Below are 115,343 nucleotides of genomic sequence, written 5' to 3' on the forward strand. Positions count from 1 at the left end.
CCCTTCCTTCTCCTGTTCTATTTTACGTTATCTTGCTGGCAGTGTCACGAAAAAAAGAAAAGAATCTGGAATAATTGCCGTTTGACCGTTTATTCAGAAATATTCTTGCCTTTTTTTAGAAAGAGCTGGTAATAGCCTAAACCGAAATCAATCATTCCAATCAATGTGATACTGTCTAAAAATTTAGAACCATAGATAAAGTAGAAATACAGTTGTAAGCCAACAATCAAGAAGCCCATGACCAACAGAGCGATTGAAAATATGGTGATAAGATTAAATTTTTTATTAACTATTTTAAGCATTGATAACCCCTTCTCTCTTGAATTATTATTGTCGTCTTTTTAACCATTCGCTGTTAATTATAAAAGAAAAGAATCTGGAATAATTGCCGTTTGACAGTTTATCCAGATTCTTCTTACACCATTTCTAACGATACGTAATCCCTAATGTAACATCCTTACGAATTAAAACTGGCGTTTTTTCCAGTGTTAAATCGGCGCCATCGACTTGAATGGCGACGTTATTTGAGGCGCCTAGAATCAGTGTTGCATTGGCGGCATTCGCAGGTAAAGCTGTTGTTTCTGTTTCTCCTGCTTGCAGGGTGTGTTGGTACGTATAGTTGCCATCGACCATCACGCCAATCCAGCAAGAGCCTTCAGTCCCTTTAAAGGTAATGTTGATTGGACTATTCGCATCTTTAACCGTTGCAGTCACTTGATTGTTAGCATCGCTCACCACAGCCACAGCTGTTTTCTTCTCTGGTTCGCTTGAAGAAGACGGCGGTGTACTACTTTGTGTGCTACTTTCTGGGGCTTGACTTGATTCTTTGGGTTTTTCCACACTGGCACTAGTTGCCGGTGTTTGAATAATCGGTTCGGCTTTTTGATCTTGCCACATAATATACAGCACTACGACCGCAATGGCTAAACCAATTAACGAAAAGGCAATGGCTGGTAAGTTCCGCAGTAACCAACTGGATTGCTTTTCTTCGTCATGCAATTGCTTACGTGATCCTTCAAGCTCTTCATACACTGGCTTGGGTTCTTCGACAATTGCTGGTTCTTTGCCATCATAGATATCTACCAATTGATTGCCATCTAAGCCGACCGCACTTGCATATTGGCGGATAAACGCCCGCACATAAAAGGTGCCTGGTAAGGACTCAAAATCGTTTTGTTCAATAATTTCTAAATATCTTTTTTGAATTTTTGTCATTTGTTGCAGTTCATCAATTGAGATGTTCTTCTGCAATCTTGCTTCTTTTAGTGTTTCTCCAATATTTACGCTGGCCACTCGTCCATCTTCTCCAGTCTATTTTGTTAATTTATCGATTGTCTCATCAGTCTTTTTCAATTGCCAAGGAAAACATTCCCGTCCTTTAAGAATACCACAAAAGAAGCCAACTGAGGATAACAAAATTGAAAGATTTCAAAGATTTTTCTTTTTCTTAAACAGTTGGTTTATTGCTCGGTTTCTCCTTTAGGATACATGTAGAAACGGCTCAATCCTTCTTCACGAATAAAGGTCTCTGCTACTTGGCGGACGTCGGCTAATTGAATGCTTTCAATGACTTCAATCTTATCAAACAGCGTGGTTTCCCCAAACAATGATTGTGAAAATTGGTTGGCGATATACTCTAAAGAGTTTAAGGATTGGAAATATTTACCAATCATTTTTTTCTTCAATAAGGACAAATTTTCTTCCGTTAATTCTGGACTTGTTGTGGCAGATAATAAAATAGCTTCAATTCGTTCTGCTAAGACTTCTGGTTGCTCACTATCACCGCCAATATCCGCAAAATGGAAACTGCGATCTAAATTAAAGTCATAACTAAAACTATCATCTAACAAGCCTTCATCATAAAGAGCCAAATAGTTTTGAGAGGTATTACCAAACAATAATTGTAACAACAAGTTCACGGTGACTTGATATTTCATTAAGTCACGACCCGTTGTTGGCACTTCATCTAAGCCTTTCAAGCCAACAAGCACTTTTGCCCGTGTGACTGCCATTTCAATGGCGCTCTCTTTGACAATGTCAGCAGCTGTTTCTTCAGGGAAATGCCGACGAATAGGTTGGGCGGCAGGAAACTCTTTCGCCGCTTGATTTTCACGAATGAAGGCCATTAACGCTTCAGGGTCCATTTTCCCTACCACGAATAAGGTCATATTACTTGGATGATAAAACGTATTGTAGCATGTATACAAATCCTCTGCGGTAATCTCCGCAATACTTGCCACTGTGCCGGCAATATCAATATGCAATGGATGCTTCGGATAAAGGTTGCCTAAAATCCCAAAGAACAAGCGCCAGTTAGGATCATCTAAATACATTTGAATTTCTTGTCCAATGATGCCTTTTTCTTTTTCGACCGTTTCCTTCGTGAAATACGGCGATTGCACAAAATCAAGCAACGTTTCTAGATTTTGTGTCACTTGATCCGTCGTTGAAAACAAATAACTCGTCTTCGTAAAACTGGTAAAGGCATTCGCTGAAGCCCCTTGTTGCCCAAATTTTTGGAAGACATCGCCATCTTCTTTTTCAAACATTTTATGTTCTAAAAAGTGGGCGATTCCGTCAGGCACTTCAATCATTTCCTCTTGACCAATTGGCACGAACGTATTGTCGATGGAACCATAATCGGTCGTAAACAAGCCATACGTTTTTTGGAAATCATTTTTCGGCAATAGGTAAACTTTTAACCCATTCGCCAGTGTTTCTGTATACAATGTTTCTTTAATTTGTGCATAGTCTTTTTTAATCATTTTCCGTTTCTCCTTCCAAAAAGAAGATCGCTTGAAGTTCCAAGCGTTTGGCCACTTCTTGGATTTCTGAAATGGTTACGGCATTAATCCGCGCAATCCATTCCTCCGCCGTCAGCATCGTCTGCGGCATTAATTCGTTCAAGTATTCTTTTTCCAGCCACGCGCCTGCATTATCTAACGCTAAGATATACTGATTTTTTAGCATTGCTTTCGTTTGTTCAATTTCTAATTCGCTAATCTTACCTAAGCGAATATTTTCCAATTCTGTCGAAATCAAACGCAAGACCTGATTCCGATTTTTGCCATCGATCCCTGTTTGAACCGTCATGAAGCCACGGAAAGTGTCGATACTACTAGAAGCATAATACGCTAAATGTTCTTTTTCACGGACATTCATAAATAATTTAGAATGCGGGAAACCGCCAAAAATCCCATTAAACACTTGCAACGCAAAATAATAGCTATCGCCATAATAAATATCCGTGTTGTAAGCCAAGTTTAATTTCGATTGGGCTAACACCTCACGCTCGGTCCGCTCTTCAATCACGTTGCGAATTGGTTGATTGTAGAAAATCGCGGCTTTGCCTTCTTCACGAGGCGTAAACGGTAATTGCTTGAATAACGGCACTAGCTCCGCCTCATTGACATCACCTAAAACAAAAATATCCACTTGATCTTCCGCCAACATTTTTTGATAATATGCCGCTAATGACGCCGCTGTTTCCTCAGCTAACGCCGCAGCGGTCCCGAAACTAGGAATTTTTTGATCCTCCGATTGATTAAAATAGACACTTTGAAGCGCCAAAGAGGCATAGGTTTGCTTATCCTCCACAATACTTTCCAAGTACGCTTTCAAGTTCTCTTTCTCCCGTTGGAAGGTTTCCGCCTCGAATTGGCCCGCTTGAATATTGGGGGCAAAAATAATTTCCTTCAAAAAGTCCACCGCTTCGGCGAGAACCTGACTATCCTGTAAATAATGATCATTGACAATGTTCATAGAAATATTAAACCAATGTTGATTGCCTTTTTTGGAAACACCAATCCCAAAGCTGGCACCGTAAAGTTCCGCCAAACGCTCACTTAACTTGACTTGATTCGGGTAATTCAAGCTGTTGGTTTCCATCAAACTGGACAACAGCGTTCTTTTTGTAATGGTTTCATGATTTAATCGTGTATTAAAGCGGACTAAAAGACGCACCGTTTTATATTTTTCTGTAGGAATGACGTGTAAATTCACGCCTTTAACTAATTGAACAGACATTGCCGCATCGCTCCTTCATTTGCTTCATCTTACCTAAAGAATGCTGTGAAATATATGTATCGCGTAAATTCTAAAGCATTTTTTAATGTTTTTTCCAATAGCTCCATTATAACACAGCTTCAGGTGCTTTCTGAATGATAAGAGTTTTTCAGTTCAAATTTTCAAGAAGATTCGGTATACTGTTTTTAAAGTGAGGAGGGAAAAAAGAATGATTAAAGAATTTAAAGAGTTTATCATGCGCGGGAGTGTCTTAGACCTAGCCGTTGGTGTTGTCATTGGTAGTGCGTTTACAGCGATTGTGACACAAGTGGTGGAAGGCTTGATTACCCCGTTAATTAGTCTGATTTTTGTCTTGACGACTGGGAAAAAGAGCGCCGACGATGCATTGGGTGCCCTTGTTTATAAAGTCGAAGGCGTTGAATTCAATATTGGTAGCGTGATTAGTGCACTTATTACATTTTTAATTACGGCCTTCGTCCTCTTCTTGATTGTCAAAGCGGCCAACAAAATGAAAAACCGCGGCAAAAAAGAAGAAGCGGCAGAAGAAGAAGTGGTACCAACGAGCGAAGATTACTTAAAAGAAATTCGCGACTTGCTAGCGGCGCAAACACCGCCTGCTGAAACTGTCAAAACAGACAGCACCTTCACAGAGAAATAAGCAAAAAGTCATCCTGAGGGGATGACTTTTTTGTTTTGCCTTAGATTGATGGTCCTGCGACGAGGTTCCAGGTAACAGTCCCTGTATAGGCACCCTTTTTAAGTTGTTGCATTGGTGTGGTAACGTTTAAAGTAGTTTTATTAAATCGTACACCCCATAATCCTTGACCTTTTCCAACTCCTGCTGAGGTAATAGTAGAAGCGCCACCACCAATTTTTATATTTGTTCCCACTGCTGTCGGTGCTGTAGCATCATTAGCAATATTCTTCCCATTTAAAGTTGAAGTCAATGAATACCAACCAGTTTCAATACCTTCAGTATTAACTGCTGTTCTAAACTCAGCATAATAATTAATTAATTCAAAGTTGATATCTCCTGATAAAGTATCTGTCCCATTCACCATTTGCTGAATTTCTGCCGTTAAATGCCAGCCTTCTTTTGTACCACGCAAATCACCCACATATACATCTGGATAAGTCCCTACGGAGTATTTCAAGGCAGACAAATCCGAACCAATTTTACCTGTTTCAAACGCCGTTCTTTTGGGAATAGCTAATATATCAAAATTAGTATTAGAAGATTCTAAATCAGGATCTGTTGTCGAACCATTATTACTATCTTGATCTGGCAACGTCCCTCCACCAAACTCCACCTGGACTGGCGTATTCCCTGTCGTCACCGCCTGCGCTGAAAGGGGAGCCAAATTAGCGCCAACTACGGCACTACCAATCAATAAACTTGCCATGATTTTCTTTTTCATCTATGTACGCTCCTTTGCTTTCAATTCGTCTATAAAGTACAGAACAGCAAAGTGACGATTGCTGTTCTGTACTTGATTCTTTTATTTCTTGTATTTAGATAGATGGTCCTGCGACGAGGTTCCAGGTAATGTAGCCTATATAGGCACCTTTTTTAAGTTCTTGAGTCGGTGTTGTGACGTTCAAATCAACATCCATTAAATTTGCTGCCCATGTTCCTTGACCTTTACCAATAGATGCTGACATTAACGTGGAAGCCCCGCCACCAAGCTTCAAGTTCGCTTCATTAGAGACAGGTGCTACTGGATTATTAGCAATATCTATTCCATTTTGAGAAGTTTCGGTTATATAAAGTCCTGTTCCAGATGAAATAATATATCGTGCATATACAGTACGAGGAACTAGTCTGATAGATCCCTCTAATTGCTCGGTGCTATTAGGATTAGTCATTCCCGATATTTCCCCTGTTACATGCCAACCTTCTTTGGTTCCACGTAAGTCTCCGACCATAACACTTCTACCCCTTTCGCCAGGGAGTAACTTAATCGCAGATAAATCGTCGCCAATCTTCACAGGAGAAAAGTTTAAACTTTTCGGAATTGCTAGTAAATCAAAATCCGTATTAGGCGCATTTGGATCTGGGTCTACCTCAATAACATCACTACCATGATCTGGCAACGCACCTCCACCAATCCCCACAGATACCGGCGTATTCCCTGTCGTCACCGCCTGTGCTGAAAGTGGTGCCAAACTTGCACCAACTACGGCACTACCAACCAATAAACTTGCCATTATTTTCTTTTTCATATGTACATCTCCTTTAACATCCTGAATTCCCAGTGCGCCCTAGTTGTTTCTTCGGCGCTGCTGAAGCTATGGCTTTATTATACAAGATTCCCCCTTGTCTGTGATTTTAAATATTGAACAGTTCTTGCAAAAAAACAACATTTCCTTTAAAAGCAACGTTTCCCCTTAGTTTAAAGGCTTTTTTTCAACACTTATTGATATTTTTGGCTGTTATTTAATGGTTTTTCCGAAAAAATACTTTAATAAACAACGAGAAAACGTCACAAAGTAGAGGTCAAACTCTAACTTTGTGACGTTTTCTCCTAAAATCTTATACATTTATTTGCAGTTGCAGCGAAAAAACCGTAATTTTTTATTTAATGACAGCCGTTTTTATATTTGTTCGTCACTAAGACTTACAATTTACGGCGACGAGCGAATTCCACAAACTTAAATTTGTTTAAGCGGTGACGAGATTCCGTATAGCCAAAACAGCGGGTATCTTCCAAGTTCATAATACTGCGGACCACGACGACATGATTGCCTTCCACTTCACCAATCAGCTGCTTGTCCATCTCTGTGAGCGGTTCCACGGTAATTTCTTTCTGGGCATAACTAATCGCCAAGCCAAGGTCGTTTTCCAGATAATCGAAAATCGAATCTTCGGCACGGTGCTTCGGCAGTTCTGGGACAATCTCTTTAATCAAGTAATCAATATCTAAAATATCGACTTCCCCTTCAATCTCCCGTTGCCGAACTAAGCGCCACACAGGGGCCCCTTCCGTCCAACCAGTCAACTGAGCCAAGTTGCGCTCCACAGGAATTTCTTCTAAGGAAACCACATGCGTATGACTTTCAATATGTTGCGTTTGTTGTAACTCCTTGTAACTGGTCACCCCTGAAATAGGAAAATTAAACTTTTTAAAGTTGAGCACAATCGAGCCTTTGCCTTGTTTTTTCTGAATGTAGCCAGCGTTAATTAGTAAATTCAAGGCTTTCCGAATTGTTTCACGGGAAACATTGTAGGTTTCCACTAATTGATTTTCACTAGGTAATAAATCGCCTGGCTGATAGTCGCCTTGGACAATTTGTTGTTCTAATTCTAAAAATATGTCATGAAACTTGTTCATGCCGATCCTCCTCTACCAACAATTTCTTTTCTAAAAGCATAGCATATTCCCTCCGAAAAACCTAGAGCTGGTCAGAAAAATCCCCCGCACTTTCTGCCTTGCTTACGCCACAAACTCCCCCAGCCAAACCACTGCTTGACCGCCTTTTTTTCGGACCCAGCGCAGTCGATTGCTGCCCCCTTCTGGAAAAGTTTTCCCAAGAATCTAGGGAAAATCCTTGTAATTCTGATTCGTTCATACTATACTGTAGTCAAACGAAACATGTCTATACAAGTTCACAAGGAGGCGCCAAACATGACTATTTTAGAATTAACATTCGCAACGAACCAACTAACGACGACTTTTTTTAACCATAAATTGGAACCGCTTCACCAAAAAACGTTCCCTTTTGAAGCCTTGACTATCGAAGAAACGGTTCCTGAACTGTGCCAATTGATTGTGGCAGAGGCTGCGCCGATTCTGGGGGGGATTGTGGCTGAGTTCCCAGCGGACTTCTTTTCGCCAGAGGAAACGTTGGCGCTGGTTCCGCAAGCGGTGATTCAAGCATTCGCGGAACAGTTGAACACGCCACTTTTAACGGCAGCCGAACAAGCGGCGGCACCGAATCTGCTGGAAGCATTTGAAGAAAAACGGCAGTATCTGGCTTGGCATTTAGACTATTATGGCTACGTGCCTGGGAAAAATGAATATGCGGTGGAGTCCCTGTTAACTGTCGGCAATGGTTTTTTAGGTTTGCGCGGCACGACACCTGAGATGACGATTTCTGATGATCATTATCCAGCGACCTACATTGCGGGGCTTTATAATACAGCGGCTTCGGAAGTTGCGGGTCAAGTAGTGGAAAATGAAGATTTCGTCAATGCTCCTGACAACCAACACATCGCTTTAAAAATTGGCGATGCCACTGACTGGTTAACGATTTCCCCAGACACGCTACAACAATTACACCGTCAATTGAACTTGAAAACGGGATTGTTTGTCGCAGAAATGATTTTGAAAGATGCGGACAATCAGCAAATTAAATTAACGACGAAAAAAATCGCCAATATGGCACAGCCGAATGACTATCATCTGCAATATACGTTTGAGCCGTTAAACTTTTCGGCCCCGATTACTTTGAAAACCGTCACGGATGGCAGTGTCTACAACTATAACGTGGCGCGGTATCGCAACTTAACAGCCAAACATTTTCAGGTGACAGCATTAAGCGCGCAGGAAAACAAAACCGTGATTGAGGTTTGTACCAATCAATCCAACTTGAGCGTCCGAGAAACGGCCTTGATAACCGGTGATTTTTTTGAAAAAGAAGCGATTACGATTCAAGAAGAAGCGGAAAAAATCGCCCAAGTGGTGACCGTGATGGCGCACCAAGGAACGCGCTATACGCTAGAAAAACAAGTCTTTGTGCAAGCCAGCCACGCCGAACAAAGTTGGCAGGTACCGTTTACGCCGAAGGACTCTTTTGCGGCCGCCGCTCAGGAAAGCGCCCGCGCTTGGCAAACCCTTTGGCAACAAGCCAACATTACCGTGACAGGCGATTTGATGTCTCAAAAACTTTTACGGATTCACAGTTATCACTTGCTGGCTTCGGCTTCGCCTTTTAGTAACCAAGCGCAAGCATTGGACGTCTCGATTACCGCCCGAGGCTTGCACGGTGAAGCGTATCGTGGACATATTTTTTGGGATGAAATTTTTATTTTACCTTTTTATATTCAACATTATCCTGACACAGCGAAACAATTGTTGCTGTACCGCTACCACCGATTAGAGAAGGCGAAGGAAAATGCGGCGGCCAGCCAGTATCGTGGCGCAATGTATCCGTGGCAATCAGGGCGTGATGGGCGTGAAACCACGCAAAAACTTCACTTAAATCCGTTGAATGGACATTGGGGCGAAGATCATAGCATTCTGCAACGGCATGTGTCCCTAGCGATTGCTTACAATGCTTGGTTGTATTGGCATAGTACACAGGATCATGAATTTATGAAACAATATGGCGGCGAAATGTTGTTAGAAATCGCTCAATTTTGGAACAGCGCTGCGACGTTAGATGACGCAACAGGACGGTTCTTTATTGATAAAGTGATGGGACCTGATGAGTTTCACGAGGGCTATCCAGACCAAACGGAAAGCGGCTTGAAAAACAACGCCTATACGAATTTGATGGTGGTTTGGCTATTCGAAGAATTAACCAACATTTTGGCACTTTTCTCTGAGGAAGAACAGGCACAACTTTTTGCCAAAACTCAGACCACTTCTGCTGATCTAGCCCGCATGCAGCAAATTCAAAATTCACTGGAAATTGAAGTTAATTCTGACGGCATTATTGCGCAATATGAAGGGTATTTCGGCTTAAAAGAAATTGACTGGGCGGCGATGAAAGAGAAATACGGCAATATTTACCGCATGGATCGAATTTTAAAAGCCGAAGGAGAATCTCCCGATGATTACAAAGTGGCGAAACAAGCCGACACGTTAATGTTGTTCTACAACTTAGACAAAACTCGGGTGGATCAAATTTTAGAAGATTTAGGGTATCAATTGCCTGCGGATTATTTGGAAAAAAATCTTTTGTATTATCTAAAACGGACGTCTCATGGTTCGACTTTGTCACGAATTGTTCATGCCCAATTGGCAGAAATGGCGCAATTCCATGAGCTATCTTGGCAACTTTATCAAGAAGCGTTGTATTCCGATTATCGTGACATTCAAGGTGGCACGACCGCTGAAGGGATTCATACAGGGGTCATGGCTGCGACGATCCACGTTACTTTAGCGACGTATGCAGGCGTTGACACGCGCCAGAACGAGTTATCAATTTGTCCAAACTTACCTGAACATTGGCAATCGCTGGCCTTCCAGTTTATTCATCAAGGCGTGACGTATCAATTTTCATTAACACAAACCAGTGTCACGATTACAGCAGATAAAGACACACAATTATTGGTTCAGGGCGCGTTGATTCCGTTAACCGCCGAACGACCAAAAGAAGTACATTATCAATAAAGGAGCGAACCACAATGACGATTGGATTTATTTTTGATTTGGATGGTGTCATTACTGACACCGCCAAATTTCATTATCAAGCTTGGAAAGCGTTGGCCGATTCGCTAGGCATTTCCATTGACGAAACCTTCAACGAAACATTAAAAGGCATTAGTCGGATGGATTCCTTGGACCGCATTTTAGCCCATGGCCACCGTGAAAATGCGTTTACTCCAGCAGAAAAAGAAGCCTTAGCTCAGCAAAAAAATGACCACTACGTTCAATTATTAGAACATTTAACAACAGAAGATGTTTTACCTGGTGTCGTGCCATTGCTACAGCAAGCCCAAGCACGTCACATTCCCTGTGCCGTGGCTTCGGCTTCAAAAAACGCGCCCCTGATTTTGGAAAAATTAGGCGTGCGCGCGTACTTCGCCACAATTGTCGATCCCGACTCGTTAAGCAAAGGCAAACCTGATCCTGAAATCTTTTTAGCCGCCGCTGACAGTATTGGCGTGCTACCGCAAAACGCCATTGGCTTTGAGGATGCACAATCAGGCATTGACGGCTTGAAAGCCGCGGGCATCTATGCCGTCGGCTTGTCGGCCAGCCAACCCTTAATCGGAGCCGACATGCAAGTCTCTGAAATGACTGAACTAAGCGTTGATGCACTGCTCAATCGCTAAAGAAGGACAAGAACCTTTAGCAGCAGGCACCTCTTTTCATCTACATTGTATCTATGCTAGAATGTAGATGAAAAGAGAGAGATGCGTCAACATACCTCTCTAGTGTAGAGCCGTTTAAGACGGTGACCTTTTTATTGTCATTACACTCCATTATTAGATTAAAAAGGATTGAGTTGAACGTGGTTCTGTGGTAGACTTTTATTAGAAACAAGTAGATGTTTCTTGATGATCAGGCATCATAATAACTCAATACTGAAATCGGAAGTAATAGCCGATAGTTGGCGAGCAACAGAAAAACTCGATATAGAATTGGACGTAGAGCCAATAGTTGGTGAGCAACAGAAAAACCTGAATTATATTTGAAGTTTAAAGAAGGCAAGCTAAGCTTGGCTTCTTTATTTATAGGAGAAACTAATGATTGAGAAAAAAGATTTTGACACAATTAGAAAGGCGTTCTTAATTTATGACACCAACTTCAATAATCATATGTTCACTTATACATATCAACATCGGAAAACAAAGAAATTGTTAGAAATGAACGTTCAATTTGAAGCTGGGAATTTTATGCATTTATGCGGAGTTGACTATTATCAAATAGATAAACAAGGGAGCTGTAAATTTCGTTTTAAGGCTACTCAATTTTACAGAGCTTTAAAAAATAATAAAGTTTCACTGCGCGGGATTAAACCTAAAGATGATGGAACCACAGGCCAAAAATTACAAGTAATTCCTCTATTAGAAATGCTTATTTCTCCAGGTGTACGAATATGCGATGGAGGAAAATTTTATAATTTACAGTATGAAAAAGCAATTCGCTCAGGCAAAATGATTGTGGCGTTAACATGTAAAGAGAATAACAAAAAGTACGTTCCACAATCTTTATTATCGTTAATAAATCAGCCACGAAAGAGCCAATCGAAATCTTTAACTGAATCCCATGAAGTAATTAAAATAAGTAAGTCTGAGCTGAATAGCACCTCAGTAATTGAAGTTTACGATAAATTTTAACAAAAAAGCGGGCTAAACAGACTATAGGCAAAGAGAAAAAGCCCAGAGGTTTTTCTCCTCTTTAACAGCTTTTAGGATTGCACGGATTAACGCTAAATTTATTCGTACTTTTCGGGAAAATGTGCTATAATGAAAATGAAAAGAGAGATATGCTTCAACATACCTCTCTGATGTAGAGCCGTTTAAGACGGTGACTTTTTGAATTATTTAAAAATAACCGTACTCGGTCAAAGTTGACGGTTATTTTTTATTGTCATTTTTAAGCAATTTCACAATCAGTGCAATCAAAGCAATGGTAAACATACCAAACCCTAGGATCGTCTGAATTGTTTCATATGCTGACAAAAGGCCTCTCCTTTCCGTAAATTTTGGAAGTACGCTCATACGCACCACCTCACCGAAAGAGGAAAGTCTCTGCTCCTACGCTTCTCACTTTGTTGCGATGCTCGTCGCAAAGCGCATGTTCCTTTGCGCTTGCCTCCGCCTTAACTACTCTACACTTGGATTATACCATGTGAAACTAAAAAATAATTAGTTTTAAATATATTTTTTTAGGGAAATGTGCTATAATGAAAATGAAAAGAGAGATATGCTTCAACATACCTCTCTGATGCAGAGCCGTTTAAGACGGTGACCATGTTAATTATTTAAAAATAACCGTGCTTGGTCAAAGTAAACGGTTATTTTTTATTGTCATTTTTAATAGCTTTTAGGATTTCACGGATTAACGCTAAATTTATTCGTACTTTTCGGGAAAATGTGCTATAATGAAAACGAAAAGAGAGATATGCTTCAACATACCTCTCTGATGCAGAGCCGTTTAAGACGGTGACTTTTTGAATTATTTAAAAATAACCGTACTCGGTCAAAGTTGACGGTTATTTTTTATTGTCATTTTTAAGCAATTTCACAATCAGTGCAATCAAAGCAATGGTAAACATACCAAACCCTAGGATCGTCTGAATTGTTTCATATGCTGACAAAAGGCCTCTCCTTTCCGTAAATTTTGGAAGTACGCTCATACGCACCACCTTACCGAAAGAGGAAAGTCTCTGCTCCTACGCTTCTCACTTTGTTGCGATGCTCGTCGCAAAGCGCATGTTCCTTTGCGCTTGCCTCCGCCTTAACTACTCTACACTTAGATTATACCATGTGAAACTAAAAAATAATTAGTTTCAAATATATTTTTTTAGGAAAATGTGCTATAATGAAAACGAAAAGAGAGATATGCTTCAACATACCTCTCTGATGCAGAGCCGTTTAAGACGGTGACCGATTTAGTTACAAAAAATAACCGTACTCGATCAAAGTTGACGGTTATTTTTTATTGTCATTTTTAACAGCTTTTTAGTTTCCAAGGACCAATACTTTACTATTAGCAACGAAGTTCACGGTCCTTTGTGCTTGTCTCCACGTTCATTTCTTTTGCTTATTGTTTAAATCCTACTAACGGAAAAATGAAATCAACGAATTTTATCCCCGCATAAAACATAGGGCAAACATCAAAATCTTAATTAAGATTTTGACAATTGGTCGTTCAGTTATCTTTTTCATTTGTATACTCCTTTCCAATATTTTTAAAGCTCCAACCTTTTTAATCTTTTTGACATCTATATTTTATCTAATTATAATAAAACTCACAATAGAGGAAGCATCATTTTTTCATTTCCTTTTTATTCCTTGATTAGTAGTTCAATTTGTAAACATATCATTCTGATAAAATAGGAAAGGTGGTTGTTATAGTATCGAGACAAAATTATCTACAAAGAAAAAAACACTTCTTTATCTCCTGTTCACTTTTTTGACAGCCCTACCCAGCATAGAAGCATTAACTGGAATGAGCTTAATAGCTATAAAAAATAACGAAAAAGCCTTGATTATCTTTGATAGTGTACTATCTTTAATTATTATTATCGTGCTGTCAGTTTTCTATAAAAAAATAGTAAAGAAAAAAAAGCAAGCTATCTTTAAAAGTCTATTACTAGCTATTGGCATGTTCTTATTTTCTATTATTCTAAATTTACTTTTCTCACGCATTCCTACTCCAGAAAATCAACATTATATTAATGAAGTCCGAAATGTAGCACCTGTTTTAATGGCCCTTCATACTAGACTCTTTTCACCTATAATAGAAGAACTCCTGACTCGTGGCATTTTTATGAACTTATTTTTTATAAAAAACACCTCTCGAAGTGTCTTATGTAAAATATTTTTTTCTGGTCTTTTTTTTGGTCTTAGCCATGGACTATTACCATCAATTTCCATGCTTTTTTATTGTGGAATGGGCTGGGTTTTAGCCTCTACCTATTATTTCTGTAATAACAATCTCACGTATCCTCTTGCTATTCATTTGCTATTAAATAATTTATAATACACAAAAAAACCCGCCCACATCAGAAAAATGATGTGGGCGGGTTTTTGTAATTATTTATTTTTTGTTTCAAATAACGGACTAACTGGTTTGTTTTCGTGGATACGTTTAATCGCATCTCCGATTAATTCACCAACGCTGACTTCGTCAATTTTAGCAATTTTACGATCATCAGATAGGTAAATAGAGTCTGTTACAACTAAGCGTTCAATTGCTGAATCTTCAATACGTTGTAAGGCTGGTCCTGATAAAACGGGATGTGTACAAGAAGCGTAAACGTCTTTTGCTCCGGCTTCTTTCAATGCGTTTGCAGCAAGAGAAATTGTCCCCGCTGTGTCAATCATGTCATCAATTAAGACACATGTTTTGCCTTCCACATGACCAATGATATTCATTACTTCTGCTACGTTCGCTTTTGGACGACGTTTGTCAATGATCGCAATTGGTGCTTTTAAGAATTCTGCCAATTTACGCGCACGCGTTACACCACCATGGTCAGGGGAAACAACAACGACGTCATCGCCTTGAATGCCGTGTTCGATGAAGTAATCGGCAATTAATGGTGCACCCATCAAATGATCCACTGGAATATCAAAGAATCCTTGAATTTGGACCGCATGTAAGTCCAATGTCAACATTCTTGTTGCACCAGCTTTTTCAATCATGTTTGCAACAAGTTTAGCAGTGATTGGTTCCCGGGCACGTGCTTTACGGTCTTGACGTGCATACCCATAATAAGGCATAACCACGTTAATTGTTTTAGCACTCGCACGTTTTAACGCATCAATCATGATTAATAGTTCCATTAAGTTATCGTTAACAGGGCTACTTGTTGATTGAATGACGTAAACATGTGCACCACGAATACTTTCTTCAATATTCACTTGAATTTCGCCATCACTAAATTGTGTTACAGAGCACTTTCCTAGCTCCACACCCACAGCATCCGCAATTTTTTCTGCTAAGGGACGATTAGAGTTCAAAGAAAAGATTTTCAATCTTGGATCAAAATAATGTTTCGACATTAGAACCTCCACTTTCTATTTCAGCCAATTCGTTAAAACTGAACAATACTTTCCTTCTAAAATAATAGTAGTCCTAGCCAAATAAATCAAGAGATTTTCTGTATTTCATACAAGATATTCATCAAAAGTCGCTTTCTTCTAACTATTTTATCGTATTTGTCTAAAAAATGAGGATTATTTGAATAAAGAAAGGTACTCGCCATAGCCTTCTTTTTCTAAATCTGCCACTGGCACAAATCTCAAAGCTGCCGCATTAATGCAATAACGTAAGCCGCCTTCTTGGAGTGGGCCATCAGTGAAAACATGCCCTAAATGTGAATCCGCTTCTTGACTGCGAACTTCTACTCGGTGCATGCCGTGACTAAAATCAGCTTTTTCTTTGACGCCACGTTTTTCAATTGGTTTGGTAAAGGATGGCCAGCCGCAACCAGCATCGTATTTGTCCAGGGAGCTAAACAACGGTTCGCCACTAACAATGTCTACATAGATTCCGTCTTGGTAAAAGTCATCATATTCTCCTGAAAAAGGGCGTTCTGTTGCGTTTTCTTGTGTGACGGCATATTGAAGATCCGTCAAGGTTTGTTTTAATTCTTCTTCTGTTGGTTTTGTCATTCTGTCCACTCCTTTTCTTCTGTTCAATTTATTGGGTTCAATGATACCACGTTTGCCAAACAGGCACCTAATAGTTTGCATAGTAAAAGACAGTCCTTTTTCTTTTTGACGAATGAAAAGGACTGTCTTTTATTAGTTGAATTCTTTTAGCAGTCGGGCTACTTTGGCAATTGGTAAACCCATAATGGCGTAATAATCGCCAGCGATTGCTTCAATTAGTAATGCTCCTTGTCCTTGGATACCATAAGCACCTGCTTTGTCGGCATATTCTGCGGTATCTAAGTAAGCATGGATTTCCGTGTCTGTCAGTGGATAAAACGTCACGGTTGAATGAACTGTCGCGGAGCGCTCTTTTTCCCCTTGTTTCAACGTCACACTTGTATACACGTCATGTGTTTTGCCACTTAGAAGGCGCAACATGCGATAACCGTCTTCCCGAGAAGTGGGTTTGCCGAGGATCTCTCCCGCCAATGCCACAATTGTATCGCAGCCAATGACTAGTGCTTCGGGGGATTGTTCTGCTATAGCCGCTGCTTTTTGGGCAGCCATTTGCGCCACATATTCTGCTGGTAAGCCGTCTTTGCCAACAGTTTCATCGATATCGGCTGGTGCAATCGTAAAAGTTGGAACCACACGCTTTAATAACTCCTGACGGCGAGGAGATTGGGATGCTAAAATAATTTGCATAAAATGATGACGCCTCGTTTCTTTTTAATGGGGGTCTTGAATGCGTTTAAACATTCGTTCCATATCTGAATTCGTAAAATGAATCAGCACCGGACGTCCATGCGGACAATTAAACGGATTTTCGCACAAGGCTAAATCTTTTAATAGCACGCGTGCTTGTTGCTCATTGAGGTAATGATTGGCTTTGATGGATCGCTTACAGCTCATCATAATGGCAGTTGCTTCACGGAATTTTTTCACGCTGACCGAGCCAGTTGTTAGCAACATGTCAATCATCTCGCGAACAATGCTTTCCTCTTCGCCTGCAGGATACCAAGTTGGGTGCGCCCGCACAATGAAACTATTTTGTCCAAAGTCTTCCAAATGGATGCCGACTTCCGCAAGGGTTTCTTTCTGCTCTTTAATTTTCAAGGCATCGCTATTTGGATAATCAATAACGATTGGTACCAATAGTTCTTGTAAATCATCACTGACTTCGCCAATTTTTTCACGGAAGTACTCGTATTTAATTCGTTCTTGGGCAGCGTGTTGGTCGATAATAAACAGGCCATCTTTGCTTTGTGCGAATAAATAAGTTCCGTGCATTTGACCGAAGTATTCTAGCTCAGGAAAACGTTCTGTCGGTCGTTCTTCTTCCAACTTGTTCAGGGCTTGTTTCAGTTCTCTTTGACTCGCAGCGCTATTGGCATCGAATTCCGGATGAAGTTTCATTTCTTCTTGGAAAACCTCGTCAGCAGCCTCTGATGAACGCAGAGAAGGTTCTGAATCAGATACTTCAGTTATTTTCGTTTCTTCGGCTATTATCTGTTGCTCATTACTAGCTGTTTCCCAATGATTTGCGGAATCAGCAGCTGCCGAAGAGGTTTCGTAAGCTGACGTTTCTTCCGCTACACTCGTTGATTCTGGCACTGGCGGCGCAAATGGGTCGTCCATTGGGTCCACTGCTCTTTCTGTCTGGTTGACAGCTTCAGGGGCGCTTGAGACTGGTGTTTCGTCTGTCGCATGTTCCGCATAGAAGCGACCCGTTGCGGGATTATAGCTTAAGCTGCCCGGTCGTTGTTTTACCGCAGGTTGTTCAGTCGATAAAGGAATTTCCATTTGTTCGGCTTTAGGTTCTGGCGGTAGTTTCTTTTTAAAACGCAAATTGTCTGCCGCATTGGGAATCAACTGTTCTTGGCTCAACACTTCTTGAATCGCCTGTTCAATTAATGCCATTAAATCTTTTTCTTTACTTAAACGAACTTCTTGCTTAGTAGGATGGACATTGACATCAACTAACAGCGGATCCATTTCAATTTCTAACACAGCAATTGGAAAACGCCCCACCATTAGTTTCGAACCATAGCCGGCTACAATTGCTTTATTTAACGCGAAATTTTTAATATAACGACCATTGATAATCGTTGATAAATAGTTGCGGCTGGCCCGTGTGACTTCTGGCAATGAGACATACCCTGTCAAAGTAAAATCAAGGTCTTTTCCTTCAATTTTCAACATTTTCTTTGCGGTGCTAATGCCATAAATCCCGGCAATCGTTTGTTTTAAATCACCATTGCCTGTTGTACTCATCATTTTGTGGCCGTCATGAACTAAGCGAAAAGCGACTTTAGGGTGGCTTAACGCCAGACGATTGACAATGTCACCAATATTGGCCAATTCCGTTTGGATCGTTTTGACGTATTTCAAACGAGCGGGCGTATTATAAAATAAATTAGAAACGGTCATTTTTGTGCCTTTACGGAGGGCTGCTGGTCGGTTTTCTTCGACCTTGCCCCCTTTTAGAATCACATAGCTGCCTTCTTCTTCCTCAGCTGTGGCAGTTTCGACAATCATTTCAGAAACTGAGGCAATACTTGGTAAGGCTTCGCCTCGGAACCCCAAGCTGCGAATTCGGAACAAATCATCTCTTGTATGAATTTTGCTTGTGGCATGGCGTTTGAAGGCATTCAGTACATCTTCTTTGGCAATTCCTTCACCATTATCAATAATTTGAATGGTTTTCAAGCCAGCTTCTTCAATAAAAATATCAATTTGAGTGCTTCCTGCATCCAGTGCATTTTCCACCAATTCTTTGACGACAGAAGCGGGACGTTCAACAACTTCACCAGCAGCAATCTGGTTGGCTAGTTGTTCGGATAGTTCTTGAATTTTCCCCATTTCACGACCTCCTAACCGGTTCGGTTCCTAATTAGATACGTTTTTGCAATTGATGAAGCATGTTTAACGCATCTAGTGGTGTCATTTCTAATAGATTCATTTTCTTCAATGTGTCAATGACACTTAATTCTTCTGTTGAAACTTCTTTAAATAATGAAAGTTGCTCGGTTTCTTCATGGACTTCTGAAACTTCTTCATGATGAACTGAACTTGGAATCGTTGTTTCTTCCGCTTCTAAAGCGGATAAAATGGTGGCTGCTCGTTCTAAAAGCGGGCTTGGTAAACCAGCGATTTTAGCAACATGTATCCCATAGCTCTTATCAGCAGGTCCTTCCATCATTTTATGAAGAAAGACCACTTCGCCATCTTTTTCGACAGCGCCCACGTGAATATTCTTCAAGCCTTTTAAGGTTTCATCTAGAACAGTTAGTTCATGATAATGTGTAGAAAATAGCGTTTTGGCTTGTACTTCACGATGGATATATTCAATGATGGCTTGCGCTAGCGCCATTCCATCATAGGTTGCTGTGCCGCGTCCTAATTCATCAAATAAAATTAGGCTGTTAGGCGTGGCGTGCCGCAGTGCTTGGTTGGCTTCCATCATTTCCACCATAAAGGTACTTTGCCCTGCAATTAGATCATCAGAGGCCCCAATCCGTGTAAAAATTTGATCGAAAATTGGCATTTCAGCACTTTCCGCTGGTACAAAACAGCCAATTTGCGCCATGACCACCGTCAAAGCCAATTGACGCATGTAGGTACTTTTCCCTGACATGTTTGGTCCAGTAATCAAGAGAATATCTGTTTCTGGGTTCATGCGGATACTGTTTGGAATGTATTCTTGATGCCCTAAAACTTTTTCCACGACTGGGTGTCGTCCTTCGACAATCGCCAAATTTTTCGTGTTACTTCTTAACGTTGGTCGAACGTATTGATACCGTTCACTAATTGTTGCAAAAGATTGTAAAACATCAACCGCACTAATGGTTTTAGCCAGTGTTTGCAACCGATCAATGTTCGTTTTCACTTGTTCTCTCACGGCCAAGAACAATTGATATTCTAGTTCAACTGATTTTTCTTCGGCTTCTAAGATTAAACGTTCTAATTCTTTTAGCTCTGGCGTAATAAAGCGCTCCGCATTGGCTAATGTTTGCTTACGCTCGTATTTTCCTTCTTCTAAATTCGCTAAATTTGACTTAGTGATTTCAATGAAATAACCAAAGACCCGATTGTAACCAATCTTCAAGTTTTTAATCCCTGTTTCTTGGCGTTCTTTCGCTTCTAACTCCGCTAACCATTGCTTACCATTGCGCATGGCATCACGGTATTCATCTAATTGGTCGTTATAGCCGTCCTTAATAACGTTTCCTTCAGTAATTTGTAAAGGGGCTTCTTCATTAATCGCCGTCGCAATCAATGCCACTAAATCTTCAACAGGGTTTAAGTCGACTAACAAATCATCCCATTCCCCTTGATTGATCCCGACAATTAACTGTCGAATCGTTGGTACTTGTTCTAAAGAGGTCCGTAATTGAATTAAATCACGCCCATTCACACTGCCGAATGCCACGCGTCCTGCTAACCGCTCTAAATCATAAACGTTCGTCAATGCTGCTTGCAAATCTAAGCGTTCAAAATAGGCACTTAATAAGGATTGCACCATTTCTTGACGCGCCTTAATTTGACGTTCCTGAATCAGCGGACGATCCAACCATTGTTTTAATAAACGGCCGCCCATAGCTGTTTTCGTTTCATCTAATAGCCACAAAAGAGTCCCTTTTTTCTGTCCTGTTCGAATCGACTGACTCAATTCTAAATTGAATTTAGAATAATGATCCATTTTCAAGAAATGATCTGGCTGATATTCCACAGCTTTCTGAATATGGGACAAGCTCCGCTTTTGGGTAACGGATAAATAAGATAATAATTTGCCTGTAATTTCAATTTCTAATGGATTAATCAGTTCATTGGTTAAAAAACTAAACTCGGCATTTTCTTCCACCGTTTCTTGTGTCGAAAAGATAATATTTAAACGTAAACTTAAGTTCTCTTTTAACGATTCAGGAATCCCTGAACCTAGGACCATTTCTTTTGTTTGCAACGCAGAAGCTTCGTTTAAAACGCCCTCTTCATCAGCCAAGACTGCTGTTTTTAATTCGCCTGTACTCAAATCTACATAGGCAAAACCGAACTGATTACCATCTGTTAGCACAGCGGTTAAGTAATTATTGTCTTTGGCTTCCAAGCCTTTACTATTCATCACCGTTCCTGGCGTTACCAACTGGACCACTTCTCGTTTGACCATGCCCTTGGTAGTCTTTGGATCTTCCACTTGCTCACAAATCGCTACTTTATAGCCTTGCTCAATCAACGTATCAATATAGCCTTGCGCGGCATGATAAGGAACGCCACACATAGGAATCGGATCATCCGCATTGCGGTTACGACTGGTTAACGTCAATTCTAAGATTTGCGCTGCATTGATAGCATCTTCATAAAATAATTCATAAAAATCACCTAAGCGATAAAATAAAAACGCATCCTTGTATTGGGCCTTAATGGATAAATATTGTTCCATCATGGGTGTATTTTTTGTCTTTTGTGGCATTTAATTCCCTTCCTTCTCTAGCTCTTCGTTCACGCGGTATTGAATGAGCGCCGTGACATGTTGGACTAAGTCATTGGCTTCGATCAGTTGTTCGCGGTAGGCTACAACGAGTGGGTGCTCATCAAACTCTTTTGTTTTCGCATCAGCTCGTTGAATGGCTTCTTTTTCAGCAGTTGGTTTGCCATAGTGAGCAAATTGAACCGCATCTTTTTGCGCAGCTTTAATTTCTTCCACTAATTCTGTCAGCTTTTTGTTTTTCTTTACCTTTTCTTCAATCGCTTGGTAGCGCTGAATGACTTCATCTTGTCCAATTAAATGTAACAATTTTTCTAATTCTTTATTACTTTGTGCATCTAAATTCAACGGCTCCATTTTTTTCACCTTCATCTTTCACCGGCACTTTTTCTATAAGAGCAGAAAAAGTTAACCTCTTAATGATCCGAGATTAACTTTTCTTCTATTATTCTTGAAACGGGCGATCTTCGCTAATCTGAATCGGCTCAATCATCTTCGCTTGGCCCGTTTGGTCATCAATCTCTAAAATACAGGCAGATAAAATTGTCCGCCCTGTTTCGACTACCTCAAAGCGCTTCGGCAATGCTGTCATAAACTTCTCAATAATCGGTTCACGCTTCATTCCTAGAATCCCATCATAAGGTCCGGTCATACCGACATCACTTAAGAAGGCTGTCCCTTTCGGTAAAATCCGAGCGTCATTTGTTTGAACATGCGTATGTGTTCCAACAACGGCTGAAACTTGGCCATCTAAAAACCAGCTCATGGCTTGTTTTTCGCTTGTCGTTTCGCCATGAAAATCCACAAAAATGAGCGGTGTCCGTTTGCGAGCGATAGCCACTAGCTCGGCGGCTTTCTTGAAAGGATCTTCCAATGGCACCATAAATGTGCGGGCCTGTAAATTAATCACCGCTAGTTCCAATTGATTGACTTTCACAAAAACCATTCCTTGACCAGGCACATCTTCTGGAAAGTTCGCTGGACGAACCATTTTCTTCGCATCATCAATGAATTCAAAGATATCCTTGTTGTCCCACGTATGGTTACCCATCGTAACAACATCGACACCATCTTGCAAAAATTTCTTATAAATCTTGCCAGTAATTCCCCGACCAGATGCCGCATTTTCACCATTGGCAATGGTCACTTGTGGACGATATTTCTTCTTTAATTTAGGGACATACGTTGCTAGGGCTTCTCTTCCTAAAGAACCGACAACATCTCCTATAAATAATATACGCAAAAAGGTTCCTCTTCTCTTTTTAACATCTCTTGTTTATTATAGTTGTTTTCGCTTTGAAAAGAAAGTTTTGGTTTTAAAAGATTAAAAAAAGTGTCTCAACGAACAATCCTTGCAATTGTTCATTGAGACACTACACGCGATACTTATTCGCTTTTTATTTTATTTCGCATAGTCAACGGCACGTGTTTCACGGATAACCGTTACTTTGATATGTCCTGGATAATCCAAGTCATCTTCAATTTTCTTCCGAATGTCTCGAACTAAACGAACAGATTCTAAATCAGAAATTTCTTCTGGTTTCACCATGACACGAACTTCACGTCCTGCTTGAACAGCAAAACTTGAATCAACGCCTTCAAAACTATTAGAAATATTTTCTAAGTTTTCTAAGCGGCGAATGTAGTTTTCTAACGATTCACTACGTGCACCTGGACGGGCTGCAGATAACGCATCTGCGGCTGCCACTAAAACAGAAATAACTGAGGTTGCTTCCACATCACCATGATGCGAGGCAATGGCATTAATAACTACTGAATTTTCTTTATATTTCGCAGCTAATTCTGCGCCAATCTCAACGTGAGAACCTTCAATTTCATGATCCAATGCTTTCCCAATATCATGTAGTAAACCTGCACGTTTGGCTAATTGAACATCTTCGCCTAATTCGGCGGCTAAAACGCCAGCCAGTTTTGCTACTTCGATTGAGTGGTTCAAGACATTTTGACCATAACTTGTTCTGAAACGTAAACGGCCTAAAATTTTAATTAAATCAGGATGTAACGTATGAGCACCTACTTCAAAGGCTGCTTGTTCTCCGTATTCACGAATCCGTTCATCCATTTCTTTACGTGATTTTTCTACCATTTCTTCGATGCGAGCGGGATGAATCCGACCATCTTGGATTAATTTTTCCAAGGTCATTCGAGCGATTTCTCGTCTGATTGGATCAAATCCGGATAACACAACCGCTTCTGGCGTATCATCAATGATTAAGTCAATCCCTGTTAATGTTTCCAATGTACGAATATTACGTCCTTCACGACCAATAATGCGACCTTTCATCTCATCATTTGGTAAAGTGACCACGGAAACAGTTGTTTCAGAAACAGAATCGGCGGCGCAACGTTGAATTGCTAGGGAAAGCAAGTTCTTCGCTTTGCGATCAGATTCTTCTTTGGCACGTTGTTCTGACTCCTTGACCATCAAGGTTAGTTCATGATTCAACTCTTCTTCTGTTGACTTCATAATAATCGATTTTGCTTCTTCTTTTGAAAGGGAAGCAATTCGTTCTAATTCTTGATGTTGCTGATTAATTAAGTTTTCTACTTCTTTTTCTCGCTCATCAATTAATTGCTGTCTAGCACCAAGTTTCTCTTCTTTTTCTTCCAGTGAGCCTTCACGTTTTTCAAGAGAGTCATCTTTACGATCCAACGTTTGTTCCCGTTGAATTAAACGATTTTCTTGAGATTTAAGTTCTAATCTGCTTTCTTTCAACTCACTTTCAATTTCTGAACGATACTTCTGGTTCTCTTCCTTAGCTTCTAGCAATGCTTCTTTTTTCAGTGTTTCTGATTCTTTCCGAGCGTTCTCGAGAATACTCGACGCTGAAATTTTTGCACCATTTATTGCTTTATCATGACGTGACTTTGCAATAACAAATCCTAAACCAAGACCGACAATCAAACCGACGATAGCGAGGAGAATATTTAAAACCATATTTCCACCTCCATACTATCTTTTTGTTAATTCATATCTTGTAGTTTTTTGATAAACTAAAATCAATTATCAATATGCCTACTTGCATATTTGTGCATACACACAATTTTATTCTAATGTTTGTCGCGAAAGGTGTCAACTTAAAAAAGCCCTTTCTTTTGGAAAGGGCAGCAAATATTAGACAACGTCACATTTTTAGGTTTCCGCCGTCACGAATTGTTTAAATTTTAGAACAAACGCCGCATAGTCTGCTGTTTGACTAAGCTGCTTGATGTGGATGGGTTCGGACATGGACAACAGTCTATTTAACAATTTAGTTCTAAACAAAGAAAGACAACACCTGTCCTGTTCAGTAAGTGTTGTCTTTCTTCTTAACGAGTCGTATTCACTCGTTATTTATTCATCTAAGGGTAATTCTTCTTGACCTTCTGCTTCTTCTGTAATGGTTGAACCGTCACCGATGCCGTATGCATCACGGACCAATTTAGACACTTCTGCCATCATTTCAGGATGATCCGCCATGTATTGTTTGGCATTTTCACGGCCTTGGCCAATTCGTTCTTCTTTGTAGCCATACCAAGCACCACTTTTGCTGATAAGGTCTTTTTCCACAGCCATATCTAGTAATTCGCCTTCTTGGGAAATCCCTTGGCCATACATGATATCAACTTCTGCCACTTTAAATGGTGGCGCCACTTTGTTTTTAACGACTTTAATTTTTGTGCGGTTACCGACGATGTCTGTTCCTTGTTTTAACTGTTCTGCACGACGGACTTCTAGACGAACCGTTGCGTAGAATTTCAATGCACGTCCACCAGGAGTTGTTTCAGGATTTCCGAACATCACGCCAACTTTTTCACGAATTTGGTTAATGAAAATAGCAATTGTTTTTGTCTTATTAATTGAGCCTGATAATTTACGTAGTGCTTGAGACATTAGTCGAGCTTGTAAGCCGACATGGCTCGCTCCCATCTCACCATCAATCTCTGCACGAGGAACTAACGCAGCAACCGAGTCGATAACAACGATGTCAATCGCACCACTTGAAACTAAGGCATCGGCAATCTCTAAGCCTTGCTCGCCCGTATCTGGTTGAGATAAAAGTAATTCATCGATGTTAACGCCTAGTTTCTCCGCATATTGAGGATCCAATGCATGCTCAGCATCGATAAAAGCGGCTGTTCCACCATTTCGTTGCACTTCTGCAATTGCGTGTAAAGAAACAGTTGTTTTACCTGAACTCTCAGGACCATATACTTCAATAATTCGGCCACGTGGATACCCACCTACGCCCAATGCAACATCTAACGCTAAAGAACCACTAGGGATAGTTGAAATTTTTTGATCAGCTTTTTCGCCTAATTTCATAATAGAGCCTTTCCCAAAGTTCTTTTCAATTTTTTTCAGTGCGGCATCTAAAGCCACTTTACGATCATCTGCCAATGGATAATCCTCCTTTAATTTATATAAACTTATTTTTCATTTCCTGTTAGTAGGTCTATCATATCTCTTTTGTACCAAAAAAGCAAGAAAAAACCGAACAAACATTCGCATATTTATTTTTTATTAATGATTCGGCGCCGCAAAAGATCTAACCCTCGCATAACCGCACTCTGTCTAATATAATTTCGGTCACGGTTAAAATGGAAACATTCTGCAACGGTTGGTTGGCCTTCTTCCGCCAGCCCAATCCAAACAGTGCCTGTCGGTTGACCTTCGATTGGGTCACCAGCGACCCCAGTAAATGATAAACCATAGTTAGATTTAGCTAACTGACGCGCTTTCTCTGCCATTTCTTTGGCACACGCTTCACTTACCGTGCCATGTTCTTCTAAAAGTTCATGAGAAATTCCTAAAAAGTTCTCTTTTGTTTCTTGCGAATACGTCACGAAGCCTCCCTTAAAAATCTTCGAAGCGCCCGCAATTTCCCCCAGTGTACTTTGGAATAGGCCAGCGGTGAGGCTCTCAGCAGCCGTGACGGTTTGTCCGTTTTGTAATAACAAATCCACTGTTACCTTGGCTAAACTATTGTCATCCCCATACCCATAAAAATAGTCTCCCACTTTAGCTAAAACCTTTTCTTCCGTCGCTGTTAATAATTCTTCGCCAGCTACTAAGTCTTTTGTTTTAACTGTTAAACGAAGTGTCACTTCATTAGGCTTAGCATAAGGCGCAATGGTTGGATTCGTTTGGTGCGCAATCAACGATTGAATCTCGGTCACCAGCTGTGATTCACCAATGCCATAAAAACGCAAGACTCTTGAAATCAATTGTTCTTCTTGTGGAAACGCATTAATCAATAAAGGTCGTGCCGCTTGTTGAAACATCGGAATTAATTCATTGGGCGGCCCTGGTAAGAGCAAATAGCTTGTTGTGCCTTCTGTTACGAAAGAACCAACCGCTAATCCTGTCGGGTTTTGAAGAACTTGTCCACCTTCAATGGCTAACACTTGTCGTAGATTATTTTCCGTCATTGGCCGCTTAGACTGTTGGAAAAACTGGTGTAAGCGGTTCAATCCTTCTTGATCTTCTACTAATGATTTATGGAGATGTTGTGCGACAACTTGCTTGGTTAAATCGTCTTCTGTAGGTCCTAGCCCTCCACAAAGGACAATTAAATCACTTCTTTGTTCTGCTTCTGTTAGTAGCGTTTCTAAGCGGCCGCCGTTATCGCCAACAACGGTCTGATAGTAAACATCGATGCCTAGCGCAGCTAACTCTTCTGATAAAAAGGTGGCGTTGGTATTCACTACTTGTCCCAGTAATAACTCTGTTCCGACTGCAATGATTTCTGCTTTCATTGATTTCCCCTTCTCTAATAACATACGTAGTTAAACTCACTTTCCATTTTAGCACAACAAAATTTTTACAAAAGAATTTGAGCTTCAGGAAATAATTTTTTTATCAGGAAATTTATTAATTATTACGAAAAAAATGTTCATTTTCTCACAATACATTGTATAATAACGTTATATCGAAAGGAGAGAAATGAATGAGTGTAGTATTAGTACTTTTGGGTCTATTAGGGTTACTTGTCAGCGGGGGACTGACTATCAAAGCATTAATCAAGAAACAACCGAAAAAACAATATGGCTATGCCGCATTAGCAAGTGCCGCTCTATTTATTGGTGGGGTTGCCACGACAGATTCTTCCCCAACGCTTTCACTTGATGCAGAGAGTGTTGAAACCGATGCCAATGGCTCAGCCACCATCAAAGGCGAATACGACGGCAACAGCAAACTAACGGCCAATGGCAAGGAAGTAAAAACGAAAGACAAAACGTTTGCTTACAAAGTAAAACTGTCCGATGAAAAAACGCAAAAAATCACTTTTGTTGCTGAGAAGAAAGATACCAAAGTTGAAAAATCAGTCGAAGTCACACCGTCAAAAGAATTTATTGCGAGCATCACAGATTCTGAGCAAGAATTGGCCAAAACAGAAAAAGCCTTAGCTTACGCTGAAAAACAACCTTCTCAGAAAAACTATGATGAAGCCGCAACCTTAGTATCTTCATTAAGTCAAGAATACGAGGAATACAATGATCGCCTTGAAAAAATCAAAGAAGCAGTACCTGTTGATGAAGCAGTTACAACTGCTGAAAAATCTAAAAGTAAAAGCGATTATCAAGCAGCTGAAAAATTAGTAGCTGCTGCCCCAGTTGGCAAAGAAGGATTTCAACAACGATTAACGACTGTTCAAACCGCTATCGCTGAAAAAGAAAAAAATGAACAATTAGTCGCCAGTGCAACTGCCGCTGTTGAAAAAGCTGAACAAGAACCAACCAATGAAGCTTACTATAATGAAGCGATCAAACAAATTGACGCTTTAAACTCCCCAAATCAAGCTTTAACAAAACGGGTAGCCGTTGTTAAAACTCAATTAGATGCCCACAAAGAAAAACAACGAAAAGAAGCAGAAGCTCAGAAACTAGCCGCTGAAAAAGCGCAAAAAGAACAAGCCGAAGCGGCAGCAAAAGCGCAAGCTGAAGCAGAGGCGCAACAAGCCGCACAGGCGCCGGCGGAAGTCGAGACGGCTGCTGCAAATGCTGGTCCAGAAACAAGCGCAACTGTTCTTGTGACACCAACTGGCAGTAAATACCATGCACGCAAATGTGGAAATGGAACCTATACGGCAACTACGTTGGCAGATGCCCAAGCAAGAGGCTTAACACCTTGTTCTAAATGTTATTAATTTTTGTGTAAATAAAGAAAGAAGCGAGAGATAAAACATTTTATCTCTCACTTCTTTCTTTATTTATGATTTTTTTCTTTTATTGATACACACTGATTCGTTGATTTGGGTGTGCATTACTTTCCACTTCATCTAACATGGCAACGGCGTAGTCTGCGTAACTAATGTAGCTGTCACCTTGACTATTGGTTGTTAATTCTTCGCCAGCGACTTCATAATGGCCTGTCGCAGGACCATCAGCATCAAACATGGCTGCAGGACTAATATAGGTCCAGTGGATGTTTTGAGCTTCTTTCAATAAGTTTAAAGCTTCGCCCATCGCCGAAGCTAATGGCTGAATTTCTGCTGGGAATGATGGTGTATCTTTTAATTGAGTTGTGTGTTCTGGGTCCACATACAAGGTTCCAGCGCCCCCAACGACAAACAAGCGCGTTTTTTGATTGGTTAAAATCTCAATCAAATGCTGGGTAGATTTGGGGAAATCTTGCACATCAGGGAATCCTAAGGCACTAATTAATACATCAAACGCTTGAATATCTTCTGTTGTTAATTGATAAACATCTTTTTCAATGGTCGGTGTGCCATCTGTTATTTTTGAGGCATTACGAACGATGGCTGTCACGTCCATCCCGCGACGTTTAGCTTCTGCTAAAAGTAATTGTCCTTCTTTTCCTGTTGCTCCTAATACTGCTACTTTCATGTAAATCATCCTTTCATTTTTAAATAGAACTAAAATAGTTACATTTAATACTTTAAAAGTAGAGAGATTACTTATCTCTCTTAACTTCTATTTCATGAATCACATCTGCTAAGGTGATGCTTTTCAATTCTTCTTCCATTTTTTGTTGCACTTTAGTAAATTCAGTTTCTAGTACCGATTGGATATTTGCCCCAACGGAACAGTTTGGATTAGGATTTTGATGGATATTGAAAATCTCTCGTTCCAATTCAACCGCTGTATAAATTTCATACAGTGAGATCTCTTCTGGTTTCTTTAATAAGGTATTTTTATTGGCTCCACGCATGGAATGAATCAAGCCGGCTTTTTTTAACTGGCTCATTAGTCGTCGAACAACGACTGGATTTGTATTCACGCTCGAAGCAATGTATTCAGAAGTCACTTGTTCTTGAGGACCTGTTTCAATCAAACTTAAAATATGAATCGCAACACTTAATTTCGTTGACATGGCCATGTCTAATCACTCCAAACTAAATGTAACATTATTTGTTACATTTACAGAATACGCTGTTTCGTTTTATTTGTCAATGAGAAACCTCTGACTATTCAAAATAAAAATCATTTGTTGAAACAACACGGGCCCCAAACGGCATTAACGCTAATTTCGCCAATTTAAAGGACTGTTGCCCAAACGGAATACCGATGATTGTCAGACAAAGAAACAAGCCACTAATACAATGCCCAATTGCTAATGGTAGTCCACTGATAATCAGCCAAATAATGTTTACCACCAAAGATACGCCGCTATCACTATACACGACTCGCTTTTTAAACGGCCAAAAGCTCAACCCCGCTAATTTAAAACATTGTAAACCAATCGGAATACCGATAATTGTAATACACCAAATCACGCCTGCGAATAGCCAAGATAAGCCACCAAAAAAGCCGCCAAAGATGAACCATAAAATATTGCCAAGTGTTTTCATTCTTGTTCCTCTACTTTCCTCATTAAAAATTATGTATGTGAGTAAGTATACCACGAAAGCTTCTTTTTGTTTCAAACAATATTGTAAGGTCGCTGACTCGTTAAAAGACGAAGACGCTGTTTCATGATACAATGAAGAAACTAACGATAAAGGAGTAGACTTCATGGACTTACATTTAACCGTTGATCTAAAAAAAACAAAGACACTCATTGACTTAGCCGATCAGGCCCACTTAATCATTGAACAAACAACTAAATTACCGAAAAAAGAGGCAGCGATTCTTTTCTTGCTAAGAGATAACCAACTAGTTGCTTTAGGACTTGCTGAAGAAAAAGCTACATATAAAGAAGTTTCTTTTGATCACTCAATTTTATTGAAACCGACTTGGGACACAGAACTTGCCTATTTAGCGCAAGCTTTCCTAGATGATGCGAAAGAAAGTGGTTTAACATTGGAAGCGACCCCAACGACAGTCAAAATTCCGAAAAGTGCGGTAGCGACAGTGACTAACTATAAAGAAACAGTCACCTTTATCTTGGAACGTTTTGGCTACTCTCTGTTTAAAAAACCGGCGCCGAAGAAAGCCAGACCAGCCAAAGCACGCCACAAATGGACAAAAGAAGTCAGCCAAATTCCTTTTTATATTGATACTCGACAAAGCAAAGCAACTGTTTTTTGGCAAAAGCGCAATGAAATGCTTATTAAAGCTGGCGCGACAATGATGCCCGAAGCCCCTTTAAATAAAGACGGGTCTGTCGGTTTCTCCGCTAGATTTGGTGAAAAACTTCGTGATGAACGCAAGGGCCAATTTAAAGACTTTGTCACAACGGAAGATATCGTCTTAAAAAGCGTTAATGAAGTCGGCTTGTTTCTCTATTTTGCTGGAACAAACAGCTGGTTAGAGCTAGTTGATGAGAACGGCAAAACCTTAAATGAATGGACTGTGGTGGAATAAACCTTATAAAAAATGTCACGCCTGAACTTTACGATTCAGGCGCGACATTTTTTTAATTTAAATAACTTTTTGCTATCGCTTGATACTTATCAATCATATCTAAATAATTATCAATTTCGACATATTCGTCGACTTGGTGTGCAGTAGTGGTCACACCTGGTCCAAAGACAACGCAATCAAATGTATTGTCTGATTTAGTAAATTCAGCTAAGTCTGTGGTCCCAGCGCTTGTCACTAATGGTAATGGTTGATCAAATTGGGCTTGAATGGCTTGAATTAACGCAGAATCTTTCTCAGCTTTTACAGGAATTTTATTGTAATCAATCGTTAATTCTAACTGATGTTTTTCTTTTTTGTTCAATTCATCGACAATTTTTTGTAATAATGCAATGACTTGATCGTTGCTGAATTCTGGAATTGAACGGATATTCCCTTGCAAGGCTGCTTGACCTGGAATACTGTTCACTTGTGTGCCACCTTTAATGACGGTTACATTGTGAATCGTTCGACCTAATTCAGGATTTTCATAGTTTGCTGTGACTTCCGCCATTTGTTGGTTTGCTTCTGTAATAAATTCGTTCAAATTATTAATCGCGTTAATGCCTTCTTCTGGCATCGAACTGTGGGCTTCTTTTCCGTGTGACACAACAGAATAGTTAATTGAACCCATGTGCGCATACATCAAGTTATAATTGGTTGGTTCTCCAATGACTAAGGCACTTAAATCATCCGCATAGCCTTTTTCAGTTAATTGGCCAGCACCTAGCTCACCGACTTCTTCACCAACTGTACCTAAAAATTTAACCGCTCCATTTAATGGAACTTCCTTTTCTTTTAATTCAATCATTGCTAAAACCATTGCGACTAAGCCGCTTTTCATGTCCGTTGCGCCACGGCCATACAATTTATTTCCTTCAATATGGGCCGCAAATGGTGGGAAAGTCCATTGACTTTCATCCCCTTCAGAAACCACGTCCATGTGGCCACTAAACCCTAAGACTTTTTCTCGGTTTTCACCTAAATAAGCAACCAAACTACTACGATTTGGTGCATAAGAAACAAGTTCAGAAGGGATCTCATATTTTTTCAAAAGATTTTGTAAATAGATTGCCACTTCTTCTTCGTTTCCATTTACAGATTTAATTTTAACCACATCTTGTAAAATACTAATTTTTTCTGATTTTTCCATTGCCATTCGCCCTTTCTTGTTATGCTTAATTCTAGTGTACGCTTCTCTCAGTAAAACCGCAACTGACTTGGTTAGGTCAGCAAAAAACACGCGACAGTTTTAAGAAATGTCGCGTGTTTTTTACTGAGTTTATTTTAAATAATTAGGCGCTGCCAATTCATTCTCAATGACTTGATTAGGGATCACAAATTCAGGGGTGCCCATATAGTAAGGCGCAATTTCTCCTTGAGGAAACACAATCACTAATTGGTGTTTTTCATTGATATAGAAAGGTTGGTCCTTTTTAATTTTTTTGAAGGGTTGAACATCACTGGGGGCATCCTCTTTTTCGGACCAGTATATTTTATTGCTATCGTTCTTCATTTGGTCTGCTATTTGTTGTTTAATTTCACTACTAATGACATCAATGTAAAAATCATTTTTAAAAATTAAGGGGAGTGAAACGACAACATTGGCTCGTTTGTCGATGGTGTCATATTTCGTTGTCGTCGCAGAGCTGCCTTTAATTTCTGTGAAGGTTCGTTTGACCACTAGGAAGCGACGGTCGTCCACGACTTTTTCATAATCTCCAGTGACTGAAACACGAGAACCATCAAACAATTGCCCTTTGACTTGTTGAAATTCTGTTTGGGCTTCTTTCAAGTATTTTTTGTTGAGCGTGTCGGCTACTGAAGATTCTTGGGATGTTTGGATTTTAGGGACATCGATGTTTACTTCACTTTCCTGTTTTTTCGCTGTCAACGTTTTGATGGTGACTAATTGAACAATTTTATCTAACACAGGAATGTTGCGGGCTGCTTCACTAAAACCTGGAAACAAATTGACTGATAAGACAAAGCCACAAGCCACCACTAAACTACTTTGCAGTGAGCGGTTTCTAAAACGAAGCCAGGTGTACCGCTTTTTCTCTTTATGAAAACGCGCTTTGACTTCCGCTTGTAGATCCGTTGGCAACGGTTGTTGGCGGTATTCTTTTGAAAAGTTTTTAACAACACTTTTTACAAAATCTTCCATTATTTTTTCGCTTCCTTTCTTTTACTAATTCAATAGACTTCGGAGTTCATTCAAACTGCGGTACATCTTCGTTTTAATCGTGTTTTCGTTAATATCCAGGATCAAGGCGATTTCTTTTAGCGTAAATCCTTCAAAAAATTTTAATAGAATAATTTCACGATTGGGACTATCTAATTGATTAATAATTTCTTCAATTTCTAAAAAACTGCGTTGGGGATTATTTAAAAGGGCTAACACATGTTCATCTTTTTCAATATGAACAGCTTCTCGTTTCTTTTTACGCCAATAATCTGTCGCTACAGAAAGCAGAATTCGAAAGAACCACGCTTCAAAATCCTTAATATCGGGTCCTTTTTGGATGGCCTTCAGTGCCTTTTCAAAGCTTTCTTGAATCACATCCAAGGCATCTTCTTTCGAATGTGTATAGTTAAAGGCAATGCGATACATTTTTTCATATTTGGTATCCACAAGCGTTTCTAACGCGCGAATTTGTTTTTTTCTTTTCCAACCATCGAAAACCATCGATTTCTGGAACCTCCTTTCCTGTACACTTATATAGACGAATCACAAGCATAAAAAGTTTCAACTTTTTTATTATTTTTAATTTTTATATTCTAAAAGAAAAAGCGTGGTACAAAAATCACTTTGGATTTTTGCTTCACGCTCAAAATCTGATAAACGGCGGGAACAGAACCAGCTCCTTCGGAAATAAGCCGAAATTATCCAAAAATTAAAGAACAATTTCCGGAAATTTCTTCTTATTTCTCGGAGCTAAGCGGTGCTGTCCCGACCTTGTTTTCTTCTCCCGAGTGCGGTCTTAGTGCACTCAGCGTTTTAATAAAATGCGACCAATCAACAGGACGTGGTGGCGCTAGCCAAATAATTTGAGTAATCTCAGGCCAATCGACAAAATGAATATCCGATAAAATTAATTGTACACTTTCATCTACATGTGCTTTGAAAATGATATTCCATTCCGTAATTTTTTCAATATTTTTTTGTATCATACGATTATAGGCTTCACCAAAGGAAAAGTCGACACACAATGTAATCGGAGCCAAAACTTTTTTCAATGGTAACGCATCCACCATTAACAACAGATACCGATAAAATAAAAACTGTCTGGCATCCCAAACAGCGGGATTCGTTTTTTGTTCTTGAATAAATTGTCGACTAGCAGAAAAATACTCTGTATACGTTTCTGCAAAGTAGGTTATATCCATTTTGCGATAACTATAGTTTGCTTCTATTGGAAAATGGAACAATTTAAAATGAACGATTGTTACTTTTTGTTCAAAACCTCGCAGGACTTCCTCGGAAAGCTGAAATTGTATTTTTAAATAGCTTAACAAGTCACGATTCAATTGTTGAATTTCTGCAAATTTTTGGCAAAGTGCTGCTGAAGCTACTTGAAGCCACTCTTCAGCAATTAAAAATAAGAGTAAATAATTGCCTTCGTTTATTCGTTGTGGTTCTGGGACTTGAAGACTCTCTAACCAATTGAAAACATTCTGCTGATTGTCACCGGCTAATTGTTTTAACACTTGCGAATCTACTTTTTTCTCTACATAAAACTGTTGCTGCGTTCGTACTAAAGAAACCGCCAAAAAATGAAAACATTTAGCTTGTGCATAGCCCGCACGTTGATTAAGATGTACCTTCTCAGAAAAAAATAGCTCAAAGTTCCGAATCTGCTCTAAAACTTTTTTACCGTACAATGAAAAATCACGTTGGTATAATTGTAAAAAAACCAGTGTTGTTACTTCGCGTAAATTGGTTTCATTTCCCACCAAGTGAAATTCTTTATTAATTGTAATTTGATAATTTTCCAGCATTTTCTTTAATTCCTTGAACTCCTTATAAGCCAATGTGTGACTAACAAAGTGTTCTAAAGCAAACTCATTCACAGAATCAAAACGCTGAAAAAAGAAATCTTGAAACATAGCAAAACGTAACGACTCTTTAATATAGCAATCAATCAAAGTATCGGAAGTTTCCGTTCCTGATTCATTAAGAGTTAAGAAAATACCATCGCTCACAATTTGAAAATCCTCTGATAAACCAAATTCAATAAAATCGGCATTTAATTCAGCGACCGTTTTGTTCACGATAAATTCAGATAATTCTAACTCCTGCATTACAGTTTCTTTTGACTCTGTTAACATCGGTGCATTTTCCAGTAACTGAAATAAGGCGATTTTTCTTTTATCAACTTTATTTAAAAACATCATCAATATCATAGACTTCTCTCACATCCATTTTTTTCCCATACAATCCATTTCCTGAAAGAAAGTACCCAACCGCTGCTAAATAGCTTTCAGATTCTTCATCGCCGCCTGCACCAAGTCCGTTAGGAAAGACAAAATCTTTATTCACTTGTAAGGGATAAGCCGTTGTTTCTTTTGTTTGTTTCTTTTTTTCTTTTGACATTGCCGGTTTCTCCACAGGTTTGTCTTTTTTCTTGGGTGAAGGCTTTTTTTCTTCAGAAGGAACCGTAGTTTTTTGATCTTCCGGAGGGGTCGGCGCAGGTTGTTCCGGTTCTGACTTTTCCTGAGGGGTGATTGATTCTGGTTTTGGTTGAATTTCTTCCGTTGGTTCTAAGGGATTATAAATAGGTGTCGCCAATGTTTGAATTGGTTCTATTTCGACAGCCGTAAAAATTAGCAAAGAACTAAATAAAAAAAGATACTTTTTTCTCATGGCTTCTCACTCTCTCTACCTCTACTTTATGGGAAGCAATTCCTTGTAAAAGTACCTTTACTTTTACAAGGAAAACCCTTTTTGTCAATAGATAGCCCTTTTTATTACTCAGATTGTTGTTCTTCCTCTTTTTTCTTTTTACGATACAAGAAGAAAATCAATAAGAGCAGCGCTAGAATGATTAATGCAATCAGTAGATACAACCACCAATTAGTTCCTTTAATGGTTACGTCTTTTTCATTTAATTCTTTAGCGACGTCCCCAGAAATAGTAAATTCTTTTGTAAATTCCCATTTGTACAGGTACCGTTCTTCACCATTGGCGCCTTTGACTTGATAGGTGCCCTTTTCATCTTTTACACCATAGGCCGTTGATTTCAAGACATATTTCCCTGGCGTTAATCGTTCCCCTTTTAAAGAAATTGGGTAACTAAAGTTAGAGTTTGGCGCCACTTGCATATCCTCAGTATCGGATTGGTAAAGCGTTTCGCCTCCTTTTGAAACAGTGTTGATTAAATGTAATTGGTTTAAGTAGGCCGCTTGTGGGTTTTGTAAAGAAACATTGATGACGTTTCGCGCGTTGACTTGGCCTGGTTTAACCCCTAGTAATTTTAAATCTGGTTGAACCTTTGTCTCATTTTGCTGAAGAATAATAGCCACAACATAGGAGTATTCATTATTAATAGCTAACCCTTTTGATTGATCCGCAGAAGTCGTGGTTTCTTTCTTTTTCTCTTTGAGTGTTATGCCGCCAGCCATCACGCCATCAAAAGAATCTTTAGGCATCGTGATGGTTAAAGGTAAGGTCTTTTGGGAATGCTTCGGCAAGATGATTTCTTTCGGTGTTTCCACATAATCTTTTAAGTTAAAGCGTAAAGTTTTGTCAGGTTTGATCCCGTTTTGGCCATATTCTACTACGCCATTTAAATTTGTTGTCGCTGAGTTCACCGTATTTTCAATGGTAATGTCTTCATCTGTATCATTGCGTAACTGAATTTCTACGGTTTGTTTGGCACCAGGCGCCATTTTTAAGTCAAAGTAGGTTTTTGATTTGTCCACTTGATTTTCGGGAATTGTTGGTGTGACCGCAAAATTAAATTCAGAAGCGTGCGCCTCCACGCCAATCCAGCCAAATAACATACAAGCGATTACCGTTGCATATACTTTCCATCTGTTCATATTCATTCTCCTATGTCTGTCATTCTTTGTTGTATTATAAGCACCAAAAGACCGAAAGATAAGCCAAAAATTTTTGACTTATATCCCGATCTTGCGTGTATGCTGTCGTTCTTAGTTTCCTGTGTTAGCAGGTGTATCTGTCAAAGTCCAAGTAAAAGTTGTCGTGTATTTTTTCGCATATTTTGTGGTTGAACCAGGTACTTCTAAGGAAATACTTGTTTTAGCGGTATCTACACTATCGCCCCAGCTCATTAAGTACGTACCCGCACCTTCTTTATCGCCAGCAGCCATGACCACTGATTCAGCCCCAGTTGGGTTTAATTCAATCGTAGCTGGCGCTGTCGTTGGTTTTGCAGATTGTGAAGCTGAAACCACGCGTCCGTTGCTTAAAGTTACTTTGGTCGCTGTTAGTTCTTGGTTGGATTCAGTTTTGAATTGACCATTTTGTTTTACTTTTAGCGTCCAACCTGTCTCAGTCCCACGATTATCTGAGACTTGAACAAAGTTTGGGCCTTCTTGGTCGGCACCAGCGTTATCTTTGTATTTTTGTGTTTCTGCATAGTAGGTCATATTTTTTGAGGTAATCGTTTGTTCCCCAAAAGATAAGCTAGATGCATAGTCAATGGATAACGGACCTGCTGTCCCTGGCTTAGGCCCTGTCGGATCAGTTGGATCAACTGGCGTAATTGGTTTATCCGGATCTGGATTCGTCGGATCAACTGGATTCGTTGGGTTCGTATTTGGTGCAAATTGAATCGCTCCGTTTGTTTGGTATTCACCACCGTCGACTGCTAATGCACTCATTGGTACAAGTGCCAATGCGCCTAAAGTTGTGGTTGCCATCAATGTCATTACTTTTGTCTTTTTCATTTATTTCCCTCCATTATTTACTGGTACATCTGAAAGTAGCCAAGTCAATGTTGTTTTATATTGTACTGCATCCTTAGGGGTTTTCCCGGGAACAGTTAGTGAGATTGCCCGTGTGATCGTGGCATTTACTTGCTGTCCTTGTTGATTTTTTTCGGTCACTTTTTCTGCTTGCCCCCACAGCGTGATCCACGTTCCGGCGCCGGTCTTTTCTGGGGCTTGCATGACAACAGTTTCTGCGCCCGCAGCATCTAATTGAATGTTTGCGGTAGCAGTTGGCGGCAATACGTCCGTCGCATTTGAGCGCACACTGGGCTCAGTAAAGGCGACGGTGGCGCCTGTTAATTCTTTGTGTAATGTTTCTGCATTACGAAATTGACCATTTTGTTTCACTTTTAAAACCCAGCCAGCATTGGTTCCCCGTAAATCACTTACTTGTACATAATTAGCAGTTGCCAATTCACTTGCTGAACCATCTGGATTTTTATAGGTTTGCGCTCTGGCAAAATACGTTTGATCCTTATTCGATATCTCATTACTCCCAAAATCCAAACTTGAGGCATAATCGATGGAAAGTGGCCCAGGTGTGCCTGGATTAGGTCCATCAGGATTCGTTGGATCGACTGGTCGAACTGGTTTTTCTGGATCGGGATTTTCTGGATTTACTGGATCCGTCCCATCTGTGCTTGGGGTAAAAACAATCGACTGTTCGCTATCAAAAACGACTGTCGCCGCTTCAGCAGGAACAGTGGCGCCAAGCAACATTGTTCCGAATAACAAGGAGTAGACGACTGTTTTTTTCATTTACTTAGCCTCCAACATTCGTTGGTACAGATTTCAATGTCCATGTTAAGGTCGTACGATATTCTTTTGCTAATTTAATCGCTTTACCTGGGACATTTAATTTCACGGCAGTAGCACCTTCTGTCGCATCTTTCCCAAAACGATAGACCCAAGTCCCCATTCCTTTGCCATCTTCTGCTTTGACTAATTCTACTTCTGTTCCAGGAACAAAGGTATGTGCTGCTGTTGGTGTTGGCGCGTATGCGGCATCAACAATCGATGTCACACCTGCATTGGCAATCGATAAAGCGGCCCCCACTAATTCTTCATTTTGGGCTGTTTTGAATTGCGCATTTTGTACAGCGCTTAACGTCCAGCCTTCTTGTGTCCCGCGTTTATCCGTTACCTGAACATAGTTGGGACCTGTTGTCCCATCTTTAAATGTTTGAATTTGTGCGTAATAATCTTTCGTATCGGAAGTGATTTTTTGGGCGCCAAATTGAAAGCTTGAAGCATAGTCAATTGATAAGGGGCCTGCAGTCCCTGGTTTTGGTCCAGTTGGGTCAGTTGGATCTTCTGGTTCAACTTTTTCATCTGGATTGGTTGGGTTAACTGGCTTCGTTGGATCTGTATCTGGTTCAAATGTAATGGCGCCATTACTTGTATAGTTCACGTTAATGTCTTCCGCAAATGCTTGTTGTGTCGCTAGGACACCGCTAAATCCTACAATCCCTACTACTGCTAATACTGTTTTTTTCATCTTCTCTTCTCCTTTTAATAAATAATATGCCTATAGTGATAAGGCTGATTCCCAAATAAATAAATGGTGCTTGATTGGTGGTACCTGTCGCTGGTAATCTTCCTTGTCGCGATCCATATACGCCAGAAGAAAGGACGGATGAAGCGCCTCCGTCAGCTGGCTTGGTGGGTTCGGTCGTTGTGGAAGAATTACTAGTCGCTGTTGTCGACTCTTCTGTGGGATATTCATACGTTCCATAAAAGGAGACAACACCACTATTTTCATAAGCTGCTTCCCCAAACGCAGTGTCTGAATGACAGAAGCTGAAAAGACCTAAAAAACAACTAAGCAAAAGGTATTTTTTCATCTCACTTCTCTCCTCCTTGTTATGGTGCCATGACTAATGACCATGACAATGTCCCTTTGAATTCGCCAACTTTTTGTTTCTCGACTGGCACAGATAGTTTAAGTCCCCGTTGGTTTGCCGCACCCCAACCTTGGTTAATTGTATAACTACCTGAACCGGAGCCTTCATTTTCTGTAACAACCGTATCTCCTTTATTGAGTAAAAATTCTCCTTTGTCTGTAACCAATGACAAATCTTCCAATTGATTTGTGCCGTTCGTTAAGGGATTCGTTACCTGAACATTCAGTTTCCAAGGCGTACTTTCTGTCCCGCGTGTGTCTTGAACGACTAAATCATCTGAAAGAGTTGGCCAGTAAACTTCTGGCTTGGCAGAAATTTTTTGTTTGCCAAAATCAATTGTTTTAGGTACTTTTTCTAACGTTAATTCACCTGAAATAGACACATTGACTTTTTTATTTAACGTTTCACCAGCTTCTGTAAATTGATAATTGGCTGGCACCGTTTTGGCTAATTCTTCTGGTTTCGCTTGCTGAATGGCTTGGAAGGTTGCGGCATCAAGACTTGGTGTTTGATTGGCCCGACCATCTGCGAAAATCACCGTTGCTTGTGTCCATTGTGCCAACTCGTCTGAATTCGTTAAGCCATTTGCTTCTTTTAATTTCAAATGCGCACTTGTCGCATACAAAGCAAACGAACGATCTTTGGCAAGGACACTTTCATTTTTCACAACAACTAAATGAACCGTTTTGTTTTGCAAATTATCTCCTGACGTCCCTGCTTCTAATTGAATATCATGTGTCCGCGATACAGTTTTTTCTGCTAACGGCGCTTGAATTTGTGGTAAATCCGTCTCTTTTAATGAGGTCTTGAAAAACGGCCGACCTTTTGCACCGAGCATTTCTATTACTTTATCGACAGTCGTTAGTTGCGCTGCCTCATCTTCTGTGACAATCACCGATTGCCCCGAAAGTTCCACTTTATTTGAAAATTGAACTTTCACCTGATAACTGTAGTTCATATTCGTCGCTTTCCATGAAAGCGGGGTGGTATCTTTCTGCTCTGGAATTTGCTCTATCGCGCTCCCAACTTCACTAGATTTAACCGTTCCTTGGTGCAACCAAGAACCTGTTACTTCGTCAGGAAGGAAGCTTAGGGTTGGTGTTAAAGCACTTGAGGTCGGAATCATCAAACGTCCTTTTTGAACTTTTTGTCCAGCTACTTCGGTGCCCCACGCTTGTAAGGTTAATGGCGCATTGCCGGCTTTGACCTCTTTTACATCATGAGAAATAGTACCTGCACCTGCCACAATTCCAGGCGTTTCCACTTCATAATCGATGATAGAGCCAGGAATTGCTATTCCATAGCCATTGGCGCCCTTGGTCACATCGTTATCGCCAATAAATGTTTTTCCAGTCGCTTTTTCAATCCCATGAAACGTTGTTGGCGTAAGTTTTGTAGCATTATTGACCGTTGGATTAATCGTCAAGACCTGATAGGCTTTGACATTTCCAAACCAAGTCCCTGTGCTATCCACCAAAGCAGTTGTATCTGTCGTTGGTTTAATCCATAAAAGTTCATCTTTTGTTGGATCGACAGCTTCAAAATCCGCAATGTTTACCTTACCTGTACCAGGAATTGTTTCTAATGTTGCATGATCCTGAACCGTTAGTTTGCTAGCTGAGATTAAATTGGCCGTGTTGGTGATCCCAATTCCAGCGTTTTTAGATAGATGAATTGATCCGAATTCATTGTAAGTCGTACTGTGGTTCGCGGCAGTAGCAGAAACGCCATTTTTGATGTTCCCACCATTAGCCATTAATTTAATGCCATTGGTGACATTTAATTCCGTAAAGTTGACAACGCCTAAGCCTGTCGCATTTAGTGGTTCTGTTTGATAGTTATCGGTGCCGTCAACGTTAGTCCCAAAGTTAAAGGCCACTTTATTTGAACTAGCATTCACAATTGCATTAGTGAAATTATCTGTTGATGAACCACCGGATAAACCGTTAATACTAACTGCACCTTGAACATTTGCGGTAACATCACGTAAGATTTTTCCGCCACTGATATTGGAATACTGTGTCGCATATAAATTTCCAATACTAGAACCCGCTGCTTGAATATTCATTGTAATCTTGCCGTTCTTGGTATACGCAGCATTGGTTCCACCATCACCGTAAATGCTGGCCCCATTTAGAGATTCCACACCTGTTTTAGTGAAAATATTTAAAGTAATTGTGTTTGATTCATCCGTTCCTAGTGTCGTATTTTGACCATAGGGCCGACCACCAGTAATGTAGGTATTACCAGGCAACTTAAACTCTCCGTTGTAATTTCTTAAATCAATTAAGAGTTTGGCATTTCCAAGAAGTGAGCCCGCATTGGTAATCCCACCTGAAAAACCGTTCGCGCCTGTCCGAGGAGTTCCTGAGAAATTTCCTCCGTAGATGCGATTGTCTGAATTACCAGTAATTGTATGGCCACCGCTTGCTCCATAAGAAGCGCCCATCGAAGCATTAATTACTCCTTCATAAACCGTTACACCGACATTCCCAACATTTTTGGCATCATTCCAGCCACCGCCTGAAAGAAACCAATCGACTTGACCATTATTAACGATTGTTTGACCGTTTCCATAAACTCGAGCTGCTTGATAGCCTGTTCCTTCTAATGTGTCAGCAATCCCGCCATTCAATGTGTTAGAAGTATTGCCTTCAACGACACCTGAAAAAGAGCCACCATATGTCCAGCGAGCAATGGTATTATTTAAAACAGTCTTAGTATCTCCTTTTATATAGATATCCCAAGTATCATTACTAGCAGGATAGCCGCCGCCACCAACAATATCCCAACCTGAACTATACCCACGACTTTTATCGGTCGTTGAATAATCTAAACTCGTCGGTTTTGCGCCTGAATAAGCCATACCATCGCCACCTAAAGACCCATCACCATTCGCTGTTCCCACTTCAATTGTTGTATTTCCTTCAATATAGCCGCCGCGGCCAGCTGCAGTTGAGTAAATTGCACCATTATTAAACGAACCGCTGACTAATTTAGAAGAAATATTTCCAAAAACTTTAAAAGCTGCTGCTGATTTGGCTAATTCTGCTCTTTGTTGTGGTGTATAAGCATCATACGTTGCTTCATTTGAGGCCCCAATTTGACTCTTGTTAAATTTCGAAACATTGTTACCAGCACCGCCGTTAAAATCATTAATACCACCAGCGGAATTCGTTCCTGCTGTAACCACATTCGTAATATCTCCGATGATCGTTCCAGAATATTGGTTGCCTCCTTCAAAATCTGCACGACCCGCACTATACAACTGTGTATTTAAATTTGTAGTAATTCCATCAGTCGTACGATTCGTTCCTATATCGCCACGGGAAGAGCCACCAATAAAACGTTGACCCGCTGTATACCAACGGCCATATCCAGAAATATCGTTTGTTACTTTTCCACCAATATTTCCGTATTGAACACCGCCATAATACGTACTTAATTGGAAACCTGTAGCAGCATTCGTAATCGCAACCTTTGTTGAGACGTTACCAGTAACATTCGCTGTGTTGGTTGCGTTGGTCCCATAACCGCCCCCATAAATTGAAGCAATTCTGCCACCAGAATCATTGACAACCAATGAAGTATTCCCAGTCACTGTCCCAATATTGGCGCCCCCACTTAATGTATTTAGTCCGCTCCGTGTATTGTTAATAACAATCGTAGGATTTCCAGCTAAATTACCACCATTTTGGTTTCCGCCATAGAAATTCCATGTCCCTGTACCTGTACTATTTACTGTTAAAGTTGGGTTTCCTGAAACATCTCCTGTATCCGTTCCACCGTATACGGTCAGACCGTTTCCACTAGAACCGCCATTCAAGTTCAAACTGTAACCATTTAAATACATATTCGTACCTGTATAGTTTAGATTTCTCAAAGTGATGTTTGAGCCAAAATAGATATTTTGATTAAATCCTAACGTCTTAGAACCCGTTGGCGCCGTTTGATCCATACTAATCGGATCCGCGCTGTTTCCAGTAATCACTAAATGATTGACCTTGCCTTGCAAGGCGTAAAAGGTCATATTACTTGCCGTAACGGTGTCAGGAATCACTTTAGCGGTGGTCGCCGCACTCGTCGTAATATTGTTTCCTATATAAAGAGTGAAATCGCCATTGTTCCCCTGTTGATACAAATCAAACAAGGCTTCTTTCAAGCCAGCCTCTGTCGATGCATATTCTTTGTACGCTGCTCCATCTCCTGCAGGACTTGGCACAACAATCACTTTTGTTTTATCCGCAGGAGCAATTGTGTCCGCAATGGACTGATCAACTGAAACAGCTCTGGCCATGCGTGTCAGTTTCTGTTTAAAGACAGCCGTAAGTTGTGTATCTTCTGAAAACTCTAATTGAAGAAGTTCTTCATTTGTATATGTTTTTCCTTGGTAAGACCAGCCAACGAAAGTCGCATTTTCCTCACTATTCGCCCATTTTGGTAATTCTTCTGTCCGAAGTGGCTGATTTTTTTCTTTTACCACTTGATAACTTTTGGCATCATTTTGAAACAAAGCTTGATCCGTTGTTTCAAAGGTCAACGTGATTTGCTTCTGCTCTTCGCTTGGTTTTATTTCTGTGGAAGAGGTGGTTACTTTTTCTGTGATAGCACTAGATTCCGTCATTGATGACTGTTCTATAGAATGTGCGCTGCTTTCTTTTGTTGCTTCACTTGTACTGGTTTTTGCTGTTTTTGGCTGTGTCTGCGTACGTTCTGTTTGTTGCTCCCCTTCAATCGCCCACGCTGAAACAGATAAAAATGGTTGTACAAGTAAACAAGTTGCCAATAAAACAGCGATTTTCTTTTTCATTAACTTCATCACTCCTCCCTCGAAGTAAACTTTCCACAACCAACCTATGGCTCAAGTATACGAAGTTTTCTTCTGATTTTTTTAAAGATATTTTCTTAATTTCAAAAAAAAAATTTATTTTTTAATTTTCTTTTTGTTAACTAAACGAATTTTTTGCTGTTTTTGTAAGATAAAAATGTTAATTTGTTCACAAAAATAACAAAAACGTTGTTTTTAACATTAAAATTAACAAACGAGTTCGTAGTATAGCACGGATTTTTTCTCATGTAAACATCATTAAATAAACATTTTTGTTTAATTTATACATATTTCTCAGCTGAAAAAATGACAAAAATAAATAAACAGAGGCCTTAGAAATATTTCTAAGGCCTCTGTTTATTTATACGTATTCACAAACTGGACTGTTTCTTGGTAACATTGTTTAGCTTCTTTTGTTTGATAGTCGAATTGATATTCGTGGGTGATCGTTGCTTTCTTATCTTTGAAAAAGAGAGCTGAAACTGGAACATTTAAAGTTTTTAACCGCTGAACCAAGGCTAGTCCTTGCTCTTGGAATGAAAAGCTATTGCCATCTGTTAGATACGTCGGGGGAAATTCTTTGGTGACTTTATCCACTAAACTCACTTCTTGCAGTTCTGCACTCGTCTGCCAGTCTTTAGTGCCGAGCAAGGACCAAGCCACTGTTTTAACGAAAAATTTCATAAAACGATTATCACTTTGTTGGTTGGCCATTTGTTTCAAATCCACCGGACCACAATACGAGAGCGTGCCTTTTAAATGGCTAGCCGGCAATGCTGCAGTCATCCCTAGTTCTTTGGCATAGTTGGCATTGGTTTGAACTGTTGCATATTGTAGAGCAATCTGTGCACCCGCACTGTCCCCGCCAATAAAAAGCTTAGATAAATCTAACATGGGATACGCTTGTTTCTTTTCTAATAAAAATTGAACAAGTTCATTGACCTGCTGGAGCTGGCTTGGATAAGGTGCGTCTGGTGCTAATTCATAATTCATTGAAATAAAGGCAACTGAGGAATCAGCCACTAAACGTGTCGCAAACTCTTTCATCCCAGACTTATCTCCTCCCACATAGCCACCACCATGGACCCATAAAACGACTGGTACCGCTTGTTTTGACGTTTGGGGATAATACAAATCAAAGGTATTCTTTTTTCTTGAAGAAGGGTATGTTTGATTTTCTTGAAATTGGACATTGGGTAATGCTTTATCATAGGAAGCTGAATCTTTTATTTCAACTTCGCCTGCGAATAACTGGTTGATGACCCAAGCGCCTGGCTTAGGGGATAATTGAAAGGCGAGAAACACACCTAAGCAAATAACCACAATGATTCCTAACAACCAAAGGATAAAACGTACGATTTTTCTTTTCACTCTATTCACCTGCTTTAATTTGTAGCAAAATTATAGCATGTTTTTTAGCCAAAGCGTTTATTTTGAAACAGCTTTTTTAGAATTTGATGTACTTTTATCATTTGAAATGCTTTCTTAAAAGCTGTAAAATGAACAAAATGACTTTAACCTTTAGGAGGTTGCCAAATGAAAGCTCTGATTTCCATTGATTATACGAATGATTTTGTCGCCACAGACGGAAAACTAACCACTGGTGCCGCTGGACAAGCCATTGAAACGGCCCTTGTTCAACAAACAAAGCACTATTTTGACAATGGCGATTTTGTGGTTTTTGCCATTGATGGGCATGACCCCCTAGATCGCTATCATCCTGAAAATAAACTTTTCCCGCCCCACAATGTCTTAGGAACTGACGGGCGTAATCTGTTTGGCTCGCTAGCTGATTTTTATCAAGCTCACAAAAATGAGGCAACCATTTATTGGATGGACAAACGGTACTATTCTGCTTTTAGTGGTACAGATTTGGACATTCGATTACGAGAACGAGGAATTACAGAGCTTTGTTTAACTGGTGTTTGTACAGATATTTGCGTGTTGCATACGGCTGTCGATGCCTATAATTTAGGCTATCAATTAATGATTCCTGAACGCGCCGTTGCTAGTTTTGATGAACAAGGACACGAATGGGCGTTACGCCACTTTAAACAAACTTTAGGAGCAACCATTCTATAAAAAGACTGGTCAATCCTTCCACGCGCCCTATCTATACTCAAAAAATCGTGTAAACAACACAAAAGAGCCTGGGACAAAAATCACTTTGGATTTTTGTCCCAGGCTTAAAAATTGATAAACGGCGGGAACAGAATAAGCAGAGACTGCTAGCTGATAGAAATTAGCTACTCATAAAAGAGTGGGGAAGCCCACTTTTTTATAGACCAATGACCGTTGCAAAGAAAGGAACTACTAAAACAGTAACTACACCAACCACTACGACAGAAATACTAGCCATAGCAGCCTCTGTTTCGCCCATTTCTATGCCAACTGCCACACCTAGGGCATGTCCGGCCGCACCTAAAGCTAAACCTTTGGCGATTGGATTGTTAATTTTAAACCATTTCAATGCAATTCGGCCCAAGGCATAGGTTAGTACACCATTGAAGATTACAGTAAACGCCGTAATGGAAGCAATGCCGCCAACAGTTTGAGAAATAGGTACGGCAATCGCTGTTGTAGCTGCTTGTGGTAAGATTGAGGCCACTAAATGATTATCCATGCCAATCACTTTTCCTGCAAAATAAACAGCCACTAGCGAACCAAAAGAACCAATTGTTAACGCCGTTAAAATTTCTAACCAATATTTTTTCAACACGTCTCTCTTTTTATATAAAGGAATCGCAAACGCTACTGTCGCAGGCTCTAGAAAGAAGCTGATATATTTGCCACCTTCATTGTATTGCTCGTAACTAATTCCTGTTACTTTTAAAACGACAACGCCTAAAATCATCGCAACGAATAATGGCGTAAATAAGAAGAAACCTTTACTTTTTTTAAACAACCAAGTACCTATGCCAAATACAGCTAATGAAATAATAATGCCAACATACGGATTCATGCGCGAACCTCTCCTTTCGCTTTCTTCGTTGCTGCGGGTTCTTTTTCTTTTCGAGCATCTTTCATATGCAATAAAAAGGCGCCCGTCCAACCAGTTGTTGCTAGTAACGCTAATGTTGCTACTAAAATAACAAAAACAATTTGAACGCCAAATTGTTGCATAATCCCTAAAGAATTAACTAAGGAAATCCCTGAAGGAACAAATAAAAATGTAATAACCGTTGATAAGCTATTACCTAGCCCTTCCACTTGCTCCAATTTAACAACTTTTGTACATAAACCAATGAACAATAACACCATGCCAATTACTGAAGCAGGCATTGGTATTGGGGAAATGAACGCCAAGCCGTTGGCGATTAACATAATAATGGCAAAAACTGCTGCTTGTTGTAAAAATGAATATACTTTCTTTTCCATTCTTCTTCGCTCCCTTTTGTCTGTTTTCTATGGGTTAAGTATATAAAGAAAACGTTTTTTTAAGGGCTTTTTTTCATGAAATGCCAGAATTTCTTCACCAAATGCAAAAATCACCACTTGAAATGCATTCGACATTTCAAGTGGTGATTTTTTAACTTAAGCCAAGTTTTTCTTTAAATTCTTTGACATATGAACGGCTAACAGGTACTTTTGAGCCGTTGGTTAAAATTACTTGCAACGTGTTATTAAACCACGGCTGAATTTCTTGAATTTTTGTTCGATTCAAGATGAAACTTCGATGCGTTTTAATAAAGAGCGTGGCAGGTAATTTCTGTTCGATACTGTTGAGGGTCCCTGTCATCTTGTAGACCTGTTGATCTACAAAAATGCTCAGTTGCCGTTCTTCGACAGAAACGAGGTAAATATCTTCTGGCGCCACAAGATAAATGCGGTCTTCCCCTTGAATAGGTATTGCTTCAGATTTTGGTCCTTTTTCGGCAGTGTTTTCTGGGACAGCTTGACCCATTTCTTTCGATGCTTTTTCAATGACTTGTGTTATTTTTTCTTCTTCAAAAGGTTTCAAAATATAATCTTTTGCATTCACTTGAAAGGCCTTTAACGCATATTGATCATAGGCGGTTGCAAAGACCAAGTAGGGCGCTTTTTTAAGATGGGTTAATTTTTCCGCTAAATCAAACCCGCTTTCATCAGTCAAATGAATATCTAAAAATAACAGATCTGGCTTTTGATCCATCATCTCTTCCATTGCCTCCGCCACAGAATCCGCTTCTGCAACGCTCGTCACTTGCGGATGTTGGGAAACAAGATAGCTCAATTCTTCTCGTGCTAAGGGCTCATCATCAACGATTAATACGTGCATCTAATTCCTCCTGTTCCATCGGGATTTCTAAATGAACATGGCTCCCGCCTGTCTCTAAATTTTCAATTAAAAAACAACCTTCTGATCCATAAAGGTTCGCCATTCTGCGGGACAAGTTTTCCAGTGCCGTGCCGGTGCCTTTTTCCGAAGTCACTGTCGTCTTTCCTAATAGCAAGCGGCGTTCTTCAGGAATCCCTTGCCCATTGTCATACACATCCACATGTAATTTGTGTTGTTTTGCTTTGACCACTACCCGGACTTGATTGTTCTCCTTCCGGCTGCCAAATGCATGCTTGATGGTATTTTCCACTAACACCTGAATCGCATACGGCGGTACTTTTTCTGAAGCAACCGCTTCTTCCACGTCAAATGTTACTTGATAACGATTCGGAAACCGTGCTTGTTCTAATGACAAATAGGCTTTTACTTGTTCTAGTTCTTGTGAAACTGGGATTGTAGTTTGCACGGCTCCCTGCAAGTTGCCTCGAAAGTATTTACTTAATTGGAGCAATAGTTTCCGCGCTTTTTCACTGTCTTTCCGCATTAATGCGGAAATAGTATTGATGGCATTAAAGAAGAAATGCGGGTTCACTTGCGCTTGCAAGGATTTAATTTCAGCTTCTTTAAGTAATTTTGATTGTACTTCCGCTTCACCTAATTCAATTTGTGAAGAAAAAATTGTCCCAAGACCTTCTGCTAACTGTTCCTCGACATGCGTTAACTGCGCTGGATCCGTAAAGTACATTTTTAAGGTGCCAACAATTTGCTGATGGGAAAATAATGGAATCACAATCGCCGCTTGCAACGGACAATTAGGGTCCGAACAACCGACTTCTTCTTTGGCATGTGCGATGGTCATTCGGCCCGTCCGTAACACTTCCCGAGAAAGCTCTGTAATGACTTCTAGCTCTGGAATATGATGATCGCTTCCTGCGCCAACATGAGCTAAAATTTGATGACTGTTTGTCATGCTAATCGCACTGACTTTTGTATAATGCTTAATAATCTCCGCAACTTTTTTGCTGGAATTTTTATTGAGGCCTTCTCGAAAATATGGCAGTGTTTCCGCTGCTAATTCCAAAACATCGTGCGTCTGAACCGCTTTGGCCTGCTCTTCTTGTTTCAATGTCGTTGTTAGAATCGACATAAAAATGAACGTTCCTACGCTATTTAACAAAATCATCGGCAGCGCAATAAAACGAACCAACGTGGCCCCATCCGATAGATCACCGCTGAAAAAGAAAATAAAAATCATCTGAATCATTTCCATGCACGCTCCGACAATGGCAGAAAAGCCGGCAGACGGAAAAACGGTTTGCTTTGCCATGCGGCTCCCTAAAAAACCGGCAATTAAGCCAACAATTAAAGAAGCAGGCACATAAAAGAAACTATGCCCCCCGCCTTGAATAACCCGATGAAAGCCAGCAATTAAACCAACCGTACTGCCGACAATCGGACCACCCACTAATCCAGAAACGCCAATTACTAACGTACGCGTATTCGCAATGGAAGCATTGCTGCTTAAATAGGTTAGTAAATTATTGGGAACAATCTGATTCTTAGCGATTTCGATACCTGTAAAATTAGAAATAATAGCAAATAAACCAAAAATCAAAATCAATTGAACTTTTGAAGACATTTTTTCACGACTTAATAAAACACGCTTAAAATAAGGCACATTCACTAAAAGAAAGGCCAGTAAAATAATTAAGCCTACCCGTTCCATCATTAAAATAAATAATTCGACCACACCGGCACCTCCTTCCTATTAACTATACTATAAATCAAAGAAAAGAAAAAAATGAAGCTTCTCAAAAAAGAGGCTTCATTTTTTCTATTCATTAAAACGCAGGAATATTGGCACCTTTAGAATTTTTCTTGATGTATTCAGCAACTTCTTTTGTTGTCATCGCTTCTTTTAAAACCTTGATTTTTTCGCTATCTTTTTCGCCTTTGCGTGTCACAACTTGCAATGCGTAATGTTTACTTGCTTCTTCATCTTCTAACAAAATCGCATCTTTCGTTGTTAAACCAGCAGGTTCTAAGTAGGCTGGGTAGCAGAACACCATAGCGATGTCTTTTTCATCATAGGCTTTAGCTAAATTCAGTAAATCAATGCTTTCAAAAGTGATGTTTTTAGGATTTTCCACGACATCTGCCACCGTGCCATTAAAGCCGACACCTTCTTTTAATTTAATCACGCCGTTTGCATTTAAAATTGCTAAAGCACGACCTTCATTGGTTGGATCGCTAGGAATCCCCACTTTGGCATTTTCAGGTAAATCTTTCGCATCTTGGTATTCTTTTGAATAGAAACCACCAGCAAAATAATAAATCGGTTGCACAGCCACTAAATCAGCTTTTTTCTCTTTGTTAAACATTTCCATGAAAGGTTGATGTTGCGCAAAATTAGCATCCGCTTCGTCATGTTGCACGGCATCGTTGTAGGCAACATTGTCGCTCACTTCCATAATGTTAATTTTGTACCCTTTTTTCTCAGCTTCTTTCTTGGCAATCTCCAAGATATCTTTTGAAGATTCCAATTGCACGGCCACGGTAATCTCCTTGTCTTCTTTCTGGTCTGCTTGTTTATTTCCCCCACAGGCAGCTAAAATAACTGTTGCAATAACAGCGAATGTTGCTAAATAAAACTTCTTCATTCTTTTGTCCTCCTACTTTCTTTTGTCTAGTTTTTGGGCAATGAAGTTCCCAAGCATTTGTAAAATGAAGACCAGTGCAATCATAATCACAATGGCAACATACATAATACCGTATTCATACCGTTGATACCCGACACGAACTGCAAAATCGCCAATCCCGCCGCCACCAACAACACCCATCACCGTGGAATATGAAACCATACTCACTGTCGTGGTTGTGTAAGCAAGGACCAATCCGCTACGTGCTTCCACCAATAAAAAGTGCCAAATGTATTGGACTTTCGAGGTACCTAACGAATTAGCTAAAAAATAAATTTCTTCTGGAACATCCAACAGCACTTGTTCGACCAAGCGAGCAAAAATCGCGATCGCAACAATACTCAATGGCACAGATGAAGGAATTGGGCCAAACGCCTTTCCTAAAACAGAACGAGTAACTGGAATCAACGCAATCACAAATAATAAATAAGGAAACGAGCGAATAACAGTTACAATGAAATTTAAAACCCAGTACAGCCAAGGTTGATGCCCTTTGACTTTCGGATTAGCCAAAAATAGTCCTAAGCCTAAAGGCAAGCCAACAAGCAAACAGATAGCCATCGAAATCGACATCATAATCCCTGTTTCTTTTAAACCAATCAGCATAGATGGCCAATATTCGGCAAAGGTTTCTGAAAAAGTCATGGACGCAAACTCCTTTCCACTTTTTCTAAATAGGAAAGCGGTTCTTCCTCATATTGCTGAGGATTATTCAGAAATTCGCCAATTAACTGACCTTTTTCCATCACTAAGATACGATTACATAAGCGCTTCACGGTTTCTAATTCGTGACTGACAAAGAAAATAGTCGGCCGGAATTCCTGATGCGTCTTATGTAATAGTCGAACGACACTTTCTGTATTTTCTTCATCTAATGAACTCGTTGCCTCGTCACATAATAACCATTTTGGATTACGGCTCAACGCTCGAGCAATAGAGACACGCTGTTTTTCCCCACCAGAAAGCTGAGCAGGATACGCTTCTGCCTTATGGGCCATATCAACAAACGTTAATAAACGCTCAATTTTTTCAGGCTGTTTCTCTTTTAAAAGTTTCAAAGGCAACGCAACATTATCATAAATTTTCAAATTTTCTAACAAATTGTAATGCTGAAACACCATCCCCATTTGTTGTTGCTGCTGGCGAACTTCTTTTTTAGAGAAGGTTTGAACATTTCTGCCATCAATACGAATCTCCCCTTCACTCGGTTGTTCCATTAAATTCAACAAACGTAACAACGTGGACTTGCCAGAGCCACTTTTCCCAACAATCCCAACGATTTCTCCTGGTTGGACAGAAAAGTGAATATTTTTTAACGCGTGTGTCTCTTGATAGACTTTCGACACATTCACTAACTCAATCATGATTACCTCCTAAAGGCCGACAAACAAACTATAACAACTAAAAAAACTGTATAACAATTAAAGTAATTCTGTGAAACGATTTAAAAAAACTATTACGAATTAAAAAATAACACACGTTTCGAAAAACAGCGTTATATCAGAGATGTAACTACTTACATCATCTACTAAAACAGAAAAAAAAGCAACCTTTTTATTTGTGAAAAAAACACTATCTGTTTTTTGTCTGTATTATTTTGTACAAATGAATTAAAAATTTCCTGTTTCTACAGCTATTTCCCCACGCTCCTCTAAAAAAAGACATTCTCAGAAACGAGGCATCCAAAAAGGGAAAAACGCTCGTAACGATAATGTCTCTAATGGTTTACTTTTTAAATACAACTGTTTCTTCGACAGTAATTCTTTCAGCCAATGATTGAATCACTGGACAGTTTGGGGAGACAAGCTTCAAACACCGTGTCGCCCGTGCTTGAAAGGCTTCTGGAACAGACACATAAAAGAGAATCGTCACCTGTTTTAATGGTTGTGCGCGTCTCTCTACTTCTCTTGAATACGTGACTTCTATTTTTTCAAACTCAAAGGGAATGTGCGAATTTTCCAAAACGGATTGATACACGTATCCCCCACAAGCGCCAATTGCCGAAACGAGCATTTGAACTGGCGAATATCCCTCTTCTTTTGCTAACACCCAGCGCGCTGTTTTCGTTTGTAATTCAAATTTTTCCACACCACGAATAATCGTCAAACGTTCTACCATTGCCATCTTCACTCCTTTTTACTCTTTCTTAAAAGATACTACAAAACAGCGCTAAAACAAACATTTCTAACTTCTCAACTTAGCAAGTCCTAAAAAAAAACAAAATTCTCACTTGACAAACAACGCAACACCTGATAATATACTTCCGTTCAAATCGTAACCATTACGATTTAGATTTTATAAATCCAAAAAGAAAGGAAGTGCCTTATGGCTAAAAAATCAAAAATTGCTAAAGCAAAAAAACAACAAGCAATGATTGCAAAATATGCGCCTATTCGCCAAGCCTTAAAAGAAGCTGGCGATTATGAAGGTCTTAGCAAATTGCCAAAAGATGCTCATCCAAGTCGCTTAAAACTCCGCGATCAAACAGATGGGCGCCCACGTGGCTACATGCGTAAATTTGGCATGTCTCGGATTCGTTTCCGTGAATTGGCTCACCAAGGCTTGATTCCTGGCGTCAAAAAAGCAAGCTGGTAACTCATTATTTCGATAAAGACAACTAGCGAGGACAGTCGCATTTGGGCTGACCTCGCAGCCCCCTTTATCTTTTATACGCAATTAAAAAAATCAAATTGGAGGACGGTACTATGCGCCAAACCATTACGTTAGCTTGCGCTGAAACTGGCGAGCGCCTTTACTTAACAAGTAAAAACAAACGAAATACACCAGAAAAATTACAGCTGAAAAAATATTCACCAAAATTACGGCGCCGCGCACTTTTCACTGAAGTCAAATAACAGGAGGAAAACTTGATGGGCATTCCAATCACCATTGTTTCTGGCTTTTTAGGCGCAGGAAAAACAACCTTAATTAACCATGCGCTTGCGCAGTCACCGTTTCCTAAAGAAGAAATTATTATTATTGAAAATGAATTTGGTCAAACAGGCGTTGACCACGCATTACTTTTACAAACCACGGAACGAATTATTCAATTAAATAACGGTTGCATGTGCTGCAGCTTACGAGGAGATCTTCTTGCCTCTTTATCAGCAATCTTAGAAGTGTATCAAGAAGAACAACAACCCATTGCCCAAGTCATTTTAGAAACAACGGGCATTGCTGATCCGCAACCAATCATTCAAACAATTTTAACGACCCCGCACATCAAAAATCATTTCTATATAGACAGTCTCTTAACGGTCGTTGATGGGCATCATTGGCAACAACAGCTTCAAGAAGCCGAAGCCATCAAACAACTGGCCTTAGCAGATCGCCTCTTTTTTTCTGTCAAGGAACCAGCAGACAGCACTCAGCTACCAACGTTCCAAGAAACCCTTCGTACCATTAATCCTTTTGCTGATATTTTATCCTTTCAAGCCAACGAGCCTCTTTTGGCTAGTGACTTTTTTCAATTAAATAAGTTTACGGCAACACTTACAGAACACGAAATGACTCATTCCCCGCATGAGCACGCCCACGAGCATCATCACCATACCTTTCACTCCCTCACGTTAACGGCGTCCTCAGCCCTCAACGAACCTCTTTTCACTCGTTGGCTTGATTGGTTAATGTATACACATCAGGAAAAGTTATACCGTTTCAAAGGGATTCTCGCCTTACAGGAGCATGACTTGGCCATTGCCATGCAAGGCGTCAACCAGCAAGTGGCCTTTCAAATGACGAATCAACCCCCTCAAGAAACGACAATTGTTCTAATTGGCAAAGAATTAGAGACAAAAAAAATTCAAGAAACCTTTCAAACCCTCAACAAAATAGCTACTCCGTAAATTATTTTTTTACGAAATGGAGGTCCTATATATAATGGAAAAAACTGACTTATCTAGCGCTTATCGTCGACTGAAAAGTCCCAACATCAAAACACGAAAACGCGCACTTAAAATCATTAAAGAACATAAGCGCAATAAACAAAAGAAAATTGCGTAATTCACTAAAGGAGCACACCTATGAAAAAATTTACTCTTCCCCTGTTAGCCGCCTTATCGCTAATCCTTTTCGGCGCTTGCGGCAAAACAAACACCTCTGATAAAACCGCTGACGGCAAAGAAAAACTATCCATTGTCACGACTTTTTATCCTATGTACGATTTCACTAAAAATATTGTAGGCGATGAAGGAGACGTCAAATTGTTAATCCCTGCTGGTTCTGAACCACACGATTATGAACCATCCGCCAAAGATATGGCTACCATCCATGATGCGGATGTTTTCGTTTACCACAATGAAAATATGGAATCTTGGGTACCAAAAGCTGCTAAAGGCTGGAAAAAAGGAGCCCCAAACGTCATTAAAGGTACCGAAAACATGGTCTTACTTCCTGGCAGTGACGAAGACGGACACGACCATGACCACGAACATGGCGAAGAAGGCCACCACCATGAATTAGATCCGCATACTTGGGTTTCACCCCATCGTGCCATCCAAGAAGTCACAAACATCAAAGAACAGTTAGTCAAACTTTACCCTAAAAAAGCCAAAACATTTGAAACAAACGCAGAAAAATACTTAACAAAATTAACAGCCTTAGACAAAGAGTTCCAAACAGCTTTGAAAGACGCTAAGCAAAAAAGTTTTGTTACCCAACATGCTGCATTTGGTTATCTTGCCTTAGATTACGGCTTAAAACAAGTGCCAATAGCTGGTTTAACACCTGAACAAGAGCCAACCGCAGGGCGCTTGGCAGAGTTGAAAAAATATGTCACAGACAACCAAATTCGCTATATTTATTTTGAAAAAAATGCCAACGATAAAATTGCTAAAACGTTAGCTGACGAAGCAAATGTTCAATTGGAAGTCCTAAACCCGCTAGAAAGTTTGACACAAAAACAAATGGACAATGGCGAAGATTATCTTTCTGTAATGAAAGAAAACTTAACTGCTTTGAAAAAAACAACAGATACAGCTGGGAAAGAGGTTCAGCCAGAAACCTCTGAAAAAACAGAAAAAACCGTGGCTAACGGCTATTTCAAAGACAGTGAGGTGGCTGAGAGAACACTGACAGATTACGCTGGAAATTGGCAATCCGTCTATCCTTTATTAAAAGATGGCACATTAGACCAAGTCTTCGATTACAAAGCGAAACTGAAAAAAGATAAAACACCAGCCGAATACAAAACCTACTATGATGCCGGCTATCAAACCGATGTCGACCACATCAACATCACTGATTCCACCATCGAGTTTCTGGTCGATGGCAAACCACAAAAATTCACCTATAAAGCAGCCGGTTATAAAATTTTAAACTATGCAAAAGGTAACCGGGGCGTCCGTTTCCTTTTTGAAACAGACGATGCCAATGCTGGGCGGTTTAAATACGTCCAATTTAGCGACCACAACATCGCACCAACGAAAGCCGCTCATTTCCACATCTTCTTCGGCGGCGATAGCCAAGAAAGTCTGTTCAATGAAATGGACAATTGGCCAACGTATTATCCAAACGACTTAAGCAAACAAGAAATTGCCCAAGAAATGATTGCGCATTAAGCATTCAAAAGAGAGGAGGTAGCATTAGCTAAAATGCTACCTCCTCTCTTTTTTTATTTAGTCAAGCACACCATGTTCTGCTTCAAACGTCGCTAACAACTGGCGCACTTCATCCGTTGATTTTGTATTCATTAATTGTGCTCTTAAATCACTGGCACCTGGAAAGCCTTTGACATAAATTTTGAAGAAGCGATGCAGCCCAACGATGGAGCGAGGCACCAATTCTGCATACTTGTCTTGCAAATCCAATTGTAAACGTAGCAAGCCCAGCAATTCTTGTGGCGTATGCGTTTTGGGTTCTTTTTCAAAGGCATAAGGATTTTTAAAAATCCCCCGGCCAATCATGATGCCATCTACACCATATTGTTCTGCTAATTCTAGGCCCTTTTGACGATCGGGAATATCCCCATTAATCGTAATTGTCGTTTGCGGTGCGACACGGTCCCGAATAGCCATAATTTGCGGAATGACTTCCCAATGAGCATCCACTTTGCTCATCTCTTTTCGTGTTCGCAAATGAATGGATAGATTCGCAATGTCTTGCTCTAATAAATGCGTGATCCATGCCTCCATTTCCGCCATTTCAGTAAACCCAATGCGTGTTTTGACACTAACAGGTAAGCCGCCTGCTTTGGCGGCGTCAATCAATTCAGCCGCGACTTCTGGGCGCAAAATTAATCCGCTGCCTTTTCCGCGCTCAGCCACGTTGGGCACAGGACAGCCCATATTTATATCTAATCCTTGAAAGCCCATCTCCGCTACGCCGATACTCATTTCACGGAAAAATTCCGGTTTATCTCCCCAAATATGTGCCACCATCGGCTGTTCATCTTCTGTAAAAACGAGGCGCCCGCGCACACTGTCTTTCCCTTCAGGATGACAATAACTATCTGAATTAGTAAACTCTGTAAAAAACACATCTGGTGCCCCAGCTTCTTTCACGACATGACGAAAGACCACATCAGTGACATCTTCCATTGGTGCTAAAACAAAAAAGGGCTTTGGCAATGTTGCCCAAAAATTCTTGCTCATCTTCATATACTCCGTTTCTGATTTTTTCTTTATTTTCAACGACAATTGTCGACATATTCTGGTGCGAAACATTGCTATTATACAGGGAAATGCACGAAGAATCAAAAAAGCATACTTAGAAACAAGAAAACTGTCTGAATCTGCTCGCTAGAATGAGTGATTCAGACAGTTTAATCTTTTTACGGCTTAACTACGTAAGCCACGCCCTGTTTCTACAAGGTACCAACAAATGCCATATAAAACGACAATAAATAAGATTAAAATGGTCATAGAAATACCAATTGGCACATCTTGAACCCCTAGGAAACCGTAGCGGAACCCAGAAATCATGTAAACAATCGGATTAACTTTTGAGACAGCTTGCCAAAATGGCGGCAACATGGAAATGGCATAGAAAACCCCACCCAAATAGGTTAAAGGCTGTAACACAAAGGTCGGCACAATCGATACATCATCATAGGATTGCGCAAAAATACCATTTAACAAACCAGCTAAAGAAAAGAGAATCGCTGTCATCAATAAAGTCATGATGACCATCAGCCAAGAAACAACGTGCAATGGCACAAAAAATAGAGAAATGATGGTGACTAACGCACCGACCAAAATACTACGACCAACGCCACCAATCACAAATCCCCAAATAATCACATGAGTTGGAACTGGCGCCACGAGAATTTCTTCGATATTTTTCTGGAATTTTTGTGAGAAAAAGGAAGATGAAACATTGGCGTACGAGCTTGTAATGGCTGACATCATAATTAAACCTGGCACGATAAATTCCATATAAGAAAAACCGCCCATGTCGCCAATTCGCCCGCCAATCATTTTCCCAAAAATCACAAAATATAAGGACGTCGTAATCACTGGCGGTACCAGTGTTTGGACCCAAATTCGTAAATAACGGTTGGTTTCCTTCACAGCTAAACTTTTTAAAGCAGTAAAATACAGACTAAACATGTTGATCCTCCCTTTGGTACGTATCCTCGGTAATCTTCAAGAAGAGCTCTTCCAAACGGTTGGACTTATTCCGCATTGACAATACTTTGATTCCTTGTTGACTTAGCTGTTCAAACAAGTGATTGACTCCTTGGTTTCGTTCTACTTCCACCGCTAACGTTAACTCGTCCTCAAATACGCTTTGATAGCCTTCAATAACTGGCGCCTGCGTATAAGGTGCTAAATCAAAAATAAACGTTTCAAATTGTAATTTTGCTAACAAGTGCTTCATGCTGGTGTTTTCAATCAATTCACCAGACTGAATAATCCCAATGTTGCGACACAACATCTCAGCTTCTTCTAAGTAATGGGTCGTCAAAATGATCGTGGTTCCCTGCGCATTTAACTCTTGTAAAAAGGCCCACATTTCACGGCGCAATTCAATATCGACACCTGCAGTTGGTTCATCTAAAATCAATAACTTCGGCTCATGCATCAGCGCGCGAGCAATCATCAAGCGACGTTTCATTCCGCCAGAAAGCATCCGAGCCCGCTCGTTCCGTTTTTCCCATAAGTTGGATTGTTTTAAATACTTTTCACTCCGTTTCATGGCTTCTTTACGAGACACCCCATAATAGCCCGCTTGATTGACCACAATCTGTTGGACCGTTTCAAACGGATTGAAGTTAAATTCCTGCGGCACTAACCCAATCTGTTGCTTCGCCCGCACCATCTCCGTATCTAAATCATACCCAAAAATTTTGACTTTCCCCGAAGTCTTATTAACTAACGAGGTCACAATCCCAATCGTCGTTGATTTTCCTGCGCCATTCGGTCCCAAAAGAGCATAAAAATCGCCTTCTTCGACTGTTAAATCAATCCCCCGCAACGCTTCAACACCTGAAGCGTACACTTTGCGTAAATCTTGTATCACAAGAGCATCAGTCATTCGTAACTCTCCTTAATGTATAAATATTCATGAGTATTATTGTAACACTTCTCGATAAAAACGGGGGTTATTTTGATTAAATTTCACAGTTTTGCTTAGCTATTTTTCAACAACAAACTAACAACGAATAACGTGTTTATTTTGACTTGAAACTGTTTAAACAGTTCCAAGAGCGTTAAAACCCTTTCAAATCAAGGATTTAGAGTTCTCTTTTTTTGGCACAGAACTTGCTTTATATAAAAGTGAGGTGAAAAGAATGAAAAGAAAATTTTTAATTGCTAGTCACGGAAACTTAGCGAAAGGCTTCCAAAGTTCCTTGGATATTCTCGCAGACAAAGGAAAAGAGCTGGCGGTCATCAATGCCTATGTGACTCCTGAAGACTACACGCCAATTATTCAAACGTTTCTTCAGTCCCTTGGCGCAGAAGAACAAGCTATTATTTTAACAGATTTATATGGTGGTAGTGTCAATCAAAAAATTGTTCAAGAAGTCATGACGACAAAACCAGACAATGTTTTTATCATTTCCAATGCCAACTTAGCCATTGCCTTGTCGCTGATTTTCTTAAAAGAAGGCGAAAAGCTAACCAAAGAAGATATTCAAGCAGCAATTGCTGAAGCACAAATTCAATTCGTTGAATTAAACCCATCAAATGAAGAAGAAAACTTTTTTTAGGAGGAAATTAAAATGATTACACAAGTACGAGTAGACGACAGATTAATTCACGGCCAAGTAGCCGTAGTTTGGACCAAAGAATTGAATGCCCCCTTATTAGTTGTAGCGAATGATGAAGCAGCCAAAAACGAAGTAATGCAAATGACGTTAAAAATGGCTGTCCCTAATGGCATGAAACTATTAATTCGCTCAGTCGATGATGCGATTGATGTCTTTAATGATCCTCGTGGCAAAGACAAACGAATTTTTGTAATTGTGAACAGTGTAGCGGATGCTACTAAAATTGCGAAAAACGTGACAGATATTGAAAGTGTGAATGTTGCCAACGCTGGCCGCTTTGATAAATCAGATCCAGCCACCAAAACAATGGTTTTCCCGAGTGTCCAATTAAACCCTGAAGAGTTAGAAGCTGCCAAAGAATTAGCCAGTTTGACTCACGTGGAAAGCTATAACCAAGTCCTGCCAACCAACTCAAAATTAAGTCTAAAACAAGCCGTCAATTAAAAGGAGGAAATGAACAATGCTTATGCATGCAACAATGGCAGCCTTAGCTGTATTTATCTGTTTTGCTGGGAATTATTTAACTGGTCAAAGTATGATGGAACGTCCCTTAGTCGTTGGATTAGTCACAGGAATTTTAATGGGCGACATGAAAACAGGGGTTCTAATGGGGGCCTCTCTGGAAGCAATTTTCTTAGGAAATGTTAATATCGGTGGTGTTATCGCAGCGGAACCTGTAACTGCGACTACTTTAGCCACAACGTTTGCAATTATTTCAAATGTCGAACAAAAAGCCGCCATGACGTTAGCCGTACCAATTGGGATGTTAGCCGCTTTCGTGGTGATGTTTTTAAAAAATGTCTTTATGAATATCTTTGCTCCTTCTCTTGACAAAGCAGCACGTGAAGGCAACCAAAAAATGGTTGTGACACTGCATTACGGAACGTGGATCATTTATTATTTAATCATCGCTTCGATTTCATTTATCGGAATTTTAGCAGGAAGCGGGCCAGTAAATCTGTTTGTTGAAAGCATTCCACAAAATTTGATGAACGGCTTAAGCGCAGCTGGCGGACTTTTACCTGCCGTTGGGTTTGCTATGTTAATGAAACTGTTATGGGATAATAAATTAGCCGTCTTTTACATTTTAGGCTTTGTTTTAACCGCATACCTACAATTACCAGCCGTTGCGGTAGCGGTCATCGGGACAGTAATTTGTGTCGTGAGTGCCCAACGGGATGTAGAATTTCGCGACATTCTAAAAAGAAAACCTGCGGCGTCTTCTGCGGTTGAAGGCAGCGCGAAAGAAATCGAAGAGGAGGACTTTTTCGCATGAAGTTAAAAGAGAATTTATCTAAAGAAGAGAAAAAAATGATGCGCTCTGTTTTCTGGCGTTCTTGGACGATGAACGCTAGCCGGACAGGAGCTACACAATACCACGCAGTGGGTGTCATGTACACTTTACTCCCAGTTATCAATCGTTTTTATAAAACCAAGGAAGAACGGGCCGAGGCATTGGTGCGTCACACCACTTGGTTCAACGCAACCATGCATATCAATAACTTCATTATGGGGCTCGTTGCTTCGATGGAAAAACAAAACAGTGAAGACGAAAACTTTGATGCTAGCTCTATTACAGCAGTTAAAGCCTCACTAATGGGGCCACTTTCAGGCATCGGTGATTCCTTCTTCTGGGGCATCTTACGTGTTATTGCTGCTGGGATTGGGATTTCATTAGCCAGCACTAGTTCGCCATTAGGGGCGATTGTCTTCTTACTTTTATACAACGTCCCTGCGTTCTTAATTCACTATTATGCGTTGTATAGCGGCTATTCAATCGGTGAAAGTTTTATCCAAAAAATGTACGAATCAGGCGGAATGAAGATACTCACAAAAGTATCAAGTATGCTAGGCTTAATGATGATGGGCAGTATGACTGCTTCGAATGTAAAATTCAAAACGATTCTTGAAGTTTCCGTTAAAGGAAGCGAAGACGTAGTTAAAATCCAAGACTATTTGGATCAACTATTCGTCGGTATCGTACCATTAGCCGTGACGTTACTTGCTTTCTGGCTATTACGCAAAAAAGTCAATGTTAACGTGGTGATGTTTGGTATCATGTTCTTAGGCATCTTGCTAGGATTACTAGGCATCTGTTAAAATTGAAACAATAAACATTTAATTATTAAACACTTAGAGCCTGAGACAAAAATCCAAAGTGATTTTTATCTCAGGCTTAAAAGCTGATAAACGGCGGGAACAGAAGCAACCCCTTTCCCGACCTCTCTTTTGGAAGGACGATGAATCATGCGCTTGGAGACCTACCAACACTTAGTTGATATTTTAGAAACCAGCAACACCCCGATGAGCACACAAGAAATTGCCACAAAAATTCAATTAAGCCGCTCGGTAACCAGCTTATACTTAAATAAATTATTGGAAAAAGGTGAAGTCCAACAAACGGGAAAAAAACCCGTTTATTGGCAATTAACCCGTGCAACAACCCCCACGACCGATGTGTTTCGACAATACATCGGTAGCCAAGGCAGCGCCAAAAAAGCCATCGAACAATGCAAAGCCGCTATGTTGTATCCCCCATTGGGTATGCCTTTATTAATCCATGGAGCCAGTGGCGTCGGCAAAAGCTTTTTGGCAAAGCTGATTTATGAGTATCTGAAAAATGAACAAATCATTGGCCTGGAAAAATTCTACACCTTTAACTGTGCCGATTATGCCAATAATCCCGAATTGCTATCATCCATTCTCTTCGGCCATACCAAAGGCGCATTCACTGGGGCTGAATCAGAAAAACAAGGACTCTTGGCCCAAGCTAATAATTCCGTACTCTTTTTAGATGAAGTACATCGATTATCCAACGAAAACCAAGAAAAACTCTTTCAGTTTATGGATACAGGGACCTTCCGCCCTATTGGTGAAGAAGGAAAAATGGTGCATTCCAAGGTCCGGCTACTATTTGCGACCACCGAAAACCCGAAAAAAGTCTTATTACCAACCTTTTATCGCCGAATTTCCGTAATCGTCTCACTTCCGAACTTCAAAGAGCGCCCCATTCGAGAACGGATTGCGATTTTAAAAAACTTATTCCACCGAGAAGCGAAACGAATGACCAAAGACATCAACGTGGACGAAGAAATCTTTACGGCATTATTAGAAAATGACGAACCTGGCAACGTGGGAAGTTTATCCAACAAAGTGCAGCTCCTTTGCGCGTCGCAATTACGAAAAACTTTGCCCAATCAACCCGTCGTCATTGGCGATGCGACTCAACCAATGATTGCGATTCCTTTAGACAAAGAAGTGTTAGAAGAAGACACACTTTCTTCCGATATTTTCGCAACATTTGAAGCCTTATTTACAAAAGAAAAAACACTGGCCCACTTAAAAACTGAACTGACACAATTCATTAAATATTGTTTAGACGATGAAATAACCTTAGAAAATGATTATTTTTTACAAAACCTAGTCACGGAAGTCCAAACCAAAAACAAACTAATTATTAACCAACCTGAACAAACTGAAAAACCGATGAAAGATGTTGCCAAATTGCTGAAAATTTTACCGCCAACATTTAACGAAACAATGCTCCTTCCAGTCCAAGCACAGTTAAAAGAACACTATCCGCGAACGGTTTCCCTCGTGAAAAACTTAGTCAGTCCGCTGCCAGAAGAATACCGTTTCTTGACAGAGGTACTCTTATCTGTATTACTTAGCGGAGAAATTTCTGAAACGATTCCTTACCAAGCGCTCCTCGTGGCGCATGGTGAATCGACTGCCACAAGTATTCAAGCCGTTGCCAACAAATTATGTGGTACCTATATTTTTGATGCGATTAACATGCCCTTAACCTCTTCGGTCAGAGATATCGTCGCCGAAGTTAAAGAGTGGCTTTCTCAGCGGGACACATCACAAGGCGTCATTATGCTCGTCGATATGGGTTCCCTGACACAACTTTATAAAAGTTTGAAACCGCAAATTCTTGGAGAACTTTTGGTGATCAACAACCTGACCACTGCCTATGCGTTGGAAATTGGTCATCAATTAATGAACGAACAACTTTTCTATGGTATTGCTAAAACCGCTGAAAAAAAATTTAAAACCGATGTACAGTACTTTGAAGGCTTTTCAGTGGAAAAAAATATCATTGTCTCTAGTATTTCAGGTCTGGATATTGCCAAGCAAATCAAACAAATCTGTCAAAAATACTTGTATACTGATATTAAAGTCATTACCCTAAAATACAAAGATTTGGTGAACACGTTAGACATTGCCAACGCCGAAGAAAATTATTTAAAAGAAACCTCGCTCATTTTGACGACGTCCTACTTAGACAATCATACGAATGTTGCTAGCGTGAATCTCTTAGACATGTTAGACGAAGATGCAGGAACCCAGTTGATGGAACCTTTCCAAAACTTGATGCATCCCAATAACATTGATAGCATGATTAACGAATTTGTTCACTTCTTCTCGAAAGAAGGCTTGTCAGAAAAACTAGAATTTCTAAATCCTGACGTCATTATTAAACAAGTCGAAAACGTTACAAAAAACATTGAAAAACGCTTCGACCTCACACTCAGCGGCAAAATGAAATTTAACTTAATGATGCACAACGCGCTCATGGTAGAGCGGACAATGCTCGGCGTTGAAGACTATGAAATCCCTGCTAACCTAGAGGAACTAACCATTAACCAAAAACCATTTTTCCAAAATGCTAAAAACATTTTCTATACTCTAGAACAGTTTTATCGAATAGAGATTTCCAACTGGGAACTCTATGTTATTTATGAAATTTTGTCTTCTCGGTGAGAGGGGATGGGAAAAGCCACTTTCCAGAGGAAAGTGGCTTTTTTTAGTTTGTGTTCTGCGTTAAAAATTCATACATATTAGGTTCTACAGGTGTTTCTAAGGTAAAGTCTAATTTAACGACGCTTTTTTTCTTACCCTCTTTGTCTTGTTTTTCAACTTGTTGGATAGTTTCTTGAAGAGGGACTACTTCGCCTAGATAATAGAAATCTGTTTCATTCTCTTTTTGATTATATTTCCGTTTCACAAATAAATGAAATTTATATTCCCCAGGATTTCGCAAAAGTTGAACTTCTGGTGAGCGTAGATTTCTAGGCGCTTTTGTATACCAATGGAATGTTCGTTCATCAATAAATTCATCCTCATAAGCAATACGTGCAGCTTTAAAATCTTTGCCTTTATCCAAAGTTACAAAAATAGCAAAATGATTGTTACTGTTTGTATATCCACCAATACTTTGTTCATTTTGATTAAAGTTCATATTTAATAATCGTAAAACATCTTTACGACGATATTTTTTGTATAAATTTAACGGTTGGGATAAATCATACTCCATAGATTTGTTAATCCCTGTATGGATTACATCTAACATCAAATTGATAAAATAAGAATTCTTTTTAAACTCTCTGAATTTTTCTGTTATTTGTAAACAATTCTCTTTCATCTTAAACATTTGTGATAACAAATAACGTTTTCTAATTGTTGACTCGTAAAAAGATAAATCTAAGACTTTAACAACAGATGCTAGAGTATCTGTCGTATACGTCAGGTTAAACGTATCAAACAGCGCTGTGATTTCCTCTAAAGATAACTGTTCTTTATCTGTCATTAAAAATTCTTCAATAACATAAAGTTCATGCGGGCGAATTCCTGATAGCAATTCTACAGAAACAAATTTTAGTGCACCGTTTTCTTCTTCACTTAATTTAGCTTCTGTTTCCCCAATTCTCTCCAAGAAATTATAGTATGTTTTTTCTTTACCTATAATCAACAATGGATCCACGCCATCTAACACTTGAAAATCATTCAGGTAAGGAACCCTATTCAACCGATTTTTCAACTTAAAATAACTAGCTTTTAGTTCCGACATCGCATCTAATTTAGCTTGATCAATTGATTTAAAGATACGTTCACGAGCAACTTTTTCAAAATTAATTGAAGATAAACCACTGATATACGTCACATCAATTGTATCGCGACGTAAACTATTCTTAGTTTGAGAACTATCTCCAGATAAAGCCATAGGAATCATATAGTTATTTTTATAATTACCAATAAAATCAATTACCGTAACAAATTCTTTTGATGGGTCTTTTCTTAGCCCCCGACCTAATTGCTGAATAAAAATAATACTAGATTGCGTATTTCGCAGCATAATTACTTGATTTACTTTAGGGATATCAATACCTTCATTAAAAATATCAACCGTGAAGATATAATGAATCTCTCCAGTATCTAAACGCTTAATTTCCTTTTCTCTTTTACCAAAATTATGGTCACCTGATAAATAAGCACTCGGAATTCCACGATCGTTAAACATCTCTGCTAACTGCCTTGCTTCGTCTTTACGACTACAAAACACCAAGCCTCGAGGACTATCTCCCGAATAACCATAATAGTTAATTTTTTTTATTAAAAAATCAACTCGTTCTTCCTGTAGCAAACGTTTTAAATCGGTTGTTTCATCAATGATTTCATCATCTTTTTCATAATCAGTTACGCCAAAATAATAAAATGGACAAAGTAGTTCTGCTTCTAAAGCGGCTTGCAAACGTATTTCATACGCTACATTATAATCAAATAGCTCAAAGATATTAAAATTATCTGTTCTTTCAGGTGTAGCCGTCATTCCCAATAAAAACGTGGGATTGAAAAATTCAATGGCTTTAATATAAGATTTCGCTCCAGCTTTATGGACTTCATCAATCAAAATATAGTCAAACGCTTCTTTTCCTAAACGCTCTTGATATTCACTTTTAGATACTGTTTGAATTGTTCCAAATAGATATTTTGCATCAAAATTCTTAGAATTCCCTGATAAAACACCATAATCATCATCTTTTCCACCTAAAATCAATTTGAATGATTCTAATGCTTTCATTAAAATTAGCTCACTATGAACAATAAATAATACACGTTTAGGATGGAATTGCTGCACATCAAATGCTGCTAGATACGTTTTCCCTGTACCAGTCGCCGAAACAATCATTCCCTTAGTTGCGCCCGTTTCTCTAAGCGCTTTTAAACTTCTAAGCGCTTCTTTCTGCATAGAGTTCGGCAAAATATATTGCGTATCTAAACACTCGTTTTCAGAAACATCTTGCACTAACATCTTTCTATTAACAATAGGATGATAATTTTTTTCAAATGCATCGACCCATTCTAGGGTTAGCGACTGTGCCTCATGCCATTCTTGAATGAGATGCTTTTGAATAGAAGAAACCATCTCGCCATTCTCTCTTGAAGTTAATCTAACATTCCACTCATAGTTAAGTTTCAAAGCAGACATTGTTAGGTTCGAACTACCAATAACAAAGCTTTGATAATCCTCCATCTCAAACAAATATCCTTTTGAATGAAAACCTTCTTTTTTAGAAACTCGTACTTCTACATTTGGAATATTCAACAATGCTCGAAATACGTGTGGATCATTAAAATTTAAGTATGTTGATGTTAAGATTTTTCCAGAGATTCCACGCAAAGCCAGATCAGCCAGTTGTGTTTTTATTGCATTTAAGCCACTAGGTGTTATAAATGCAACGGCTATAAAAAAAGTCTTACAGCTTTTCAAATCTTTACTCAATGTATTCAATAAATAATCATGTTTTTTGGGATTGTTAACAATAAATTTAGGTGTAAGTTCGTCACCTAGAGTTTCCTTATTAATAAATGCCTTTTGTAACGCCAATTCTAAATTATCCATTTTGTTCAGTTCCCACACCTTTTTCTACTAATTTTTCCACAGTAGGAATATCAGCAGGCGCCCACTCAAGTTGGTTTAATTCATTTGGCGTTAGCCATTTAATTTGTAGATGTTCTGTCAACTGAGGTTCACCTGATTCTAAATAACAGATAAATGTAGTTAAATTAACGAAACCAAAATCATACTCATATCGACAAAAAGCATACTCTTCCTTGACGATCGTTACTTCTATTTTTAATTCTTCTTGCAATTCACGTTCAAGCGCTTGAACTTCCGTCTCACCATTCTCGATTTTTCCACCAGGAAATTCCCAAAGATTTGCTAATGCACGTTCAGGTCCTCTTTGACAACACAAAACTTTCCCGTTCTCCACTATGATTGCTCCTACTACGCGAATTTCTTTTTTCATATATTTTAACCCTCTAATCTAATTGATTTTGTTAGTTTTATTATATTTAGGATCGCATAAATAAGCTAGGGTTGCAATATTAGTGGCGTAAATTTCATTTATTATATTTGTTTTTTTGATTTACTATACTTTAATTACTTAATAACTCTTCAGTTTAAACATACTAATCTCTCCAAAAACCGCAACTTACTCTCTCCAAAACGCAAGAGAGAAAAAGTTAATAAAGAAATATCTCCCAAAAACGTATGATGAATTCAAAGAAAAAAGAAATAGCGGCGATCAAAATGAGGAAATCAACTAAAAAGAAATGTATCATCTGCGTAAGTGCGTTATTCGTAATGAGTATACTTGCTGAAATCGGAATCAATTATTCTCTTGGTAAGAAAGATAAACATATTGTCAGTATGTGAATTTTTATATACTGGTTTATGACAGAACACACACTGTCGCTACCATAAAAAAAGACACCTTCCAAAAAATGGAAAGTGTCTTGAAACATTGTAATTGATTGATAAGCGAACAAGATCGTAACGACTCCAAATAATTAACGTTTTGAGAATTGTGAAGCTTTACGGGCTTTCTTAAGACCTGGTTGGCTACTCTATAATTTTATAAAGTTGTAAAACCTTATAACAGCAGTCTTTTAAGTCAACTTTTTCAGGAGAGAGCTTCACAATATTTTACTGAATTTTAGATACTCGTTACCAATATTCGTAACCAAAATAAATATCTTGCACATCAGAACGATAAACATTTATGTGGTATACAAAAGCTTCTGCCAACAATATTGAGACTAATATTTATCAATAAACAATGTCTAAGTCAATGGCACTTCCTCAATACTTTATTTTAGTACTATATTCCTTAACTATTTGATTTCTAAAGTCTCTATCATATATTTTTTAAAATCTTCATTCTTCCAAAATCCTAACCGAATGCCATCAATTCCTCTAGTCATCAAAATATAATAAATATTTAGAACAAATAAAGTAAATTCCTTTTTGTTGTTAGGATTTATATCCTTCTTTGAAAACTTACCATTTACATTAAAAAAATTGTCAGGATTAGCAAATAGGTGTCCATTCTCATCAATTTGAATATCATTTCCAATTAATACACCACATCTATTTAAATCAACTCCTTGAACTGCAAAAACCGAACCAATTTGGTCTTCTGCATCTTCATCATCTGAATATAACCAATCTACTTGAGTTGAATTCCATCTACGCTTAATATTCCCTTCATGCCAATGAGTAATAGATGTTTCTTTCCCATCTGATTGTTTCCATGGTTCAACTAAACCTGCAAGAACTCGATTTATATGTTCAGGATTAAAATTTCTATCTTCTTCTATCCAATTAATCAAATTTTTTAAAGGTTCCTCTTCAAAGTATCCAAAATAAGCATCTACATTCTTATCACAAAATACATCTCTATTAAAATTAGAGTTAAAATTGGTTTGATCCAATAATCCTGTATCTTTATAAAGTAAAAATTTGATTCCATTGATAAAATCATCTGAAGTATAACTTTTCCCTTCTGGAGCCTGAATTCTAAATTGAGTTGATAAATATTTTTTTTCGAAATTTTTAGTTGCTTCTTCAAATTCTTTTCTAGTTATATTTGCGGGACGAATTGCCTGTAAAATATCATACATTAATATAACTTGACTTCCGATTTTTTTTAAACATTCCAAATGATTGTTTTCTTGACTAAACCTTCCTTTATAAACACTATTAAAAGATGCCATTTGTTTAGAAAATTTCCTAGATAGCTTATGAGATTCATCAACAATTACAATATCATAATTTTTATCAGAATTAATCAATTGCGTTGAAGTAAGTAACGCTAGATTAGAACTTTTAAAACCATATACACTAAAAATTTCTTTTGCTGTTTTAATCCAATTAGGCTGCAAAACAACTGCAATTTTTTTCTTTTTCTTATTTGTTAATAACTTAGCTACTAAATGTGTTAATAAAACTGTTTTCCCAGTCCCAGCATCCCCATTTATTACATAACTCTTATTTTGATTCAACTCAATTTCATTAATTAATTCTATTTGCTGAGCAGTTAATTCTTTTATTGGGCTGTATTTAACTAAAACCTGATTTCTTAACTTTTCAATAGTTGGTGTTTTTACCCACCCTTTCATATATAGTTCTTCCCAAAAAGGTAATATTACTTCCGAAGCAACTTTTTCTCTCTCCTTATAATCACATACACTATTACCTTTAGTTTTATTAATAACTTGATTGCTATCATAATAAATCATCTGTTTTCTAGTATTCGGATTATCTGCCAAAAAGTAAGTAATCAACTGACTTTCAACATCGTCTAATGCTGAACCATTGAAATAATAGGAAAACAAAATAATTACTTTATCAAAACTTGACTGTTGAAACTCTACTTTCGAGTTAAAATGCTGATTATTCCTTATTCTAAATTGTTTCGTTTGTCCAATATATATATGTTGAGATGTGGTTTCTTTATAAATATAAACAACATTTCTATTCATGAGAATGTTTTGTTCAGATTTTCTTAAATTCTGAACATTTTCTAACTCACCATTATTTATACCCAATTCTATATAATTATATTTGACCATGTCTAATTTACCTCATTATCTAACTTATCGTATTTATCTTTCTTACCAAAACTTTTAGAAATCGGATATTTTTTTTCATTTTTAGACAATTTTTCAGTAATTATTTCATCAATATCAAACCCTAAATTATCAGCCATCATATAAGAATAAATTAGTACATCTGCTAACTCTTCTTTGAGACTTTCTTTTTGTCTCTTCGCTTCATCTGATGTTTTCCATTGAAATAATTCTAACAATTCATTAGCTTCTAAAGAAATAGAGATGGCTAAGTCCTTTTCATCATGAAATTTTCTCCAATCTCGATCGTCTCTAAATTGATTAATTTTTTTCATAGATTTATTCATTTTAAAATCTCCTTAAACGTACAAGTAAATAATATGCTTGTACTTTCCAAATTTATTTCAATTTTTCTATAGTAATGGCTATCTCTTTTATTTTCTTTCTAATTTTATAATCTTAGAGATATCCTCTATCTCCAAAGCGTCCGCTATCCGTTCAATATGCTCCAAATAGATTTTCTTTCTCTTACCGTTCGCAAGATTACTTAAATTAGAAGGCTCTATTCCTGATATACGAGCAAGTTCCCTCAGAGACATATTTCTTTCTGCCAACAAATCATTAATCAATATTTCTACTTTCAATTCATAGCTATCTTCACTCATGTTTTTCTCCTCTAAATTGTTGTCTGTATAAACATGATATGGTGGTTTCCACATGAAACGTTGTTCGTATAGACATGAAGAATAAAAAAATTAATAAATTACTTTTTAGTTAACTTCATAATCTTAGAGATATCCGTAATTTCTAAAGCATCCGCTATTCGCTCAATATGCTCTAAATAAATTCTCTTTCTTTTACCATTCGCAAGATTGCTTAAGTTGGATGGCTCTATTCCTGATAAGCGAGCAAGTTCTCTTAAAGACATATTTCTTTCTGCTAATAAGTCATTGATTAATAGTTCAACCTTAAGCTCCTGATTTTCCTTAGCCATAATTTTCTCTCCATTAAAAATAAGTTTTTGTTGTCTATATGAACATGGTATAGTAAAATATTTTTATACTGTTGTTTATATAGACATGGATTTTAATTAAAAGGAGAGAAGAACATGGAAGTGTCAAATGAAAAAATAACCAAAAATAATTTACCGATTAAAAATGTCAATCATCACGACATCTACTCGTTGTATGATATGATTGAACAATTAAATTCTTGGAACGAACCTTTAAAGTTGATAGAGAGATTTTTTAGTGACCAAAAGCGACCGGTCAACAAACAACAAATCGCTAAACAATATTATGCACAATCAAAAATTTTTAACGCTTTTATTTCCGATTATCAGTCATTAATCGAAAAATTGGAAAAACAAGTAACTATTCTAAGAAACAGTGAGAAGTTATGAAAAAAGGAACTGCATCAACAATTGATGCAGTGCCTTAATTTTTCTAATCTAACTATCTTTTTTTAATTGAGAAATCTCTTTCTGAACTTCTTCCTTAAATGCTTCAAAATAGTCAGATTTAACTATTTTATTTGGCACATAACGATCCTCTTGAACATTAAAATTATACATTCTTATATCTTCTTTATTTGTTTCTCTATCAATGCCATAGTAAACAATGGAGGAATTTTCGATAGATAATCCTATCTCTTCAAAATTATTTGTAAAAAGATAATAGCCAGCTTTTTCTTCAATAAATGTAGGAAATTCAAAAAATAATTTCTTGTTCTTCTCATTAGGTGAAAAAGGAATCACATGAAGCCTATTATTTTCAACTTCTGCGTAAATATAATACATAATTTCTAATTGATTGAAATTTTCACTTTGTTCAATAAATTCATTTTTATATCTTCCAGCGTATAAATTCGACATTCCAATCATTGAAGTATAAACCAATTCACCAACTACTTTTCCCATTCTACCGTTATCTATGAAATATTTAGCTACTGTTAGCCACATCATATCATCATAAGAACGCTTCTCTTCAGGGATGCTTTCAAAAATTTCTAAAAGTATACCATCATTAAACTTAACTCCTAAGTTTTGGTCAATTAAATTATACAAGTATTCATCTGCTCTACCATACAAAACCTGATCTGGCATCATTTTACCTAAGAGAGCTATTTTTTCTAGTTTATCTCGCTTAGGAAGACTAACACCTTTTTCCCAATTATTAACTGAGCTTCTGGGAGAATTGCCAATTAATTGCCCGAACTCATCCATGCTATATCCTAAATTTGTCCTAATTTCTCGAATCCGCTCTCCTACTTTTAATTTATTGGGTTTCATTATTCTTTATCCTCTCAATATTTATGATAAAACAATCATACCAGATTCAACTTTCAGAGTAAAATATTTTTTGTACTATTTTTTGTACTAAAAAATAAATGGGATGAGGTAAAAGAAATGGCAATTAAAATTAATGATTTGGTTCTACCAAAAGAAAAATTGGAAAAAAAATATCAAGTGGTTCAAGTCACTCGATGGCAAAAGGATGGTGAAGCATTGGGATGGACCTATGAATGTGTCTTACCTAAATTACGTTTTGAAAAAGTTAGCGTAAAAGTTGCTAGTGAGTTTCCCGTTATCTCCAAAGAAGAATTAGAAGCACAGGGAATGGCACTTGTCTCTTTTGAAGGGTTATCGATTTCTGCTTGGGGTCGTGCCAATGGGCAATTTGTTAGTTATGGACTTTCTGCCACTGCTAACGCTGCGAAACTAGTTACGCAAAAATGAGTGAACAAAAATATTTCACTGCCCACGAAGTGCTTGAAAAAGTAGAGGGGGTAAATTCCCTCTCTACTTTGAACAAGTGGGCGAATTTTATCCAAAAAGAATGTGATTATCTTTTTCATGTAGACTACTTGCCTTTTGAAAGTCATGGAAGAAAAGGACGATCTGTCAATCATCGCAAAACTAGGCTCTTTTCTGCTGAAGACATTAAAAAGCTACAAAACGTGGCTCACTTAGTGCCTCAAATCGGTCGAGATCAAGCGCTCCGAAAAGTATTTGATGTCCATAAAAAAATAAATGGGATAAGTTCTCAAGAATTAATGGAAGCAGCCGAAAATTTGTTTGATGCTAAGTGGGTTGAAAAAGAAAAAGTCATTCAAGCATTGCTAAGGGAGTATAAACGAACGAGTGAACAGTTCCTTGAATTAAGTCAGCGTTTAGACCAACTAGAAAAACAGGCAGAATCTTCTCTTGACACTGCTTCCAGCGGGTGGTTTCGGCGGAAGCGGTAGGGCAATCAAAGCCCAATGCCGCTTTCCGTCCGAAAACAACCACACGATGGATGAAGTGTCTGGAAGAAAGGCGCAGACTTTCTTCCTCTTTACTTGTTCTATAGGACAACATCTGGCGAAAAAGAAACAAGCAACTAATAGCTAAAATGTTTCAATAGAAGCAATTCCAAAAACTGAATTTTATTGAACGATGATTCGTTCAACCATTAGGAGTGACGACGATTGTTTGCTGGCTATAACCAAAAAGTCATTGAAACTCCTACGTACATAGAAATTTGGGAATATGAACAACCTATTTTTTATAAGAAAGCACAGGAATTAGAAACAAAAAAAGAATCGCCTGATTGGCTGAAAGAAAAAGAGACAAGAAAACACTTTGATGAATTAAATGCCCAAGGACAATATGATAGCTTAAAGCGAAAACAAAAACATTATAAAACCAAACGATTTGATATTGCACGATTGATTGACACAAACTTTGATAAGCAAACAAAATTTTTAACCTTAACTTTTAAAGAAAATATAGAAGAGATTGAATATACAAATAGTGAGTTCAAAAAATTTATTAAACGATTAAATTACCAGCTCTATAAAACAAAAAAAGCCCAAATTCGCTATTTAGCTACGTGGGAAAAACAAAAAAGAGGAGCTATTCATTACCACATTATTCTGTTTCAGTTTCCTTATATTCCTCATAAACAATTATTGGCACTTTGGGGACATGGAGCCGTACGAATTAACAAAATTGATGTGGATAATGTAGAAAATCGTGGAAGATATGTCAGTAAATATTTTGATAAAGATTTAGAGTTAAAGGAACATAAAAAGAAAGCTTTCTTCAAATCTCAAAATCTTAAATCACCAAAAGAAACAAAGAAACTGGCAAATACTGCTTACGATACCTCAAATCAACAAGTTTTATTCACAAAAGAATACACGAAAAAGAAACCTATTTTCTTTACTGAATGGAACTTATATCAACATCATGAACCACAAATCAGCTTTGAAGAAAGCAAAGTGAAATACACAAAAATCAAAAAATAAGGAGGAGTTACCTATGAACGAACTCACTATTCTATTATCTGATACACAACAAAAACAATTGCAACAAATCATTCACCAATTACTAACCAACGAAATTGATCAATTTAGAACAGAACTCGGTTTAAATGAACGATACATCAAAAAGAATCAGCTCTGTCATTATCTTAACTTATCCAATAATACAGTGGATAAATTAATCGCAGAGGGATTACCAAAGATTAATATTCAAGGTGTCGTGCTTTATGACAGAATAGAGATTGATAATTGGCTAAAAGGATATATTCAACCTGCATGAAACATGATACACTCAAAAAAGTAGTTACCTTACATTCTGATGTGCAAGAAAGAAAGTAGGAAAAAACTATGGCAATTAAAAAAATGACAAATGGAAAATACAAAGTGAATGTTTATATGGGAGCTGGTTTTTCTCGTTACGTTGCTTATGCAGACACAAAAAATGAAGCTCTAATTATGGAACAAGAAGCCAAACTCAAAAAGTTAAAGGGAGAAGTAAAAAAGAAAAAAGGAGATTACACTTTTAAAGAAGTTTATGAAATGTGGTGGAAAAAGAAATACATTATCACTAAGCACCACGAACAAAGTACCTTAGATAGAACAAAAGCTGTTTTTCGCTTGCATATTCTCCCTTACTTAGGAGATAAAAAAATTAAAAAAGTTTCTTTTGATATATTGGAAAACCTTCAAATTCTATGGGCTTTTGGTGATGAAGAAAAGAAAATCAAACCTTACGCAAACTTCAAATTTTGCGTATCTTATACAAAACAGGTGATGAAATATGCTTTGCTAAAGGGGTACATAACAACTAACCCTTATGAGTTATTAGAAATACCTGTCAATGAAACGCTCAAACGTAAAAAAGAGGCTAAGCGTCAACAAAAATATTACTCCGTTGAAACGATTCAACAATCTCTAGAATTAATGAAAAAAGAGCATGGTTTCCAAAATTATGTCCTTCTAACATTGACCTATTATCTTGGAGCAACAAAAGGTGAAATTTATCCCCTTGTTTGGGCAGATATTGACTTTAAGAAACAACAAATCTCTTTATCCCATAAGTTAGTAAAGAATCCTGAAACGAAAAGATATGAGCGTGTAAGAGGGATGAAAAACGGCTATCGCTTTCGTGATGTTCCAATCAATGAAACCATTGTGAACTTGTTGAAAGAATGGAAACAACAACAAGCTGTTGAATTGAAAAAATTAAATATCAAACAAACACAACAGCAATTTTTATTCACTTATGTAAATCAAAGAGGTGACGTTAACCAACCACTCCATACTGATTGGTTAAACAATAAATTAAATCAGTTAGAGAAGAAATACGGGCTTCCACACATCATTCCTCATGGATTAAGACACACCTTTGTATCAGACTTATTGAATCAAGGAATAGACGGATTAATCATTAAATCTCTGGTTGGTCATGCAGAAACCTCAAATATGGTTAGAGACGTTTATGGACACACTAACGACCAAACAAAAATAGATACGCTGAAACTCTTAGAAGAATACAGAAATACCAATCTAAATGAATAGCTAGTTACGAGGTAAGAAGAAAGTCGTCACCAACATCGTAACCGAATCAAAAAAAGACACCTTCCAAAAGTTGGAAAGTGTCTTGAAATCCTTGATATAATAAGAATTAACGTTTTGAAAATTGTGAAGCTTTACGTGCTTTCTTAAGACCTGGTTTTTTACGTTCAACCATACGTGCGTCACGAGTAAGTAACCCAGCGCGTTTTAAAGCAGAACGGAAGTCAGGATCTACTTGTAACAATGCACGAGCGATTCCGTGACGGATAGCTCCTGATTGTCCAGCATAGCCACCACCGTTTACGTTTACGATTACATCGTAAGCGCCTTTTGTTTCAGTTACGCCAAATGGTTGGTTGATAACTTCACGCAAGTCAGCATGTGGAATATATTCTTCTACGTCTTTTTTGTTTACAGTAATTTTACCAGTACCTGGTACTAAGCGTACGCGGGCAACTGCATTTTTACGACGGCCTGTGCCGCTATATTGTACTTGTGCCAATGAATTTCCCTCCTTAAATTAAGTTCGTGATATCTAATACTTCTGGTTGTTGTGCAGCATGTGGATGCTCAGCTCCACCGTATACGTTCAATTTAGTAAATTGTTTACGTCCTAAAGTGTTTTTAGGTAGCATACCTTTTACAGAAGTTTCGATAAGACGGCGAGAGTTTTTGTCGCGTAATTCACCAGCAGTCACTGATTTTAATCCTCCAGGATACATTGAGTGACGGTAGTAAATTTTGTCTGTAGCTTTTTTACCTGTTAATTTTACTTTATCAGCGTTAATTACGATTACGAAATCTCCAGTATCCACATGTGGTGTGAATGTTGGTTTATTTTTACCACGTAGTACAGAAGCAACAACTGCTGATAGACGTCCTAAAGGAACATCTGTTGCATCTACTACGTACCATTTACGTTCTACTTCGCCAGCTTTGGCCATATATGTTGTACGCACGTTTCTTTCCTCCAATTTTGTTTTCGATGTTTGACATACACTTGAGTTTCCGGGGCTCATTGTGGGGCAAACAATACCATTTAATATTTTACCTTCAATCACTGATAAAGTCAATGTTTTTCTGCGCTTTCAGAAAATAGATTTTCACTTATTTTTTTGTGCCTTTTAAACAGAAAAAAACCGCCAACGTCAACGTCAGCGGCTTTGGGAGTTGTTTTAAATTATGCGTCAATACCAGGCGCTTTGCCAAGTTTGGCTTGTAACATCCAAATATTTTTTTCGATGTCTGTTTTGTTTGCGATGAAAATGTCTTGTGTGCAGTCGTCGCCTTCTTCACCAGAAACTTCGATTCCTTTTGCGTAAAGGTCTGCTAAGTAACGGTAGCCTGCTACTAATTTTTCCATACGTTCTGGAATGGTGCGGTCCCAGTTACCAATTTCATCTTCAATTTTTGTATTTTCTGCGAATTCACGCAATGTTGAGAATGGAGAGCCGTCCAATGTGATTAAACGTTCTGAAACAACATCTAATTGCTCATTGATTTGATCCATGTATTCATCCATTTGTGGGTGAAGTGTTAAAAATTCAGGTCCACGCATATACCAATGTGTTTGATGAATTACCACGGAAAATTGGCTTAAATCTGCAACGAGTTGGTTCAAAATTTCTTTTGTTTTTTCAAATTTCATTCTTTGTCATCCTCCTAAATATTATTTCTACACTCTTAGTGTAATATGAATTGTGAAAAAAGTACACTGAAAACCTTTCTTTTTTAAAATTATTATCAAATTATAATAATTACAATTAAGAATCTAATTAATTTCCTGAAATCGCTGTTTTTTCATCCGCAGTGACGACTTTTTGTTCTGCTTGAGTGAGGATCGTGTCGAGTGCCTCTGTCAACTGGTCAGTATCTTCTTTTCCTGTGACGAAAGCTAAAAAAAACTGATTCAGTCTCAGTTGCTCCACTGCTGGCAAGTACCATTGTCCTTCTACTTGCTTAACCGTTAATGGCAGTTCAACTGGCTCATGGCTGACATTGATTTGTTGGATTTCTTTTTTTAAAACGGCTAACGTGTGCTGCATGTCTAGCGCTTGTGTTTCCTGTTGCGTTTGCTGAAGAAGAGCAGTGGTTGTATCTTCAATCGCCGTCACAAAATCTAAGCCCTTAATCTGAAAAGTGATTGTCGCTTGCCCATTCAATTCTTTTGTGGCTACTAGTTGATATGACGCTTTTTTCTTCACTTGAGCCAGTAATTCTGCGCTAAGCTTCTGGGCTTCGGTCTCGGTGACTTCAGCGTTCATTTCTTTTAAGCTATTGAAAAATTGCTTCTGGAACTGTTGACGACTCGTCTGCAAATGCTCCACTAAGACTTTCGGTTCACGAAAAGTTTGAGAGAATGTCGCTGTCTTTTCTTTATAAATAAAGTAATCTACCAACTGTTGCGCTGCTTTTTCGCCAGAACGAGACGGCGCACTGCAACTTGCCAACGCCCCAATGAATAACAGAAATAGTGGTAGTAGCTGCTTCTTCATTCCTCATCCTCATTTCCTCAAGTCTTCGTCTCTCTTCTAGTTAAGCAACTTCTCAGCCATTTGTCAAAGCTATTTACTATCAATTATTTGCGGAATTCTGCTAATTTTTGATAACTTTGTGCTAAAACTTGTTGGGTTTCTTGAAAAACAGGATACAGTTCTTGATAAACTAGCAATTGATCCGCTCGTGGCGTGACCGTTTCATGAATCAGCACCTGTTGCGCCGCTGCTTGTAAATTTGGTAACTGCCCTAAGCCTTGCCAACCTAGCAAAACAGCGCCTAATGCCGAAGCTTCGGTGCTATCAGTGAACGATAACGTTTCTCCCAGCACATCAGCCATGATTTGACGGAACACAGGGGAATCAGCAAAACCGCCTGTCGCTCGAATCTCCTGAACGGGTCCACCGAGTTGTTTCAAATCCTCTAAAATAGTTTTTAAATTGAAACAGATGCCTTCCACCACCGCTCGAGCTAAATGTCCAGCATGGTGATTTTTGCGCAAGCCAATAAAACTTGCGCTCGCCTCTGCATTCCACAGCGGTGCTCGTTCACCTAGCAAATAAGGATGAAACAGTAAGCCATTTGCCCCGGCTGGCACGGTTGCAATTTTGGCCATAATTGGGTCATAGAGATTGGTCCCGTTTTGGATAGCTTGCTGACGTTCTTCTGCAAAAATCGTTTGGCTCGCCCAATCTAACGCAACTGCACCATTACTACTTGCGCCACCAATCACCCAGTGCTGTTCATCTAGAGCAAAACAAAACGTTTCACCTTGCGGATGCAAAAAAGGTTCTTCGACAATATACCGAAGTGCACCGCTCGTACCAACGGTCAAAGTCGCTACACCCATTCCTAGCGCTCCCAAACCTAAATTAGACAACGGGCCATCCGCGCCACCAAGAACTAAAACCGTTTCCTCCTCAACACCAAGCATCTCTTGCCAAGAAGGCGCTAATGCTGGAAAAATGAACGTTGACGGGGCAACTTTTGGCAACTGTTCCTCCTCAATAGATAAATACGCTAAAATCGACGATTCCCATTGCCGCGTGTGAATATTAAATAAACCCATCCCCGAAGCACTACTATAATCTGTCCAGTATTCGCCAAAGAAACGGTAAAAAATGTAGTCCTTAATCCCAATAAACTTGGCCGCGCTCTGCGCAACGGCTGGCTGATTTTCCTGCAGCCAGCGAATCTTGTACAAAGGCGCCATTGGATGAACTGGCATGCCTGTCAATTGATAAAACAATTGGGCCGCTGGCGTTTCTTTTAACGCTTCCGCATAATCAGATGCTCGTGTGTCAGCCCAAGTAATCACTTGGGTCAATGGGCGTCCTTGCGCATCCATGGCAATTAAGCCATGCATCGCTGAAGCAAAAGAAATGAGCCCAATTGGTTGATTCTTCACTTGTTGTGTGACGGTTCGAATACAGTTCACCACAGCTTGGAACAGCGTTTCTGGGTCTTGCTCCGCCATTCCTTCAGTCTCTTGAATTAATGGATAACGCACATAGCTAGAAGCTACGACTGTGCCATTTGCTTGAAAAGCCACTGCTTTGGCTTGCGTGGTGCCAACGTCGACACCAATCGCTAATTTTTCCATTTGATTCCCTCATTTCTTGTTTCTTTTATTATTCCTAACAAAAAAAGATTTGTCTAGTCAAACGAAAAAGTTTAAAAAAAGCGTAGTTTATTTTTAAGGAGGTAACCTATGTTTTTCTTGAGTCTCTTTTTGATTGGTGCCTGTTTCGGTTCTTTTTTATGCTTAGTGGCGGAGCGCTTACCAGTAGGGCGTTCTTTGTGGTGGCCCCCTTCCCACTGTCAAGGTTGCCACCAGCCTCTACAACTCTATGAATTAATTCCAGTTGTTTCGATTTTGCTGCAGCGCTTTCGTTGTCTAAAGTGTCAACAGCCAGTAGCTAAGAGTTATCTTTTAGCAGAACTTGTCATGGGCAGCTTAACCGCAAGCTGTTTTTCAGCTGGCCTGACGATTGATGCTTTGATTCTCTGGTGGTGGCTGACGAGCGCTTTCACATTATCCTTGATTGATTACTGGTATTTAGTGGTTGAACCGAAGATTCTTTATCCTAGTTTTTTTGTGCTTTGCTTGCTGAAAGTGGCGGGTCAGCATTCGTTTTACTTACTGACTGGTCTTTTTTGTTTTTGTTTTTTCCAAGCCGTCTTACATTATTTTCCGGAAGCCATGGGGCGAGGGGATCTTTTGTTACTGGGTTTGTGGGGCTGTTTTTTACAGGTACCTCAGTTGCTGATGCTACTATTTTTTGCCAGTAGTTATGGCCTAATCTATGGCTACAGCTGTAAATTTTTGGGGTATCCAGTTGAACAGACACTTCCCTTTGTCCCCTTTTTAAGTTTGGGCTTACTCACAATCAGTTGCTTATAGCAAATAAAAAAAAGCCGCAAGGAGCATGCTCCTTACGGCTTTTTAGGGTTTATTTATTGATGTTTTTCATCGCATCTTCAGCAGCCATTTGTGCTTCAATGTCTGAAATACTATAAACGTTTTCGCTAGCTACGCCAACTTCTTTTGGTTCCATGTTACGGTAACGAGCCATACCAGTACCAGCTGGGATGATTTTACCAATGATAACATTTTCTTTCAATCCAAGTAATGGATCTTTTTTGCCACGGATAGCAGCATCTGTTAACACGCGTGTTGTTTCTTGGAAGGATGCAGCAGATAAGAAGCTGTTTGTTTCCAATGACGCTTTGGTAATACCAAGTAAGACTGGACGACTAGTAGCAGGGACGCCACCAGCAACTAATGTGTCGTAGTTACGGTCTTTAAATTCTGCGATGTCCATTAATGTTCCTGGAAGGATTTCAGTGTCACCTGGATCCATTACACGGATTTTACGTAACATTTGACGAACCATTACTTCGATATGTTTGTCGCCAATTTCTACCCCTTGCATACGGTAAACACGTTGTACTTCACGTAATAGGTAGTTTTCAACAGATAAAACATCACGAACTTGTAATAATTGTTTTGGATCAATTGAACCTTCTGTCAACGGTGCACCACGGTGGATGATGTCGCCTTCAGCAACTTTCATACGTGCAGTGTAAGGGACAGTATAGGTACGTGTATCTGTTTTTCCTTTGATGGTTACTTCTTTTTGACGTGTGGCAGGATCTTCAGAAATATCGATAACTTCACCGGTTACTTCTGTAATCACTGCTTGCCCTTTCGGATTACGTGCTTCAAAGATTTCTTGGATACGAGGTAAACCTTGAGTGATATCGTCACCGGCAACCCCACCGGTATGGAACGTACGCATGGTTAACTGTGTACCAGGTTCCCCGATTGATTGAGCGGCGATTGTACCAACTGCTTCTCCGACTTCAACGTCAGAACCAGTTGCAAGGTTACGTCCGTAACAGTGCTTACATACACCATGTTTTGTGTTACATGTAAAGACAGAACGGATGGTTACTTTTTCAATACCAGCGTCCACGATTTCTCTTGCAAGATCTTCAGTGATTAATTGATCCGCACCAATGATGATTGCACCAGTTTCTGGATGAACAACTGATTTACGTGTATAACGACCTAATAGACGTTCGTCTAATGGTTCGATAATTTCGTTACCTTCACGAATGGCTTCGATTTCAAGACCACGGTCAGTGCCACAGTCGTCTTCACGAATGATTACGTCTTGGGCAACGTCAACTAAACGACGTGTTAAGTAACCTGAATCGGCTGTCTTCAAGGCCGTATCGGTCATCCCTTTACGAGCCCCGTGAGTTGAGATAAACATTTCTAAGACAGAAAGTCCTTCACGGAAGTTTGAGATGATTGGTAATTCCATGATTCGTCCATTCGGAGCGGCCATCAAACCACGCATACCAGCTAACTGTGTAAAGTTGGAGATGTTACCACGGGCTCCAGAGTCAGACATCATGAAGATTGGGTTACGAGCTTCCATACTTTCGATCAGTTTTTGTTGGATTTCGTCTTTGGCACCGTTCCAAACGCCGATTACACGTTCATAACGTTCGTCATCAGTAATTAAACCACGACGGAATTGTTTAGTAATTGTTTCAACTTGTTTGTGGGCAGCATCAATGATTGCTTGTTTTTCATGAAGAACCATGATATCGGCAATCCCTACTGTCATCCCAGCATAAGTTGAGTGTTTGTAACCTAAGTCTTTCATGCGGTCAAGCATTTTAGAGGTTTCCGTAATGTGGAATCTCTTGAAGACTTCAGCAATGATATTTCCAAGATTTTTCTTCTTGAATGGTAAAACTAATTCTTGCTCTTTAATGTGTGCAGGAATGTCTGTACCAGCTTCTACGAAGTATTTATCTGGTGTTTGAACAGTTAAGTTATAGTCTGTTGGTTCGTTCAAGTAAGGGAACTCAACAGGCATGATTTCGTTAAAGATGATCTTACCAACTGTGGTGATTAAGATTCGTTCTTTTTGCCAATCAGTAAATGGTTTGTCACCTAAAAGTGTTGTTTGAACCCCAATACGTGAGTGTAAATGCACGTAGCCATTTTGCCATGCTAAAACAGCTTCGTTCATGTCGCGGAAGATCATGCCTTCCCCTTCACGGCCTTCTTCTTCCATTGTTAGGTAGTAGTTACCTAAGACCATATCTTGAGATGGTGTAACAACTGGTTTACCATCTTTCGGGTTCAAGATATTTTGGGCAGCAAGCATTAACATACGAGCTTCTGCTTGTGCTTCTTCATTTAGAGGCACGTGAACCGCCATTTGGTCTCCATCGAAATCGGCATTGTAGGCTTCACAAACTAATGGGTGAAGACGAATTGCACGACCTTCAACAAGAACAGGTTCGAAAGCTTGGATCCCTAATCTATGCAACGTAGGTGCCCGGTTAAGTAAAACTGGGTGTTCTTGGATAACTTCTTCTAAGATATCCCAAACTTCATCTTCGCCACGTTCGATTTTACGTTTCGCATTTTTAATGTTTGTCGCAATTTCACGTTGTACTAATTCACGCATTACAAATGGTTTGAATAATTCAATCGCCATTTCTTTTGGTAAACCACATTGGTACATTTTTAAGAACGGACCAACGACGATTACGGAACGACCAGAATAGTCAACACGTTTACCTAATAAGTTTTGACGGAAACGACCTTGTTTCCCTTTCAACATGTGAGAAAGAGATTTCAATGGACGGTTACCTGGTCCAGTAACTGGACGGCCACGACGACCATTATCGATTAAAGCATCGACCGCTTCTTGTAACATCCGTTTTTCGTTTTGAACAATGATGCTTGGCGCATTTAAGTCTAATAAACGTTTTAGACGGTTGTTACGGTTGATAACACGGCGGTATAAGTCGTTTAAGTCACTTGTTGCAAAACGACCACCTTCCAATTGAACCATCGGACGTAAATCTGGTGGAATAACTGGGATAACATCCATTACCATCCAGCTTGGTTGGTTACCAGAAGCACGGAAGGCTTCTAAGATGTCTAAACGACGGATGGCACGTGTCCGTTTTTGACCAGAAGCTGTTTTTAATTCTTCTTTTAATTGCGCAACTTCGCCATCTAAATCGACGTTATCTAATAATTGTTTCACGGCTTCGGCACCCATAGCAGCTTTGAAGGCTTGGCCATATTGTTCACGTTTTTCACGATATTCGCGTTCCGTTAACAATTGTTTTTTCTCTAATGTTGTGTCACCTGGTTCGATGACAACGTATGAAGCAAAATAAATGACTTCTTCCAATGCACGAGGGCTCATGTCTAAAACAAGACCCATCCGAGATGGAATTCCTTTAAAGTACCAGATATGTGAAACTGGTGCGGCTAATTCAATATGTCCCATACGTTCACGACGTACTTTTGAACGAGTGACTTCAACGCCACAACGGTCACAGACAATACCTTTATAACGGATACGTTTATATTTACCACAAGCACATTCCCAGTCTTTGGTTGGACCAAAAATGCGTTCACAGAATAACCCTTCACGTTCGGGTTTTAATGTACGGTAGTTAATTGTTTCGGGTTTTTTAACTTCCCCATAAGACCAGCTTCTGATCTTTTCTGGTGAAGCAAGCCCTATTTGCATACTTTCGAATTTATTTACATCGATCAAAAGGAATTCCCTCCATTTCCTTATTTAGAGAAGCTGAGTCAGCAACTTGTTAGCAAATGGCAAGCATCACTTGAAAGAAGGTCTGACGACACTTGGAACAAGTAATGGCTTGCGCAGTTGCAACAAAGTCGCAGTTGAATCAACTCATCAGAGTGGTAGCGACAAATTAGTCTCTGTCTTCGGCTGTTTCAATTTCTTGAACAACGTCTTGTGCTTCTTCTTTCACGACTGATTCTGCTTCTTTTTCCAGCTGTTTCGCTGATTGTTGTTCCGCAAATTTGGTTAGTGCGTCAACGGTGATTAAATCATCATCGTCATCGTCCATATCGCGTAACTCAATCTCAGCTTCCTCAATGTCCAAGACACGCATGTCTAAACCAAGTGATTGTAATTCTTTCACTAATACTCGGAATGATTCAGGCACACCTGGTTTTGGAATTGGTTCACCTTTAACGATGGCTTCGTATGTTTTCACACGTCCGACAACGTCATCAGATTTGTAAGTTAAGATTTCTTGTAATGTGTAAGCAGCACCGTAAGCTTCCAGTGCCCAAACTTCCATTTCCCCGAAACGTTGTCCACCGAATTGAGCTTTACCACCCAACGGTTGTTGCGTAACAAGAGAGTAAGGTCCGATTGAACGAGCATGCAATTTGTCATCAACCATGTGGGCTAATTTAATCATATACATGACACCAACGGAAATACGGTTATCAAATGGTTCACCTGTACGTCCATCGTAAAGAACTGTTTTAGCATCGCTAGCCATACCAGCTTCACGAACAGTTTCCCAAACGTCTTCATCGGTTGCCCCATCGAAAACAGGTGTTGCGACGTGAATACCTAATTGGCGAGCAGCCATACCTAAGTGTAATTCAAGTACTTGTCCGATATTCATACGAGAAGGTACCCCTAATGGGTTCAACATGATATCAACAGGTGTTCCGTCAGGTAAGAATGGCATATCTTCTTCCGGCATAATACGGGAAACAACCCCTTTATTTCCGTGACGTCCCGCCATTTTATCTCCTTCGTGAATTTTACGTTTTTGAACGATATAGACACGAACTAACATGTTGACACCTGGTGATAATTCATCGCCAGCTTCACGAGTAAAGATTTTCACATCATGAACGATACCGCCGCCACCGTGAGGTACACGGAGAGACGTATCACGAACTTCGCGGGCTTTTTCCCCGAAGATTGCGTGTAATAAACGTTCTTCTGCAGATAATTCTGTAACCCCTTTAGGTGTGACTTTCCCAACTAGTAAGTCGCCATCTTGAACTTCAGCACCAATGCGGATAATCCCCATTTCGTCTAAGTCTTTCAACGCGTCTTCCCCAACGTTTGGAATTTCACGGGTAATTTCTTCAGGTCCTAATTTTGTATCACGTGCTTCTGATTCATATTCTTCAATATGCACAGAAGTGTAGACATCGTCTTTAACTAAACGACGGCTCATGATAATGGCATCCTCGTAGTTGTAACCTTCCCATGTCATGAAGGCAACTAAGACGTTTTGCCCTAAAGCCATTTCGCCTTCTTCCATAGAAGGTCCATCCGCTAAAGTATCGCCTTTTTCAACTTTTTCACCTAAGTGAACAATTGGGCGTTGGTTGTAGCTTGTTCCTGAGTTAGAACGACGGAATTTTGTAACCATATATTTGTCTAATGCGCCATTGTCGCGACGAACGCGAATTTCTTTTGCATCGACGAATTCTACGACACCGTCATGTTTACATAGTAAAGCAGCACCTGAGTCATGGGCTGATTTATATTCCATACCTGTACCTACCCACGGAGAGCGTGGTTGAATTAACGGCACCGCTTGACGCTGCATGTTGGCACCCATCAAGGCACGGTTGGAGTCATCGTTTTCTAAGAAAGGAATACATGCTGTTGCGACTGCGACTACTTGTTTTGGTGAAACGTCCATGTAGTCAACTTTGTCTACGGCAACTTCTAAGTTTTCACTTTGTAGACGCGCCATAACAACATCATTGGCAAATGTGCCATCTTCATTTAAAAGTGAGTTCGCTTGCGCTACGATATAATGGTCTTCGATGTCTGCTGTTAAGTAATCTACTTGATCAGTAACACGGCCTGTCGCACGATCAACACGGCGATAAGGCGTTTCGATGAAACCAAATTTATTCACTTTCGCATAACTAGATAAGCTATTGATCAACCCGATATTTGGTCCCTCAGGCGTTTCAATTGGACACATACGACCATAGTGAGAGTAGTGAACGTCACGAACTTCATAACCGGCACGGTCACGAGTCAAACCACCAGGCCCTAAGGCTGATAGACGACGTTTATGGGTTAACTCACCTAATGGGTTTGTTTGGTCCATGAACTGTGATAACTGTGAAGAACCAAAGAATTCTTTGATACTTGCTACCACTGGACGGATGTTGATTAATTGTTGTGGTGTCAATGTTTCTGTGTCTTGAATAGACATTCTTTCACGAACCACACGTTCCATACGGGCTAAGCCAATACGGAATTGGTTTTGTAATAATTCGCCTACTGAACGGATACGACGATTACCTAAGTGGTCGATGTCATCGACATTGCCGATATCTTCCATTAAGTTGAAGAAGTAGCTCATTGAAGCAACGATATCTGCTGGACGAACTGTTTTTACGCTGTCGTCTGGATAGCCGTTACCAATCACATTTACGATACGTTCAGGATCTTTTGGTGAAAGAACTTGAATCACTTGGATCGTCATTGGTTCGGTTACTACCGCATCTTCACTTGGATAGTAAGTTACGCTGTTTAAGCCGTTGTCAATGTATTCGCCTAATGTTTCCATGATTTGGTGTGTTAAAACCGTGCCTTTTTCGACAATGATTTCACCAGTTTCTGGATCAACTAGCGTTTCAGCTAAGGTTAAGTTTAAGAGACGTGTTTTTAAGTCTAATTTTTTGTTAACTTTGTAGCGACCAACGTTTGCCAAATCATAACGTTTTGGATCAAAGAAACGTGCAGTTAACAAGCTACGTGAGCTATCTGCTGTTTTTGGTTCGCCTGGGCGAAGACGTTCATAAATGTCTTTCAAGCCTTCTTCTGTACGAGAATCACTTGCGTTTTTGTGTAAATCTTTTTCAATTGTGTTGCGTAAGCTTTCGCTGTCGCCGAAAATTTCGAAGATGGTATCATCTGAACCGAAACCTAAAGCACGAACTAACACAGTTAAAGGAATTTTACGTGTGCGGTCAATCCGAACATAAGAAATGTCTTTCGCATCTGTTTCCATTTCTAACCATGCACCACGGTTAGGAATGACTGTTGAGCCAAAACCTTCTTTGCCGTTTTTGTCCACTTTTCCATGGAAGTAAACACCTGGAGAACGAACTAATTGGGAAACGATAACACGTTCTGCCCCGTTGATGATGAAGGTACCCATTTCTGTCATTAATGGGAAATCGCCGAAGAAGACTTCTTGGGATTTAATTTCACCTGTTTCACGGTTGGTTAAACGTAATGTTACATGTAATGGCGCAGAATAGTTGGCATCATGTGCGCGGGCTTCTTCTACTGTGTACTTTGGTTCTTTTAATTCATAGTCAACAAATTCTAAGGATAAGTTTCCTTGGAAATCATCAATTGGTAAAATGTCTTCAAACATTTCACGAAGTCCCTCATCTAAAAACCATTGATAAGAGTCTGTTTGGATTTCAATTAAATTTGGTAATTCCAATACTTCACTGATACGTGCGAAACTTCTACGTTCGCGATGCTTTCCGTATTTTACTACGTGTCCAGCCAAGCTCTTCACCCCTCTAGTTATAAGTCTATCAAAACACCGATCCGAAAAATTACATTTACGTTACATATATTAAATATATGTAACAAAAAGCATTTTTTGCAGTTTTTAAGCAAAAAAAAACCAAAAATAGAACATGCTTCCGAAAAATTTTCTGGCGTTTCTACTTTTGTTTTCCTATAAAAAACCGGAACGGACAATATTTCGCTCCTGCTTCGTCACTTTCAGATAGTTTTTGCTCTATAGATTCTACTACCTTTGTCCAGAAAAGTCAAGGGTTTCTTTAAGGTTTTCTTTTTCATAAAAAGGAGTTTTTTTGTAAAGGGTTTTAATGAAAAAATGCGTAATAAATAATTACGCATTTTTTCAACAACTAGAAAATATATTCAATTATTTGGTCAATTTTCGCCATATCTTTTAATGGCAAATGCTCAATTTGACTTAATTTTCTTTCAGTGAAGTCCAAAGACTTCAGTTGTGAGATCACTACTTGCCCATGGGTTTCTATGTCATCGGGCAACGTATATCGAGTGGGAATATTTTTAATGGTGGAAGTAATCGGGCAAATCACAGCAAACATGGTTTTCCGATTAAATTCATATCTTGACACGACTAAACCAGGCCGTCTCTTCTGAATCTCTTTGCCTGCAGCAGGATTAAAATCAATCCATACAATATCTCCTTTTTTGGGAATGTACTTCTTTTCAACGTTCATTAAAAAAGTTCTCTCCCCTCAGGTGCAAGATCATGCCACTCATCTTTTTCATAATACTCACCTTCTGGACCTTCACTAAATGGATCCTGAATTTTAGGGACTAATGTAATTGTACCGTCGTCAGAATACATCACAATATATTCTTGGTCGACTTTTGGTTTTTTACCATTATCAGTGGGTAAAGTTAAAACGACCGAGCTTCCTTGTCTTCTTGATTTAGTTGTTAGCATGAAATCACTCCCTTCGCTTCATTATACTATGCCTTTGCAATGATGGAAAGAATTTTAAATCACACTTAATGTGACTGAGTTTACTATATAATGCGTAATAAATAATTACGCATTTTCCCCTATCTTCTATTCACACAAAAAAACGAATGCAAAGATGCATTCGTTTTTGACTAACCGCCACCTAATAAAAAGTCTAGGACATTCATGCCGCCGCTTGTTTGGCTGCGGTAAAGTTCGGTGTAGCCGCATTGGGTACAGCTAATTGTAATAAATTTTTTATTTTGAACATCAAAAATTTTCGCAAAGTTCCCACCTGTTGCTTGAAATTGGTCCGACACATAGTGCATGTTGCCACATTTCTCACAAACATATTGTTGCTTTTCCATTCCCCTCACTCCTTCTCAATAAAACAAGTATAGCAAACGCCTGCTTCATTTTCCTCCATCCTAAGATGGATTTTTTCACTAGTTGACCAAGCCTTTTCCTTTCCGCTACAATAAGTATAACGAATCGGAGGAAAAAATATGTCGACAAAAAGCCAAGTCCTAACTTTATTGATGAAACAAACGCCCGCATTCCTTTCGGGCGAAGAGATGGCACAACGTCTGTCCTTATCTCGCACAGCTATTTGGAAAGCGATTAATGAATTGAAAAAAGATGGCTATCAAATTACTAGCGTGCAAAATAAGGGGTATCGCCTTGAAAAATCAGATGTCCTTTCTGCAGAAGGCATTCAGTTGGCATTATGGCCCCAAACGCCGCCTTTAACAATTACCGTCCTAGAAACATCTGAATCTACCATGACCGATGCTAAGCGGGCGATTTTAGACCAGACGCCCGACAATACTTTGATTGTTGCTGACATGCAAGAAATGCCGCGGGGCAGGTTCGGCCGACCATTTTTCGCTACGCCAGGTAAAGGGATTTACATGAGCATGGTGCTTCAACCGAACCAAAATTTTGAAGAAATCGCCCAATATACTGTGATTATGGCCGTAGCGGTCGCTCGAGCAATGGATGCTCTGGCAGGCGTTCACACAGAAATTAAATGGGTCAATGATCTTTATTTAAATGGCAAAAAAGTTTGCGGGATTTTGTCGGAAGCCATGAGCAATGTGGAAACAGGGCAGATTTCCAATGTCATCATCGGCATGGGGATTAATTTTTCAATTACAGAAACCGAATTTCCTGAGGACATTCGGCAGAAAGTGACTTCTCTTTTCCCAGATGGTGAACCGACAGCGACGCGAAATGAATTAGTCGCCAACATTTGGAATCATTTTTATCAAATTTTAGACGAACGTTCAACGAAAGACTTTTTAGAAGAATACCGACAACGCTCCTTTGTGATTGGCAAAGACGTCGCTTTTACCCAAAACGGGCAAGACTTCCGCGGCGTTGCGACAACCATTAATGGAAATGGAGAATTGATTGTCCAGTTGCCTGATGGCACGGCCAAAACGTTGTCTTCTGGGGAAATTAGTTTGGACCAGATTGGTGAATGGCATCGAGGATAAGTAGGGAAATTTAGAAAAAAGAAAGCGGGACATCAGTCGTTTTGACTGATGTCCCACTTTCTACTTCTGAAAATAATCAGCTGAACAAAAGCAGCCCCTTCGAAAATAAGCCAAAATTGACTTTCTCACACAAGTGTTCGGCGTATCTTAATCCTTCCAAATGTTGAGAATCACGAAGAACGTAGTGATTTGATGATGAACAGGACCTACTTGGTTCTTGGCGCTAAACACTTTTGTCTCAGCCGCATTATCTTGATACCTGATTATTGAACATTAACATCTATCGCTTGATAAAATGAATTAATCGTGTCATTGATATCCCAAACGGCATAAATAACATGGTATCCTTTCCTATCAGCGGGAATATTTATTCTGTGTGTTTCTGTATCATTGACCATAAATCCTTGACCAGGAGGTAAATCTTGACCGATTGGTTGCCCTACTATGCCAATCAGTTCCATTTCGTCCATCGTTAATGGTGCATTAGGATTCCATCCAGGTTTCGTCATATAGTATCTAAAACGATTGGTCTTATGTTTTGCCGTCATCACCCATTTAAAATTATTCTCTCCTGTTGTTATATTACTTTTTACCCAACGAGTGGCTGTTTGTTCATCTAGTTTGGAATAGCTTGCTAATCCAGCTGAAGGCAACCTTCCATTTAATTGACCCGTGTCTAATAATTTAGTTGGCGCTTCAATTCCTTGGGGTGTCGTGATAATTTCTGGCTGTGAGCTGTCTTGACCAGGCCCCCATCCAAATCCGTTTGCTTCCGCATTTTTGACTCGACTGACTGGGCTATCAACATAGCCGTGTGCATAACTCTGCTGTGCATCTCCTAAAGCAAAAACACTGATCATCGTTGCGCCTACTGCAATTATGAATAACATCATTTTTTTCATGTATATCGCTCCCTTATAAGCAAAACCCTTCAAAAAACATGTAATCTTAATCAACTGAAACGTAAAATCTCCACAACATCATTTTTACTTTTTCGATAGCGACCATCAACTTTGTGCACAATTATTGTCGACATATTTATTTTAAATGAACTAGCAATTCAATAGCAACTGTCCGCCTTTTTTACTGAGAAAAACTTATAGCACTCTTATAAAAAATGTTTGTTTTTTAATTTATCATTATTGAACACCTACTATTTATAGCGATTAACCGAGAACAGCCTTGCCCACTCTTTTTTTAGAATGCTCAAGTACTGTTTTTTTTAACTGCTTCACTTCCCCACACCTTTAAATTTATTTAAAAAACAATAAATTTTCTTAAACTTCATTGTGAGAACCGCTGCATAAATTCTATACTTCTAGCGTTAGATAAAATAACCTTGTTAGGTGAGGCTCCTATCCAAACATAGGCTATTGCGCAGAAATGTCGAAAGACACCAATGTGTAAAACAGGAATGGTCGAATTAAGGCTCTTCTAAAAATAGCTAAGAGAAATCTTTACGTTGGATAGTGCTAAAGCTCAGACGATGAGAACCGATTGGCTTGCTGTGTCCTGTTTAGTCGCAAGCGCTTATTTACGATCGATGCTGGCTTAGTCTACTCTTTCAAGGGAAAAAGAAAGGGATTCTCATGCAAACATCGAATAAAAAATTTCCACTTTATGCCCTAACAACGCTTGGTTTTACTTTCCTCACTTTGTTAGTGGCGGCTAGTCCAAATTGGTTTCAACAAATGGACGAAGCTATCTATCACATCAAATGGCAATTAAATGCCCCACTTTTAACAGCGGTCAATCTGTTAGCAAAAACAGCCACAATTGGACCAATGCTGCTATTCTTCTTATTATTGATGGTTTACCTTTTACGCAAAAAAGAAAAAATTCTAGCCTTTTGGGCTGTCAGTAACCTATTAGCTGTCGGCTTCTTAGGGAGCGTTTTTAAACATGTGGTGGGTCGGGCTCGACCAAACCTAGGCGCTTTAGCTGATCGAAGCTCTGCTAGCTTTCCCAGCGGACATTCATTATTAGCAATGGCGCTAGTCTGTACGATTTTGATCATTTTGGCCTATCTTCATGTCGAAAAAACCAAAGGCATCAAAATTTTCTTACTCACTTATTTAGTTTTGATTGTGTTAGGTCGCTTAATCTTACGCGTTCATTATCCTAGTGATGTCATCGCTGGGATGCTCCTAAGTTATAGCTGGATCAACTTTTCATTTCAAATTGTTCAACGTTATTTGCCGGCATCAGAACCAGAGGAAGCAGAAGTACCGACACAACGCCGGCACCGCCATTCTCGTAAAAGAAAAAGTTTATTCGTGGTCTTCAGTTTAACCCTTTTATTTTTAGGCACACTTTCTGTTTCGGCTTACGGCGTCAGCATGTATCGCAATTTGCAAAAAACGGCGAACACCATGTATAAACCAAGAAAATCTTCCACGAAGAGTCCCGATTTAGCCAAAGGGGAGCCGGTTAGTTTCTTAATTATGGGAATTGCGAATGACTCAAAACGCAAAACCGATTACCGCTCCAACGCCTTAATGGTGGTTACAGTGAATAATCAATTACAAAAAACTACCATCACCAGCATCCCGCGCGACTACTATGTGGAAATGGCTGGCACCAATGGCGAATACAATAAAATCAATGCGGCCCACGTTTTCGGTGGTGCCGATATGCAAATTAAAACGGTTGAAAATGTCTTGCACATCCCAATCAATCATTACTTTTCAATTGATATGGATGCTATGAAGGACCTTGGCGATGCGGTGGGCGGCGTCACTGTTGACAATGCCTTTGCTTTTGACGCTGAAGGGATTCATTATCCGAAAGGCAAACAGCATTTAGGGGGCTGGGAAGCTTTACAATACGCGCGCATGCGTTACGAAGACCCCGAAGGCGACTATGGTCGTCAACGCCGCCAACGAGAAGTTTTAATCGAATTAACCAACAAGCTACTTTCTTTTAACAGCTTGCTAAAATATCAAGAAATTCTGGACGTAATCGGCGAACATGGTGAAACCGACTTGTCCTTTGACCAAATGATGGCGATGCTAAAAAAATACACCCCCGCACTAAAAACGATTGAAACCGATCAATTAAAAGGCTACGATTACACTGGCGATGGCGTGACAGGGATTGAAGGTATTTCTTATCAACTTGTTGAAGAGAGTGAACGCCAACGTGTCGAAAATGCCATCAAAGAACAAATGAACCTCTCTACGAAAGACACTGAACAATCGCAATAACGACTAAAAAGCAGCGCCCCTTAATGAAAGGGGCGCTGCTTAACTTTGCCTAGTTAGACGGTCATTTCAAAAATATTAATTTTTGTCACCGTTAGTAACGGCTCTACATCAGAGAGGTATGTTAGCGCATAGCTCTCTTTTCATTACCGTTATAGCACAATTACCTGAAAAAATATATTGGGAACTAATTATTTTTTTGTTTTACATGGTATAATCTATGTGTAGAGAAGTTATGGCGGTGGCAAGCGCACAGGAACATGCGCTTTGCAACGAGCATCGCAACAAAGTGAGAAGCATAGGAGCAGAGACTTTCCCTTTCGGTGGTGGTGCTTATGAATGTAAGTACTAAAATCTATGAAAGGAGAGGCCTTTTGTCTATCGCAGAAGCTTTAGCTCTGATGATTAGTTTCGGTTCTTTTATCGCGACTTTAATCTTCGGAATCCTAAAGGTTGTTAAAGAAGACAAGAAAAAATAACCGTCAACTTTGACCAAGTACGGTTATTTTTAAATAATCCAAAAAGTCACCGTCTTAAACGGCTCTACACTAGAGAGGTATGTTACAGCATATCTCTCTTTTCAACGCTATTATAGCACAACGACCATCAAAAGACCATCAATAAAAATGCCCGAGCCTTAGAAAAATAAGAGGCTCGGGCATTTTTATTTTAGGGGCCAGTCACTAAATTCCACGTGACGGCGGCTTGGTATTGTTGGCCAGCCATACCTTGGTTGGCTGGCACTTCTAGTTTGATGTTAGCTAACGTGAAGTCTAGTTGGTAAACGTCACTGCCTGTGAACTGTTGGTTTGCGACCACCGCTGTTGCGGTATTGTCGGCGGTTAAAGTCACGGTGCTGGTCTTGCCAAGTGGTGTCCTGGTTTCTGTTGGTTGGTTGTAATCGGTAAAGCTTGCAGCAGCGGCCGTTCCTAGCAACAAGCGGGTCGTTGTTGGCAAGCTGTCTGTGGCTGATTTCGGTTGTGACAGCTGGGCCGTTAAACTCCAATTGGCTTGGCTAGTATTCAGGCGTAAATAAGGGTTGCGAGTGCCATTGCCGTAGTAATCTGCGGCCTTCTTCAAACCATATTGTTGCTTACTTCCTGAAATTGCTAGTTTACCAAAATCAAATGTCGGGGTACTAATAAAGCCGTCGCCGTCAGGGCTCGTAATTTCTTGATCTAAATCTTTAATACGGACCGTATCTTTGGCGGTTAAGCTGCCAAAGTTGCCCGTTACCTCAACATCAGCGGTTAAAACTTGACCAGGTTGACCGGTCACGGTGGCTCCTAATATGTTCATTTTTAATTGACCGCCAGCTGGTAAAGGCTGATCCAACGTGATGGACACTCCTGCACCGGTCGTCCATTGTTCTTTGGTGACAGGAAAGGCTTTGGTGTTTTGACCCGTTCCTTGTACAAATATCGTGTTGGGTGCGCCGATGCCAGCCGCCCAAGTTGCCGTTGGCTTGATTTTAATGGTGGTTAACGGCGCTTCGCCTGTGTTCTTCAGTAGTGCTTCCCAGTAGTCCATTGTGGCGCCATTTTCGATTATGTCAACGGCACCTGTTAACGTTAGTTCCGCGGTGGGAATCGCTTCTTGGTACACAGCGGTCATGTCGTCCTCATCATTAAAAGTTGGTGTAAAACTTGGGGTCGTTGTCGTCTTTAATGTTGCTGGCTTGCTTTTGCCTTTAAACCACCCTTGGAAGATATAGGTTTTTTCACCAGCTTGGTAGATTTTCGGTAAAGTTTTTGCGGCAGTGTAGACATAGTTTTCACTGTCCATCACTAGCTGATTTCCTTGTGTAAAGCCAGTTGGTGGCGTGATTTTTGCACCACCATCATCTACAAAATGTTCAGTGACCCGCCGATTTTCTAAGTAATAATAAATGGTGCCATCGGGGGTCGATAAATTATAGTTGCCCCCAGCAGTTCCTGAATAGATACTCATTGAGTAAAGTGTCTTCGTGGGGTCCCACGTCCAGTAAGAACGGCGGGCAGTATAGCGCGTAGCACTTTTTTTGGTCAAATTATACGCAGTGGTTCCCACTAAACTACTAACAATGTTGTCGGGGTTTTCGATGCCACGGCGCACTTCATTTGGTACTGGATACTTGGTTTTATCCCCTGTATACGCAGTAGTTGGTTTAATCGAAATCGTCTGGTAATACTTAGGAATTTCAACACTCACTTCTTGCGGGCCATAAGTTAAGATTGTCCCATCGTCTGGGCGTGTGTAGACTTTTTGCGGGATGGCTAATTTCTTTAATTGACTTGCTGGCATATCGATTCCATCAATTGTGGGAAAAGTCGTCATTTCCCCTGTGGCTCCGTCACTTTCACCCATGGTCGCACTTAGCTTAAACTTGGCGGGATTAATCAAGTTTCCTTGCTCATCAACATAGCCGAATAAAGCTTCTCTCGCTGGCAACGTATAGGTTTTCATCACTGCTTCTTCATAGACCACATGCAAATCGTCATTGTCATCATAGGTCACCGCATAACTAGGCGTTTTGGTGGTTTCCAACGTGCTAGGTTTTGCATTCCCTTTGTACCAACCTTTAAATAAATACGTCTTCCCATCACTGCCTGTGTAACGTTCAGGCAAAGTGCCTTCTTGGGTAAAAGTAAAATCCTCCCCCGTCACAATGGTTTTCTTATCCTGCGTAAAACCTTCTGGCGCAGGAATCGCCCCGCCTGCGGGATTCTCAAATTTTTCCGTGACACGCCGCTTTGTTAAATAATAATACACAGGACCCGATGTTCCTCGTCTTTGGTGCGAACTAGTTGGACCGCCGACATCTCCATAAAAATAGGTCAGTGCATACGTAACGCCTCCTGGTGCCGTAGCTACCGTATATTTAAACGTCTTTTTAGGACCAAACGTCAGCTTATTGGGCATTTTTTCATTGGTTAACTCTAATTCCGTCTCCGCATTGGCGCCCACATAGTTCGTCACTTTGCCCCCAACGTTCGCAAAAACCGTTGGCACTGGATATTGCGTAGTGTCTCCTGTATAAAACGTACTTGGTCGAATGTCCAGGCTCTGATACTCCTTAGGAATAGTAAACGATACTTCAGAAACGCCATAAATATTACTTGGATCCCGATTGTTGGTATCATATTTAAAAGCTGGTGACGTTGGAATAGACAGTAACTTTCCGCCATTCACAGTGGTAGGCTCAAGGGGGGTTCGTTGTAATTTCTCTTCATAAAACGAAAACGAAGAAAGATTGACCGCCATCGTAATTCGGTCGGGATCAAACAACGTCCCGTCTTCCTCCACAAAGAAAAAGGGAATCTCGCGCCCTTCCACAGAAGAATAACCAATCGCTCGAGAAGCAATTCTTGCCGTTTCCTGTGGCGGCTCTGTTTTCGCTTCACTAGCGACCGTTGCCTGTGACTCTTCGGTTGGCTGTGTCGTCTGGCTCGCTTCGTCACTAGACTGAGATGTTGCTACTCCTTGCTCCGTCTCCCCAGTAATCGTTTCCGCTAACACAGTCACACCAACCACTGAATCCATGAACAAAGAACAACTTAACCCAACAACTAGCCATCTTTTCCAATTTACTCGCTTCATCTTGCTCCTTCTTTCTATGTAAAAATTCAATCTATAGTCTCTATAAAGTCCTTTCTTAATCAGTATCCTGTTATTATCGATACTGATAACTAGCATTTTTTTATTTATTTTACCAAAGAACACACCGCTTGAAATTTCAAATTTTGACATATTGAGTGCCGTTTTTTAGTGATTCCTATCCTTTCAAGGCTGAGCGCCTCTGTTCCCTTTGAAAACAAGTGTTATTTTAGCGAAAATCAAGGATTTAAACGCTCTTTTGATGAACTCCAACTGTTTTTTCCTTAATATTTAAACCAAAAAGCTCAAAATGTTAGTGATAACCACTAACATTTTGAGCTTTTCTCATGATAACTTAACTATTTTAAGGACCTGTAACTAGGTTCCATGTAACTGCGGCCTTGTATTGTTGCCCTTTAACACCTTGATTGGCTGGCACTTCAAGTTTGACATTATTGAAGGTGAAGTCCAACTGGTAAACATTACTACCTGTGAATTGCTTGTTGGCAATAATACTCGTCGCCGTGTTGTTGGCTGTTAAGCTAATGGCACTCGTAGTACCGACCGCATTTTTCAACTCGGTTGGTTGATTGTAATTGGTGAAGCTAGAGACAGGTGCCGCCCCTAATAATAAGCGGGTCGCTGTAGGCAAGCTGTCTGTCGCTGATTTTGGTTGCGACAGTTGCGCTGTTAAGCTCCAATTTGGTTGAGTTTTCTTAATTCGGACATACGGATTGCGTGTGCCGTTACCGTAGTAATCCGCAGCTTTTTTCAAGCTGTGTTGTTGCTTACTTCCTGCAACGCCCACTTGACCGAAATCAAAGGTTGGTACACTGATGAAGCCTTCGGTCGTTGGTGTGACTACTTCTTGATCATTTGGACGTATTCTCACGAAGTTGTCCACTGCACTATCTTTAATACCACCAAATACTACAACTTCTGCTTTCAAAACAGTGTTTGTTTTCCCTGTTGCGCGAGTTGTGAAAGCAATTGAAACTTTTTTGCCGATAGGAACGGCATTTGGTAAAGAAACCCCATTTGTCCAAAGTGTACTATTTACTGGGATTGATTTTGTCGTTTCTCCTTCTGGTGTCACTTCCATGAAGGTCGGGATCGTCAGACCAGCTGACCAATTGGGCCCTTTTTTCAAGGTGAGATTCTGTAAGGGTGCTTTGCTGGTATTCGTGATCGTTGTTGTCCAGATTACATTGGTATTCGTATCGATCACTTCTTTTGGTCGAGTTAATGTGACACTAGCCGTTGGTATTTCTTCCTTATACATGGCGGTCATATCGTCATTGCCATCAAAAGTCGCATTAAACGTTGGTGTTGTGGTTTTGTTCAAGGTACTTGGCTTGGTTTTCCCTTTATACCACCCTTGGAACGTATAGGTCTTGCCACCTGCAGTATACGTCGCTGGTAAAGCTTTTGCGGCTGTGTACTTGAAGGTGTTACTGTTCATTGGTACTTGGTTGCCTTGGGTGAAACCTGTTGGTGCAGTAATCTTGGCACCGTTGGCATCGACAAAGTTTTCGGTAACTTGTTTCCGTGTGACTTTGTAGACAAGTTTCGTTTGATTCGCAGGACTTTCATTAAACAGTGCCATCATTAAAAGTAAGCTAATTCCTGAAGAACTATAGCCTAAGTTTATGTTGAAAAATCGATTATTTGCATTATAAAAATAGGTTCCGTCTGAGCTAAAATTGAGCGAGTTAATCTGTTCTGTAGTCATATTATACTCTGTTGGTGCGACATTAGGATCAAAAATCGTGGAACTGCCGCTAGTGTACTTATGACCATAATAGTTCAACGGGCTACTTTGAGCGGTATCTATTTAAATACCATCTATATATTTTAATTGTTGGTCGATTGTCAATTTATCAACATGGAATCGTAATCTATTGGTAGAGCTAATCGGCAGACCATTATTGTATTTTTTTAACAACTCTTGGGACAAAGGAATACTGCCATTATTGATACTTACCGTATATTGCCCATTGCCATTATTTTTTGAGGTCACGTCATATAAATTATTAATTACATTGTCACTCGTACTTTGTACATAATACTTACCACTAAAAGTTAACGCCGGTGTGAAAGCCCCGCCTTTTTCATTCACAAAGTTCATATCGACTGATGGATACAATGTCGTAACTGTTTCTTCCTCATACACCACATTCAAGTCATCATTATCATCGTAGGTCACTTGATAACTTGGCGCTTTGGTAGTTGTCAATGTGTTGGGTATGGACTTGCCTTTGTACCAACCTTTGAACTTGTAGGTCTTACCACCTGTTGTATAGGTGTCTGGTAAGGTACCTGCTTGTTTGAAGGTGTAGGCATCGCTTGTGATTGCCGTTTTTTTGCCTTGGGTGAAACCTGTTGGCGGTGTGATTTTAGCACCGCTTGTGTCTACGAAGTTCTCGGTGACACGGCGATTTTCTAAGAAATAATACATGGTGTCGTCTGTAGTGTAGTAAGCAGGTGCATTTCCTGCATTTGCTGTTGATAAAATTAAGTCAAATACGGTTTTAGTTGTATCTGTCTCCCAGAAGAGTTGTCGTAGTCGATAAGAATGAGCGGTTGTCGTTGTAGCTAAAGTATACTCACTACCATCTGTTGCTAAACGATCATCAGGTAAGACACCACCTACGTATCTCATTCTTGTTGTAGCAATTGGATAAGCGGTACTAGAGCCTGTATAATATGTCCCAGGCTTAACTGTTGGCAACTTATACCGTTTAGGAACAGTTACACGGAAATTTGTACCACCAGAATAAGCAGAACTAACCGTTGGTGTATACGTTAGTTGTTGGCTCGGAATCGTTAACTGTTTCAAGTTACCATTGTTCACACCACTAGCTGTGCCGACTTGTTTCGGCGTACCATTCATGACAGTTGTTAAATTAGTTGTCATGTTAAAATTCGTTGGTGCGACTAAAGCACCTTTTTCATCGACAAAACCAAATTTATACGTAACTGCTGGAATCGTGGTGGTCTTTTCTTTTGTTTCCTCATACACCACATTCAAATCGTCATTATCATCATAGGTTACCCCATAACTTGGCGCTTTCGTCGTTTTCAAGGGCTCGGTTTTGGTTTTCCCTTTGTACCAGCCTTTGAACTTGTAGGTCTTACCGCCTGTTGTGTAGGTGTCGGGTAAGGTGCCTGCTTGTTTGAAGGTGAAAGCATTGCTGGTCATTGGTGTTTTCTTATTTTGAGTAAACCCTGTTGGTGGTGTAATGGCTACGCCACTAGTATTTACGAACTTTTCGGTGACTTGTTTCCGTGTGACTTTGTAGTTCATTGTTTGTTTATACGTAGAAGTCCCATCAAAGCCAATTAATACCATTTGCTTTTCTGGAGGATTATCAGAGACCGCCACTCTTAATAATCGAGGATAGGTTGTATTGGAACTACCTGCACCAAAGGTTGTTTTCATAGCAAATTTATTATCTGTTCCTTTTTTAAAGCCTTTATCTACGGCATTTAAAAAAGTAGGGTCCCCATTATTGAAAACAGGATTGACTCCCACATAACCAATAGGATACCTTGCTACAGGAATTTCTGTAGTTGTTGCTTCAATCTTATCGACATAATTCAACGTATTCGTGATGGTGATATCATCAATTGTATAGCCACGAAGATTATAAATATCACTGACTTGTGTATCAAAATTTGCAGGCATAGCGACTCGTGATTGTGTTCCTATTTTATACTTGTTGTTTTTTGAAGTATCTTTTGTCCCAACAATTGGTGTACGTGTTCCCGTTTGATTTATCGTGTTATCCGCTTTTCTTAAAAATTGAGTATAGTTACCAGAAAATGTTAATGGCTCATTGAATGCTTGACCATTTTCATCGACAAATTCTGCATAGAAACCTGGATAAACCCACGTATCTTGTGGAATCAATTCCTCATACACCACATTCAAGTCATCATTCCCATCATACGTCACCGCATAACTTGGCGCTTTCGTGGCGGTCAAGGTACTTGGTTTGGTTTTGCCTTTGTACCAGCCTTTGAACTTGTAGGTCTTACCACCTGTTGTATAGGTGTCTGGTAAGGTGCCTGCTTGTTTGAAGGTGAAAGCATTGCTGGTCATTGGTGTTTTCTTATTTTGAGTAAACCCTGTTGGCGGTGTAATAGCTACGCCACTAGTATTTACGAACTTTTCGGTGACTTGTTTACGTGTGACTTTGTAATTCACTGTTTGGCGATACATCGTAGTACCGTCAAACCCAAATAGTATTGGCCTACTCGGTGTGTCTCCACTACTTACTTGCAACAAATTCACCAAACCACTATTATCCGTATGAAGTGTTGAACTCAGAAAAAAAATGTTTGCACTACTTTTAGAAAATATAGAACTTCTTGCCCCAATTCCAATCGAACCATCGTTACCAAACTGTACTGTCTCAGGTGTCTGTTGAGCACTGTATTTGGTCAACCATAACTGATTTGAAGTACCTGAAGTATTAATACTGTCAACGTATTTTAGCGTATTATCAATTTTTAGCAAATCAATTGCATATCCCTTCAAGTTATAACCAGTTGGTAAATCTGTAAAGAAATTATATGGTAAAGGAACTGCTTGGCTGACCGCCACTTGGTATTGACCACCACCTACATTAGAAGAAGTAATTGGATAACTAACAGGGTCTGGGCTTCCGCCCCATTGATTATTAACATTACGGAACACATTAAGATATCTTCCTGACAACATTAAGTTTTCATCAGTAAAGGCTTTCCCTGTTTCATCCGTAAAAGCAAAGGTCATTCTCGGATAAATCACTTGATTATTCGGCACCCAACGTGGTGAAATGCTCTTTTGTAGGTCATTTTCACTACTAGTTGCTGGTGTTTCTGCTTGTTCCACTTCTGCTTGCGGTTCTTCTTTCTGCTCTTCTTTTACTTCTGTTTCTGCTTGTTTCTCCGCTTCTTTCGTTGCTTCTTCCTGACTCGTGTCAGTCGTTACTTGACTATTTTCCGTACTGGCTTTCGTTGTTTCTTCCTTCACGCTACTTGCTGGTGTTTCTTCCTTGGCACTACTTTCGGCGGTCGGACTACTTTCAATCGTCACGGTTTCCGCAACTGCCGTCACGCCAGAAAAGGCATTCACTAGCAAAGAACTACATAAGCCAATAGCTGCAATACGTTGCCATTTATTTCGCTTCATGTCGTCCCCTCTTTCTATGTACGATTCCCGCCAAGCCAATTAAGGCGAAGCCGAGAATGCTCAAATTTGCCTGACTCTTGCTCCCTGTACGAGGGAGCTGCGAGCCAGTTGTGGTGGTCTGTGTCGAACCACCACTTCGTTGACCTCCTTGCGGGGGACCAGCTGGTTCCTTGGGATCAGCAGCTGGCGCATCTGTTTTCGGTGGGGGATCTTTAGGAGCGGGTGTTCTCGGATTTTGGTAAAATTCAATCCCCACCGAACTAGAACCACCATCAGACGCTTCAACATTTATAAAAAAACTAGGAGAAGATAGTAGACACACAATCATTAAATAACGCTTTTTTTTCATTGAAAAACCTCCTTTTAACTCGCTAGCCTTTCTTGCCCTTTTACACAAGAAAGACAAAACAACCTTTTGTTACTCCTCTATAATAACAAAGAAACCCCCAGCAGAAATTGACGATTTTTTCGCACCCCATGCGAAAATTTTGAAGATTCCTATTCTGACAAGGGTTACAACAGCTGTTATTTAATAATCGGCTCAAAAAAAGGGCGATTTCGGCAAATTTTTACCAAAATCCCCTGACAAAATTTTAAGATTCCGCTATTTTTAACAAGAAAAGCTCAAAATGTTAGCAACGAATACTAACATTTTGAGCTTTGTTTGATTGTTTTGACGCAGGCCTCTGAAAAAAAACAGTATTTTTTTCGCCCAGCCCGCTATTTTTCCGCAAGACTAACCAAGTAAGGCGCTAATGAATAGCCCTAAGGCATAGGTGCCATTGAAAACCATTAAGTTCTTAATGGAATGACGGAAACTTTTCGGCTGCGGCAATTCTTGTTTAAACGTTTGAATATTTTTCCAAATGACAGGCAAAGTGGCAAACGTGATTAACACAGGCCATTGATAAATACCACTAATGAAGCCGAATAAAATCACCAGATAACCAGCTAGCGCTAACACTTGAAACAGCACAATCCCTGCTGGGCGCCCAATATAATAGACTAATGTATAACGGTGGTTCTCAATATCCGTGTCTAAGTCCCGTAAATTGTTGGCGAGCATGATGTTAGCAATCGAACAGACCAAGGGTAAGGACGCCACGACAATCGCAAGTACCGCCCAGAGATTGCCGTCTAAACGAAAGGCGCCGCTAGCGAAATCGACCGTTAAGTAAAAAGGCGGATTGGTGACGACGTTCAAGTAAACGGTTAAGACGAAGATGCCTAAGCCCATCGTGAAGCCACTGAAAATTTCTCCCAAGGGCATGCGGGATAACGGAATCGGTCCATACGTGTAGAAAATACCGATGAAGCAGCAAATCCCGCCTAATACGAGGAAGAGCCAGCCTGTTTGAACCGTTAAGTAAGCACCCACAACGGCAGTGAAGGCAATCATGGCGAAAATCATGTTGCGGACCAGTTGTGGTGAAACGCCTGATTGTCCGATAATGTTTTCTTCATACTTGTAGACGTCCGATTTGGCTTTTTTGAAGTCCATGTAATTATTAATGGCGGTGGTGGCCATATCAAAGACCACCATACCAATGAAGAAAACCAGCGTGTTGCCCCACTGAACTTCCCCAAAATAGGTCATTGAAAACAAGACCCCGATAATAAAGGGAAAGAGACTGGCAAGCTTCGTCTGAATTTCCACTACTTTTAAAAACACATTTAAAGACATTTTTAGTCGCTCCTTATTTCAAATCGGCCCGATTCCCCATCGTATAGCCAGAGTCTTTGCCGATTTCAAAGTTGCCTTCGATATCTTTGCTGATGTAGACTTTGTCGTCTTTTGTGACGAAAATGGCATCGGTTCCTTTCAGACTTTCGACATATTCTAGTCCTTTTTTGACGCCCATTGAGAAGACGGCTGTTGAGAGACCATCACCATCGATGGATTTGTCGGTGATAATGGTGACACCTGCGATGTCGTTATCAAACGGATAGCCAGTTTCACGATCGAAGAGATGGTGGTACGTTTTGCCATCGACTTTTAAGTAGCGTTCATAAATTCCTGATGTGACTAAGGTTTTGTTGCTTTCTTTGACTTGACCTAAGACTGTGTTGCGGGCTTTATTCGGATCTTGAATCCCGACTGTCCAATCCATGTCTTTGCCACGTGGGCTGTGTCCTAAGACGTAAACATTCCCGCCTAAATCGACGATAGCGGTGGTGACGCCGTTGTCTTTGAGGACTTTCACGACTTCGTCGGTGATGAAGCCTTTGGCAATTGCGCCTAAATCCAATTGCATGCCTTTTTCTTCAAGGTAAACGGTTTGCTCTTTGTCGTTGAATTTGACTTTCGTGTAATCAACGAGTTTCAAGGCTTGATCAATTTCGGCTTGGCTTGGTTTGCGGGCATCATCGAAGCCAATGTGCCACATAGAGGTGATTGGGCCAATTGCCATGTCGAAGCCGCCGCGGGAGTCTTTGCTGTATTCATAGGCTTTTTTCAACAAAGGATACAGGTCATCTGAGACTTTGACCGGTTTCACGCCTGCTTCTTGGTTGATTTCATCAATTTCTGAACCTGGTTGGTTGACTGTGATTTTATCGCCTAGTTCTTTGACACGGGCAAAGGCTTTCGGTAAGACGTCTTCTTTGCCATCATCGTAGATGCGAATTTGAACGTAGGTACCAAGCATTGTTTGACGGTCAGAGTATGGTTCTGTATTAATTTTCGCTTCTGGTTTTGAGGAACAAGCAGCTGCCACAAATAGCACTGCTAGAACACTCACCATGAGCAGAAGTTTCTTTTTCATAGGATTCCCTCTTCTTTCCTTCTTTAATTAAAAAATAAGTTCTCTTGCATAGTAGCCTTTTTTGGAAAAAATGAAAAGTCTTTCTCTTGGAAATTCACAAATTTCTGTGAAAAAATTTGTGAAATGATGGACAGAACTAGCGAAGAAAAAGGGGGCGGGAAAGTCAGCCAACCGACTTTTTCCCAACCCCTCAATGGTGTCAAGTAATTGCTGAAAAGCGTTTCAGGAACTACTTCACGATTCATTTATTATTACTTATTTTGTTACGATGTTGTCAACAACGATTTCAGTTGTGTCGCCTTTTTCAGCAGCGTTCACTAATTGTTGTGCGTAGTTGATGAATGAATGTGTGCTGTGTGTTGCACCAGTTACCACTTCAACACCTGCAGGTGAGCCGTCTTCTTCGCCCATTGCTTTAACAAATTCTTTGTTTAATGTTTCGATATATTCTTTTGGTCCAACGCCAGCAACGTCTTTCATTTTGCTTTCGTATTCAGTGTCATCTTTTTTAGATTTGCCGTCAGCGTTCACGTTATCGTAGTTAGATTCAGTCACTTTACCATCTTTTACAGTCATTGAGAATGTTGTGTGGTAGCCGTTTGAGTCATTTTTTTCTTTCAATGAGTACGTACCATCTTTCAATGTTGCCCCATTGTCGATTTCGATTGTGTCTGTGTTACCAGCTTGTGCTGCTTGGATCAATTGTTGAGCGTAGTTTTGGAATGATTCAGATGAATGAGTCGCACCAGTTACTACTTCCACACCGCTTGCGCTTTGTGCTTTAACAAAAGAATCGTTTAATTGTTTGATGTATTCTTTTGGTCCAACACCAGATTTTGCTTTCATGCTTTCTTCATACTTAGTGTCTTCTGTTTTAGATTTGCCGTCAGCATTGATGTTGTCATATTTAGATTCAGTGATTTTGCCGTCTTTTACAGTCATTTCAAAGACTGCACGGTAACCATTTTTTTCATTTTTTTCTTCTAATTTATACGTACCATCTTTTAAATCGCCACCGGCAACTTTTTTCGCTGGTGCTGATGATTCCGTTGATTTTTTCGTTTCTGAAGATGCTGCGCTAGAAGAGTTCGTTGTGTTGTCTTTCTTGTCTGCGCCACAGCCTGCTAATACTAAACTAAATAATGCAATTGCCGCAAAACCTTTAACAAATTTATTCACTTTCATTGATAGTCACCTTTTCTTTCATGATTTTCACAAACATCAAAAGTTTGTGATACATTACACATTATAATGGTTTTAAAAACGTTGTCAAGACCATCCCCTAAAAATATTTACATTTCGGTCTTTTTTTCATCAAAAACTCATCGTTGGAGTAAATTTGTTGACAATTAAAATTTATATTAGACAAATTCGTGAAATACTTATATAATGTTAGTCGATTGTGTACTTATTAATCATTATCACTATTTTACTACTTACAATATTAAGGAGCGGATTGTCAATGACAAAGCAAAATATTGTCGTTGTAGGTGCTGGGTATGCTGGCGTTTCAGCTACTAAATTTCTAGCAAAGAAATTTAAAAAAGATACGGACGTAACAATCACATTGATTGATCGCCATTCTTACCACACTATGATGACCGAATTGCATGAAGTAGCAGGCGGACGTGTTGAACCAGAAGCAATTCAATACGACTTACAACGTTTGTTCTCACGCAAGAAAAACGTAAAATTGGTAACAGATACTGTTACTGGGATCGACAAAGAAAACAAAGTTGTGAAAACTTTAGCAGGTTCTTATCCATTTGACCAGTTAATTCTGGGTATGGGTGGCGAACCAAACGACTTTGGAACACCAGGCGTGAAAGAAAATGGTTTCACCTTATGGTCATTTGATGATGCAGTGAAAATTCGTCATCACATTGAAGCAACCGTTGCTAAAGCAGCCATCGAACCAGATGCTGAAGTACGCAAAGCAATGTTAACATTCGTTGTCTGCGGTTCTGGTTTTACTGGGATCGAAATGGTCGGCGAATTAATCGATTGGAAAGATCGTTTAGCGAAAGATGCCAAAATTGATCCAGACGAAATTACATTAATGGTTGTTGAAGCAATGCCAACCATCTTAAACATGTTATCTCGTAACGATGCTGCCAAAGCAGAACGTTATCTAGAAAAGAAAAATGTTCAATTATTATTGAACTCACCAATCGTTGAAGTTGCAGCAGATCACATTAAATTAAAAGATGGTTCTGAAGTACCAACGCATACGTTAATCTGGACAGCTGGTGTGAAAGCAACTTCTGATGCCGCTGACTTTGGTTTAGAAGCAGCACGTGGTAGTCGTTTAGTTGCGAATGAATACATGCAAGCAAAAGGTTACGAAGACAAAAACATTTATATCATTGGTGACTTGGTTTATTACGAAGAAACACCAAATACACCAACTCCTCAAATCGTTCAAGCAGCTGAACAAACAGGTCATACTGCGGCTGCCAACATCGTTGCAGATATTAAAGGTGGCGAAAAACACGCCTTTAAAGGAAACTACCAAGGATTCATGGTTTCCATCGGCGCGAAATGGGGCGTTGCCAACTTATTCGATAAAATTCATTTGAGTGGTTTCTTAGCCATCATTATGAAACATATCGTTAACTTGAAATACTTCTTTGATATTCGTTCTGGTTACTACATGTTCCAATACATTATGCACGAAATCTTCCATATTAAAGATGATCGTTCTGTTGCTCGCGGACATACGTCTCGTTACGGCAATGTCTTGTGGAGTGTTCCGCTACGTGTTTTCTATGGTATGGTTTGGTTAGTCGAATCAATGAAGAAAATTGTCGGCAACGGCGATTACTTGAAACCAAGCACTTGGTTTGGTGATGGTTCTTGGTTCACAGATAAAGTCGTTTTCCCATTCCCTTGGTTACAAGAACAAGTAACAACAGGTGCTTCTCAAGCAACTGAAACAGCAACAACTGCTGCAAGTGGTGCGGCGGATGCGGCGGCAAGCGGTGGTGCCGATGCGGCAACACAAGCAGCGCACTTTGGTTTAAGCTACGCTTACGGCGAAACACCAATGCAAGTGTTTGATCACATGCCTAAATGGTTCGAAAGCGTAATGAAATTTATGATGCCAAACCAAGAAGTTGCTTTGTTCATGCAAAAATTCATGACAATCGTTGAAGTATGTATTGCTTTAGCATTGATTGCTGGTTTATTCACTTGGTTATCAAGTGCTGCTACAATTGGTTTAACAATTGCCTTCTGTTTATCTGGCATGTTCTATTGGGTAAATATCTGGTTTATCTTTGTCGCTTTTGCTTTGATGAACGGTTCAGGCCGTGCTGTCGGTTTAGACCGCTGGGTAATTCCATGGATTCAACGCAAACTTGGTAAAGCGTGGTATGGTACCCCGAAAGCTAGATACGGCGGTAAGTAAGCAATCGATAATCGATTGACAACTACGAGCAAAAGCTGAGACACATGTCTCCAGCTGACTATCATAGGATTTAGTATGTGGGACAGCAGTCAAGCATGACTTTTGTCCCACATATTTTCTTTTATATAATATGGTGGCTCAACTGAGGTCGGGACAGAATCGTTTATTTCCGAAGGAGTTGGTTCTGTTCCCGCCGTTTATCAGTTTTTGAGCTTGGAACAAAAATTCAAAATAATTTTTGTTCCAAGCTCGTTCACTGTGTTATGATAGACAAGAAAAAAACACCAAAGGAGAGAGAAGAAAATGACGATCAAAGAATTCATTAAGAAGAGTCGCTTGAAAACATGGGACGTTATTATTATTGCTGTTTTAGTTCTTGGTTCTTTTCTGCCCCTTGTTGTTTTTGCCATGCAAAACCGTGGTCAAGAAGCGGCTACGTATCAAGCAGTCTTGAAAGTAGACAACAAAGTAATCAAAGTCTTTGACTTAAAAAAGGACGGCCCGCATTATACATATAAATACGAAGCAAAAGACGGTGATTACAACCTGATTGAAGTAGATGGTGATCGTATCCGCGTGAAGGAAGCCAACTGTGCTGACTTAGTGGATGTTCGACGAGGCTGGATTTCCAAACCTGGTGAAACCCCGATTGCCTGTCTACCCCACAATTTGTTTATCACCGTGGAAGCTTCTGATGGGAGTGAAGACGGTAGCTTAATTTATTAAGCACGACAACTATGAGCAAATTACACAAGAATATTTATATTGCTATGCTCGTTGCCCAAGGGGTCATTATTGGTTTAATCGAAAATATGATTCCTTACCCTTTCGCATTTGCTCCTGGGGCAAAGCTCGGTCTAGCAAATTTAATTACCATTATTGCGATTTTCACCATGCGTAAGCGTGATAGTTTTTTCCTGGTCTGTTTACGTTTGATTTTAACGACATTACTAGGCGGCACACTTTCGACCTTTTTCTATAGTGCCAGTGGTGCCTTATTAAGTTATTTCGGCATGTTACTTGTCAAGCAGCTGGGGCCAAAACGGGTCAGCATTATCGGGATTAGTGCCGTTGGTGGTTTCTTACACAACGTTGGTCAGTTGCTAACGACCTCTTTCTTTGCTCATTCGTGGGCGCCGATGCTGTACTTACCATTTTTATCTCTGTTTGGGTTACTTTCGGGGATTGCCATTGGGATTGCCGCTAATTATTTACTACAACATGTCCAGACGTTACGAAAATTCCAACTGAATTATGAACAAACAACGAAACATAAGTGGAGTCAATTTTTCTAATTGAAAACCTGTCCGCCACAATTAAAGGAGTCATCTTATGAATATACATCCTATGTGGAATACCTATCCTACGTTATCAAAAGAATTAACAACTACTCTTCGCTTGATGGAACAAGCGGTTCAAATCGATAATCAAGAGATTCAAGCTGCTGTCCATGACATGATTCATTCTGGCGGCAAATTGCTACGTCCAGCCTACCAACTGTTGTTCTCTTATTTTGGTGAACAGCGGGACCCTAAAAAGGCGACAGCGTTAGCGGCTTCCATTGAATTACTGCATACCGCCACGTTAGTTCACGACGATATTGTCGATGAAGCTGATACGCGTCGTGGCTTGCCAACATTGCGTTCGCGCTTTGGAAATAGCACAGCCGTGTATACAGGCGATTATCTTTTTGTTTGCTGTTTCAAGCTCTTATCTGATTATTCTTCTTCATTAAAAAGCATTCAATTAAATTCGCGCAGTATGGAAAAAGTCCTGACTGGTGAGCTTGGTCAAATGGACAATCGCTATAATTTCGAGGTAACGATTGACCAATATTTAAAAAACATTTCCGGGAAAACTGCGGAACTGTTTGCGCTAAGTTGTTTTGTCGGTGCCTATGAAAGTGGCACCTCCCAACGTTTTGCCAAACGTTGTGGTGAAATCGGCGAAAATATCGGACTGGCTTTTCAAATTATTGATGATATTTTGGACTATACACAAACTGCCGATGCTATCGGCAAACCCGTCTTAGAAGACGTACGTCAAGGCGTGTATTCTTTGCCCTTGATTTATGCACTTGAAGCCAATCGTGAAGTCTTGTTGCCACTTTTAATGAAAAAAGAAGCCTTGACCGATGAAGAAACACAGGAAATTTATCGTCTTGTCCATGAACTAGGTGGCGTAGAAAAGGCCCAAGAATTAGCCACTCATTACACAGAAAAAGCGCTGAAAGAAATCAGCAAACTTCCTGAAACAAAGGCCCAAGCGAAAGAACAATTGTATGAAATTACACAAACGATTTTGACAAGAGAAAATTAAAAAAGCCGCTGGATCCTATTGAGGATTTAGCGGCTAGCTTTTTAGGTGATACCTTGCTATAATAAACACGAAGAGAGCGTACTAGACATACGCTCTCGGGTAGACCGTTTAAGACGGTAGCTTGATTTTAATACGGAAATAAACCCGTCAATCTTCGCTAAAGGTTATGACGGGTTTATTTTTTGTCGTTTTTATTACTGATTTTGACAATTAATGTTGCGAAAGCAATCGCAAGCATCAATGCTTCAAAGACAGTCACTACTATTCCTTTCTAGGGAAAGAGCAAACAAGCAAAAACATTGGCAGTCCCCCTTTTTTTGAGAAATTGCCACCGTCATAAACTTCCTACTTGTGTAGTATAACACATTTGTACTTTGTTAGAAGGCGCTTACTTTTTTATTTACTATTCGACTTTTCCGTTTCAACTTGCTATAATAAACACAAAGAGAGCGTACTAGACATACGCTCTCGTGTAGACCGTTTAAGACGGTAGCTTTAATTTATTGGTTAATAAACCCGTCAATCTTCGCTAAAAGTTATGACGGGTTTATTTTTTGTCGTTTTTATTACTGATTTTGACAATTAATGTTGCGAAAGCAATCGCAAGCATCAATGCTTCAAAGACAGTCACTACTATTCCTTTCTAGGGAAAGAGCAAACAAGCAAAAACATTGGCAGTCTCCCTTTTTTGAGAAATTGCCACCGTCATAAACTTCCTACTTGTGTAGTATAACACATTTGTACCTTCCTAGAATACGCTTACTTTCTTGATTATTCAACAGCCGCTTTCTTTTGTAATAAAAATCGCGCACCGTTTACTGGGATAAAACGATTCAGCCAACTAAAATTTTTTAGACTAACCAGACCGACCATCAAAAAAAGATGGTCGGTCTGGTTAGTTTATTGCTCTGCCCTTACTCCTTCTCCGACAATGCTCGCCAGACATCAAATGTTTGTTTTAAGCCTTGGACATTATGAACACGTAAAATTTCTACGCCTTGTTGTGCTGCATACAAGGAAGCAGCGGCTGAGCCAAAATCACGGTTGGCTGGTTCTGGTTCGTTCGTTAAAGCGCCAATGGTTCGTTTGCGAGAAACGCCGTATAGTAACGGATAATCTTGGTAGCGAAAGGCGTTAGGATCTTTTAACAGTTGAAGGTTTTCTGCGACAGTTTTATGAAAGCCAATCCCTGGATCGAAACAAATTTTTTCTAAGGAAAGCCCATATTTTTGGCATTGTTCAATTTTTTCTGTATAAAATTGGTGCAACTCTTCTTTTAAAGAAAGCGATTGGCGTTTTCTAGAATGCATAATCACAACTTGGACTTCAGGATATTGTGCGAGGACTTCTGCCATCCCCGGAGTGTCTAATCCTTTGATGTCATTAATCATTGTGGCGCCAGCTTGAATCGCGGCTTCTGCTACTTCGGGATAGTAGGTATCCACAGAAATCGGCGCTAGAGAAGTCTCACGTATTTTTTTAATTAACGGTAATACTCGGTCTGCCTCAACTTGTGGAGAAACTTCTTCGTAGCCAGGACGTGTGGATTGGCCGCCAATGTCTAAAATATCGGCCCCCGCTTCTAGTAGATGAAGCGCATGTTGATAGGCCACGTCGACCGTTGTGTAGCTACCGCCATCAGAAAAAGAGTCGGGGGTCGTGTTGACAATCCCCATAATTTGGTAATTCTTTTTTAAATCAATCATTGTCACATTGCTCCTTTATCTGCTGAATCATCTTTCGTAAAGCCCGCATTCTAGGACTTATCTTCATTCGTTCACTCGTGGACAACTCCGCTAAGGTTTTGCCTCGGTCTGGTAAATAAATAATCGGATCAAAGCCATAACCGCCTGTACCGCGCGGTTCAACTAATTCACCAGTCAAAGTGGCTTCCGTTTGCAACAGTTTGTCGTCATCGAGTACATAGACCAACGTGGCTGATAAGGTTAGCTCTCGGGTCGACTGTTGCCCTTCAAATAAGTGCAACAGTTCGCGGTTCTGTTCTTCCGGATTGGCTGAATGGAAAAAGCGGCTTGTATGAATACCTAATAAATCAGGAAAAGCAGTTAACGTTAAGCCGCCATCATCACCTAACACTGGGCAGCCAATTAATTGTTGGAAAAAGCGAGCTTTTAGATAAGCATTTTCAGCATACGTAGTGCCAGTTTCTGCAGGTTGTTCTTGACTGGTTGTATACTTTCGATAAGAGACAAGTTGAATAGCGGGGTCCTTAAGTCCTGATTGCATTTCTTTTAACTTACCTTGGTTATTCGTGCCAACAATGATTTCCATTTTCTAACGTATCTCCATTAAAAATTGATTTTTCCA

104 protein-coding genes, 1 pseudogene and 1 riboswitch (1 of these 106 only partly in view) are annotated in these 115,343 nt (G+C 39.6%); of the genes and pseudogenes, 32 read left to right on the plus strand and 73 right to left on the minus strand.

The features are described 5' to 3' along the window. Window positions 1–89: 89 nt before the first annotated feature. From IGJ37_RS12315 to yfmF, 4 genes are all read right to left on the minus strand, one after another. Window positions 90–302, minus strand: a complete 213-nt coding sequence (locus IGJ37_RS12315; RefSeq protein ID WP_023894764.1) for a hypothetical protein — start codon at window positions 300–302, stop codon at window positions 90–92. Window positions 303–426: 124 nt separating this feature from the next. Next, window positions 427–1,293: a RodZ domain-containing protein gene (locus tag IGJ37_RS12320; protein ID WP_002360992.1), complete on the minus strand. Its 867-nt coding sequence runs from the start codon at window positions 1,291–1,293 to the stop codon at window positions 427–429. Between the two features lie 167 nt (window positions 1,294–1,460). Continuing rightward, complete coding sequence (gene yfmH / locus IGJ37_RS12325; protein WP_002380969.1) at window positions 1,461–2,765, minus strand: EF-P 5-aminopentanol modification-associated protein YfmH; 1,305 nt, start codon at window positions 2,763–2,765, stop codon at window positions 1,461–1,463. Next, the gene (gene yfmF, locus IGJ37_RS12330) at window positions 2,758–4,026 is read right to left on the minus strand and encodes an EF-P 5-aminopentanol modification-associated protein YfmF (RefSeq protein ID WP_252671603.1); all 1,269 of its coding nucleotides are present in this window, start codon (window positions 4,024–4,026) and stop codon (window positions 2,758–2,760) included. The genes yfmH and yfmF overlap by 8 nt, the downstream gene beginning before the upstream one ends. Window positions 4,027–4,234: 208 nt before the next feature. Between yfmF and mscL the strand changes: the two genes are divergently transcribed. Then, on the plus strand, window positions 4,235–4,684 hold the full coding sequence (mscL, locus tag IGJ37_RS12335) for a large conductance mechanosensitive channel protein MscL (protein ID WP_002354883.1): 450 nt from the start codon (window positions 4,235–4,237) through the stop codon (window positions 4,682–4,684). Between the two features lie 40 nt (window positions 4,685–4,724). Here the strand turns inward: mscL and IGJ37_RS12340 are convergent, their stop codons facing one another. The 3 genes from IGJ37_RS12340 to treR form a co-directional block, all read right to left on the minus strand. Next, entirely contained in the window at window positions 4,725–5,444 is a 720-nt protein-coding gene (locus IGJ37_RS12340; protein ID WP_252671604.1) for a WxL domain-containing protein, read from the minus strand. 94 nt (window positions 5,445–5,538) lie between these two features. Continuing rightward, on the minus strand, window positions 5,539–6,249 hold the full coding sequence (locus tag IGJ37_RS12345) for a WxL domain-containing protein (protein WP_252671605.1): 711 nt from the start codon (window positions 6,247–6,249) through the stop codon (window positions 5,539–5,541). A 395-nt stretch (window positions 6,250–6,644) separates the two neighbouring features. Continuing rightward, window positions 6,645–7,358, minus strand: coding sequence for a trehalose operon repressor (gene treR / locus IGJ37_RS12350; RefSeq protein WP_002354877.1), 714 nt, complete (start codon window positions 7,356–7,358; stop codon window positions 6,645–6,647). 261 nt (window positions 7,359–7,619) lie between these two features. On the opposite strand from treR, the gene IGJ37_RS12355 reads away from it, so the two are divergent. From IGJ37_RS12355 to IGJ37_RS12365, 3 genes are all read left to right on the plus strand, one after another. Next, window positions 7,620–10,364 (plus strand): glycoside hydrolase family 65 protein, encoded by a 2,745-nt coding sequence (locus IGJ37_RS12355; protein WP_252671606.1) that lies wholly within the window; start codon window positions 7,620–7,622, stop codon window positions 10,362–10,364. Between the two features lie 14 nt (window positions 10,365–10,378). After that, the gene (gene pgmB / locus IGJ37_RS12360) at window positions 10,379–11,029 is read left to right on the plus strand and encodes a beta-phosphoglucomutase (RefSeq protein WP_002354875.1); all 651 of its coding nucleotides are present in this window, start codon (window positions 10,379–10,381) and stop codon (window positions 11,027–11,029) included. Window positions 11,030–11,443: 414 nt separating this feature from the next. Then, on the plus strand, window positions 11,444–12,037 hold the full coding sequence (locus IGJ37_RS12365) for a PBECR4 domain-containing protein (protein WP_002385181.1): 594 nt from the start codon (window positions 11,444–11,446) through the stop codon (window positions 12,035–12,037). Between the two features lie 240 nt (window positions 12,038–12,277). On the opposite strand, the gene pepG1 (IGJ37_RS12370) is transcribed toward IGJ37_RS12365, so the two are convergent. Together pepG1 (IGJ37_RS12370) and pepG1 (IGJ37_RS12375) are read right to left on the minus strand one after the other, a co-directional pair. Next, complete coding sequence (gene pepG1, locus IGJ37_RS12370; protein WP_002392696.1) at window positions 12,278–12,421, minus strand: type I toxin-antitoxin system toxin PepG1; 144 nt, start codon at window positions 12,419–12,421, stop codon at window positions 12,278–12,280. Between the two features lie 494 nt (window positions 12,422–12,915). After that, window positions 12,916–13,059, minus strand: coding sequence for a type I toxin-antitoxin system toxin PepG1 (pepG1, locus tag IGJ37_RS12375; protein WP_002392696.1), 144 nt, complete (start codon window positions 13,057–13,059; stop codon window positions 12,916–12,918). An 815-nt stretch (window positions 13,060–13,874) separates the two neighbouring features. On the opposite strand from pepG1 (IGJ37_RS12375), the gene IGJ37_RS12380 reads away from it, so the two are divergent. Then, window positions 13,875–14,408 (plus strand): CPBP family intramembrane glutamic endopeptidase, encoded by a 534-nt coding sequence (locus IGJ37_RS12380; protein WP_002385180.1) that lies wholly within the window; start codon window positions 13,875–13,877, stop codon window positions 14,406–14,408. A gap of 53 nt (window positions 14,409–14,461) precedes the next feature. On the opposite strand, the gene IGJ37_RS12385 is transcribed toward IGJ37_RS12380, so the two are convergent. From IGJ37_RS12385 to IGJ37_RS12430, 10 genes are all read right to left on the minus strand, one after another. After that, complete coding sequence (locus IGJ37_RS12385; protein ID WP_002381060.1) at window positions 14,462–15,433, minus strand: ribose-phosphate diphosphokinase; 972 nt, start codon at window positions 15,431–15,433, stop codon at window positions 14,462–14,464. Between the two features lie 174 nt (window positions 15,434–15,607). Beyond that, complete coding sequence (gene msrB, locus IGJ37_RS12390) at window positions 15,608–16,045, minus strand: peptide-methionine (R)-S-oxide reductase MsrB (RefSeq protein WP_002354871.1); 438 nt, start codon at window positions 16,043–16,045, stop codon at window positions 15,608–15,610. Between the two features lie 132 nt (window positions 16,046–16,177). After that, window positions 16,178–16,732, minus strand: coding sequence for a Maf family protein (locus tag IGJ37_RS12395; RefSeq protein ID WP_002354869.1), 555 nt, complete (start codon window positions 16,730–16,732; stop codon window positions 16,178–16,180). 24 nt (window positions 16,733–16,756) lie between these two features. Further along, window positions 16,757–18,889, minus strand: coding sequence for a DNA mismatch repair endonuclease MutL (gene mutL, locus IGJ37_RS12400; protein ID WP_252671608.1), 2,133 nt, complete (start codon window positions 18,887–18,889; stop codon window positions 16,757–16,759). Between the two features lie 31 nt (window positions 18,890–18,920). Then, window positions 18,921–21,497, minus strand: a complete 2,577-nt coding sequence (mutS, locus tag IGJ37_RS12405; protein ID WP_325815227.1) for a DNA mismatch repair protein MutS — start codon at window positions 21,495–21,497, stop codon at window positions 18,921–18,923. Continuing rightward, window positions 21,498–21,884 carry a RicAFT regulatory complex protein RicA family protein gene (locus IGJ37_RS12410; protein ID WP_002359008.1) on the minus strand — a complete coding sequence of 129 codons (387 nt, stop codon included), beginning with the start codon at window positions 21,882–21,884 and terminating at the stop codon, window positions 21,498–21,500. A 73-nt stretch (window positions 21,885–21,957) separates the two neighbouring features. Next, window positions 21,958–22,755: a TIGR00282 family metallophosphoesterase gene (locus IGJ37_RS12415; protein ID WP_002354864.1), complete on the minus strand. Its 798-nt coding sequence runs from the start codon at window positions 22,753–22,755 to the stop codon at window positions 21,958–21,960. A gap of 159 nt (window positions 22,756–22,914) precedes the next feature. After that, on the minus strand, window positions 22,915–24,471 hold the full coding sequence (gene rny / locus IGJ37_RS12420; protein ID WP_002354863.1) for a ribonuclease Y: 1,557 nt from the start codon (window positions 24,469–24,471) through the stop codon (window positions 22,915–22,917). A gap of 396 nt (window positions 24,472–24,867) precedes the next feature. After that, window positions 24,868–25,914: a recombinase RecA gene (gene recA / locus IGJ37_RS12425; RefSeq protein ID WP_002354860.1), complete on the minus strand. Its 1,047-nt coding sequence runs from the start codon at window positions 25,912–25,914 to the stop codon at window positions 24,868–24,870. A gap of 113 nt (window positions 25,915–26,027) precedes the next feature. Further along, entirely contained in the window at window positions 26,028–27,272 is a 1,245-nt protein-coding gene (locus IGJ37_RS12430) for a competence/damage-inducible protein A (RefSeq protein WP_002354857.1), read from the minus strand. Between the two features lie 191 nt (window positions 27,273–27,463). Between IGJ37_RS12430 and IGJ37_RS12435 the strand changes: the two genes are divergently transcribed. After that, window positions 27,464–28,663, plus strand: coding sequence for a hypothetical protein (locus tag IGJ37_RS12435; protein ID WP_073438193.1), 1,200 nt, complete (start codon window positions 27,464–27,466; stop codon window positions 28,661–28,663). 79 nt (window positions 28,664–28,742) lie between these two features. Here IGJ37_RS12435 and IGJ37_RS12440 read toward each other — a convergent pair whose 3' ends face one another. From IGJ37_RS12440 to IGJ37_RS12450, 3 genes are all read right to left on the minus strand, one after another. Next, window positions 28,743–29,372, minus strand: a complete 630-nt coding sequence (locus IGJ37_RS12440; RefSeq protein WP_002365397.1) for an NAD(P)-dependent oxidoreductase — start codon at window positions 29,370–29,372, stop codon at window positions 28,743–28,745. A gap of 58 nt (window positions 29,373–29,430) precedes the next feature. Beyond that, window positions 29,431–29,856, minus strand: coding sequence for an Rrf2 family transcriptional regulator (locus IGJ37_RS12445; protein WP_002383201.1), 426 nt, complete (start codon window positions 29,854–29,856; stop codon window positions 29,431–29,433). An 88-nt stretch (window positions 29,857–29,944) separates the two neighbouring features. After that, complete coding sequence (locus IGJ37_RS12450; protein WP_002365398.1) at window positions 29,945–30,328, minus strand: YccF domain-containing protein; 384 nt, start codon at window positions 30,326–30,328, stop codon at window positions 29,945–29,947. Between the two features lie 163 nt (window positions 30,329–30,491). On the opposite strand from IGJ37_RS12450, the gene IGJ37_RS12455 reads away from it, so the two are divergent. Beyond that, complete coding sequence (locus IGJ37_RS12455; protein ID WP_002367471.1) at window positions 30,492–31,283, plus strand: hypothetical protein; 792 nt, start codon at window positions 30,492–30,494, stop codon at window positions 31,281–31,283. A gap of 52 nt (window positions 31,284–31,335) precedes the next feature. Here the strand turns inward: IGJ37_RS12455 and IGJ37_RS12460 are convergent, their stop codons facing one another. The 12 genes from IGJ37_RS12460 to IGJ37_RS12515 form a co-directional block, all read right to left on the minus strand. Next, window positions 31,336–32,472 carry an ArgE/DapE family deacylase gene (locus IGJ37_RS12460; protein ID WP_002367472.1) on the minus strand — a complete coding sequence of 379 codons (1,137 nt, stop codon included), beginning with the start codon at window positions 32,470–32,472 and terminating at the stop codon, window positions 31,336–31,338. A gap of 129 nt (window positions 32,473–32,601) precedes the next feature. Beyond that, window positions 32,602–33,486, minus strand: coding sequence for an RsiV family protein (locus IGJ37_RS12465; protein ID WP_002365402.1), 885 nt, complete (start codon window positions 33,484–33,486; stop codon window positions 32,602–32,604). Between the two features lie 24 nt (window positions 33,487–33,510). After that, the gene (locus IGJ37_RS12470; RefSeq protein ID WP_002354845.1) at window positions 33,511–34,008 is read right to left on the minus strand and encodes an RNA polymerase sigma factor; all 498 of its coding nucleotides are present in this window, start codon (window positions 34,006–34,008) and stop codon (window positions 33,511–33,513) included. Window positions 34,009–34,244: 236 nt separating this feature from the next. Beyond that, a complete protein-coding gene (locus tag IGJ37_RS12475) occupies window positions 34,245–35,726 on the minus strand; it encodes a helix-turn-helix domain-containing protein (protein WP_252671609.1) in 1,482 nt (493 codons plus the stop codon). After that, window positions 35,701–36,186 (minus strand): hypothetical protein, encoded by a 486-nt coding sequence (locus IGJ37_RS12480; protein WP_252671610.1) that lies wholly within the window; start codon window positions 36,184–36,186, stop codon window positions 35,701–35,703. The genes IGJ37_RS12475 and IGJ37_RS12480 overlap by 26 nt, the downstream gene beginning before the upstream one ends. Window positions 36,187–36,290: 104 nt before the next feature. Continuing rightward, a complete protein-coding gene (locus tag IGJ37_RS12485) occupies window positions 36,291–37,370 on the minus strand; it encodes a DUF916 and DUF3324 domain-containing protein (RefSeq protein ID WP_172451671.1) in 1,080 nt (359 codons plus the stop codon). A 105-nt stretch (window positions 37,371–37,475) separates the two neighbouring features. Continuing rightward, window positions 37,476–38,234 carry a WxL domain-containing protein gene (locus IGJ37_RS12490; protein WP_430598930.1) on the minus strand — a complete coding sequence of 253 codons (759 nt, stop codon included), beginning with the start codon at window positions 38,232–38,234 and terminating at the stop codon, window positions 37,476–37,478. Further along, window positions 38,235–39,035, minus strand: coding sequence for a WxL domain-containing protein (locus IGJ37_RS12495; RefSeq protein WP_002385162.1), 801 nt, complete (start codon window positions 39,033–39,035; stop codon window positions 38,235–38,237). Between the two features lie 4 nt (window positions 39,036–39,039). Next, window positions 39,040–39,774: a WxL domain-containing protein gene (locus tag IGJ37_RS12500; RefSeq protein WP_002354838.1), complete on the minus strand. Its 735-nt coding sequence runs from the start codon at window positions 39,772–39,774 to the stop codon at window positions 39,040–39,042. Continuing rightward, window positions 39,731–40,120, minus strand: a complete 390-nt coding sequence (locus IGJ37_RS12505) for an LPXTG cell wall anchor domain-containing protein (RefSeq protein ID WP_002354835.1) — start codon at window positions 40,118–40,120, stop codon at window positions 39,731–39,733. The genes IGJ37_RS12500 and IGJ37_RS12505 overlap by 44 nt, the downstream gene beginning before the upstream one ends. Before the next feature lie 19 nt (window positions 40,121–40,139). Beyond that, the gene (locus tag IGJ37_RS12510) at window positions 40,140–44,999 is read right to left on the minus strand and encodes a hypothetical protein (protein ID WP_430598931.1); all 4,860 of its coding nucleotides are present in this window, start codon (window positions 44,997–44,999) and stop codon (window positions 40,140–40,142) included. Between the two features lie 366 nt (window positions 45,000–45,365). Then, window positions 45,366–46,379: an alpha/beta hydrolase gene (locus IGJ37_RS12515; protein WP_002365410.1), complete on the minus strand. Its 1,014-nt coding sequence runs from the start codon at window positions 46,377–46,379 to the stop codon at window positions 45,366–45,368. A 165-nt stretch (window positions 46,380–46,544) separates the two neighbouring features. Here IGJ37_RS12515 and IGJ37_RS12520 point away from each other — a divergent pair, with 165 nt between their 5' ends. Further along, complete coding sequence (locus IGJ37_RS12520) at window positions 46,545–47,090, plus strand: cysteine hydrolase family protein (protein WP_002406506.1); 546 nt, start codon at window positions 46,545–46,547, stop codon at window positions 47,088–47,090. Between the two features lie 196 nt (window positions 47,091–47,286). Here the strand turns inward: IGJ37_RS12520 and lrgB are convergent, their stop codons facing one another. The 8 genes from lrgB to IGJ37_RS12560 form a co-directional block, all read right to left on the minus strand. Then, on the minus strand, window positions 47,287–47,970 hold the full coding sequence (gene lrgB, locus IGJ37_RS12525) for an antiholin-like protein LrgB (RefSeq protein WP_002365411.1): 684 nt from the start codon (window positions 47,968–47,970) through the stop codon (window positions 47,287–47,289). Then, window positions 47,967–48,386, minus strand: a complete 420-nt coding sequence (lrgA, locus tag IGJ37_RS12530) for an antiholin-like murein hydrolase modulator LrgA (RefSeq protein ID WP_002354829.1) — start codon at window positions 48,384–48,386, stop codon at window positions 47,967–47,969. The genes lrgB and lrgA overlap by 4 nt, the downstream gene beginning before the upstream one ends. A gap of 151 nt (window positions 48,387–48,537) precedes the next feature. Further along, window positions 48,538–49,266, minus strand: coding sequence for a LytR/AlgR family response regulator transcription factor (locus IGJ37_RS12535; protein WP_002367483.1), 729 nt, complete (start codon window positions 49,264–49,266; stop codon window positions 48,538–48,540). Next, window positions 49,247–51,016 carry a sensor histidine kinase gene (locus IGJ37_RS12540; protein ID WP_002358984.1) on the minus strand — a complete coding sequence of 590 codons (1,770 nt, stop codon included), beginning with the start codon at window positions 51,014–51,016 and terminating at the stop codon, window positions 49,247–49,249. The genes IGJ37_RS12535 and IGJ37_RS12540 overlap by 20 nt, the downstream gene beginning before the upstream one ends. A gap of 91 nt (window positions 51,017–51,107) precedes the next feature. Continuing rightward, entirely contained in the window at window positions 51,108–51,926 is an 819-nt protein-coding gene (locus tag IGJ37_RS12545; RefSeq protein ID WP_002354826.1) for a MetQ/NlpA family ABC transporter substrate-binding protein, read from the minus strand. Window positions 51,927–51,938: 12 nt separating this feature from the next. After that, window positions 51,939–52,610: a methionine ABC transporter permease gene (locus IGJ37_RS12550; protein ID WP_002354825.1), complete on the minus strand. Its 672-nt coding sequence runs from the start codon at window positions 52,608–52,610 to the stop codon at window positions 51,939–51,941. Continuing rightward, window positions 52,607–53,329, minus strand: coding sequence for a methionine ABC transporter ATP-binding protein (locus tag IGJ37_RS12555; protein WP_002354824.1), 723 nt, complete (start codon window positions 53,327–53,329; stop codon window positions 52,607–52,609). The genes IGJ37_RS12550 and IGJ37_RS12555 overlap by 4 nt, the downstream gene beginning before the upstream one ends. Window positions 53,330–53,690: 361 nt before the next feature. Next, entirely contained in the window at window positions 53,691–54,089 is a 399-nt protein-coding gene (locus IGJ37_RS12560; RefSeq protein ID WP_002394733.1) for an OsmC family protein, read from the minus strand. A 201-nt stretch (window positions 54,090–54,290) separates the two neighbouring features. On the opposite strand from IGJ37_RS12560, the gene rpsN reads away from it, so the two are divergent. The 5 genes from rpsN (at window position 54,291) to IGJ37_RS12585 (ending at window position 57,523) form a co-directional block, all read left to right on the plus strand. Beyond that, window positions 54,291–54,560 carry a 30S ribosomal protein S14 gene (gene rpsN, locus IGJ37_RS12565; protein WP_002354822.1) on the plus strand — a complete coding sequence of 90 codons (270 nt, stop codon included), beginning with the start codon at window positions 54,291–54,293 and terminating at the stop codon, window positions 54,558–54,560. Window positions 54,561–54,670: 110 nt separating this feature from the next. After that, window positions 54,671–54,820, plus strand: a complete 150-nt coding sequence (rpmG, locus tag IGJ37_RS12570) for a 50S ribosomal protein L33 (protein WP_002354818.1) — start codon at window positions 54,671–54,673, stop codon at window positions 54,818–54,820. Between the two features lie 15 nt (window positions 54,821–54,835). Continuing rightward, window positions 54,836–55,810, plus strand: a complete 975-nt coding sequence (locus tag IGJ37_RS12575; protein WP_002367488.1) for a CobW family GTP-binding protein — start codon at window positions 54,836–54,838, stop codon at window positions 55,808–55,810. A 34-nt stretch (window positions 55,811–55,844) separates the two neighbouring features. Further along, window positions 55,845–55,967 carry a putative metal homeostasis protein gene (locus tag IGJ37_RS12580; RefSeq protein ID WP_002383181.1) on the plus strand — a complete coding sequence of 41 codons (123 nt, stop codon included), beginning with the start codon at window positions 55,845–55,847 and terminating at the stop codon, window positions 55,965–55,967. Between the two features lie 20 nt (window positions 55,968–55,987). After that, a complete protein-coding gene (locus IGJ37_RS12585) occupies window positions 55,988–57,523 on the plus strand; it encodes a zinc ABC transporter substrate-binding protein AdcA (RefSeq protein WP_002401146.1) in 1,536 nt (511 codons plus the stop codon). A gap of 57 nt (window positions 57,524–57,580) precedes the next feature. On the opposite strand, the gene IGJ37_RS12590 is transcribed toward IGJ37_RS12585, so the two are convergent. The 3 genes from IGJ37_RS12590 to IGJ37_RS12600 form a co-directional block, all read right to left on the minus strand. Beyond that, on the minus strand, window positions 57,581–58,555 hold the full coding sequence (locus IGJ37_RS12590) for a tRNA dihydrouridine synthase (RefSeq protein ID WP_002413934.1): 975 nt from the start codon (window positions 58,553–58,555) through the stop codon (window positions 57,581–57,583). Window positions 58,556–58,741: 186 nt separating this feature from the next. Next, window positions 58,742–59,512, minus strand: coding sequence for an ABC transporter permease (locus IGJ37_RS12595; protein WP_002354811.1), 771 nt, complete (start codon window positions 59,510–59,512; stop codon window positions 58,742–58,744). After that, on the minus strand, window positions 59,505–60,440 hold the full coding sequence (locus tag IGJ37_RS12600) for an ABC transporter ATP-binding protein (RefSeq protein ID WP_002354809.1): 936 nt from the start codon (window positions 60,438–60,440) through the stop codon (window positions 59,505–59,507). The genes IGJ37_RS12595 and IGJ37_RS12600 overlap by 8 nt, the downstream gene beginning before the upstream one ends. A gap of 256 nt (window positions 60,441–60,696) precedes the next feature. Here IGJ37_RS12600 and IGJ37_RS12605 point away from each other — a divergent pair, with 256 nt between their 5' ends. The 5 genes from IGJ37_RS12605 to IGJ37_RS12625 all read left to right on the plus strand — a co-directional run bounded on the left by IGJ37_RS12605 (window position 60,697) and on the right by IGJ37_RS12625 (window position 65,943). Then, on the plus strand, window positions 60,697–61,116 hold the full coding sequence (locus IGJ37_RS12605) for a PTS sugar transporter subunit IIA (RefSeq protein ID WP_002354802.1): 420 nt from the start codon (window positions 60,697–60,699) through the stop codon (window positions 61,114–61,116). 12 nt (window positions 61,117–61,128) lie between these two features. Beyond that, on the plus strand, window positions 61,129–61,620 hold the full coding sequence (locus tag IGJ37_RS12610; protein ID WP_002354800.1) for a PTS system mannose/fructose/N-acetylgalactosamine-transporter subunit IIB: 492 nt from the start codon (window positions 61,129–61,131) through the stop codon (window positions 61,618–61,620). A gap of 16 nt (window positions 61,621–61,636) precedes the next feature. After that, entirely contained in the window at window positions 61,637–62,452 is an 816-nt protein-coding gene (locus tag IGJ37_RS12615) for a PTS mannose/fructose/sorbose/N-acetylgalactosamine transporter subunit IIC (protein ID WP_002365419.1), read from the plus strand. Beyond that, window positions 62,449–63,276 carry a PTS system mannose/fructose/sorbose family transporter subunit IID gene (locus IGJ37_RS12620; RefSeq protein WP_325815237.1) on the plus strand — a complete coding sequence of 276 codons (828 nt, stop codon included), beginning with the start codon at window positions 62,449–62,451 and terminating at the stop codon, window positions 63,274–63,276. Before IGJ37_RS12615 ends, IGJ37_RS12620 begins: the two co-directional genes overlap by 4 nt. A gap of 147 nt (window positions 63,277–63,423) precedes the next feature. Further along, the gene (locus IGJ37_RS12625) at window positions 63,424–65,943 is read left to right on the plus strand and encodes a sigma 54-interacting transcriptional regulator (protein WP_033627001.1); all 2,520 of its coding nucleotides are present in this window, start codon (window positions 63,424–63,426) and stop codon (window positions 65,941–65,943) included. Between the two features lie 43 nt (window positions 65,944–65,986). Here IGJ37_RS12625 and IGJ37_RS12630 read toward each other — a convergent pair whose 3' ends face one another. From IGJ37_RS12630 to IGJ37_RS12655, 6 genes are all read right to left on the minus strand, one after another. Further along, entirely contained in the window at window positions 65,987–68,863 is a 2,877-nt protein-coding gene (locus IGJ37_RS12630; protein WP_325815240.1) for a DEAD/DEAH box helicase, read from the minus strand. Next, window positions 68,856–69,272, minus strand: coding sequence for a (deoxy)nucleoside triphosphate pyrophosphohydrolase (locus IGJ37_RS12635; protein WP_010830702.1), 417 nt, complete (start codon window positions 69,270–69,272; stop codon window positions 68,856–68,858). The genes IGJ37_RS12630 and IGJ37_RS12635 overlap by 8 nt, the downstream gene beginning before the upstream one ends. 868 nt (window positions 69,273–70,140) lie before the next feature. Continuing rightward, window positions 70,141–71,880, minus strand: a complete 1,740-nt coding sequence (locus tag IGJ37_RS12640; RefSeq protein WP_207578873.1) for a DUF2075 domain-containing protein — start codon at window positions 71,878–71,880, stop codon at window positions 70,141–70,143. A 2-nt stretch (window positions 71,881–71,882) separates the two neighbouring features. Then, window positions 71,883–72,224, minus strand: a complete 342-nt coding sequence (locus IGJ37_RS12645) for a nucleotide pyrophosphohydrolase (RefSeq protein ID WP_207578872.1) — start codon at window positions 72,222–72,224, stop codon at window positions 71,883–71,885. An 87-nt stretch (window positions 72,225–72,311) separates the two neighbouring features. Next, window positions 72,312–72,542: a helix-turn-helix domain-containing protein gene (locus IGJ37_RS12650; protein WP_207578871.1), complete on the minus strand. Its 231-nt coding sequence runs from the start codon at window positions 72,540–72,542 to the stop codon at window positions 72,312–72,314. A 98-nt stretch (window positions 72,543–72,640) separates the two neighbouring features. Then, complete coding sequence (locus tag IGJ37_RS12655; RefSeq protein ID WP_207578870.1) at window positions 72,641–72,871, minus strand: helix-turn-helix domain-containing protein; 231 nt, start codon at window positions 72,869–72,871, stop codon at window positions 72,641–72,643. Window positions 72,872–72,985: 114 nt separating this feature from the next. Here IGJ37_RS12655 and IGJ37_RS12660 point away from each other — a divergent pair, with 114 nt between their 5' ends. After that, entirely contained in the window at window positions 72,986–73,279 is a 294-nt protein-coding gene (locus tag IGJ37_RS12660) for a hypothetical protein (RefSeq protein WP_207578869.1), read from the plus strand. A 48-nt stretch (window positions 73,280–73,327) separates the two neighbouring features. Here the strand turns inward: IGJ37_RS12660 and IGJ37_RS12665 are convergent, their stop codons facing one another. Continuing rightward, window positions 73,328–74,167: a helix-turn-helix domain-containing protein gene (locus IGJ37_RS12665; RefSeq protein WP_430598932.1), complete on the minus strand. Its 840-nt coding sequence runs from the start codon at window positions 74,165–74,167 to the stop codon at window positions 73,328–73,330. Window positions 74,168–74,284: 117 nt separating this feature from the next. Here IGJ37_RS12665 and IGJ37_RS12670 point away from each other — a divergent pair, with 117 nt between their 5' ends. From IGJ37_RS12670 to IGJ37_RS12690, 5 genes are all read left to right on the plus strand, one after another. Then, window positions 74,285–74,614, plus strand: coding sequence for a hypothetical protein (locus tag IGJ37_RS12670; protein WP_325815251.1), 330 nt, complete (start codon window positions 74,285–74,287; stop codon window positions 74,612–74,614). Continuing rightward, window positions 74,611–75,123: a hypothetical protein gene (locus IGJ37_RS12675; protein WP_207578866.1), complete on the plus strand. Its 513-nt coding sequence runs from the start codon at window positions 74,611–74,613 to the stop codon at window positions 75,121–75,123. The genes IGJ37_RS12670 and IGJ37_RS12675 overlap by 4 nt, the downstream gene beginning before the upstream one ends. A gap of 222 nt (window positions 75,124–75,345) precedes the next feature. Then, window positions 75,346–76,167, plus strand: coding sequence for a rolling circle replication-associated protein (locus tag IGJ37_RS12680; RefSeq protein ID WP_207578865.1), 822 nt, complete (start codon window positions 75,346–75,348; stop codon window positions 76,165–76,167). A gap of 13 nt (window positions 76,168–76,180) precedes the next feature. Next, on the plus strand, window positions 76,181–76,462 hold the full coding sequence (locus IGJ37_RS12685; RefSeq protein WP_207578864.1) for a helix-turn-helix transcriptional regulator: 282 nt from the start codon (window positions 76,181–76,183) through the stop codon (window positions 76,460–76,462). Between the two features lie 68 nt (window positions 76,463–76,530). Further along, window positions 76,531–77,724 carry a tyrosine-type recombinase/integrase gene (locus IGJ37_RS12690; RefSeq protein WP_207578863.1) on the plus strand — a complete coding sequence of 398 codons (1,194 nt, stop codon included), beginning with the start codon at window positions 76,531–76,533 and terminating at the stop codon, window positions 77,722–77,724. Between the two features lie 106 nt (window positions 77,725–77,830). Here the strand turns inward: IGJ37_RS12690 and rpsI are convergent, their stop codons facing one another. The 5 genes from rpsI to IGJ37_RS12715 form a co-directional block, all read right to left on the minus strand. Next, the gene (rpsI, locus tag IGJ37_RS12695; RefSeq protein ID WP_002354786.1) at window positions 77,831–78,223 is read right to left on the minus strand and encodes a 30S ribosomal protein S9; all 393 of its coding nucleotides are present in this window, start codon (window positions 78,221–78,223) and stop codon (window positions 77,831–77,833) included. 13 nt (window positions 78,224–78,236) lie between these two features. Then, window positions 78,237–78,665, minus strand: coding sequence for a 50S ribosomal protein L13 (gene rplM, locus IGJ37_RS12700; RefSeq protein WP_048670019.1), 429 nt, complete (start codon window positions 78,663–78,665; stop codon window positions 78,237–78,239). Window positions 78,666–78,901: 236 nt separating this feature from the next. Further along, complete coding sequence (locus tag IGJ37_RS12705) at window positions 78,902–79,369, minus strand: Dps family protein (protein WP_002354782.1); 468 nt, start codon at window positions 79,367–79,369, stop codon at window positions 78,902–78,904. Window positions 79,370–79,496: 127 nt separating this feature from the next. After that, a complete protein-coding gene (locus IGJ37_RS12710) occupies window positions 79,497–80,216 on the minus strand; it encodes a DUF5105 domain-containing protein (RefSeq protein ID WP_252671623.1) in 720 nt (239 codons plus the stop codon). An 83-nt stretch (window positions 80,217–80,299) separates the two neighbouring features. Beyond that, window positions 80,300–81,820: a gluconokinase gene (locus tag IGJ37_RS12715; protein WP_002396789.1), complete on the minus strand. Its 1,521-nt coding sequence runs from the start codon at window positions 81,818–81,820 to the stop codon at window positions 80,300–80,302. Window positions 81,821–81,928: 108 nt separating this feature from the next. Between IGJ37_RS12715 and IGJ37_RS12720 the strand changes: the two genes are divergently transcribed. Continuing rightward, window positions 81,929–82,621 carry a prepilin peptidase gene (locus IGJ37_RS12720; protein ID WP_252671624.1) on the plus strand — a complete coding sequence of 231 codons (693 nt, stop codon included), beginning with the start codon at window positions 81,929–81,931 and terminating at the stop codon, window positions 82,619–82,621. A gap of 49 nt (window positions 82,622–82,670) precedes the next feature. Here the strand turns inward: IGJ37_RS12720 and rpoC are convergent, their stop codons facing one another. The 5 genes from rpoC to IGJ37_RS12745 all read right to left on the minus strand — a co-directional run bounded on the left by rpoC (window position 82,671) and on the right by IGJ37_RS12745 (window position 91,433). Next, on the minus strand, window positions 82,671–86,324 hold the full coding sequence (rpoC, locus tag IGJ37_RS12725; protein ID WP_002354777.1) for a DNA-directed RNA polymerase subunit beta': 3,654 nt from the start codon (window positions 86,322–86,324) through the stop codon (window positions 82,671–82,673). A gap of 166 nt (window positions 86,325–86,490) precedes the next feature. Then, complete coding sequence (gene rpoB, locus IGJ37_RS12730) at window positions 86,491–90,105, minus strand: DNA-directed RNA polymerase subunit beta (RefSeq protein ID WP_002389470.1); 3,615 nt, start codon at window positions 90,103–90,105, stop codon at window positions 86,491–86,493. Window positions 90,106–90,475: 370 nt separating this feature from the next. Beyond that, window positions 90,476–90,817, minus strand: a complete 342-nt coding sequence (locus IGJ37_RS12735) for a type II toxin-antitoxin system PemK/MazF family toxin (protein ID WP_325815257.1) — start codon at window positions 90,815–90,817, stop codon at window positions 90,476–90,478. Further along, window positions 90,817–91,047 carry a type II toxin-antitoxin system PemI/MazE family antitoxin gene (gene mazE / locus IGJ37_RS12740; protein ID WP_002354773.1) on the minus strand — a complete coding sequence of 77 codons (231 nt, stop codon included), beginning with the start codon at window positions 91,045–91,047 and terminating at the stop codon, window positions 90,817–90,819. The genes IGJ37_RS12735 and mazE overlap by 1 nt, the downstream gene beginning before the upstream one ends. A gap of 170 nt (window positions 91,048–91,217) precedes the next feature. Then, a complete protein-coding gene (locus tag IGJ37_RS12745; RefSeq protein ID WP_002354768.1) occupies window positions 91,218–91,433 on the minus strand; it encodes a zinc ribbon domain-containing protein in 216 nt (71 codons plus the stop codon). A gap of 138 nt (window positions 91,434–91,571) precedes the next feature. On the opposite strand from IGJ37_RS12745, the gene IGJ37_RS12750 reads away from it, so the two are divergent. Next, entirely contained in the window at window positions 91,572–92,564 is a 993-nt protein-coding gene (locus IGJ37_RS12750; protein WP_010706961.1) for a biotin--[acetyl-CoA-carboxylase] ligase, read from the plus strand. Window positions 92,565–92,827: 263 nt separating this feature from the next. Here IGJ37_RS12750 and IGJ37_RS12755 read toward each other — a convergent pair whose 3' ends face one another. Continuing rightward, entirely contained in the window at window positions 92,828–93,466 is a 639-nt protein-coding gene (locus IGJ37_RS12755; RefSeq protein WP_002375448.1) for a lytic polysaccharide monooxygenase, read from the minus strand. Window positions 93,467–93,895: 429 nt separating this feature from the next. Then, a riboswitch (M-box (ykoK) riboswitch) is annotated at window positions 93,896–94,062 on the plus strand. 91 nt (window positions 94,063–94,153) lie between these two features. Between IGJ37_RS12755 and IGJ37_RS12760 the strand changes: the two genes are divergently transcribed. After that, window positions 94,154–95,770 (plus strand): phosphatase PAP2/LCP family protein, encoded by a 1,617-nt coding sequence (locus IGJ37_RS12760; protein WP_085444189.1) that lies wholly within the window; start codon window positions 94,154–94,156, stop codon window positions 95,768–95,770. Window positions 95,771–96,102: 332 nt separating this feature from the next. After that, the gene (locus tag IGJ37_RS12765; protein ID WP_002387585.1) at window positions 96,103–96,246 is read left to right on the plus strand and encodes a putative holin-like toxin; all 144 of its coding nucleotides are present in this window, start codon (window positions 96,103–96,105) and stop codon (window positions 96,244–96,246) included. A 190-nt stretch (window positions 96,247–96,436) separates the two neighbouring features. On the opposite strand, the gene IGJ37_RS12770 is transcribed toward IGJ37_RS12765, so the two are convergent. The 7 genes and pseudogenes from IGJ37_RS12770 to pplA form a co-directional block, all read right to left on the minus strand. Further along, entirely contained in the window at window positions 96,437–99,496 is a 3,060-nt protein-coding gene (locus IGJ37_RS12770; RefSeq protein ID WP_162784119.1) for a WxL domain-containing protein, read from the minus strand. A 211-nt stretch (window positions 99,497–99,707) separates the two neighbouring features. Further along, window positions 99,708–100,235: pseudogene (locus IGJ37_RS12775) on the minus strand (WxL domain-containing protein); the annotation flags it as partial. 942 nt (window positions 100,236–101,177) lie between these two features. Continuing rightward, a complete protein-coding gene (locus IGJ37_RS12780) occupies window positions 101,178–104,522 on the minus strand; it encodes a WxL domain-containing protein (RefSeq protein ID WP_430598934.1) in 3,345 nt (1,114 codons plus the stop codon). Further along, window positions 104,509–104,871 carry an LPXTG cell wall anchor domain-containing protein gene (locus IGJ37_RS12785; protein ID WP_077932980.1) on the minus strand — a complete coding sequence of 121 codons (363 nt, stop codon included), beginning with the start codon at window positions 104,869–104,871 and terminating at the stop codon, window positions 104,509–104,511. Before IGJ37_RS12785 ends, IGJ37_RS12780 begins: the two co-directional genes overlap by 14 nt. A 387-nt stretch (window positions 104,872–105,258) precedes the next feature. Continuing rightward, window positions 105,259–106,206: a 1,4-dihydroxy-2-naphthoate polyprenyltransferase gene (menA, locus tag IGJ37_RS12790; protein WP_010821964.1), complete on the minus strand. Its 948-nt coding sequence runs from the start codon at window positions 106,204–106,206 to the stop codon at window positions 105,259–105,261. 13 nt (window positions 106,207–106,219) lie between these two features. Next, window positions 106,220–107,287, minus strand: a complete 1,068-nt coding sequence (locus tag IGJ37_RS12795) for an FAD:protein FMN transferase (protein ID WP_002354751.1) — start codon at window positions 107,285–107,287, stop codon at window positions 106,220–106,222. A 255-nt stretch (window positions 107,288–107,542) separates the two neighbouring features. Beyond that, a complete protein-coding gene (pplA, locus tag IGJ37_RS12800) occupies window positions 107,543–108,472 on the minus strand; it encodes an extracellular electron transfer flavoprotein PplA (protein ID WP_002368513.1) in 930 nt (309 codons plus the stop codon). A gap of 277 nt (window positions 108,473–108,749) precedes the next feature. Between pplA and IGJ37_RS12805 the strand changes: the two genes are divergently transcribed. The 4 genes from IGJ37_RS12805 (at window position 108,750) to IGJ37_RS12820 (ending at window position 113,015) form a co-directional block, all read left to right on the plus strand. Then, a complete protein-coding gene (locus IGJ37_RS12805; RefSeq protein WP_002354747.1) occupies window positions 108,750–110,696 on the plus strand; it encodes an NAD(P)/FAD-dependent oxidoreductase in 1,947 nt (648 codons plus the stop codon). A gap of 303 nt (window positions 110,697–110,999) precedes the next feature. Continuing rightward, complete coding sequence (locus IGJ37_RS12810) at window positions 111,000–111,422, plus strand: NusG domain II-containing protein (protein ID WP_002358956.1); 423 nt, start codon at window positions 111,000–111,002, stop codon at window positions 111,420–111,422. A gap of 11 nt (window positions 111,423–111,433) precedes the next feature. Next, window positions 111,434–111,991: a Gx transporter family protein gene (locus tag IGJ37_RS12815; protein ID WP_002354743.1), complete on the plus strand. Its 558-nt coding sequence runs from the start codon at window positions 111,434–111,436 to the stop codon at window positions 111,989–111,991. Between the two features lie 37 nt (window positions 111,992–112,028). Then, a complete protein-coding gene (locus IGJ37_RS12820; RefSeq protein ID WP_002372605.1) occupies window positions 112,029–113,015 on the plus strand; it encodes a polyprenyl synthetase family protein in 987 nt (328 codons plus the stop codon). A 914-nt stretch (window positions 113,016–113,929) separates the two neighbouring features. Here the strand turns inward: IGJ37_RS12820 and folP are convergent. The 3 genes in view from folP to folE are tightly spaced (at most 3 nt apart) and all read right to left on the minus strand, a layout consistent with a single transcriptional unit that may run on beyond the window. Beyond that, window positions 113,930–114,721, minus strand: coding sequence for a dihydropteroate synthase (gene folP / locus IGJ37_RS12825; RefSeq protein ID WP_002387594.1), 792 nt, complete (start codon window positions 114,719–114,721; stop codon window positions 113,930–113,932). Then, window positions 114,714–115,307, minus strand: coding sequence for a non-canonical purine NTP pyrophosphatase (locus IGJ37_RS12830; protein ID WP_016632925.1), 594 nt, complete (start codon window positions 115,305–115,307; stop codon window positions 114,714–114,716). Before IGJ37_RS12830 ends, folP begins: the two co-directional genes overlap by 8 nt. Window positions 115,308–115,310: 3 nt before the next feature. Then, window positions 115,311–115,343 carry the end of a GTP cyclohydrolase I FolE gene (gene folE / locus IGJ37_RS12835; RefSeq protein ID WP_002383148.1) on the minus strand. The gene runs 537 nt beyond the window's last position, so the window shows 33 of its 570 coding nt (coding positions 538–570); its start codon lies off the right edge, out of view — the gene reads right to left on this strand; the stop codon is at window positions 115,311–115,313.

Source organism: Enterococcus sp. AZ104 (assembly GCF_050546705.1).
Classification (GTDB): domain Bacteria; phylum Bacillota; class Bacilli; order Lactobacillales; family Enterococcaceae; genus Enterococcus; species Enterococcus faecalis.

Excerpts from the sequence above, each read along its gene's own strand:
- IGJ37_RS12380 (WP_002385180.1), top strand. The coding sequence starts at position 13,875 with ATGAGCTTAATAGCTATAAAAAATAACGAAAAAGCCTTGATTATCTTT.
- IGJ37_RS12345 (WP_252671605.1), bottom strand. The coding sequence starts at position 6,249 with ATGAAAAAGAAAATAATGGCAAGTTTATTGGTTGGTAGTGCCGTAGTT.
- IGJ37_RS12715 (WP_002396789.1), bottom strand. The coding sequence starts at position 81,820 with ATGGAAAAATTAGCGATTGGTGTCGACGTTGGCACCACGCAAGCCAAA.
- IGJ37_RS12365 (WP_002385181.1), top strand. The coding sequence starts at position 11,444 with ATGATTGAGAAAAAAGATTTTGACACAATTAGAAAGGCGTTCTTAATT.
- IGJ37_RS12635 (WP_010830702.1), bottom strand. The coding sequence starts at position 69,272 with ATGAAAAAAGAAATTCGCGTAGTAGGAGCAATCATAGTGGAGAACGGG.
- IGJ37_RS12750 (WP_010706961.1), top strand. The coding sequence starts at position 91,572 with ATGTCGACAAAAAGCCAAGTCCTAACTTTATTGATGAAACAAACGCCC.
- IGJ37_RS12465 (WP_002365402.1), bottom strand. The coding sequence starts at position 33,486 with ATGGAAGATTTTGTAAAAAGTGTTGTTAAAAACTTTTCAAAAGAATAC.
- yfmH (WP_002380969.1), bottom strand. The coding sequence starts at position 2,765 with ATGATTAAAAAAGACTATGCACAAATTAAAGAAACATTGTATACAGAA.
- IGJ37_RS12615 (WP_002365419.1), top strand. The coding sequence starts at position 61,637 with ATGCTTATGCATGCAACAATGGCAGCCTTAGCTGTATTTATCTGTTTT.
- rpmG (WP_002354818.1), top strand. The coding sequence starts at position 54,671 with ATGCGCCAAACCATTACGTTAGCTTGCGCTGAAACTGGCGAGCGCCTT.
- IGJ37_RS12480 (WP_252671610.1), bottom strand. The coding sequence starts at position 36,186 with ATGAGAAAAAAGTATCTTTTTTTATTTAGTTCTTTGCTAATTTTTACG.
- IGJ37_RS12670 (WP_325815251.1), top strand. The coding sequence starts at position 74,285 with ATGGCAATTAAAATTAATGATTTGGTTCTACCAAAAGAAAAATTGGAA.
- IGJ37_RS12355 (WP_252671606.1), top strand. The coding sequence starts at position 7,620 with ATGTCTATACAAGTTCACAAGGAGGCGCCAAACATGACTATTTTAGAA.
- IGJ37_RS12475 (WP_252671609.1), bottom strand. The coding sequence starts at position 35,726 with ATGATATTGATGATGTTTTTAAATAAAGTTGATAAAAGAAAAATCGCC.
- IGJ37_RS12610 (WP_002354800.1), top strand. The coding sequence starts at position 61,129 with ATGATTACACAAGTACGAGTAGACGACAGATTAATTCACGGCCAAGTA.
- IGJ37_RS12575 (WP_002367488.1), top strand. The coding sequence starts at position 54,836 with ATGGGCATTCCAATCACCATTGTTTCTGGCTTTTTAGGCGCAGGAAAA.
- IGJ37_RS12440 (WP_002365397.1), bottom strand. The coding sequence starts at position 29,372 with ATGATTTACATGAAAGTAGCAGTATTAGGAGCAACAGGAAAAGAAGGA.
- pepG1 (WP_002392696.1), bottom strand. The coding sequence starts at position 12,421 with ATGAGCGTACTTCCAAAATTTACGGAAAGGAGAGGCCTTTTGTCAGCA.
- IGJ37_RS12545 (WP_002354826.1), bottom strand. The coding sequence starts at position 51,926 with ATGAAGAAGTTTTATTTAGCAACATTCGCTGTTATTGCAACAGTTATT.
- pepG1 (WP_002392696.1), bottom strand. The coding sequence starts at position 13,059 with ATGAGCGTACTTCCAAAATTTACGGAAAGGAGAGGCCTTTTGTCAGCA.
- IGJ37_RS12830 (WP_016632925.1), bottom strand. The coding sequence starts at position 115,307 with ATGGAAATCATTGTTGGCACGAATAACCAAGGTAAGTTAAAAGAAATG.
- IGJ37_RS12805 (WP_002354747.1), top strand. The coding sequence starts at position 108,750 with ATGACAAAGCAAAATATTGTCGTTGTAGGTGCTGGGTATGCTGGCGTT.
- IGJ37_RS12590 (WP_002413934.1), bottom strand. The coding sequence starts at position 58,555 with ATGAGCAAGAATTTTTGGGCAACATTGCCAAAGCCCTTTTTTGTTTTA.
- IGJ37_RS12665 (WP_430598932.1), bottom strand. The coding sequence starts at position 74,167 with ATGAAACCCAATAAATTAAAAGTAGGAGAGCGGATTCGAGAAATTAGG.
- pplA (WP_002368513.1), bottom strand. The coding sequence starts at position 108,472 with ATGAAAGTGAATAAATTTGTTAAAGGTTTTGCGGCAATTGCATTATTT.
- IGJ37_RS12445 (WP_002383201.1), bottom strand. The coding sequence starts at position 29,856 with ATGGCCATGTCAACGAAATTAAGTGTTGCGATTCATATTTTAAGTTTG.
- IGJ37_RS12520 (WP_002406506.1), top strand. The coding sequence starts at position 46,545 with ATGAAAGCTCTGATTTCCATTGATTATACGAATGATTTTGTCGCCACA.
- IGJ37_RS12600 (WP_002354809.1), bottom strand. The coding sequence starts at position 60,440 with ATGACTGATGCTCTTGTGATACAAGATTTACGCAAAGTGTACGCTTCA.
- IGJ37_RS12640 (WP_207578873.1), bottom strand. The coding sequence starts at position 71,880 with ATGGTCAAATATAATTATATAGAATTGGGTATAAATAATGGTGAGTTA.
- IGJ37_RS12395 (WP_002354869.1), bottom strand. The coding sequence starts at position 16,732 with ATGCAAATTATTTTAGCATCCCAATCTCCTCGCCGTCAGGAGTTATTA.
- mazE (WP_002354773.1), bottom strand. The coding sequence starts at position 91,047 with ATGCTAACAACTAAATCAAGAAGACAAGGAAGCTCGGTCGTTTTAACT.
- IGJ37_RS12765 (WP_002387585.1), top strand. The coding sequence starts at position 96,103 with ATGAATGTAAGTACTAAAATCTATGAAAGGAGAGGCCTTTTGTCTATC.
- IGJ37_RS12780 (WP_430598934.1), bottom strand. The coding sequence starts at position 104,522 with ATGAAGCGAAATAAATGGCAACGTATTGCAGCTATTGGCTTATGTAGT.
- IGJ37_RS12645 (WP_207578872.1), bottom strand. The coding sequence starts at position 72,224 with ATGAATAAATCTATGAAAAAAATTAATCAATTTAGAGACGATCGAGAT.
- IGJ37_RS12460 (WP_002367472.1), bottom strand. The coding sequence starts at position 32,472 with ATGGAAAAATCAGAAAAAATTAGTATTTTACAAGATGTGGTTAAAATT.
- IGJ37_RS12785 (WP_077932980.1), bottom strand. The coding sequence starts at position 104,871 with ATGAAAAAAAAGCGTTATTTAATGATTGTGTGTCTACTATCTTCTCCT.
- pgmB (WP_002354875.1), top strand. The coding sequence starts at position 10,379 with ATGACGATTGGATTTATTTTTGATTTGGATGGTGTCATTACTGACACC.
- menA (WP_010821964.1), bottom strand. The coding sequence starts at position 106,206 with ATGTCTTTAAATGTGTTTTTAAAAGTAGTGGAAATTCAGACGAAGCTT.
- mutS (WP_325815227.1), bottom strand. The coding sequence starts at position 21,497 with ATGCCACAAAAGACAAAAAATACACCCATGATGGAACAATATTTATCC.
- IGJ37_RS12500 (WP_002354838.1), bottom strand. The coding sequence starts at position 39,774 with ATGAAAAAAACAGTATTAGCAGTAGTAGGGATTGTAGGATTTAGCGGT.
- IGJ37_RS12315 (WP_023894764.1), bottom strand. The coding sequence starts at position 302 with ATGCTTAAAATAGTTAATAAAAAATTTAATCTTATCACCATATTTTCA.
- IGJ37_RS12505 (WP_002354835.1), bottom strand. The coding sequence starts at position 40,120 with ATGAAAAAATACCTTTTGCTTAGTTGTTTTTTAGGTCTTTTCAGCTTC.
- IGJ37_RS12760 (WP_085444189.1), top strand. The coding sequence starts at position 94,154 with ATGCAAACATCGAATAAAAAATTTCCACTTTATGCCCTAACAACGCTT.
- IGJ37_RS12625 (WP_033627001.1), top strand. The coding sequence starts at position 63,424 with ATGCGCTTGGAGACCTACCAACACTTAGTTGATATTTTAGAAACCAGC.
- IGJ37_RS12815 (WP_002354743.1), top strand. The coding sequence starts at position 111,434 with ATGAGCAAATTACACAAGAATATTTATATTGCTATGCTCGTTGCCCAA.
- lrgA (WP_002354829.1), bottom strand. The coding sequence starts at position 48,386 with ATGGAAAAGAAAGTATATTCATTTTTACAACAAGCAGCAGTTTTTGCC.
- mscL (WP_002354883.1), top strand. The coding sequence starts at position 4,235 with ATGATTAAAGAATTTAAAGAGTTTATCATGCGCGGGAGTGTCTTAGAC.
- IGJ37_RS12490 (WP_430598930.1), bottom strand. The coding sequence starts at position 38,234 with ATGAAAAAGACAAAAGTAATGACATTGATGGCAACCACAACTTTAGGC.
- IGJ37_RS12735 (WP_325815257.1), bottom strand. The coding sequence starts at position 90,817 with ATGAACGTTGAAAAGAAGTACATTCCCAAAAAAGGAGATATTGTATGG.
- lrgB (WP_002365411.1), bottom strand. The coding sequence starts at position 47,970 with ATGAATCCGTATGTTGGCATTATTATTTCATTAGCTGTATTTGGCATA.
- IGJ37_RS12755 (WP_002375448.1), bottom strand. The coding sequence starts at position 93,466 with ATGAAAAAAATGATGTTATTCATAATTGCAGTAGGCGCAACGATGATC.
- IGJ37_RS12660 (WP_207578869.1), top strand. The coding sequence starts at position 72,986 with ATGGAAGTGTCAAATGAAAAAATAACCAAAAATAATTTACCGATTAAA.
- mutL (WP_252671608.1), bottom strand. The coding sequence starts at position 18,889 with ATGGGGAAAATTCAAGAACTATCCGAACAACTAGCCAACCAGATTGCT.
- IGJ37_RS12435 (WP_073438193.1), top strand. The coding sequence starts at position 27,464 with ATGAGTGTAGTATTAGTACTTTTGGGTCTATTAGGGTTACTTGTCAGC.
- IGJ37_RS12580 (WP_002383181.1), top strand. The coding sequence starts at position 55,845 with ATGGAAAAAACTGACTTATCTAGCGCTTATCGTCGACTGAAAAGTCCC.
- treR (WP_002354877.1), bottom strand. The coding sequence starts at position 7,358 with ATGAACAAGTTTCATGACATATTTTTAGAATTAGAACAACAAATTGTC.
- IGJ37_RS12495 (WP_002385162.1), bottom strand. The coding sequence starts at position 39,035 with ATGAAAAAAACAGTCGTCTACTCCTTGTTATTCGGAACAATGTTGCTT.
- IGJ37_RS12510 (WP_430598931.1), bottom strand. The coding sequence starts at position 44,999 with ATGAAGTTAATGAAAAAGAAAATCGCTGTTTTATTGGCAACTTGTTTA.
- rny (WP_002354863.1), bottom strand. The coding sequence starts at position 24,471 with ATGGTTTTAAATATTCTCCTCGCTATCGTCGGTTTGATTGTCGGTCTT.
- IGJ37_RS12385 (WP_002381060.1), bottom strand. The coding sequence starts at position 15,433 with ATGTCGAAACATTATTTTGATCCAAGATTGAAAATCTTTTCTTTGAAC.
- IGJ37_RS12595 (WP_002354811.1), bottom strand. The coding sequence starts at position 59,512 with ATGTTTAGTCTGTATTTTACTGCTTTAAAAAGTTTAGCTGTGAAGGAA.
- IGJ37_RS12655 (WP_207578870.1), bottom strand. The coding sequence starts at position 72,871 with ATGGCTAAGGAAAATCAGGAGCTTAAGGTTGAACTATTAATCAATGAC.
- rpsN (WP_002354822.1), top strand. The coding sequence starts at position 54,291 with ATGGCTAAAAAATCAAAAATTGCTAAAGCAAAAAAACAACAAGCAATG.
- IGJ37_RS12810 (WP_002358956.1), top strand. The coding sequence starts at position 111,000 with ATGACGATCAAAGAATTCATTAAGAAGAGTCGCTTGAAAACATGGGAC.
- IGJ37_RS12770 (WP_162784119.1), bottom strand. The coding sequence starts at position 99,496 with ATGTCAAAATTTGAAATTTCAAGCGGTGTGTTCTTTGGTAAAATAAAT.
- IGJ37_RS12555 (WP_002354824.1), bottom strand. The coding sequence starts at position 53,329 with ATGATTGAGTTAGTGAATGTGTCGAAAGTCTATCAAGAGACACACGCG.
- rplM (WP_048670019.1), bottom strand. The coding sequence starts at position 78,665 with ATGGCCAAAGCTGGCGAAGTAGAACGTAAATGGTACGTAGTAGATGCA.
- yfmF (WP_252671603.1), bottom strand. The coding sequence starts at position 4,026 with ATGTCTGTTCAATTAGTTAAAGGCGTGAATTTACACGTCATTCCTACA.
- IGJ37_RS12550 (WP_002354825.1), bottom strand. The coding sequence starts at position 52,610 with ATGACTTTTTCAGAAACCTTTGCCGAATATTGGCCATCTATGCTGATT.
- IGJ37_RS12650 (WP_207578871.1), bottom strand. The coding sequence starts at position 72,542 with ATGAGTGAAGATAGCTATGAATTGAAAGTAGAAATATTGATTAATGAT.
- IGJ37_RS12705 (WP_002354782.1), bottom strand. The coding sequence starts at position 79,369 with ATGAAATTTGAAAAAACAAAAGAAATTTTGAACCAACTCGTTGCAGAT.
- IGJ37_RS12710 (WP_252671623.1), bottom strand. The coding sequence starts at position 80,216 with ATGAAGAAGCAGCTACTACCACTATTTCTGTTATTCATTGGGGCGTTG.
- IGJ37_RS12585 (WP_002401146.1), top strand. The coding sequence starts at position 55,988 with ATGAAAAAATTTACTCTTCCCCTGTTAGCCGCCTTATCGCTAATCCTT.
- IGJ37_RS12745 (WP_002354768.1), bottom strand. The coding sequence starts at position 91,433 with ATGGAAAAGCAACAATATGTTTGTGAGAAATGTGGCAACATGCACTAT.
- IGJ37_RS12820 (WP_002372605.1), top strand. The coding sequence starts at position 112,029 with ATGAATATACATCCTATGTGGAATACCTATCCTACGTTATCAAAAGAA.
- IGJ37_RS12685 (WP_207578864.1), top strand. The coding sequence starts at position 76,181 with ATGAACGAACTCACTATTCTATTATCTGATACACAACAAAAACAATTG.
- IGJ37_RS12620 (WP_325815237.1), top strand. The coding sequence starts at position 62,449 with ATGAAGTTAAAAGAGAATTTATCTAAAGAAGAGAAAAAAATGATGCGC.
- IGJ37_RS12450 (WP_002365398.1), bottom strand. The coding sequence starts at position 30,328 with ATGAAAACACTTGGCAATATTTTATGGTTCATCTTTGGCGGCTTTTTT.
- IGJ37_RS12340 (WP_252671604.1), bottom strand. The coding sequence starts at position 5,444 with ATGAAAAAGAAAATCATGGCAAGTTTATTGATTGGTAGTGCCGTAGTT.
- msrB (WP_002354871.1), bottom strand. The coding sequence starts at position 16,045 with ATGACAAAACCAACAGAAGAAGAATTAAAACAAACCTTGACGGATCTT.
- IGJ37_RS12410 (WP_002359008.1), bottom strand. The coding sequence starts at position 21,884 with ATGAAGGTGAAAAAAATGGAGCCGTTGAATTTAGATGCACAAAGTAAT.
- IGJ37_RS12630 (WP_325815240.1), bottom strand. The coding sequence starts at position 68,863 with ATGGATAATTTAGAATTGGCGTTACAAAAGGCATTTATTAATAAGGAA.
- IGJ37_RS12535 (WP_002367483.1), bottom strand. The coding sequence starts at position 49,266 with ATGCACGTATTAATCGTTGATGATGAGCCCTTAGCACGAGAAGAATTG.
- IGJ37_RS12605 (WP_002354802.1), top strand. The coding sequence starts at position 60,697 with ATGAAAAGAAAATTTTTAATTGCTAGTCACGGAAACTTAGCGAAAGGC.
- IGJ37_RS12485 (WP_172451671.1), bottom strand. The coding sequence starts at position 37,370 with ATGAATATGAACAGATGGAAAGTATATGCAACGGTAATCGCTTGTATG.
- IGJ37_RS12720 (WP_252671624.1), top strand. The coding sequence starts at position 81,929 with ATGTTTTTCTTGAGTCTCTTTTTGATTGGTGCCTGTTTCGGTTCTTTT.
- IGJ37_RS12455 (WP_002367471.1), top strand. The coding sequence starts at position 30,492 with ATGGACTTACATTTAACCGTTGATCTAAAAAAAACAAAGACACTCATT.
- IGJ37_RS12690 (WP_207578863.1), top strand. The coding sequence starts at position 76,531 with ATGGCAATTAAAAAAATGACAAATGGAAAATACAAAGTGAATGTTTAT.
- IGJ37_RS12470 (WP_002354845.1), bottom strand. The coding sequence starts at position 34,008 with ATGGTTTTCGATGGTTGGAAAAGAAAAAAACAAATTCGCGCGTTAGAA.
- IGJ37_RS12560 (WP_002394733.1), bottom strand. The coding sequence starts at position 54,089 with ATGGCAATGGTAGAACGTTTGACGATTATTCGTGGTGTGGAAAAATTT.
- IGJ37_RS12430 (WP_002354857.1), bottom strand. The coding sequence starts at position 27,272 with ATGAAAGCAGAAATCATTGCAGTCGGAACAGAGTTATTACTGGGACAA.
- IGJ37_RS12675 (WP_207578866.1), top strand. The coding sequence starts at position 74,611 with ATGAGTGAACAAAAATATTTCACTGCCCACGAAGTGCTTGAAAAAGTA.
- folP (WP_002387594.1), bottom strand. The coding sequence starts at position 114,721 with ATGATTGATTTAAAAAAGAATTACCAAATTATGGGGATTGTCAACACG.
- IGJ37_RS12795 (WP_002354751.1), bottom strand. The coding sequence starts at position 107,287 with ATGAAAAAGAAACTTCTGCTCATGGTGAGTGTTCTAGCAGTGCTATTT.